At 72.6% G+C, this 112241-nt stretch carries 102 protein-coding genes and 1 riboswitch (1 of these 103 running past the window's edge); of the genes, 54 read left to right on the top strand and 48 right to left on the bottom strand.

Annotated elements, in window-relative coordinates; all coding sequences use genetic code 11:
- Together nagA and SRB5_RS16035 are read right to left on the bottom strand one after the other, a co-directional pair.
- On the bottom strand, window positions 1–1057 hold the 5' portion of the coding sequence (gene nagA / locus SRB5_RS16040) for an N-acetylglucosamine-6-phosphate deacetylase (RefSeq protein WP_153452655.1). It extends 83 nt beyond the left edge of the window; 1057 of the gene's 1140 nt are visible here — the first part of the coding sequence; the start codon lies at window positions 1055–1057; its stop codon lies off the left edge, out of view.
- Window positions 1057–2013 (bottom strand): ROK family protein, encoded by a 957-nt coding sequence (locus SRB5_RS16035; RefSeq protein WP_323377982.1) that lies wholly within the window; start codon window positions 2011–2013, stop codon window positions 1057–1059. The genes nagA and SRB5_RS16035 overlap by 1 nt, the downstream gene beginning before the upstream one ends.
- A 359-nt stretch (window positions 2014–2372) precedes the next feature.
- Between SRB5_RS16035 and SRB5_RS16030 the strand changes: the two genes are divergently transcribed.
- Window positions 2373–3611, top strand: coding sequence for an ABC transporter substrate-binding protein (locus SRB5_RS16030; protein ID WP_153452654.1), 1239 nt, complete (start codon window positions 2373–2375; stop codon window positions 3609–3611).
- Window positions 3612–3660: 49 nt separating this feature from the next.
- Here the strand turns inward: SRB5_RS16030 and SRB5_RS16025 are convergent, their stop codons facing one another.
- Window positions 3661–3912 (bottom strand): DUF3263 domain-containing protein, encoded by a 252-nt coding sequence (locus SRB5_RS16025; protein ID WP_153452653.1) that lies wholly within the window; start codon window positions 3910–3912, stop codon window positions 3661–3663.
- A 46-nt stretch (window positions 3913–3958) separates the two neighbouring features.
- Here SRB5_RS16025 and otsB point away from each other — a divergent pair, with 46 nt between their 5' ends.
- On the top strand, window positions 3959–4840 hold the full coding sequence (gene otsB, locus SRB5_RS16020; RefSeq protein ID WP_153452652.1) for a trehalose-phosphatase: 882 nt from the start codon (window positions 3959–3961) through the stop codon (window positions 4838–4840).
- Here the strand turns inward: otsB and SRB5_RS16015 are convergent.
- Together SRB5_RS16015 and SRB5_RS16010 are read right to left on the bottom strand one after the other, a co-directional pair.
- The gene (locus SRB5_RS16015) at window positions 4837–6321 is read right to left on the bottom strand and encodes an alpha,alpha-trehalose-phosphate synthase (UDP-forming) (RefSeq protein WP_153452651.1); all 1485 of its coding nucleotides are present in this window, start codon (window positions 6319–6321) and stop codon (window positions 4837–4839) included. The two genes, otsB and SRB5_RS16015, sit on opposite strands and share 4 nt — an antisense overlap.
- 36 nt (window positions 6322–6357) lie before the next feature.
- Window positions 6358–7311, bottom strand: coding sequence for a glucosyl-3-phosphoglycerate synthase (locus SRB5_RS16010; protein ID WP_323377981.1), 954 nt, complete (start codon window positions 7309–7311; stop codon window positions 6358–6360).
- A 176-nt stretch (window positions 7312–7487) separates the two neighbouring features.
- Window positions 7488–7624: riboswitch (SAM riboswitch) on the top strand.
- 17 nt (window positions 7625–7641) lie between these two features.
- Here SRB5_RS16010 and thrC point away from each other — a divergent pair.
- From thrC to groL, 4 genes are all read left to right on the top strand, one after another.
- Complete coding sequence (gene thrC, locus SRB5_RS16005; protein WP_228390082.1) at window positions 7642–8919, top strand: threonine synthase; 1278 nt, start codon at window positions 7642–7644, stop codon at window positions 8917–8919.
- A gap of 52 nt (window positions 8920–8971) precedes the next feature.
- Window positions 8972–9250, top strand: a complete 279-nt coding sequence (locus tag SRB5_RS16000; protein ID WP_153452649.1) for a MoaD/ThiS family protein — start codon at window positions 8972–8974, stop codon at window positions 9248–9250.
- 481 nt (window positions 9251–9731) lie between these two features.
- Window positions 9732–9938 (top strand): cold-shock protein, encoded by a 207-nt coding sequence (locus SRB5_RS15995; RefSeq protein WP_030576453.1) that lies wholly within the window; start codon window positions 9732–9734, stop codon window positions 9936–9938.
- A 340-nt stretch (window positions 9939–10278) separates the two neighbouring features.
- Window positions 10279–11901 carry a chaperonin GroEL gene (groL, locus tag SRB5_RS15990; RefSeq protein ID WP_153452648.1) on the top strand — a complete coding sequence of 541 codons (1623 nt, stop codon included), beginning with the start codon at window positions 10279–10281 and terminating at the stop codon, window positions 11899–11901.
- A 131-nt stretch (window positions 11902–12032) separates the two neighbouring features.
- On the opposite strand, the gene murQ is transcribed toward groL, so the two are convergent.
- Together murQ and SRB5_RS15980 are read right to left on the bottom strand one after the other, a co-directional pair.
- Window positions 12033–12971 carry an N-acetylmuramic acid 6-phosphate etherase gene (gene murQ, locus SRB5_RS15985; RefSeq protein WP_153452647.1) on the bottom strand — a complete coding sequence of 313 codons (939 nt, stop codon included), beginning with the start codon at window positions 12969–12971 and terminating at the stop codon, window positions 12033–12035.
- A gap of 139 nt (window positions 12972–13110) precedes the next feature.
- Window positions 13111–14064, bottom strand: coding sequence for a MurR/RpiR family transcriptional regulator (locus tag SRB5_RS15980; protein WP_407703924.1), 954 nt, complete (start codon window positions 14062–14064; stop codon window positions 13111–13113).
- 130 nt (window positions 14065–14194) lie between these two features.
- Here SRB5_RS15980 and SRB5_RS15975 point away from each other — a divergent pair, with 130 nt between their 5' ends.
- Entirely contained in the window at window positions 14195–14605 is a 411-nt protein-coding gene (locus tag SRB5_RS15975; protein ID WP_153452645.1) for a hypothetical protein, read from the top strand.
- Window positions 14602–14862, top strand: coding sequence for a DUF4031 domain-containing protein (locus tag SRB5_RS15970; RefSeq protein WP_153452644.1), 261 nt, complete (start codon window positions 14602–14604; stop codon window positions 14860–14862). The genes SRB5_RS15975 and SRB5_RS15970 overlap by 4 nt, the downstream gene beginning before the upstream one ends.
- A gap of 7 nt (window positions 14863–14869) precedes the next feature.
- Here SRB5_RS15970 and SRB5_RS15965 read toward each other — a convergent pair whose 3' ends face one another.
- Together SRB5_RS15965 and SRB5_RS15960 are read right to left on the bottom strand one after the other, a co-directional pair.
- Window positions 14870–16621 carry a hypothetical protein gene (locus SRB5_RS15965; RefSeq protein WP_153452643.1) on the bottom strand — a complete coding sequence of 584 codons (1752 nt, stop codon included), beginning with the start codon at window positions 16619–16621 and terminating at the stop codon, window positions 14870–14872.
- Window positions 16622–16699: 78 nt separating this feature from the next.
- Window positions 16700–16936, bottom strand: a complete 237-nt coding sequence (locus SRB5_RS15960) for a hypothetical protein (protein WP_153452642.1) — start codon at window positions 16934–16936, stop codon at window positions 16700–16702.
- Between the two features lie 138 nt (window positions 16937–17074).
- Between SRB5_RS15960 and SRB5_RS15955 the strand changes: the two genes are divergently transcribed.
- The 3 genes from SRB5_RS15955 to SRB5_RS15945 are packed head-to-tail and all read left to right on the top strand — an operon-like array spanning window position 17075 to window position 18320.
- Complete coding sequence (locus SRB5_RS15955; protein WP_153452641.1) at window positions 17075–17902, top strand: helix-turn-helix domain-containing protein; 828 nt, start codon at window positions 17075–17077, stop codon at window positions 17900–17902.
- Window positions 17899–18126, top strand: a complete 228-nt coding sequence (locus SRB5_RS15950; protein ID WP_153452640.1) for a DUF397 domain-containing protein — start codon at window positions 17899–17901, stop codon at window positions 18124–18126. Before SRB5_RS15955 ends, SRB5_RS15950 begins: the two co-directional genes overlap by 4 nt.
- A complete protein-coding gene (locus SRB5_RS15945; RefSeq protein ID WP_153452639.1) occupies window positions 18105–18320 on the top strand; it encodes a DUF397 domain-containing protein in 216 nt (71 codons plus the stop codon). The genes SRB5_RS15950 and SRB5_RS15945 overlap by 22 nt, the downstream gene beginning before the upstream one ends.
- Before the next feature lie 38 nt (window positions 18321–18358).
- On the opposite strand, the gene SRB5_RS15940 is transcribed toward SRB5_RS15945, so the two are convergent.
- The 6 genes from SRB5_RS15940 to SRB5_RS15915 all read right to left on the bottom strand — a co-directional run bounded on the left by SRB5_RS15940 (window position 18359) and on the right by SRB5_RS15915 (window position 24348).
- Window positions 18359–18541 carry a hypothetical protein gene (locus tag SRB5_RS15940; protein WP_153452638.1) on the bottom strand — a complete coding sequence of 61 codons (183 nt, stop codon included), beginning with the start codon at window positions 18539–18541 and terminating at the stop codon, window positions 18359–18361.
- A gap of 35 nt (window positions 18542–18576) precedes the next feature.
- The gene (locus SRB5_RS15935; RefSeq protein WP_153452637.1) at window positions 18577–20991 is read right to left on the bottom strand and encodes a helicase-associated domain-containing protein; all 2415 of its coding nucleotides are present in this window, start codon (window positions 20989–20991) and stop codon (window positions 18577–18579) included.
- Window positions 20992–21091: 100 nt separating this feature from the next.
- Entirely contained in the window at window positions 21092–22138 is a 1047-nt protein-coding gene (locus SRB5_RS15930; RefSeq protein ID WP_323377979.1) for a bile acid:sodium symporter family protein, read from the bottom strand.
- Window positions 22119–22424, bottom strand: a complete 306-nt coding sequence (locus SRB5_RS15925; protein WP_153452636.1) for a hypothetical protein — start codon at window positions 22422–22424, stop codon at window positions 22119–22121. The genes SRB5_RS15930 and SRB5_RS15925 overlap by 20 nt, the downstream gene beginning before the upstream one ends.
- A 40-nt stretch (window positions 22425–22464) precedes the next feature.
- Window positions 22465–23331 (bottom strand): isocitrate lyase/PEP mutase family protein, encoded by an 867-nt coding sequence (locus SRB5_RS15920; protein WP_153452635.1) that lies wholly within the window; start codon window positions 23329–23331, stop codon window positions 22465–22467.
- Window positions 23332–23643: 312 nt separating this feature from the next.
- Window positions 23644–24348 (bottom strand): copper homeostasis protein CutC, encoded by a 705-nt coding sequence (locus SRB5_RS15915; RefSeq protein WP_153452634.1) that lies wholly within the window; start codon window positions 24346–24348, stop codon window positions 23644–23646.
- 98 nt (window positions 24349–24446) lie between these two features.
- Here SRB5_RS15915 and SRB5_RS15910 point away from each other — a divergent pair, with 98 nt between their 5' ends.
- Window positions 24447–25124: an HD domain-containing protein gene (locus SRB5_RS15910; protein WP_228390081.1), complete on the top strand. Its 678-nt coding sequence runs from the start codon at window positions 24447–24449 to the stop codon at window positions 25122–25124.
- Here SRB5_RS15910 and SRB5_RS15905 read toward each other — a convergent pair.
- The gene (locus tag SRB5_RS15905) at window positions 25082–26326 is read right to left on the bottom strand and encodes a Cmx/CmrA family chloramphenicol efflux MFS transporter (protein WP_153452633.1); all 1245 of its coding nucleotides are present in this window, start codon (window positions 26324–26326) and stop codon (window positions 25082–25084) included. The genes SRB5_RS15910 and SRB5_RS15905 overlap by 43 nt on opposite strands.
- 97 nt (window positions 26327–26423) lie before the next feature.
- Here SRB5_RS15905 and SRB5_RS37115 point away from each other — a divergent pair, with 97 nt between their 5' ends.
- Window positions 26424–27422: a LuxR C-terminal-related transcriptional regulator gene (locus tag SRB5_RS37115; RefSeq protein ID WP_153452632.1), complete on the top strand. Its 999-nt coding sequence runs from the start codon at window positions 26424–26426 to the stop codon at window positions 27420–27422.
- 9 nt (window positions 27423–27431) lie between these two features.
- Here the strand turns inward: SRB5_RS37115 and SRB5_RS15895 are convergent, their stop codons facing one another.
- Window positions 27432–28997 (bottom strand): class I tRNA ligase family protein, encoded by a 1566-nt coding sequence (locus SRB5_RS15895; RefSeq protein WP_194292941.1) that lies wholly within the window; start codon window positions 28995–28997, stop codon window positions 27432–27434.
- Window positions 28998–29272: 275 nt separating this feature from the next.
- Between SRB5_RS15895 and SRB5_RS15890 the strand changes: the two genes are divergently transcribed.
- Entirely contained in the window at window positions 29273–30919 is a 1647-nt protein-coding gene (locus SRB5_RS15890; RefSeq protein ID WP_323377978.1) for a DNA repair helicase XPB, read from the top strand.
- 7 nt (window positions 30920–30926) lie between these two features.
- Here the strand turns inward: SRB5_RS15890 and SRB5_RS15885 are convergent, their stop codons facing one another.
- Entirely contained in the window at window positions 30927–31118 is a 192-nt protein-coding gene (locus SRB5_RS15885; protein WP_153452630.1) for a hypothetical protein, read from the bottom strand.
- 126 nt (window positions 31119–31244) lie between these two features.
- On the bottom strand, window positions 31245–33290 hold the full coding sequence (locus tag SRB5_RS15880) for a HelD family protein (protein WP_153452629.1): 2046 nt from the start codon (window positions 33288–33290) through the stop codon (window positions 31245–31247).
- Window positions 33291–33593: 303 nt separating this feature from the next.
- Between SRB5_RS15880 and SRB5_RS15875 the strand changes: the two genes are divergently transcribed.
- Window positions 33594–34463 (top strand): aldo/keto reductase, encoded by an 870-nt coding sequence (locus SRB5_RS15875; protein ID WP_153452628.1) that lies wholly within the window; start codon window positions 33594–33596, stop codon window positions 34461–34463.
- Between the two features lie 29 nt (window positions 34464–34492).
- Here the strand turns inward: SRB5_RS15875 and SRB5_RS15870 are convergent, their stop codons facing one another.
- A complete protein-coding gene (locus SRB5_RS15870; protein ID WP_153452627.1) occupies window positions 34493–35287 on the bottom strand; it encodes a DUF3027 domain-containing protein in 795 nt (264 codons plus the stop codon).
- Window positions 35288–35589: 302 nt separating this feature from the next.
- Between SRB5_RS15870 and SRB5_RS15865 the strand changes: the two genes are divergently transcribed.
- Genes SRB5_RS15865 through SRB5_RS15850 form a run of 4 tightly spaced genes read left to right on the top strand, consistent with a single transcriptional unit; the run spans window position 35590 to window position 39040 of the window.
- Window positions 35590–36927: an MFS transporter gene (locus SRB5_RS15865; protein ID WP_153452712.1), complete on the top strand. Its 1338-nt coding sequence runs from the start codon at window positions 35590–35592 to the stop codon at window positions 36925–36927.
- A 26-nt stretch (window positions 36928–36953) separates the two neighbouring features.
- Window positions 36954–37448, top strand: coding sequence for a DUF2771 domain-containing protein (locus SRB5_RS15860; protein WP_153452626.1), 495 nt, complete (start codon window positions 36954–36956; stop codon window positions 37446–37448).
- Between the two features lie 9 nt (window positions 37449–37457).
- Window positions 37458–38192 carry a futalosine hydrolase gene (locus SRB5_RS15855; protein ID WP_323377977.1) on the top strand — a complete coding sequence of 245 codons (735 nt, stop codon included), beginning with the start codon at window positions 37458–37460 and terminating at the stop codon, window positions 38190–38192.
- Window positions 38189–39040: a 1,4-dihydroxy-6-naphthoate synthase gene (locus SRB5_RS15850; protein ID WP_407703923.1), complete on the top strand. Its 852-nt coding sequence runs from the start codon at window positions 38189–38191 to the stop codon at window positions 39038–39040. The genes SRB5_RS15855 and SRB5_RS15850 overlap by 4 nt, the downstream gene beginning before the upstream one ends.
- Before the next feature lie 4 nt (window positions 39041–39044).
- Here SRB5_RS15850 and SRB5_RS37505 read toward each other — a convergent pair whose 3' ends face one another.
- Window positions 39045–39428 (bottom strand): cold-shock protein, encoded by a 384-nt coding sequence (locus SRB5_RS37505; protein WP_153452624.1) that lies wholly within the window; start codon window positions 39426–39428, stop codon window positions 39045–39047.
- Window positions 39429–39569: 141 nt separating this feature from the next.
- Between SRB5_RS37505 and SRB5_RS15840 the strand changes: the two genes are divergently transcribed.
- On the top strand, window positions 39570–39800 hold the full coding sequence (locus SRB5_RS15840; RefSeq protein WP_323377976.1) for a hypothetical protein: 231 nt from the start codon (window positions 39570–39572) through the stop codon (window positions 39798–39800).
- A gap of 1 nt (window position 39801) precedes the next feature.
- Here the strand turns inward: SRB5_RS15840 and SRB5_RS15835 are convergent, their stop codons facing one another.
- Together SRB5_RS15835 and SRB5_RS15830 are read right to left on the bottom strand one after the other, a co-directional pair.
- Window positions 39802–40380 carry an HAD family hydrolase gene (locus tag SRB5_RS15835; protein WP_153452710.1) on the bottom strand — a complete coding sequence of 193 codons (579 nt, stop codon included), beginning with the start codon at window positions 40378–40380 and terminating at the stop codon, window positions 39802–39804.
- 57 nt (window positions 40381–40437) lie between these two features.
- Window positions 40438–41454, bottom strand: a complete 1017-nt coding sequence (locus SRB5_RS15830) for a hypothetical protein (protein WP_323377975.1) — start codon at window positions 41452–41454, stop codon at window positions 40438–40440.
- Window positions 41455–41623: 169 nt separating this feature from the next.
- On the opposite strand from SRB5_RS15830, the gene SRB5_RS15825 reads away from it, so the two are divergent.
- Window positions 41624–44692, top strand: a complete 3069-nt coding sequence (locus SRB5_RS15825; protein WP_228390080.1) for a sacsin N-terminal ATP-binding-like domain-containing protein — start codon at window positions 41624–41626, stop codon at window positions 44690–44692.
- A 140-nt stretch (window positions 44693–44832) separates the two neighbouring features.
- Entirely contained in the window at window positions 44833–45693 is an 861-nt protein-coding gene (locus tag SRB5_RS15820) for a calcium-binding protein (protein WP_153452623.1), read from the top strand.
- 46 nt (window positions 45694–45739) lie between these two features.
- Here the strand turns inward: SRB5_RS15820 and SRB5_RS15815 are convergent, their stop codons facing one another.
- From SRB5_RS15815 to SRB5_RS15805, 3 genes are read right to left on the bottom strand one after another with little or no spacing between them, the layout of a single operon-like run.
- Window positions 45740–46570 carry a GNAT family N-acetyltransferase gene (locus tag SRB5_RS15815; RefSeq protein WP_153452622.1) on the bottom strand — a complete coding sequence of 277 codons (831 nt, stop codon included), beginning with the start codon at window positions 46568–46570 and terminating at the stop codon, window positions 45740–45742.
- 22 nt (window positions 46571–46592) lie between these two features.
- The gene (locus SRB5_RS15810) at window positions 46593–49010 is read right to left on the bottom strand and encodes an HAD-IC family P-type ATPase (protein ID WP_153452621.1); all 2418 of its coding nucleotides are present in this window, start codon (window positions 49008–49010) and stop codon (window positions 46593–46595) included.
- A 57-nt stretch (window positions 49011–49067) separates the two neighbouring features.
- Window positions 49068–49331 (bottom strand): DUF2530 domain-containing protein, encoded by a 264-nt coding sequence (locus SRB5_RS15805; protein ID WP_153452620.1) that lies wholly within the window; start codon window positions 49329–49331, stop codon window positions 49068–49070.
- Between the two features lie 147 nt (window positions 49332–49478).
- Here SRB5_RS15805 and SRB5_RS15800 point away from each other — a divergent pair, with 147 nt between their 5' ends.
- Window positions 49479–50921 carry an NCS2 family permease gene (locus tag SRB5_RS15800; RefSeq protein WP_153452619.1) on the top strand — a complete coding sequence of 481 codons (1443 nt, stop codon included), beginning with the start codon at window positions 49479–49481 and terminating at the stop codon, window positions 50919–50921.
- 77 nt (window positions 50922–50998) lie between these two features.
- On the opposite strand, the gene SRB5_RS15795 is transcribed toward SRB5_RS15800, so the two are convergent.
- The gene (locus tag SRB5_RS15795) at window positions 50999–51181 is read right to left on the bottom strand and encodes a ribbon-helix-helix protein, CopG family (protein ID WP_153452618.1); all 183 of its coding nucleotides are present in this window, start codon (window positions 51179–51181) and stop codon (window positions 50999–51001) included.
- A gap of 157 nt (window positions 51182–51338) precedes the next feature.
- Between SRB5_RS15795 and SRB5_RS15790 the strand changes: the two genes are divergently transcribed.
- From SRB5_RS15790 to thpR, 3 genes are read left to right on the top strand one after another with little or no spacing between them, the layout of a single operon-like run.
- Window positions 51339–51776, top strand: a complete 438-nt coding sequence (locus SRB5_RS15790) for a MarR family winged helix-turn-helix transcriptional regulator (protein WP_153452617.1) — start codon at window positions 51339–51341, stop codon at window positions 51774–51776.
- Window positions 51777–51831: 55 nt separating this feature from the next.
- Entirely contained in the window at window positions 51832–53151 is a 1320-nt protein-coding gene (locus tag SRB5_RS15785; RefSeq protein ID WP_153452616.1) for an MFS transporter, read from the top strand.
- 40 nt (window positions 53152–53191) lie between these two features.
- Window positions 53192–53767, top strand: coding sequence for an RNA 2',3'-cyclic phosphodiesterase (gene thpR / locus SRB5_RS15780; RefSeq protein ID WP_194292940.1), 576 nt, complete (start codon window positions 53192–53194; stop codon window positions 53765–53767).
- 127 nt (window positions 53768–53894) lie between these two features.
- Here the strand turns inward: thpR and SRB5_RS15775 are convergent, their stop codons facing one another.
- Together SRB5_RS15775 and SRB5_RS15770 are read right to left on the bottom strand one after the other, a co-directional pair.
- Window positions 53895–54893, bottom strand: a complete 999-nt coding sequence (locus tag SRB5_RS15775; RefSeq protein ID WP_153452615.1) for an aldo/keto reductase — start codon at window positions 54891–54893, stop codon at window positions 53895–53897.
- 28 nt (window positions 54894–54921) lie between these two features.
- Entirely contained in the window at window positions 54922–55605 is a 684-nt protein-coding gene (locus SRB5_RS15770) for a GDSL-type esterase/lipase family protein (RefSeq protein ID WP_228390079.1), read from the bottom strand.
- Between the two features lie 69 nt (window positions 55606–55674).
- Here SRB5_RS15770 and SRB5_RS15765 point away from each other — a divergent pair, with 69 nt between their 5' ends.
- Window positions 55675–56646, top strand: a complete 972-nt coding sequence (locus SRB5_RS15765; RefSeq protein WP_153452614.1) for a TolB-like translocation protein — start codon at window positions 55675–55677, stop codon at window positions 56644–56646.
- Between the two features lie 62 nt (window positions 56647–56708).
- Entirely contained in the window at window positions 56709–58061 is a 1353-nt protein-coding gene (locus tag SRB5_RS15760) for a ligand-gated ion channel (RefSeq protein ID WP_194292939.1), read from the top strand.
- On the opposite strand, the gene SRB5_RS15755 is transcribed toward SRB5_RS15760, so the two are convergent.
- Together SRB5_RS15755 and serC are read right to left on the bottom strand one after the other, a co-directional pair.
- Window positions 58062–58652, bottom strand: a complete 591-nt coding sequence (locus SRB5_RS15755; protein WP_153452612.1) for a Uma2 family endonuclease — start codon at window positions 58650–58652, stop codon at window positions 58062–58064.
- Between the two features lie 111 nt (window positions 58653–58763).
- The gene (gene serC, locus SRB5_RS15750) at window positions 58764–59882 is read right to left on the bottom strand and encodes a phosphoserine transaminase (RefSeq protein WP_323377974.1); all 1119 of its coding nucleotides are present in this window, start codon (window positions 59880–59882) and stop codon (window positions 58764–58766) included.
- A 386-nt stretch (window positions 59883–60268) separates the two neighbouring features.
- On the opposite strand from serC, the gene SRB5_RS15745 reads away from it, so the two are divergent.
- A complete protein-coding gene (locus tag SRB5_RS15745) occupies window positions 60269–61102 on the top strand; it encodes a hypothetical protein (protein WP_153452611.1) in 834 nt (277 codons plus the stop codon).
- Here the strand turns inward: SRB5_RS15745 and SRB5_RS37730 are convergent.
- On the bottom strand, window positions 61081–61299 hold the full coding sequence (locus SRB5_RS37730; RefSeq protein ID WP_407703926.1) for a DUF6924 domain-containing protein: 219 nt from the start codon (window positions 61297–61299) through the stop codon (window positions 61081–61083). The two genes, SRB5_RS15745 and SRB5_RS37730, sit on opposite strands and share 22 nt — an antisense overlap.
- 306 nt (window positions 61300–61605) lie before the next feature.
- Here SRB5_RS37730 and SRB5_RS15735 point away from each other — a divergent pair, with 306 nt between their 5' ends.
- The 10 genes from SRB5_RS15735 (at window position 61606) to SRB5_RS15690 (ending at window position 74162) form a co-directional block, all read left to right on the top strand.
- Window positions 61606–62748, top strand: coding sequence for a GH12 family glycosyl hydrolase domain-containing protein (locus SRB5_RS15735; RefSeq protein WP_153452609.1), 1143 nt, complete (start codon window positions 61606–61608; stop codon window positions 62746–62748).
- Window positions 62749–62961: 213 nt separating this feature from the next.
- Window positions 62962–63750, top strand: coding sequence for a TIGR03084 family metal-binding protein (locus SRB5_RS15730; RefSeq protein WP_323377973.1), 789 nt, complete (start codon window positions 62962–62964; stop codon window positions 63748–63750).
- A gap of 53 nt (window positions 63751–63803) precedes the next feature.
- Window positions 63804–65405, top strand: coding sequence for an acyclic terpene utilization AtuA family protein (locus tag SRB5_RS15725; protein WP_228390090.1), 1602 nt, complete (start codon window positions 63804–63806; stop codon window positions 65403–65405).
- Window positions 65402–67000, top strand: coding sequence for an acyl-CoA carboxylase subunit beta (locus tag SRB5_RS15720; protein WP_323377971.1), 1599 nt, complete (start codon window positions 65402–65404; stop codon window positions 66998–67000). Before SRB5_RS15725 ends, SRB5_RS15720 begins: the two co-directional genes overlap by 4 nt.
- An 8-nt stretch (window positions 67001–67008) precedes the next feature.
- Window positions 67009–68886: an acetyl/propionyl/methylcrotonyl-CoA carboxylase subunit alpha gene (locus tag SRB5_RS15715; RefSeq protein ID WP_323377999.1), complete on the top strand. Its 1878-nt coding sequence runs from the start codon at window positions 67009–67011 to the stop codon at window positions 68884–68886.
- A gap of 14 nt (window positions 68887–68900) precedes the next feature.
- The gene (locus SRB5_RS15710) at window positions 68901–70067 is read left to right on the top strand and encodes an acyl-CoA dehydrogenase family protein (protein WP_153452608.1); all 1167 of its coding nucleotides are present in this window, start codon (window positions 68901–68903) and stop codon (window positions 70065–70067) included.
- 54 nt (window positions 70068–70121) lie between these two features.
- Window positions 70122–71705: a 4-coumarate--CoA ligase family protein gene (locus tag SRB5_RS15705; protein WP_153452607.1), complete on the top strand. Its 1584-nt coding sequence runs from the start codon at window positions 70122–70124 to the stop codon at window positions 71703–71705.
- Window positions 71702–72493, top strand: coding sequence for an enoyl-CoA hydratase family protein (locus tag SRB5_RS15700; RefSeq protein ID WP_153452606.1), 792 nt, complete (start codon window positions 71702–71704; stop codon window positions 72491–72493). Before SRB5_RS15705 ends, SRB5_RS15700 begins: the two co-directional genes overlap by 4 nt.
- Window positions 72448–73083: a TetR/AcrR family transcriptional regulator gene (locus tag SRB5_RS15695; protein ID WP_153452605.1), complete on the top strand. Its 636-nt coding sequence runs from the start codon at window positions 72448–72450 to the stop codon at window positions 73081–73083. Before SRB5_RS15700 ends, SRB5_RS15695 begins: the two co-directional genes overlap by 46 nt.
- Window positions 73084–73142: 59 nt before the next feature.
- Window positions 73143–74162: a hypothetical protein gene (locus SRB5_RS15690; protein ID WP_153452604.1), complete on the top strand. Its 1020-nt coding sequence runs from the start codon at window positions 73143–73145 to the stop codon at window positions 74160–74162.
- Here the strand turns inward: SRB5_RS15690 and SRB5_RS15685 are convergent.
- Window positions 74159–75061 (bottom strand): alpha/beta fold hydrolase, encoded by a 903-nt coding sequence (locus SRB5_RS15685; RefSeq protein WP_153452603.1) that lies wholly within the window; start codon window positions 75059–75061, stop codon window positions 74159–74161. The genes SRB5_RS15690 and SRB5_RS15685 overlap by 4 nt on opposite strands.
- A 305-nt stretch (window positions 75062–75366) precedes the next feature.
- Window positions 75367–76059 (bottom strand): metal-dependent transcriptional regulator, encoded by a 693-nt coding sequence (locus SRB5_RS15680; protein WP_153452602.1) that lies wholly within the window; start codon window positions 76057–76059, stop codon window positions 75367–75369.
- Between the two features lie 180 nt (window positions 76060–76239).
- Between SRB5_RS15680 and SRB5_RS15675 the strand changes: the two genes are divergently transcribed.
- Window positions 76240–77001 (top strand): SIS domain-containing protein, encoded by a 762-nt coding sequence (locus SRB5_RS15675; protein WP_153452601.1) that lies wholly within the window; start codon window positions 76240–76242, stop codon window positions 76999–77001.
- A 102-nt stretch (window positions 77002–77103) separates the two neighbouring features.
- On the opposite strand, the gene SRB5_RS15670 is transcribed toward SRB5_RS15675, so the two are convergent.
- Both SRB5_RS15670 and pdxH read right to left on the bottom strand, forming a co-directional pair.
- Window positions 77104–78480, bottom strand: coding sequence for a PAS domain-containing protein (locus SRB5_RS15670; RefSeq protein WP_153452600.1), 1377 nt, complete (start codon window positions 78478–78480; stop codon window positions 77104–77106).
- Window positions 78481–78849: 369 nt separating this feature from the next.
- Complete coding sequence (gene pdxH, locus SRB5_RS15665) at window positions 78850–79473, bottom strand: pyridoxamine 5'-phosphate oxidase (RefSeq protein ID WP_153452704.1); 624 nt, start codon at window positions 79471–79473, stop codon at window positions 78850–78852.
- A gap of 417 nt (window positions 79474–79890) precedes the next feature.
- Between pdxH and SRB5_RS15660 the strand changes: the two genes are divergently transcribed.
- Both SRB5_RS15660 and SRB5_RS15655 read left to right on the top strand, forming a co-directional pair.
- Window positions 79891–81000 carry a citrate synthase 2 gene (locus SRB5_RS15660; protein ID WP_153452599.1) on the top strand — a complete coding sequence of 370 codons (1110 nt, stop codon included), beginning with the start codon at window positions 79891–79893 and terminating at the stop codon, window positions 80998–81000.
- Between the two features lie 146 nt (window positions 81001–81146).
- Window positions 81147–81515 carry an SH3 domain-containing protein gene (locus SRB5_RS15655; RefSeq protein WP_323377969.1) on the top strand — a complete coding sequence of 123 codons (369 nt, stop codon included), beginning with the start codon at window positions 81147–81149 and terminating at the stop codon, window positions 81513–81515.
- A gap of 57 nt (window positions 81516–81572) precedes the next feature.
- Here SRB5_RS15655 and SRB5_RS15650 read toward each other — a convergent pair whose 3' ends face one another.
- Genes SRB5_RS15650 through SRB5_RS15640 form a run of 3 tightly spaced genes read right to left on the bottom strand, consistent with a single transcriptional unit; the run spans window position 81573 to window position 84684 of the window.
- Window positions 81573–83177, bottom strand: a complete 1605-nt coding sequence (locus SRB5_RS15650; RefSeq protein ID WP_153452597.1) for a transporter — start codon at window positions 83175–83177, stop codon at window positions 81573–81575.
- Window positions 83174–83950 (bottom strand): ABC transporter ATP-binding protein, encoded by a 777-nt coding sequence (locus SRB5_RS15645; RefSeq protein WP_153452596.1) that lies wholly within the window; start codon window positions 83948–83950, stop codon window positions 83174–83176. The genes SRB5_RS15650 and SRB5_RS15645 overlap by 4 nt, the downstream gene beginning before the upstream one ends.
- A gap of 23 nt (window positions 83951–83973) precedes the next feature.
- On the bottom strand, window positions 83974–84684 hold the full coding sequence (locus SRB5_RS15640; RefSeq protein WP_323377968.1) for a bifunctional DNA primase/polymerase: 711 nt from the start codon (window positions 84682–84684) through the stop codon (window positions 83974–83976).
- Between the two features lie 172 nt (window positions 84685–84856).
- Here SRB5_RS15640 and SRB5_RS15635 point away from each other — a divergent pair, with 172 nt between their 5' ends.
- The 4 genes from SRB5_RS15635 to purU all read left to right on the top strand — a co-directional run bounded on the left by SRB5_RS15635 (window position 84857) and on the right by purU (window position 89009).
- Entirely contained in the window at window positions 84857–86266 is a 1410-nt protein-coding gene (locus SRB5_RS15635; RefSeq protein WP_153452594.1) for a transcriptional regulator, read from the top strand.
- A 147-nt stretch (window positions 86267–86413) separates the two neighbouring features.
- Window positions 86414–87562 carry a hypothetical protein gene (locus SRB5_RS15630; RefSeq protein WP_153452593.1) on the top strand — a complete coding sequence of 383 codons (1149 nt, stop codon included), beginning with the start codon at window positions 86414–86416 and terminating at the stop codon, window positions 87560–87562.
- A 46-nt stretch (window positions 87563–87608) separates the two neighbouring features.
- On the top strand, window positions 87609–88103 hold the full coding sequence (locus tag SRB5_RS15625) for an SCO4402 family protein (RefSeq protein ID WP_153452592.1): 495 nt from the start codon (window positions 87609–87611) through the stop codon (window positions 88101–88103).
- Window positions 88104–88133: 30 nt separating this feature from the next.
- A complete protein-coding gene (gene purU, locus SRB5_RS15620; protein ID WP_153452591.1) occupies window positions 88134–89009 on the top strand; it encodes a formyltetrahydrofolate deformylase in 876 nt (291 codons plus the stop codon).
- Window positions 89010–89012: 3 nt separating this feature from the next.
- Here purU and SRB5_RS15615 read toward each other — a convergent pair whose 3' ends face one another.
- Both SRB5_RS15615 and SRB5_RS15610 read right to left on the bottom strand, forming a co-directional pair.
- Window positions 89013–90185, bottom strand: a complete 1173-nt coding sequence (locus SRB5_RS15615) for an anti-sigma factor family protein (RefSeq protein ID WP_153452590.1) — start codon at window positions 90183–90185, stop codon at window positions 89013–89015.
- Window positions 90182–90757 carry a sigma-70 family RNA polymerase sigma factor gene (locus SRB5_RS15610; RefSeq protein ID WP_153452589.1) on the bottom strand — a complete coding sequence of 192 codons (576 nt, stop codon included), beginning with the start codon at window positions 90755–90757 and terminating at the stop codon, window positions 90182–90184. Before SRB5_RS15610 ends, SRB5_RS15615 begins: the two co-directional genes overlap by 4 nt.
- A gap of 448 nt (window positions 90758–91205) precedes the next feature.
- On the opposite strand from SRB5_RS15610, the gene SRB5_RS15605 reads away from it, so the two are divergent.
- The 3 genes from SRB5_RS15605 to SRB5_RS15595 all read left to right on the top strand — a co-directional run bounded on the left by SRB5_RS15605 (window position 91206) and on the right by SRB5_RS15595 (window position 94368).
- Window positions 91206–91691, top strand: coding sequence for an ATP-binding protein (locus SRB5_RS15605; protein WP_323377967.1), 486 nt, complete (start codon window positions 91206–91208; stop codon window positions 91689–91691).
- Between the two features lie 642 nt (window positions 91692–92333).
- Window positions 92334–92978 (top strand): SnoaL-like polyketide cyclase, encoded by a 645-nt coding sequence (locus tag SRB5_RS15600; RefSeq protein ID WP_153452588.1) that lies wholly within the window; start codon window positions 92334–92336, stop codon window positions 92976–92978.
- A 178-nt stretch (window positions 92979–93156) separates the two neighbouring features.
- On the top strand, window positions 93157–94368 hold the full coding sequence (locus SRB5_RS15595; RefSeq protein ID WP_323377966.1) for an MFS transporter: 1212 nt from the start codon (window positions 93157–93159) through the stop codon (window positions 94366–94368).
- On the opposite strand, the gene SRB5_RS15590 is transcribed toward SRB5_RS15595, so the two are convergent.
- The gene (locus tag SRB5_RS15590; protein ID WP_153452586.1) at window positions 94332–95327 is read right to left on the bottom strand and encodes a GlxA family transcriptional regulator; all 996 of its coding nucleotides are present in this window, start codon (window positions 95325–95327) and stop codon (window positions 94332–94334) included. The genes SRB5_RS15595 and SRB5_RS15590 overlap by 37 nt on opposite strands.
- A gap of 72 nt (window positions 95328–95399) precedes the next feature.
- On the opposite strand from SRB5_RS15590, the gene SRB5_RS15585 reads away from it, so the two are divergent.
- Complete coding sequence (locus SRB5_RS15585) at window positions 95400–96713, top strand: MFS transporter (protein WP_153452585.1); 1314 nt, start codon at window positions 95400–95402, stop codon at window positions 96711–96713.
- Here SRB5_RS15585 and SRB5_RS15580 read toward each other — a convergent pair.
- Both SRB5_RS15580 and SRB5_RS15575 read right to left on the bottom strand, forming a co-directional pair.
- Window positions 96697–97848, bottom strand: a complete 1152-nt coding sequence (locus SRB5_RS15580) for a flavin-containing monooxygenase (RefSeq protein WP_407703922.1) — start codon at window positions 97846–97848, stop codon at window positions 96697–96699. The genes SRB5_RS15585 and SRB5_RS15580 overlap by 17 nt on opposite strands.
- Before the next feature lie 74 nt (window positions 97849–97922).
- A complete protein-coding gene (locus SRB5_RS15575) occupies window positions 97923–98570 on the bottom strand; it encodes a TetR family transcriptional regulator (RefSeq protein WP_153452584.1) in 648 nt (215 codons plus the stop codon).
- A 530-nt stretch (window positions 98571–99100) separates the two neighbouring features.
- Between SRB5_RS15575 and SRB5_RS15570 the strand changes: the two genes are divergently transcribed.
- Window positions 99101–101464, top strand: a complete 2364-nt coding sequence (locus SRB5_RS15570) for a serine/threonine-protein kinase (RefSeq protein WP_323377965.1) — start codon at window positions 99101–99103, stop codon at window positions 101462–101464.
- A 1-nt stretch (window position 101465) separates the two neighbouring features.
- Here the strand turns inward: SRB5_RS15570 and SRB5_RS15565 are convergent, their stop codons facing one another.
- The 4 genes from SRB5_RS15565 to SRB5_RS15550 all read right to left on the bottom strand — a co-directional run bounded on the left by SRB5_RS15565 (window position 101466) and on the right by SRB5_RS15550 (window position 107163).
- The gene (locus SRB5_RS15565) at window positions 101466–102245 is read right to left on the bottom strand and encodes a hypothetical protein (protein ID WP_153452582.1); all 780 of its coding nucleotides are present in this window, start codon (window positions 102243–102245) and stop codon (window positions 101466–101468) included.
- A gap of 173 nt (window positions 102246–102418) precedes the next feature.
- Window positions 102419–102571, bottom strand: a complete 153-nt coding sequence (locus SRB5_RS15560) for a hypothetical protein (protein ID WP_153452581.1) — start codon at window positions 102569–102571, stop codon at window positions 102419–102421.
- 241 nt (window positions 102572–102812) lie between these two features.
- Window positions 102813–105761 (bottom strand): AfsR/SARP family transcriptional regulator, encoded by a 2949-nt coding sequence (locus SRB5_RS15555; protein WP_153452580.1) that lies wholly within the window; start codon window positions 105759–105761, stop codon window positions 102813–102815.
- A gap of 166 nt (window positions 105762–105927) precedes the next feature.
- Window positions 105928–107163: a glycosyltransferase family 4 protein gene (locus SRB5_RS15550; RefSeq protein WP_323377963.1), complete on the bottom strand. Its 1236-nt coding sequence runs from the start codon at window positions 107161–107163 to the stop codon at window positions 105928–105930.
- 300 nt (window positions 107164–107463) lie between these two features.
- Here SRB5_RS15550 and SRB5_RS15545 point away from each other — a divergent pair, with 300 nt between their 5' ends.
- Genes SRB5_RS15545 through SRB5_RS15535 form a run of 3 tightly spaced genes read left to right on the top strand, consistent with a single transcriptional unit; the run spans window position 107464 to window position 112086 of the window.
- The gene (locus tag SRB5_RS15545; RefSeq protein ID WP_153452579.1) at window positions 107464–108321 is read left to right on the top strand and encodes a TIGR03619 family F420-dependent LLM class oxidoreductase; all 858 of its coding nucleotides are present in this window, start codon (window positions 107464–107466) and stop codon (window positions 108319–108321) included.
- Window positions 108318–109466 (top strand): hypothetical protein, encoded by a 1149-nt coding sequence (locus tag SRB5_RS15540; protein WP_153452578.1) that lies wholly within the window; start codon window positions 108318–108320, stop codon window positions 109464–109466. Before SRB5_RS15545 ends, SRB5_RS15540 begins: the two co-directional genes overlap by 4 nt.
- A gap of 46 nt (window positions 109467–109512) precedes the next feature.
- Window positions 109513–112086 carry a bifunctional FO biosynthesis protein CofGH gene (locus SRB5_RS15535; protein ID WP_153452577.1) on the top strand — a complete coding sequence of 858 codons (2574 nt, stop codon included), beginning with the start codon at window positions 109513–109515 and terminating at the stop codon, window positions 112084–112086.
- Window positions 112087–112241 lie beyond the last annotated feature (155 nt).

Here is a 112241-nt window from a genome sequence, read left to right as displayed (position 1 = left end):
TGCCCGGCTCCAGCGAACCGATCCGGTCGTACGCCCCCAGCAGCCGCGCCGGGTTGGCGCACAGCGCCTTCACCGCGTCCTCCACCGCGATCCCGTCGACCGTCACCGCCCGCCGCAGCGCCGTGTCCAGGGTGAGCGTCGAGCCGGCGATGGAGCCGGAGGTGGGGCCGCCGTGGATGCGGGCCACGCCGTCCTTGACCTCGACCTCCATCGGGCCCAGCGGATACATCCCGTCGCCCATCCCGGCCGCGCCCATCGCGTCCGTGATGAACGCGACGCGGTCGGCGCCCGCGGCGCGGAACGCCAGCTCCAGCACCGAGGGGTGCAGATGCGTGCCGTCGTTGATCAGCTCGACGGTGACCCGCTCGTCCTCCAGCAGCGCCGCGATCGGGCCGGGCGCGCGGTGGCCGAGGGCCGGCATCGCGTTGAACAGGTGCGTGGCGACCGTGGCGCCGGCCTCGACGGCCTCGCGGACCGCGTCGTACGTGGAGTCGGTGTGCCCGACGGCGGCGATCACCCCCTGCTCGGCGAGGAGGCGTACGGAGTCCAGCCCGCCGGGGAGCTCGGGCGCCAGGGTCATCATCCGCGCCGTCCCGGCCGCGGCGTCGACGAGCTTGCGCACGTCCGCCGGGTCGGGGTCGCGCAGCAGCCCGGGCTGGTGGGCGCCGCAGCGGTGCGGGGAGATGAAGGGGCCCTCGAAGTGGATGCCGGCCAGCTCGCCCTGCTCCACCAGCTCCGCCAGGGACGCGGCCTGCCGGGCGAGGTCGCCGAGCTCACCGGTGACGGTGGACGCGAGCATGGTCGTGGTGCCGTGCCGGCGGTGGGCGTCGATCACCTTCATCGACTCGGCGCCGTCGCCGGAGGAGAAGGAGGCGCCGCCCCCGCCGTGGACGTGGATGTCGACGAACCCGGGGACGATCCAGTGTCCGGTGAGGTCCAGCCCGGGGCCGCCGGCGGGCTCGGCGATGCGGTGGCCCTCCACCGCGACCGTGCCGTTGTCGACGACTCCCGAGGGCAGCACCACGCGGGCGCCGGTGAGTTCCATGCGGTCCCGCATCAGGCGGTTACCTCCGTTTGGCGAGCGGCCGATTGACGAGCGGCGAGGAGATCCCAGGCGAGCAGCCCGGCGCCGAGACAGCCGGCGGCGTCGCCGAGCTCGGCCGGGATGATCCCGGGATGATTCTGGAAGGTGATACGGGCCTCGACCGCCTCCCGCAGCGGTACGAACAGCGTGTCGCCGGCCTCCGCGAGGCCGCCGCCGACCACGATCGCCGCCGGGTCGAGCAGGGTGATGCCGGTGAGCAGCCCGTCGGCGAGGGTGTCGACCGCGTCCCGCCAGACCGCGGCGGCGCGCTCGTCGCCCGCCTTGACGGCCGCGGCGCAGTCGGCGGCCGTGGCGTCCGGGTCACCCGAGGCGGTGGCCCAGGCGAGGCCGACGGCGGAGGCGGACGCGTACCGCTCGAGGCAGCCGCGCTGGCCGCAGCCGCACTCGATGCCCCCGGGGCGGACGACGATGTGGCCGATCTCCCCGGCCGCCCCGCCGGCGCCGGGCTCGATGCGGCCCTCGATGCCGATGGCGGCGGCGATGCCGGTACCGAGCGCTATGAACAGGAACCGTTCGATGCCGCGGGCGGCGCCGATCCGGCCCTCGGCGAGGCCGCCGGTGCGCAGGTCGTGGCCGATGGCCACGGGGAGGCCGCCGAGGCGGTCGCCGATCAGGGTGCGGAAAGGAACGTTCCGCCAGCCGATGTTGGCGGAGAACACGGCCACGCCGTTCGCCTCGTCCGTGATGCCCGGGACCGCCACGCCGGCCGCCGCCGGGGGTTCGCCGAAGCGGCGCAGGCCCTCGGCCGCGAGCTCCTCGGCGTAGTCCAGCACCGCCGCGACCACCGCGTCCGGTCCGCGGTCGCGGCCGGTGTCGCGGCGGGACTCGTACAGCAGCGCGCCGTCCGCCCCGACGAGGGCGGCCTTCATCCCGGTGCCGCCCACATCGAGGGCGATGACGTGTCTCACGGGGGACAGTGTCGCGTGTGAGACCGGGAGAGGTCTAGTCCAGTCAGGGGATCGGCCGGTAACTCGCGTCACGATCATGACGGAAGTCACACGCGGATCACCCTCCCGGAAAAGTTGCTCTTCGTGTGCGGATGAATCCTGTCGGTGGTACGGCGGGGTCAGAGGGGGTGCTGGGCCAAACGCTGTGCAAAAGCTTTGGGGAGGGCGTTGCGGAAGCGATACGGCCATGGTGTAGACCTGGGCATGGTCGAGTGGGGAAGCTCTGTTCTCACGGTTCTAAACATCCTGTTTTTGAGGTGAGCGGTACGGTGCAACGGCGTCGGTTCTTGAGCGTGGCGGCGGCGGGTGTGGCTTCGGCCATGAGCATGTCGCTCTCCGGATGCGGCATGGCGGGCGGCAGCGACGGCGAGGAGGAAGTCGTCCTCAAGATGATCGCGGCCGACTACGGCAAGCCCGGGACCAAGACCAGTTCCAAGTACTACTGGGACGATCTGGCGGAGGAGTTCGCCAACAACAACCCGGGGCTGAGCGTCGACATCAAGGTGCTCGACTGGAAGGACGTCGACGCCGAGGTCAAGAAGCTGGTCGACGCCGGCACCCCGCCGGACCTGGCGCAGATCGGCGCGTACGCCGACTACGCGGACCAGGGCGAGCTGTACACCCTGGACGAGGTCCTCTCCATCCCGACCCAGTCGAACTTCGTCGCCTCCCTGGCCGAGGCCGGCGAGGTCAAGCGCACCCCGTACGGGCTGCCCTTCGTCTCCAGCTCCCGGCTGCTCTTCTACAACAAGCGGCTGTTCCTCGACGCCGGGCTGAGCGCCGACAAGGGCCCGCAGAGCTGGGAGGACATCGCCCACGACGCCCAGGTGCTGAAGGCCAACGGGGTGAAGACGCCCTTCGGCCTGCCGCTCGGCCCCGAGGAGGCGCAGGGCGAGGCCCTGCTGTGGATGCTCGGCAACGGCGGCGGCTACACCGACGAGGTCGGCGGCTACAACCTGGACTCTCCCGAGAACATCGAGACGTTCAAGTGGATCCAGCAGAACCTCACCGGCCAGGGCCTGTCGACCAAGAACCCGCGGGCCACCAACCGCCAGCAGGTGTTCGACGAGTTCCTCAAGGGTGACGTCGGCATGTTCTTCGGCCACCCGACGCTGATGCGCGACGCCCAGGACCAGGGCATCGACCTCGGCATCGTCTCCGCGCTGCCCGGCAACGGCGGCCCGGCCGCGTCCACGATGGGCGTCGTCGACTGGATGATGGCGTTCAAGAAGAACAACCACCAGAAGGCCATCGGCAAGTTCCTCGACTTCGTCTTCAGCGACGACAAGGTGCTCCAGTTCGCCACCCGCTACGACCTGCTGCCGACCACCGTCAGTGGTGTGAACCGGCTGCGCCGCGAGCGCGAGGACCTGGTGCCCTTCCTCACGCAGCTCGAGTCGGCCGTCTTCTACCCCGCGGAGAAGACGTCCTGGGCGGCGGTCGCGGCGTCGATCAAGGAGAAGATAGGCAAGGCGGCCACCTCCGGCGGCGACCCCGAGGAGATCCTCGGCGATCTGCAGGCCGAGGCGCAGAAGGCGTCGCAGCTCAAGGAGGAGTAGTCCTCCCCGTTCCGCTTACGAAGAGGCCGGCGCCCGACGCGCCGGCCTCTCAGCGTCTGCGGGCCCGGCGGGCCTCGCGTATCCGGCGCAGCCGGTTGACCGTCACCGGATCGGCCGCCAGCGCGCGGGCGTCGTCCAGCAGGGCGTTCAGCTGCTGGTAGTAGCTCGTCGGGGAGATCCCCAGCCGCTCGCGTATCGCCCGCTCCTTGACGCCCGGCCCCGGCCACGAGCGGCGCTCGAAGGCGAGGATGTCCCCCTCGCGGGCGGTCAGCCCGCTCCTCTCCTCGTCTGGTGCCGTCATGCCTTCGACCCTACCGGCGGGCACTGACACGGGTAGGGTCACGGACATGGGCAGTCCCACGCTTCCCCCCGCGGTTCCCCGGCCCGTCACCGCCCACGGGCGGGCAGGGCTCGCGGAGTTGCTCGCCGATCCCCGGCGGGCCCTGGTCGCGCTCGACTTCGACGGCACCCTCGCGCCGATCGTCCCCGACCCGGACCAGGCCCGCGCCCACCCCGCCGCCGTCGCCGCGCTCGGCGCGCTCGGGCCCTCGGTCGGCTCCCTCGCCGTGATCACGGGCAGACCGGCGTCGGTCGCCGTCCGGTACGGAGGCTTCGCGGGGGCGCCCGGCCTGGAGCGGCTGGTCGTCCTCGGGCACTACGGCGCCGAACGCTGGGACGCCGCGACGGGCCTGGTCAGCGCCCCCGAACCGCCGCCGGGGGTGGCCGCCGCGCGGGCGGAGCTGCCGGGGGTGCTGGACCGGGCGGGCGCCTGGCACGGCACGTGGATCGAGGACAAGGGCGGCCGGGCGGTCGCCGTCCACACCCGGCGGGCGACCGATCCGGGGGTGGCCGTGGAGCTGCTGCGCAAGCCGCTGGAGGAGCTGGCGGCGCGGCACGGGCTCGTGGTCGAGCCGGGGCGGTTCGTGCTGGAGCTGCGGGCCGGGGGGATGGACAAGGGCGTGGCGCTGGCGGAGTACGTCCGCGAGTGCGGCGCCCACACGGTGGTGTACGCGGGCGACGACCTCGGCGACCTGGCGGCGTTCGACGCGGTGGACGAGCTGCGGGCGCAGGGGCTGTACGGGCTGCTGGTGTGCAGCGGCAGCGACGAGGTGACGGCGCTGGCGGAGCGGGCGGACGTGGTGGTCGACGGCCCGGAGGGCGTGGTGGGGCTGCTGGGGTCGGTGGCCGGCGCCCTGTCCGACGAGGGCCCCGCTCTACGGGGGCTCTAGTCCCGCAGGGCCTCCAGCTGGGCCAGGAACCAGGACTGCGGGGGGAGGGCGGTCGCGGCGGCGGCGAGGCGTTTGGTGCGTTCGGCGCGCTCCTCCGGCTCCATCGTCAGGGCCTCGTGCAGCGCGGCGGCGGTGGCCTCGATGTCGTACGGGTTGACCGTCAGCGCGCCCTCCGCCAGCTCCTCCGCGGCGCCGGCCTCCCGGGAGAGGACCAGGGCGCAGCCGTCGTCGGACACCACCGGGACCTCCTTGGCGACGAGGTTCATGCCGTCGCGGATCGGGTTGACCAGGGCCACGTCCGCCAGCCGGTACGCGGCCAGGGAGCGGGCGAAGTCGTCCTTGACGTGCAGGATCACCGGGCGCCAGGTCGCGGTGCCGTACGTGTCGTTGATCGTCCCGGCGACCCTCGCGACCTCGGCGGTGTAGTCGCGGTAGACGGCGAGGTCCTGGCGGGAGGGGTAGGCGAACGCCACGTGGACGACGTTTTCGCGCCACTCGGGGTGGGTCTCGAGGAGGCGGGCGTAGGCGTGCAGGCCGCGGACGATGTTCTTCGACAGCTCCGTACGGTCGACGCGGACGATCACCTTGCGGCCGTCGCCGATCTCCTCGCGCAGGGCGGCGAGCCGTTCGCCGACGTCCGGGCGGTGGGCGCGTTCGCGCAGGAACGCGGCGTCGGCGCCGAGGGGGTGGACGTCGACGTCGGTGGTGCGGGTGGGCGGCAGCTGGGTGCGCGTGTGCTCGACGTACCAGCGCTGGGGGGTGACGCCGTGGGTGGTGGTCACCGACATGTGGTCCCAGCGGCCCGCGCACTCCGAGGTGAAGGCGCTCGCCCAGCGCCGGGTGAGGAACCCCAGCCGGTCGGCGCCGAGCATCCCCCAGATGAGCTGGTCGCGGACGTCGTCCGGGAGGATCCGCAGATACTCCGGGGGCGCCCACGGGGTGTGCGAGAAGTGGCTGATCCGTACGTCCGGACGGCGCTCGCGGAGCATTCCCGGGACGAGCGCCAGATGGTAGTCCTGGACGAGCACCGCCGCCCCGTCCGCCGCCTCCTCGGCGAGGGCGTCCGCGAAGGCCGCGTTGTACGTCTCGTACGCCGCCCACTGCTCGCGGAACGCCGCGTCGAAGACCGGCTCCAGCGGGATCTGGTAGAGCATGTGGTGGACGAACCACAGCACCGAGTTGGCGATCCCGTTGTACGCCCCGTCGAACACCCCCGGATCGATGTCGAGCATCCGCACGGCCTGCCCGCCGGTGTCCGCCGGATCGAGCCTCCCGCCCGTCCGCCGCACCGCCTCCCGGTCCGCGTCCGACAGCGCCGCGCACACCCACACCGCCCCGGCGTCCGGCCCGATCGCGCTGAGCCCCGACACCAGCCCGCCGCCGCCGCGCTTCGCGGTCAGCGCCCCGTCGTCGGCGAGCCCGTACGACACGGGACCGCGATTGGACGCGACGAGTACCTCGGCTCCGCGCTCAGCGACCATTCCCCGAGCCTAGCCCCGCGGACCCCGCCGCAAACGTCACGCCGCCCGCCGCCGCACGTACTCCTCGACGAGCCGCATCGGCGGCCGCTCCTCCGTGTCGATCTCGTACGTGTGCGGTACGAAAGCGCCCTCCGGCGAGCGCTCGAACTGCGTCAGCCGGGGGCGTACGAGGTGGCCGCGGGACAGGCGCAGCTGGGCGGTGCGGTAGATGGCCGCCGCCATCCGGCCCAGCGCCCGGCCGTCCTGGTGGCGGTGGCGGCGTACCCCCACGTCGACCTGCGCCATCGCGTCCAGGCCGACGGTGTGCAGCGTGTCGACGAGGAGGGCGAGCTCCACTCCGTAGCCGACGGGGAACGGCAGGCGTTCCAGCAGTGAGCGGCGGGCGGCGTACTCCCCGCCGAGCGGCTGGACGAAACCCGCCAGCTGCGGCCAGTGCAGATTGAGCAGCGGCCGCGCCACCAGCTCCGTCACCCGGCCGCCCTCCCCGGGGCGCCCGTCCAGCGGCCGGTCGTACATGGCCTTCACGAACGACACGTCCGGATCGGTGAGCAGCGGCCCCACGATCCCCGCCACCAGCGCCGGATCGAACTCCCGCAGATCGGCGTCGACGAAGGCGACGATCTCCCCGGAGGTGGCCAGCAGCGACCGCCACAGCACCTCGCCCTTGCCCGGCAGCGCCGGCAGCCGGGGCAGGATCTCGTCCCGGTGCACGACCTTCGCCCCCGCCGCCGCGGCGACCTCGGCGGTCCGGTCGACGGAGCCGGAGTCGACCACGATCAGCTCGTCGACCAGCGGCACCTCCTCTATCAGCGCCCGGCGGATCGCCCCGGCTATCACGCCGACGGTCTCCTCCTCGTCGAGGGCGGGCAGCACCACGCTGACGGTCCCCCGCGGGCCCAGCGCCTGCTTGGCCGCGAGGAGCGCGGGCAGGGGCCGGTCCGCCGCCTGGCCCGACCGGGCGGTCAGCCAGTGCTCCACCTCGTCCAGCACGTGCTACCTCCGGTCTCGGTACGAATGTGACGTGTCTCGCGGTTCGGACGACTATCTCAACAGTCGCTGCTGTCGGTTACAGTCTTGAACAGCGCGTGTGACCACCGCATGTCGGGGTCGATCGAGTCCGTGTCGACGCCCGTTCGAGCGCACTCGTGTGAAAAACAACTGCATACCGCTCATCCAGAGGGGCAGAGGGAACGGCCCGTTGAAGCCCCGGCAACCCTCCGACCGGTCCTTTTTCACGAAGGCCCACGGCGGAGATGGTGCCAATTCCGTCCTGCGGCGAAATACGCCGCGGGGAAGATGAGGAGAGAGGCCTCCGTTTCCATGGCTGTCGACACAGTTGCACCCGCCGCCGTCGATCTCGGTCCCGCCACCGCCCTGTCCTGCCGGGAGTGCGGCCACCGTGTCCCGCTCGGGCCGGTCTTCGCCTGCGAGGAGTGTTTCGGGCCCCTGGAGGTCGCCTACGACCTGCCCGGGGACCCCGCCGCGCTGCGGGCGCGCATCGAGGCCGGTCCGGCGAACATCTGGCGCTACGCCCCGCTGCTGCCCGTCCCGGCGGACGTGGCGGACAAGCCCAACACCAACCCCGGCTTCACCCGGCTGATCCAGGCCGACCACCTCGCCGCCGAGCTCGGCGTCGACGCCGGGAACCTGTACGTGAAGGACGACTCCGGCAACCCGACGCACTCCTTCAAGGACCGCGTCGTGGCCATCGCCGTCGAGGCCGCCCGCGCCTTCGGCTTCACCACGCTGTCCTGCTCCTCCACCGGCAACCTGGCCGGCGCGGTCGGCGCCGCCGCCGCCCGGGCGGGGCTGCGGTCGTGCGTCTTCATCCCGTACGACCTGGAGCAGGGCAAGGTCCTGATGGCCGCGGTGTACGGCGGCGAGGTCGTCGGCATCGAGGGCACGTACGACGACGTGAACCGCTTCTGCTCGGAGCTCATCGGGGATGAGATCGGCGAGGGCTGGGGCTTCACGAACGTCAATCTGCGGCCGTACTACGCGGAGGGGTCCAAGACCCTGGCGTACGAGATCTGCGAGCAGCTCGGCTGGCGGCTGCCGGACAACCTGGTGATCCCCGTCGCCTCCGGCTCACAGCTCACGAAGATCGACAAGGGGCTCAAGGAGCTCATCGCGCTGGGGCTCGTCGAGGACCGGCCGTACAAGATCTTCGGCGCCCAGGCGGAGGGCTGCTCGCCGGTGTCGCGGGCGTACAAGGACGGGCACGACGTGGTCCGCCCGGTGCGGCCGGACACCATCGCCAAGTCCCTCGCCATCGGCAACCCGGCCGACGGCCCGTACGTCCTGGACATCGCCCGGCGCACCGGCGGCGCGGTGGAGGACGTGAACGACGAGCAGGTCGTGGACGCGATCAAGCTGCTCGCCCGGACGGAGGGCGTGTTCGCCGAGACGGCGGGCGGCGTGACGTTCGGCGTGCTGAAGAAGCTCGTCGCGGACGGGCGGATCAGCCCGTCGGAGACCACCGTCGCGCTGAACACCGGCGACGGCCTCAAGACGCTGGACGCGGTCGCCCCGACGACGGGTGTGTCCGCGACCATCAAGCCCAGCCTGGACGCCTTCCGCGCGGCCGGCCTCGCCTGACCATCCCCCTCTCTCCCTCACTCCCCACGACTTCCGACGGAGGCCGAATTCCATGAGCGTGAACGTTCGTATTCCCACCATCCTGCGCACCTACACCGGCGGACAGTCCGAGGTTCCGGCCGAGGGCGGCACGCTGGCCGAGGTGCTCGCCGATCTGGACAAGAACCACACCGGCATCGCCGCCCGGGTGCTGGACGACCAGGGCAAGCTGCGCCGCTTCGTGAACGTGTACGTGAACGACGACGACGTCCGCTTCGCCGACGGCCTCGCGACCGCCACTCCGGACGGCGCGGGCGTGTCGATCATCCCGGCGGTCGCCGGCGGCTGCTGAGCCCGCGTCGGGCTCTGCCCGCCGTACGCGGTTGTGCGCCCCCTTCCGGAGTCCGCTCCGGGAGGGGGCGCTGTGACGTACGGGACAGTCGCCGGGGCCCGGGTCGGCGTCGCGCGCCGGTGGACTAGCGATAGGGTTGGGGCGTTCCCCGGTGGTGTCCTCCGGGTGGTTCATGCCCGACGCATATGAGAACACGACAAGTTATGCACGAAGTCGGTGCGCGAATTGTCGTGTTGGTGGGCTATGCCCGGCCCGATTTGCCCTGAAGATCCGGGATTTCGGCGGATAAATACCGATCGTCTGTGCCCAGAATTCTCGTCCGATTGACCTGTTGCAGACGGCATCGGTGCAGATACATTCAGCCGCGGTCGACGCGTTCCGGCGTACGCCCCCACGGTGTTGGGGGAGGGTCGTGGGTGAGGTCTGACCCGGGTCCGCGGAGTGCGGTCCTGTGTAAGGGCCAGCAATAGGGGAGTTAGGAATGGCTCAGGGCACCGTCAAGTGGTTCAACGCGGAGAAGGGGTACGGCTTCATCGCGGTCGACGGTGGTGCGGATGTTTTCGTCCACTACAGCGCGATCCAGATGGACGGGTACCGCACCCTCGAGGAAGGTCAGCGGGTCGAGTTCGAGATCTCGCAGGGCCAGAAGGGGCCGCAGGCAGACATGGTCCGCGTAGCCGCGGGCTGACTTCGCGCCGCGCTTCGGCCGCAGGAGACTCAGGGGCCAGGGGCCCACACCCGGGGAGGGGTGTGGGCCCCTGGCCGCGTCTGTGCCCGGACGGCGTTCCGGAGCTTCGGAAGAACCCCAGGTCAGAGCAATCCTCGAGGAGAGCCGCTTGCACTCGATGACCCCGAGTGCTAATCATTGGCGTTAGCACTCTCCACGTGAGAGTGACAACAACGTAGGACCGGAGTTCGGTGAGGTCCACGAACGGGCGGGGCAAGGAACCGCCCGCTTTGTGGGCCGTCCGTCGCGGGCGCCAGCGCGGTCCGGAGCAATCCACCCCGTCCTGGGAGGACCACTTCACATGGCCAAGATCATCGCGTTCGACGAGGAGGCACGGCGCGGCCTCGAGCGCGGGATGAACCAGCTCGCGGACGCCGTCCGGGTCACCCTGGGCCCGAAGGGCCGCAACGTCGTTCTGGAGAAGAAGTGGGGCGCCCCCACGATCACCAACGACGGTGTCTCCATCGCCAAGGAGATCGAGCTCGAGGACCCGTACGAGAAGATCGGCGCCGAGCTGGTCAAGGAGGTCGCCAAGAAGACGGACGACGTCGCCGGTGACGGCACGACGACCGCGACCGTCCTGGCCCAGGCGCTGGTCCGCGAGGGCCTGCGCAACGTCGCCGCCGGCGCCAACCCGATGGCCCTGAAGCGCGGTATCGAGAAGGCCACCGAGGCCGTCTCCGCCGCGCTGCTGGAGCAGGCGAAGGACGTGGAGACCAAGGAGCAGATCGCCTCCACCGCCTCCATCTCCGCCGCCGACACCCAGATCGGCGAGCTCATCGCCGAGGCCATGGACAAGGTCGGCAAGGAAGGCGTCATCACCGTCGAGGAGTCCCAGACCTTCGGTCTGGAGCTCGAGCTCACCGAGGGTATGCGCTTCGACAAGGGCTACATCTCCGCGTACTTCGCCACCGACATGGAGCGCATGGAGGCGGAGCTCGAGGACCCGTACATCCTCATCGTCAACTCCAAGATCGGCTCGGTCAAGGACCTGCTGCCGCTGCTGGAGAAGGTCATGCAGTCCGGCAAGCCGCTGCTGATCATCGCCGAGGACGTCGAGGGCGAGGCCCTGTCCACGCTCGTCGTGAACAAGATCCGCGGCACCTTCAAGTCCGTCGCCGTCAAGGCCCCGGGCTTCGGCGACCGTCGCAAGGCCATGCTGAACGACATCGCCATCCTCACCGGCGGTCAGGTCATCTCCGAGGAGGTCGGTCTCAAGCTCGAGAACGCCACCCTCGACCTGCTCGGCCGGGCCCGCAAGGTCCAGATCACCAAGGACGAGACCACGATCGTCGACGGCGCCGGCGAGTCCGACGCGGTCCAGGGCCGGGTCAACCAGATCCGTGCCGAGATCGAGGCCTCCGACTCGGACTACGACCGCGAGAAGCTGCAGGAGCGGCTGGCGAAGCTCGCCGGCGGCGTCGCGGTCATCAAGGCCGGCGCGGCCACCGAGGTGGAGCTCAAGGAGCGCAAGCACCGCATCGAGGACGCCGTGCGCAACGCCAAGGCCGCCGTCGAGGAGGGCATCGTCGCCGGTGGTGGCGTGGCTCTGCTCCAGGCCGGCTCGGTGTTCGAGAAGCTCGAGCTCCAGGGTGACGAGGCCACCGGCGCGTCGATCGTCCAGACGGCGCTCGAGGCTCCGCTGAAGCAGATCGCCGTGAACGCCGGCCTCGAGGGCGGTGTCGTCGTGGAGAAGGTGCGCAACCTGACCCCGGGTCACGGTCTGAACGCCGCGACCGGCGAGTACGTCGACCTGGTCGCCGAGGGCATCATCGACCCGGCGAAGGTCACGCGCTCCGCGCTGCAGAACGCCGCGTCGATCGCCGCGCTGTTCCTCACCACGGAGGCGGTCATCGCCGACAAGCCGGAGAAGGCCGCCGCGCCTGCCGGTGGCGGGATGCCGGGCGGGGACATGGACTTCTGAGCCTCGGCCCAGGGTTCGTCCAGCACTGCTGAAGGGCGGCACCTCTCCTGCGGGAGGGGTGCCGCCCTTCGGCGTTGCCGCGGTCCGGCGGTCCGGCGGTCCGGGTTTCCGGCGGTCCGGCGCTCCGGAGGTTACGAGGCGGAGGCCGCCTGGAGGGCCGCGCGGAGGTGGCCGTTCGACGCTGCGAGGAGGCGGGCGGCGGAGGGGCCGTCGACCTGGCCGAGGATGGTCAGGATCGCGTTCTTGACCTCGCCGTTCGTCGCCGCGAGGGCCTTGACGATCTCGTCGTCCGAGGCGCCCGTGGCCAGGGACACGATGCGGTGCGAGCGGGCGCGCAGCTTCTCGTTCGACGCGCGGACGTCCACCATCAGGTTTCCGTAGGTCTTGCCCAGACGGATCATCGTGATCGTCGAGATCATGTTGAGGACCAGCTTCTGCGCCGTGCCCGCCTTCAGCCGGGTGGAGCCGGCGATCAGCTCCGGGCCCGTGACGACCTCGATGCCGTGCTCCGCCGCCGCGGCCAGCGCCGAGCCCTCGTTGCAGGAGAGGCCGATGGTCAGGGCGCCCAGCGCGCGGGCGTGCTGCACGCCGCCGATGGCGTACGGCGTGCGGCCCGACGCGGAGACGCCGACCACGGTGTCGTCGGGGCCGATCCGGATCGCGTCCAGGTCGGCCGCGGCCAGGGACGCGCTGTCCTCCGCGCCCTCCACCGAGGTGCGGATCGCGCCGTCGCCGCCGGCGATCAGGCCCACCACCTGCGACGGGTCCGTGGCGAACGTCGGCGGGCACTCGCTGGCGTCGATCACGCCGAGCCGGCCGGCCGTGCCGGCGCCGACGTAGATCAGCCGTCCGCCGCGGGCCATTCGCTCGGCCGTGGCGTCGATCGCCGCGGCGATCGCGGGCAGCCGCTTCGCGACGGACGCGGGGACGGTGGCGTCCCCGGCGTTCATGATGCGGGCGATCTCGACCGTGGGCAGACGGTCGATCTCCGACAGCTCCGGGCGGAACGCCTCGGTCGTCATCGTTTCCAGCTGGCGGCGGAGATCCGCCGGATCAGCGGTCGAGGGCATGGGGTGGCGGCTCTTTCGGTGGGGGTGCAGGGGAGCCTGCTGATGGTCGGACGTGGTCACGGGTGGTGCGCTTTCCTGGCGGTGCTGGGGTGACGGTGGGACGGGTGCGGCGGGACCGGGTCCGGGACGGTCCCGCCCGTCAGGCTCTCTGCCGGCCGCCCGGGCTGTGGCGGTGGGCGAGGGCCTCGTACGACGCGGCGAGGGCCGGGGCCGCCCGCTCGTAGCTCCGCTGGGCCACGCCTATGAAGAGGCAGTCGACGACGAGCAGCTGTCCCGTACGGCTCGACATGGCCGCCGGGCGCAGCTCGCTCTCGCGGCCCGTGGACGTCGTGAGGATATGGTCCGCGTACTGCGCGACCGGCCCGTCCGGGCGGCCCGTGATGGCGATCGTCGTCGCCCCGTGGTCGAACGCGACGCGCAGCGGCTCTATCACGTCCGCCGTGCGCCCCGAGTGCGTGATGGCGATGGCGACGTCGCCGGCGCGCAGCTGGACGGCGTTGGTCACGGCCAGATGCGGATCGGCCGGGGCGTGCGCGACGGACCCTATGCGCAGCAGCTTGTGCATCAGGTCCTGGCCGACGAGGTTGGAGTTGCCCACGCCGTAGATGTCGATCCGGCGGGCCGCCGTCATCGCGGCGACGGCCGCCTCCAGCTGGACGGGGTCCAGACCGGCGGCGGTGTCCGCCAGGGCCTGCTGCTCGTCCCGCGCGAGCTTGATGATCACGTCGGACAGCGGGTCGTCCACCGCGATGTCCGCCGTCACGGCGGGCGCGCGCCCGGCCTCCTGCTGGGCCGCCGCGGCGGCGAGCGCGAGGCGCAGATCGCGATAGCCGGGATACCCCAGCAGCCGCGCCGTGCGCACCACCGTCGCCTCCGACGTGCCCGTACGCTCGGCCAGTCCCGTGACCGTGAGCGCGGCGCAGCCCGCCGGGTCGCCGGCGACGGCTTCGGCGACGCGCTGCATCGAGCGCGTCATGGACGGGGCCACCGTCCGCACCTTCGCCGCGAGGGCGGCCGGCGCGGGCGGGGCCGTCTGCGGGGCGGGGGACCCTGATGCCTGCGGGGTGAAAGTTTCCTTCACGCTGTAGCTCACATCATGAAAGGTATTTTCAGACAGCCCGGAACGTCAACCCCCCGTCGAGCGACATACGCCTCATCCCCGCGGGGGACGGGCGTCGTACCGGCCCAGGCGGCACGTCCCCCCGGTGAGGGACAATGGCCCCATGGAGCCCGACAAGCCCGAAGACCCCGCCACCCCCCGGCTGGAACAGGCGCTGCACCTCGCCCGCGCCCTGGTCCTCGCCGACCTCTCCGCGGGCCGGGTGACGGCGCCCGACGTCGTGTCGATGCTCGAGGACTCCGTCACCCACCGCCGCTGGTGGGCGGAGCAGTGGCCGCAGGGCGTCGACTTCGTCACCGGGCTCGTCGCCCAGGACGTCCAGGACGCCCTGCTGGAGGCGTACGGCCGCTGGCCCCTGTGCCCCGTCTGCGCGGACATCGACGCGTCCGGCCCGCACGCCCTCGACGTCGAGCCGGAGCTGGGCGCGGACCCGCACTGGGTGTGCGGCAAGACGGGCACGGCGGTGGCGGCGATCGGCCGGCTCGGCCCCGTCCTGCCGTACTCCGGCGAATGACCGTCCTGATAGACCCCCCGGACTGGCCGGGGCACGGGCGGCTGTGGTCCCACCTGGTCAGCGACACGTCCCTGGCCGAGCTGCACGCCTTCGCCGAACGGCTCGGGGTGCCGCGGCGGGGCTTCGACCGGGACCATTACGACGTGCCTGCCTCGCGGTACGCGGACGCGGTCCGGCTGGGGGCCGAGGAGGTGCGGTCGCGGGAGCTGGTCGCGCGGCTGACGGCGGCGGGGCTGCGGCGGCGCAAGCGGGGGTGAGGCCCGGTCAGCCGGCCGGGACGGTGAGCGGTTCCCGGAAGATCAGGCCGAGGTGTTCGGTCAGGCCGGCGCGCTGTTCGGCCGTGGTGAGGACCAGGTACGTGTCCCCCCACTCCCGCTCCGACCTGAGGTCGATCTCGCTGAACGCCCGTGGGTCGTCTTGGGGGAGGAGTGATTCGACGGCCTCCTGGGCGGCTCCGATGTCGAGGTAGTCGTTCGACTCCTGCATGACGATGAAGGAGAGCGGTTCGCCGTTGCGTACGAAGTGCATCTCCCCTTCGCCGGATTCCTCGTCGTCGGGGTTGTCGCGTACGAAGCGGTAGTCGGTGACGGTCACGGTGCCGCCGGTGGTGGCCGCGGCTTCGTCCAGGAGCCATGCGTAGTGCTCGTCGGCGTAGTCCACGTCGTCGCTGTGGAGGCTGACGGCCACGCCGAACTCCGGGAGGTAGCTCGCTATGTCGCTGAGCCGTTCCAGCGGGTCCCGGGCGTAGCGGCCGCACTCCTCGACGGCCTCCCGGGCCTTGTCGGGCGTGATCATGCCGAGGTCGGCCAGGACCTCGGCCATCCGCTCGAACGTGATCGGTCCGGGGGCGGGGGGGATGTGCTCGTCGAAGGTCACGCCGAGGTGCCGGTGGAGGCCGTCGCGCTGTTCGGGGGTGGCCAGGACGTAGCAGTGGTGGAAGTCGTCGGGGTCCGAGGGGACGACGATGCTGAACGCCCGGGCGTCGGGGATGGCGGGGCTGAGGGAGTCGATGGCATCGATCGCCGTCATCAGGTCGAGGTAGTCGCCCGGCTCCTCCCCGCCGTCTATGGAGACCGGCGTCCCGTTGAGGTCGAAGTGCAGGGTTCCGTAGCCGGACTCCTCGTCGTCCGGATCGTCCCGCTCGAAGCGGTAGCCGGTGACGGTCAGCGCGCCGTCGGTCAGTGCCGCGGCCTCCTGCAGCAGCTCGCCGTAGCTGTCGCCGACGTAATAGACGCTGTCGGTGGGGATGATGACGGCCGCTCCGAACTCCGAGATGACGTGGGCGATGTCGTTCGGCGTCGTCTCCTCGATTTCCGACGTCCACAGTTTGTACTCCGCCAGGTACTGATCCGCCTTCTCGCGCGAGACCATCCCGAGGCCGACGAGCACTTCGGCCACCCGCCCGTACGTCAGCGGCGGCGTCACGGGCGTATCGGCGCCGTCCTCGAAGAGCGCCGGGTCGAAGTCCAGCCCGAGCCGTTCGTGCAGCTCCGCGCGCTGCTCGGGGGTGGCCAGGACCAGATAACTGTCCGCCGTCCCCAGCGCCTTCCCGGTCGCCAGGTGGCGGAACATCCGGGGATCGCCGTCGGCCCCGAGCAGTTCGAGCGCGAGCTCCGCCGACGTGATGTCCATGCGGTCGTACGACGCTTCCTCGACGTCTACGGTGATCGCCTCGCCGTTGCACGTGAAGTGGATGACCCCCGCGCCGGAGTCGGGGCTCAGCTGCTCGAAGCGGTAGCCGTCGACGGTGATCGCGCCGCCGGTGAGCGCGGCGGCGTCGGCCAGCAGCGCCCCGTACCGCTCGTGCGGGTGGTCGACGCGGTCGCAGGGAATGCCGACCGCGACGCCGAACTCCGCCAGTGCCTCCGCGACGCGGAGGGGCTCCGTCAGCTCCTCGTCCGCGCGGGCCCCGGTCACCTCCCGGGCCCTGTCGGGCGTGATCATGCCGAGTTCGGCGAGGACTTCGCCCACCCGGAACTGGGTTACGGTCGTCCACGTGCTGGGGCTGTCGGACATGTGGGGGACTCCTGTCGGTGACCGGCTTCGATTGTTAGCAGCCCCGGACGCGTATCGCGGCTGAACGTTCGATTCCGATCAGAGGCGCTCACCCCGGCTGGTGGCATTGGCCGTCGCCACCCCGGCGTGCAGCCGCTCCACCGGCGTCGTCGGCCGGATCGCCTCCGGCGGACAGTCCCACTCCCGGCCGCCCCCGACGGGGCGCAGCTGCAGCAGGCCGTGGAGGGTGTCGCGGACCTGGCCGACGGTGTCGGTGCGGGTGTCGACGACGTAGGCGCCGACCGGGGGCAGGGTGGCGTCGGGCTGGTCGTTCATGTGCGTGCTCCGTGCGGTGGGGTCCCCCTCGTAGGGGCGGACCGTGACTGTTCGTGTCGTAAGCGTCACGTTCCGGCATTACGCTGCGCCAGGTCCGGTGGACCAACAACCGGCGTTGCGGGAAGGGGCGTTGCGATCATGGCGAATGCCAAGGAACTCGATCCGTCGTCGTCGCCGAAGGCGTTCTTCGGGGCGGAGCTCCGGCGTCTGCGGGAGGCGGCGGGGTTGTCGCAGGAGCGGCTGGGGGAGCTCGTCTTTTGCTCGGGGACGTATATCGGGCAGATCGAGGCGGCTACGCGGAATCCGCAGCTGGACCTGGCGGAGCGGATTGATGCGGTGCTCAATACCGGGGGGTATCTGGCGCGGTTGTGTCCGATGGTCACGCGGTCGCGGCATGCGGATTACTTTGCGGCGGCGGCGGAGTTGGAGCCGATGGCGGTGACGATTTCCGAGTACGCGCCGACGCTGGTGCCTGGTCTGCTCCAGACCGAGGAGTACGCGCGGGCGGTGATCCGGGCCGCGGACCCGCTGGCGCTGCCGGAACAGGTGGCCGAGCGGGTGGCGGCACGTCTGGAACGGGCCAGGGTGTTGGGGGGCCCAACAGGCCCCGAGTTTTGGTGCGTATTTCACGAGGCCGTGCTGCGGCTCCCGGTGGGAGGTGCCCCTGTCATGCGCCAACAGCTGCACAGTGTTGTCGAGTTGGTGAGTTTCGGTCGCATACTGGTGCAGGTACTGCCCTTCACGGCCGGGGCGCACGCGAGCACGGCAGGCATGGCATCGCTGATGACCTTCGTGGACTCCCCACCGGTGGTGTACGTCGAGGGGCAGCACTCGGGACAGCTCCTTGACGATCCGGTGCTGGTCGCCGCGTACCGGCGGTCGCTCGATCTCGTCAGGGCCGTAGCGCTGTCACCGGAGGAGTCCCTGACCCTGATCAAGTCGACTGCGGAGGAGTTTGCGAGATGAGCACCAATCACGATCTGAGCAGAGCCGTGTGGCGTAAGTCGTCGTACAGCAACGGCACCGGCGGTAGCTGCGTTGAGGTCGCGGATGGGTACCCCGGTGTCCTTCCAGTCCGTGACAGCAAGGATCCCGAGGGTCCTGCGCTGGTTTTCCGTGCCGAGGCTTGGACCGCGTTCGTCGCGGACGTCAAGGAGGGCAGGTTCGGATGGGCACCGGGATTGATTTGATTGCCGTGACATGGCGCAAGTCCTCGTACAGCAACGGCAGCGGCGGCGAGTGCGTCGAGGTCTCCGACGGGATCCCCGGTGTCCTCCCCGTACGCGACAGCAAGGACCCCGACGGCCCCGCCCTCCTCTTCGCGCCCGAGGCCTGGGCCTCCTTCGTGCGCGCCGTCAAGGGCGGGGAGTTCAACGGGCGGTGAGATTCACCGAACGAACTGCACGGAGCGAGCGGCGCCCCTCATTCGCCTGGGCCGGCAGCCTCGACGAAGATCCGGCGCGCCGCCTCGTTGCTGATGAGGGCCGGTTGCTCGCCGTTCGCCCGGCGAAGTTCCAGGAGTGCCAGGGCGAGGGAATCCTCCAGGTCCTCCAGGCGGGCCTGAGTTTCGGTTGCCGGGTGCGTTGGTCCGGGTGATGTGGTCATAACCGGACTCTACGATTCGCGCCCGGCCCCGGACGTCAGTCCGCCAGCTCCGCCACCCCCGTGATCCGGTGCAGCGGGTACGTCCTGACCTCGTCCGCCGTGTGGTCGAAGCCCGTGACGAAGCCGCCCTCCACGCGGAGCGGGGCGATCACCCGCTGCGAGGCCGCGCCGTCCGCGTTGACGTAGCCGATCCAGACCGCCGCGCCCGAGAGGGCCGCCGCCTGCATCGTCGCCAGGGTGTCCGCCGCCGAGGTGCGCGGGAGCGTGCCCGTGGGGGTGGCGGGGGCCGCGCCGACCGGGCGGAGGGCCGCCGTGGAGGCGTGGTCGCCGGCGCGGATCGCCCGTACCGCCGCCGCCAGGAGCGTGTCGTCGGGGTGCGGGGGGCCGTCCGGGACCGGGGCCGGCGGGGTGCGGGGCGGGGTGCGGGAGGCGTCGGGGCGGTGGACCAGGACGGCGCCCTCGGCGGATTCCGCGGCGGGGGCGTAGCCCATCTCCCGCAGGCCCGACAGGAGGGTGTCCGGGGGCGCCTGGGACACCAGCACCGACGGGGCGAGGCGGCGCAGGCGGAGGTCCGCCGAGCGGCGGTCGGCGAGGATCTCGCTGAGGGTGGCGTCGTCGTCGCAGCGCAGGTACGCGGACGCGGCGCCGACGCGCAGCCGGCCGTGGCGGCGGGCCACGTCGTCGATCAGATACGTCAGGGGCTGCGGCACCGGCGTACGGGAGTGCGCGGCCAGGAAGTCGTGGAGCTCAGCGGCGGAGCGGCCGGCGTCCAGGGCGCGGCGCACCGACTCCGGCGTGAAGCGGTACACCGTCGCGCCCCCCTTCGACTCGACCTCCGCCAGCACGCCGAGGGTCGCCGCCAGCGGTCGCTCCAGCGGCCCGGGGGCCACCGCCGTCAGGTCGGCCTGGAGCAGCACGTGGTCCAGCGGCTCCGGGAGCAGCGGCGCGAGGATGTGCGCCGCCCGCGTCGCCGCCGCCGCGGCCTCCAGCAGCGAGTGCGACGACCCCAGCAGCGCCCGCCCCTGCGAGGTCAGCGCGCCGCGTCCGGTGACGCCCAGCAGCTCCGCCTCCTCCAGGGCCCAGCGCGCGAGGCGGGCGCGGGATTCGGCGGCGTCCTCGTTGCGTACGGGCCGTTCCCACCGCAGCCGGGCGTGCAGCGCGTCGTGGTGGGCGGCGGCGCCGGCGGGGAGGGCGGCGAGGAGCTCCAGCAGCCGGTGGCGGATGTCGGGGGCGGCGCCGCGGTCGAGGCCGTCGCCGAGGACGGACAGGGTGCGGCCCTTGGCGTCCCGGCCGCCCGCCAGGCCGGGGATGCGGGTGGCCGCGAGCCAGGTGACGGCCAGGCGCGACCAGCGTTCCTCGGCGGGGAGGGTGAGCCAGTCGTCGTACTCGGGCGTGGGCGCGTACCGCTCGTCCGCCGCGCCGTCGGAGGCCAGCAGTCCGGCGCCGTAGGCGAGTTCGGCCCAGAACGCGGTGACGGGCTCCGGGAGGTCGAGGGCGACGGCGGTGCGTTTGAGGTCGCGCACGCTGAGGCCGCCGGCGCGCAGGACGGACGGCGGGGCGAACTCCCAGGACGTGAGGAGGTCTTCGACGGTGTCCAGCGCGAGGAGGGCCTGGGCGGCGCCGGTCGCGTCGACCGTACGGGGCTCGTGTTCGGCGGCGGGCAGCACCGGCGGCGGCTCGGGCTGGGGGTCGGCGTGGACGCGGCCGCCGCGCAGATGGAGCGCGGCCTCGCGGGGGAGGACGACGTGGCCGGGGGCGCTGGGCAGGAGCAGCCCGCGGTCCAGGAGCCAGCGGATGGGCGGGGCGGGGTCGGCGGACACCGTGCCGTGGGGCGGGCCCCAGGTGAGGCGGCCGAGGATGTCACGCGCCTCGCGGGGGGCGTCGTCCAGGAGCGCCGTCATCCGCTCGCGGTCGGAGAAGAGGGCGGCCAGGGACTCGGCGGCGGACACCGGGTCGTGGGTGGCGGGGAGGCCGGCGGCGGTGAGGATCACCTGGACGCGGCCGGGCGACATCCCGGCGACGGCCTCTGTCACCGGCGGGCCGAGGCCGGTGGGGGAGGGGGCGGAGAGCACCTCGCGGGCGGTGCGCACGAGGTGCATGCCCTCGTCCGGGCCCCAGACGATGGCCCGGTCACGCAGCAGGCGGACGGCCTCGGGGAGCGCGGCGTCGATCTCCGGGTCGGGGGTGTCGCCGGTGAGGAGTCCGCGCAGCCGGTCGTACGAGCAGGGGGCGGGGGCGACGGCGAGGGCTTCGGCGGTCTGCAGGGCGAAGCGGTGCAGCCGTTCGAGGGTGCGCAGGACGGAGGCGCGGGTGCCGGCCCGGGTGGCGAGCTGGGTGAGGTCGCCGGGGACGGGGGAGAGGAGGTCGGGGCGGGTACGTAGGAGGTCCGCCAGTGCCTCGTCGGGGCGGGCGCGGAGGTCTTCCGCGAGGGTGCGTGGCGGGGGGCTCATCCGGCCCACGATACGGCGTGGGCCGGGATTTCGCGGTCTGGTGTGCGCCGCGCGGCGGCGGGCGGTCGGTCGGGGGCGGTGGGTGGTCGGGGTTTTGGGCTCAGGCGGTCGGGAACGGCGGTTCTACGGTCGGGCCTCTCACCCCGCGTACCCCGGGGGCGGTGACCGGTGCCGCCCCCGACCAGCGGCCGGCGATGACCGCGCAGACGATCAGCTGCATCTGGTGGAAGAGCATGAGGGGCAGGATCATCGGGCCGGCGCGCGGCCCGAAGAGCACGGCGGCCATCGGCAGCCCGGTGGCCAGGCTCTTCTTCGAGCCGCAGAAGACGATGGCCACCCGCTCCGCCCGGCCGAACCCCAGCCGCCGCCCCGCCGTCGCGGTGGCCCCGAGCGCGACGGCCAGCAGCACCGCCTCCACTCCCAGCAGGGCGAGCAGCCGCACGGGGGTGACCTGGTGCCAGATCCCCTCGGCCATGCCCTTGCTGAACGCCGTGTACACCACCAGCAGGATCGACGACCGGTCCAGCACGCCGAGCACCTTCTTGTGCCGCGCCAGCGCCGGACCGATCCACCGGCGTACGAGCTGTCCCGCCAGGAACGGCGCCAGCAGCCGCGTACAGATGGTCAGCAGCCCCGCCGCGGAGAAGTCGACGGCGGAACCGAGCAGCCACGCGGCCAGCAGCGGGGTGGCAGCCAGGCCGATGAGGCTGGAGTACGTACCGGCGCAGATGGCCGCCGCCACGTCCCCGCGCGCGGCGGAGGTGAAGGCGATCGAGGACTGGATGGTCGAGGGGATCACGCAGAGGAAGAGCAGCCCGGTGTACAGCTGCTCGGTGAGTACGTACGGGACCAGTCCCCGGGCCGCCAGGCCGAGCAGCGGGAAGAGCACGAACGTCCCGGCCACCACCACCAGATGCAGCTTCCACTGGCGCAGCCCGTCGACGGCCTCGCGGGTGGAGAGGCGGGCGCCGTAGAGGAAGAAGAGCAGGACGATGGCGGCGTCCGATGCGTGGGACACCGCCGCGGCGGCGGTGCCCGTGGCGGGGAACAGTCCGGCCAGCGCAACGGTGCAGCACAGGGCCACGATGTACGGGTCGACGGCGGGGCGCCGGCGCGTGGCCGCCGCGCTATTCGACGGGGCGGACACCGGCGGGCCCTCCGGCCGGGACTTCCTCGGGTTCCTCGATGCCGTCGCCGTCGCTGCCTCCCTCGTGGTCGCTGCCCGCGGTGCCGTGGCCGAACAGCATGGCGTTGGCGGTGCGGTCGACCTCCAGCCAGGAGTCGGCGTTGGAGTTGTCGACGGAGAACAGGGTGATGCCGGCGGGGGAGCCCGCCCGGTGCTCGTCGTGGTCGGTGTCGGCGACGGCCTGGGTGAGATTCGTTCCCAGCAGGACGGCGACGGCGACCGCTGTCCCCGTACCGGAGATATTCATGACGGAGTTCGCTCCTTGCTGTTGCCGGGCTCTGCCTGCGTCATCCCACCGGGACGGCCTGCCGGCCGACGTGGTGGCGGCTGATGTTCCGCTCCAGCAGCTCGGTGGAGCCGCGTACCCCGATCACGGGGGTGGCCTGCGGGTCGGGCAGGAGTCCGTCCGCGGTCTTGAGCTCGGCGAGGGCGGAGTCGATCGCGGTGTGCGCGGCGAACAGACACGGGGTGCTGTAGATCGCCACGTCCACCTCGAGGTCGCTGAGTTGGGACAGCGACAGGCGGGGCGACTTGCCGCCGCCGATCTGGTTGAACAGCAGCGGCTTGTCGCCGATCACCTTGCGGATCCGCTTGATCCAGTCCACGCTGCGCACCCCGTCGACCAGCACCACGTCCGCGTCGGTCTCGGCGAGCGCGGCGGCCCGGCGGAGGATGTCCTGCTCGTCGGTGGCGTCGGTACGGGCGACGACCACCAGGTTCTCGCGTGAGCTGAGCACCAGGTCCAGCTTGCCCAGGTACTCCTCCAGCGGCAGCACCTGCTTGCCGTCCGCGTGCCCGCAGCGGCGGGGGCGCTTCTGGTCCTCGAGGATCACCCCGGAGGCGCCGATCCGCTCCAGACGCTGCACCACGTGGCAGGCCACCTCCGGGTCGACGTAGCCGTCGTCGATGTCCACCAGCATGTGGTGGGAGGGGAAGGCGAGGCGCAGGCGCTCCACGAAGCCGACCATGTCCGGCCAGGCGATGAAGCCGATGTCGGGGAGGCCGTAGTACGAGGCGGCGAATCCGAAGCCGGAGACGAAGAAGCCGTTGAAGTGCTGGGCGGCGATGGAGGCCGAGTACATGTCGTAGATGCCGATGAGGGGCGTCGTGCCCGGCTCGTGGACCGCGGTGCGCAGGGCGCTGCCGTATTGCATGTTTCTCTCCTTGGTTCGCGAATCCGTCGGGGCATGGCGGAATTACCGTCCCTGAATTCGGCAAAACAAGCTTTACAGAGCGTCAAGAGATCGCAAAGCAGGCGCACCGTTAATTGAGGTGTCGTGGAGATGAACAAGCAGGTGACCGGGGGGTTGTGTGCCCGGCGCAATAGTGAGAGCAAGTAAAATGATCATGGACTGGTTAATGCTCAACGAAATTCTTCTGGGCGCGCTTCTTGAGCCTGCCCAGTAATGGGAAAACGACTCCTCGCGATACCGCCGTCACCTGAACGAGGTCGGAAACGGCCTGCGTCAGCCGTCCACCAGCGTCCGCCAGGAGCCGACCGCCGCCGCGTCCACGGGGCCCGACCAGCCGTCCGGGCGGGCCGCGCCGCCGATGTGGAAGGCGTCCAGGCCCGCCGCCAGCAGGGTGGGGACGTGGGCGGACTGGAGGCCGCCGCCCACCATGATGCGGGGCTCGTAGCCCTGTTCGCCCGCGGCCGCCCGGGCGGCCTCCGCGCGCAGCACGTCCAGGCCCGTGGCGACGCCGGACGCCGAGCCCGCCGTCAGGTACGTGTCCAGCCCCGGGAAGCCCGTGAGCTGCTTGCGCAGCATGTCCCGGTCCGCCGCGCGGTCCAGCGCCCGGTGGAACGTCCAGCGGCAGCCGTCCAGCACCTCCGTCAGCGCCGACACCCCCGCCAGGTCGGGGCCGCCGTCCGGGGTCAGGAAGCCCAGGACGAACTCCGACGCCCCGGCGGAACGCAGCCGTGAGGCCGTCGCGCACAGGGCGTCGACGGCCTCCGCGTCGCCCGCGGCGAAGCCGTCGCACGCGCGGAGCATGACGCGCAGGTCGAGGTCCACGGCGTCGCGTACCGCGGAGAAGGTCTCGACGGCCGGGGTGAGCCCGTCCGAGGCCATGTCCGCGACCAGTTCCAGACGATCGGCACCGCCGGCCCGGGCGGCGACGGCGTCTGCGGCGTCGAGGGCGATCACCTCGAGGATTACTGGTCTAGACATGTCGCACAGAATGCCACATCAGAGCGGTCCGAGGCTGCACCGGCCCCCGATAACGACGCGTACATGACCGAAAAATGACGTCGGGCACAATGGCGTGCATGGCAGAGGTGACCACGCATCCGGCCCACGACGACCTCCGTACCCGCTGGCTGGCCACCGTCCGGCGGGCGCACGCCGTCGCGGCGGACCCCGGGCCGTACGCCGACGAACTGCTCGAACGCTGGGCCGAGCCCCACCGCCGCTACCACACCACCGCCCATCTGCTCGCGGTCCTCGACCGCATCGACGAGATCGAATCCGCCGCCCCGCACGCCGCCGATCCGCAGGCCGTCCGGCTCGCCGCCTGGTTCCACGACGCCTACTACCGGCCCGACCGCGACACCAACGAGGAACGCAGTGCCCGCCTCGCCGAGATGGCCCTGACCCAGCTGGACCTGCCGGACGGGCTCGTGGCAGAGGTCGCCCGCCTCGTCCGCCTCACTATCACCCACGACCCCGCCGAGGGCGACCGCGACGGCGAGGTGCTGTGCGACGCCGACCTCGCGGTCCTCGCCGGAACCCCCGGGGAGTACGCCGCCTACGCCGCCGCCGTCCGGGAGGAGTACGCCTTCGTCCCCGACGACCTCTTCCGCACCGGCCGCTCCGGCGTCCTGCGCCAGCTACTGGCGCTGCCCCGCCTCTTCCGTACGCCCCACGGCGCCGCCGCCTGGGAGGCGCGCGCCCGGCACAACCTTCAGACGGAGCTGGACCTGCTCGCCTCAGCGACGGACGACTGAGCGACCACCGACCGCGCCACCACCCGCCCCCGCCCGTGCCGCGCCTGCAGCGCCACACCGGCGACGCCCAGCCCCGCCATCGCCGCACCCGTCCACGCCGTCGCCGGATAGCCCAGCCCCGCGCTGATCACGAGCCCGCCGAGCCACGGCCCGACGGTGTTGCCGATGTTGAACGACGAGGTGTTCGTCGCCCCCGCCAGGGTCTGCGCGTCGTGCGCCACGTCGAACATCCGGGCGTTGAGCGCCGGCGCCGACATGAACGCCACCACACCCAGCAGCCCCGTCAGGATCACGACCGCCACCGCGTGCTCGGCGAGCAGCGCGATCAGCACCAGCGTGACCGCGACGGAGGAGAGCCCCACGTACATCGTGGCGAAGATGTTCGCGTCGGCTATCCGTCCCCCGATCACCGTCCCGATGATCGCGCCCACACCGAACAGGCCGAGCACCGTCGGCACCCAGCTCTCGCTCAGCCCGGACACGTCCTGGAGCAGCGGCGAGAGATACGAGAAGAACGAGAACGTCGACCCCGCGAACAGCGCGATGGTCCCCAGCACCAGCCACACCTGCGGGTTCGCGTAGATCCGCAGCTCCTGCCGCAGCCGCGGCGGCTCTTTTGGCACCGGCACCCGCGGCACCAGCGCCAGCACCCCGGCGACCGCGACGGCCGTCATCACCGACACCGCCCAGAACGCCGACCGCCACCCCCACGCCTGCCCCAGCACCGCGCCGCCGGGCACCCCCACGACGTTGGCCACGCTCAGCCCACCGATCATGATCGCCATCGCCTTGGCCCGCGCCCCGGCGGGGACCATGGACACCGCCACGGCCGCACCCACCGCCCAGAACCCGGCGCACGCCAGCGCGCTGACCACGCGGGTGGCAAAGAGCAGCGCGTACGAATCGGCGAGCGCCCCCACCACATGCCCGGCGCCGAACACGATCAGCAGCCCGACGAGCGTCGTCCGGCGCGGCAGCCGCAGCGTGGCCCCGGCCAGCACGGGGGCGCCGACGACCATGCCGATGGCGAACGCGGAGATCAGCAGCCCGGCCCGGGGGATGGAGACGTTCAGGTCGTCGGCGACCTCGGGGAGCAGCCCGGAGAGCATGAACTCGCTCGTCCCGAGGGCGAAGACGCTCAGGCCCAGCACATAGACGGCGAAGGGGACACGGGCCTTGGCGGCCGGGCGGGATGCGGGCATAGCGCCTTCAACCCCGTGGGCCGCGCACGTATTCCCTCGGTGATCGCATTCATACCCCCGGTAGGTACAGTTCGTGGCACGACGGAGGGGGGCCGTGATGACGGACACCGGTGACGTGACGATGGAGCTCTACCGGGAGCTGCGGTTCGGGGAGACCGCGGAGCCGGCGCGGGCGGCGGCGGCCGTCGGGCTGGACGGGGCCGAGGCGGCGGCGCACCGGGCGGAGCTGGTGCGGCTGGGGCTGATCGACGGGGACGGTGCCGTCGTCGGCCCGGAGGTCGCGCTGCGGCGGCTGATCCGGCGGGAGGGCGAGGCCGTACGGGAGCGGGCGCGGGAGTCGGCGCGGGTGCACGCGGCCGTGGAGGCCCTCGCGGAGCGGTATCTGGACAGCAGGGTGACGGCGCCGGCCGAGGAGCGGGTGGCGGTCGAGACGGTGACGGAGCGGAAACGGTTCACCCGGGTGCTGGCGGACCTCAACGCCGGGCTGACCGTATCCGAGGACTCCATGCACCATCTGGAGTTCGGCAGCCCGCTGGACGAGGGGCTGCGGCGCGACGCGGCGGCCGTCGAGCGCGGGGTGCGGGTGCGGTGTCTGTACAGCCGGCGGCTCCTGCGGGTGCCGCACATGGCCGCCCTGTTCGAGCGGCAGACCGAGGTGGGCGTCGAGGTCCGCACCGCGCCGGCCGTACCGATCACGATGATCGTCGTGGACGGGCACACCGCGATGCTGCCGCTCGACCCCGCACGGCCCCGGGACGGCCTGGTCGTCGCCCGCGCGCCCGTGCTGGTGCGGTCGTACGCCGCGCTGTACGAGTACTGCTGGATGACGGCCGCCCCGTACGTCCCCGGCTGCGCCGCGCAGGCCACGGCCCGGCTCACGGAGGAGCACCGCACGGCGCTGCGGATGCTGGCGGGCGGGGCGAAGGACGAGCGGATCGCCCGGGCGCTGGGGGTGTCGCCGCGGACGGTCAGCCGGATCCTGGCGGAGCTGATGCAGGAGCTGGGCGCGTCCAGCCGCTTCGAGGCAGGCGTACGGGCGGCCCGCCTCGGGCTGCTGGACCCCGACCAGGACCTGGACGCGGGGGACGGGGGGTAGCCCCCGCGCTCACAGCCCGAACAGCGGCCCCGCCGGCGCCCGCAGCACCGTCCCCGCCGCCGGCCCCCGCAGCGCCGTCGCCGCGGGCCGCCCCGCCCGTACCCCCAGCGTCGCCGCCAGCCGTCCCGCCCCCTGCGGCAGCAGCGGCCACGCCCAGCAGGCCAGCGCGGACGCCACCGTCAGCTGGGCGGCCGTCGCGGCGGCGCGCCGGCCGGGGTCGGGCTCGGGGGCGTTGACGGCCGCGAACTCCGCCGCCCGCGCCACCACGCCGTCCAGCAGCGCCACCACCCGCCGCGGCGCGAACCCCGCCGGCTCATGCGCCTGCGCCAGCTCCTCCCCCGTCCGCTCCAGCCCCGCCCGCAGCTCCCGCCACCCCGCACCGCCCGGCGCGGCGTCCGGCACCCGGCCGCCGTGCTCGTCCCGTACGACCGCCAGCACCCCCGCCAGCCACCCGTTCCAGCCCTCCGTCAGCCGGCTCCCACTGCCCGCCAGCTCCCGGTCCCGGTGCACGACGGGCCGTCCCACCGGCCGGTACGCGCAGACGTGCCGGCGCAGGGTGTCCGCCCCGACGTCCGCCACCGCGTCGATCGCCCACAGCGGCCGGCCGGCGCCGGTGGTGTACGGCTCGCTGATGTGCAGGTGCCGGGGCAGCGGGAGCCCGGCGACGTCCAGCAGCGCGGGGATCAGCAGCGTGTGCAGGGCGGCGTCACGGCTGCCGAGGAAGTGCACGGCGCGGTACGGGCCGTCCGCGGCGACCGTCTGGGCGGCGACCAGATGGGTGAGCGCCCGCCCGAACGCGGTGGCCAGTCGCGCACCGTCCACCGGCAGCCCGTACTCCCCGGGCCGCGTCGCCGGCACCTCCGCCGGCCACCGGACCAGCGCACCGGCCACCGGCGGCAGCCCCGCCCAGTGCTCCCGCAGCCGCTCCCGGAACCCCTCCAGCGGCAGCACGTACCCGGCCACCGGCCGCACCTCGGGCGTGCCCCCGCACACCGCGCACCGCACGCCCGCCAGCTCCACCGCCTCGTTCGGCCGCAGACACGACGGACACGCCCCGCCGGACGCCGCCGCATCGCACCCCGGACACCGCCCTGCCGCCAGCGCCCCGTCCAGCCAGTGCCCGCACGGGGCGCACCACAGCCACGGCACCGTCCGCCCGACCAGCACCCCCTCGGCGCACAGCCGCCGGAACCACGCCTGCATCCGCCGCCGGTGCCCCGCGTCCCGCGCGGGCCGCGCCACCGCGTCCAGCCGTACGCCCGCGTGCCGCAGATCGGCCGCGATCGCCTCGCCGAACGCCTCCGCGACGTCGTCGGGCCGCCGCCCGGTGCGCAACGCCCGCGCCACGACGTCGGGATGATGGTCGTCGATCCCCGTGGTGAGGACGACCCGGCGCCCCTCGGTGCGCAGCCGCCGGGCGAGGACGTCGGCCGCGACGTACGGCCCGGCGAGCAGCCCGATGTCCAGCTCCCCGGCGGGCACGGCGGACGCGGCGACGATCCAGGTGGCGGCCGGCGCGGGGAGGCGGACGGGACGGCGGACGGGGGCGGCGGGGCGGACGGTGAGGACGGACACGGGGGTACCTCCAGGGCACGGTTCGGTACGTGGACAGCCGCCTCCGTACGGGCCCGCGGAGACGGCGGGAGCGCTCCGCCACGCCCAGCGTCGCAGCCCCCGCACCGCCCCGGCCAGCGTCTTCCCGGGCGTGCTCACGCCATGGCGTAAGCACGCCAGCCCGGGCGGTGACGCGAGCACCCCACCCCGCGCACCCCCCGCCGCGACCCCCCGGTGAAGTAGACTTCCCTGTTTCGCCTCTACGGCGATACGGGGACCGTCTGTCGGAGGTGCGCGTGTCCTGCTTGATCGTCCAGTCGGACAAAACCCTGCTCCTGGAGGTCGACCACGAGCTCGCCGACGCCTGCCGGCGCGCCATCGCGCCCTTCGCCGAGCTCGAGCGGGCGCCGGAGCACATCCACACCTACCGGGTGACCCCCCTCGGGCTGTGGAACGCGCGGGCCGCCGGCCACGACGCGGAGCAGGTCGTGGACGCGCTGGTGAAGTACAGCCGCTATCCCGTCCCGCACGCGCTGCTCGTCGACATCGCCGAGACCATGGCCCGCTACGGCCGCCTCACGCTCTCCAAGCACCCGACCCACGGACTGGTCCTGACCAGCACCGACCGCCCGGTGCTGGAGGAGATCCTGCGCTCCAAGCGGATCCAGCCCCTGGTCGGCGCCCGGATCGACCCCGACACCGTCGCCGTGCACCCCTCCGAGCGCGGCCAGATCAAGCAGACGCTGCTGAAGCTCGGCTGGCCGGCGGAGGACCTCGCGGGCTACGTCGACGGCGAGGCCCACCCCATCGAGCTGGACGAGGACGGCTGGTCGCTGCGCCCGTACCAGAAGCAGGCCGTGGAGGGCTTCTGGCACGGCGGCTCCGGCGTCGTCGTCCTGCCCTGCGGGGCGGGAAAGACCCTGGTCGGCGCGGGCGCGATGGCCGAGGCGAAGGCGACGACGCTGATCCTCGTCACGAACACGGTGTCCGCGCGGCAGTGGAAGAGCGAGCTGATCCGCCGCACCTCGCTCACTGAGCAGGAGATCGGCGAGTACAGCGGGGCGCGCAAGGAGATCCGGCCGGTCACGATCGCCACGTACCAGGTGCTGACGACCAGGCGGAAGGGCGTCTACCCGCATCTGGAGCTGTTCGACTCCCGGGACTGGGGGCTCATCGTCTACGACGAGGTCCACCTGCTGCCGGCGCCCGTCTTCAAGTTCACCGCCGATCTGCAGGCCCGCCGGCGGCTCGGGCTGACGGCCACGCTCGTACGGGAGGACGGGCGGGAGTCCGACGTGTTCTCCCTGATCGGCCCCAAGCGCTTCGACGCGCCGTGGAAGGAGATCGAGGCGCAGGGCTACATCGCGCCCGCGGACTGCGTCGAGGTGCGGGTGAACCTGACGGACAGCGAGCGCCTCGCGTACGCCACGGCGGAGACGGAGGACAAGTACCGCTTCTGCGCCACGACGGCGACGAAGCGGAAGGTCGCCGAGGCGCTGGTGCGCAAGCACGCGGGGCAGCAGACGCTGGTCATCGGCCAGTACATCGACCAGCTCGACGAGCTCGGCGAGCATCTGGGCGCGCCCGTCATCAAGGGCGAGACGTCCAACGTCCAGCGGGAGAAGCTCTTCAACGCCTTCCGCGAGGGCGAGCTCTCCGTCCTGGTCGTCTCGAAGGTCGCCAACTTCTCCATCGACCTCCCCGAGGCCACGGTCGCCATCCAGGTCTCCGGCACCTTCGGCTCCCGCCAGGAGGAGGCCCAGCGCCTCGGCCGCGTCCTGCGCCCGAAGGAGGACGGCCACCAGGCGACGTTCTACTCGGTCGTGGCCCGCGACACCATCGACCAGGACTTCGCGGCCCACCGCCAGCGCTTCCTGGCGGAGCAGGGCTACGCGTACCGCATCGTCGACGCGAACGACGTCCTCGCGGGCGAGGACGCCTGACCCCGGTTCAGTGCGGCTCCTTCGGGGGCGCGCCCTCCGTGTACTCCCCGAGGAGGACCACGCTGAGGGCCGCGCCGCCGAAGGCCTTCACCGCGCGCAGGGCCGAGCCGGCGCGGTGGCGCAGGAGGCGGGCCGCCACCGGGGGGAGGGGCTGGGCGGAGTCGTAGGTGGGGGCGGGGTGGATCGTTGCCGTCGTCATAACCCCAGCGTGCGGCGCCCAGCGGGGGAAAACGTCGGTCCCCCGGGTGATCCGGGGCCGGGTCGGTCTATGACCTAAGGGGTACGACATCCCCTACGGGAGGTATACGGCCGACCCGGAGAAGTGCTACCCCGCCAGGGCCGCCGGCAGCGGCGCCGCGTGCAGCACCGTGAGCCCGGAAACGGCCCGCGTGAGGCAGACGTACAGCCGCCGCAGGCCCGTCCGCTCGTCCGGCTCACCGGCGACGATCGCCGACGGGGAGTCCAGCACCACGTAGTCGTACTCCAGGCCCTTCGCCAGCGACGCCGGCACCAGCGTCAGCCGCGCCTGGGCCGACGTCTCCTCGCCCGGCGTCAGATGCGCCAGCCCCAGCTCGCCCAGCACCCGCGACAGCCGCTCGCACCGGGCGTCGGCGGCGATCAGGCCGATCGACCCCTCGTGCTCCAGTGCCTGCACGCACGCCTCCGCCACCGCCAGGTCCAGCTCCTCCGGGCTCACCGGACGGATCCGCAGATCACCCTCCGACTCCCGGATCGACGTGGCCTCCTTGAGATCCGGCGCGATGGACGGCAGCAGCCGCGACGCGTACGCGATCACCGCCCGCGGCACCCGGAAGCCCAGCGTCAGCTCCTCCACCTGCGCCTCCGGCTTGCCCAGATGCGTCAGGGCCTCCTCCCACGACCCCGTCGCCCACGGCGTCGTCCCCTGCGCGATGTCCCCCAGCACCGTCGCCGACCCGGTCGTGCACCGGCGCCCCACCGCCCGGTACTGCATCGGCGACAGGTCCTGCGCCTCGTCGACCACCACGTGCCCCAGCGAGTGCGTCCGCTCCACCAGATCCCGCGCCTCGTCGACCAGCACCGCGTCGGCCGGCGACCACTTGGCCGTCTTCACCGACCGCGCCGGCTTCGCCCACAGCAGCAGCTTCTGCTCCTCGTCGGTGAGGATCCCCTCCGCGTGCTCGGCGAGGTACTCCCCGTCGGACAGCAGCCGCAGCACCAGCTTCGCCGGATCGACGAGCGGCCAGATCTCCTTCACGGCGGCCTTCACCGCCGCGTTGCGCGCCACCGCGTCCTGCACCCGGTCGTCCGGAGCCTCCCCCGCGCGCTCCATCTGTACGAGCACCGCGTGCGCGATCCGCTGCGGCAGCGCCTCCCGCGCCGCCCCGTACCGGATGTCGCGGTCCAGCAGCTGCCGGACGATCTCCTCCAGCTCGTACGACGCGACCCGCCACCGCCGCGACCCCCGCACGACCACGATGCCCTCCGCCGGCATCGTCACGCCCGCCCGCACCGCCTGCCGCAGCACCCGCGCCATCCGGGCGTCGCCCTTGATCATCGCGGTCGGGGCGGAGTCCGTCCCGCGCACCTCGACGTGGGCGACCAGCGCGTCGACGGTGGCCTGCTTGACCTCCAGCTCGCCCAGCGCCGGGAGCACCTGTTCGATGTAGCGCAGGAAGGAGTCGTTCGGCCCGATGACCAGCGTGCCTGTCCGGGCCAGCCGCTCCCGGTGCGCGTACAGCAGATACGCCACCCGGTGCAGGCCGACGGCGGTCTTCCCGGTGCCGGGGGCGCCCTGGACGCAGACCGTGCCGCCGATGCCGGAGCGGACGATCTCGTCCTGCTCGGGCTGGATCGTCGCGACGATGTCGCGCATCGGGCCGACGCGGGGCTTCTCGATCTCCTGCTGGAGGAGGCGGGAGGACTGCTGCGACTCGTCCGGGTCGGAGAGGTGCTCGTCCTCGTACGCGGTGAGCGCGCCGCCGGTGTAGCCGAAGCGGCGGCGCAGCCGGACGTCCATCGGCTCGTTCTTCGACGCCCGGTAGAAGGGCTGCGAGACGGGGGCGCGCCAGTCGATGACCATCGGGTCGCCGTCGGCGTCGTGGACGTGGCGGCGCCCGATGTAGAACTGCTCGCCCTCGCCCCCCTCCGCCTGATCGGCACCCGGGGCGTGCAGATAGTCGACGCGGCCGAAGAACAGCGGGGTGTCGGCGAGGTCGGCCAGGGCCTTGATCCGGGCGTCGACCTCCCGCTGCAGGACCTCGGCGTTGACCCAGTTGGCGGTGACGTCACGGATGTCGAGCGCTTCGACGTCCGCCCGCATGGCGCGCAGGGCGGCACGGGATTCGGTGAGGTGGGCCTGTTCCCGGCTCAGGGGATCGGCGTTGGACATGGGCGCGGTGCCTCCGGGTACGCAGGGCGAAGCGGCACCGTGCGCCCGGTGGGGCGGCGGCGCTGCGAATGAGCGGCTTGCGATACCCGGCCGGTTTCCGTCCGGCCGGTGGCACTCGGGGCGACGGCCGGCGAGCGCGGGGCAGACGGGGGAGTTTAGATGATGGGGCCCTGGGAACGCGAACGGTTTTTACGGCCGGTCGTGGCGCCCTCCGACACCCTCCACTATGCACGGGCGGCGGCCCGAAATCATCGGGCCCAAGGCTGATCTTCGAACGCCCTCCCGGCTGCCAGACTCCCCGCCATGACCACACCTGCGGCAGCGGCCGGCACCTGGACCCTCGGCGATCTCACCGTCAACCGGATGGGCTTCGGGGCGATGCGCCTCACCCACACGGCGGATGGCACCCCGCTCGACCGGGACCGGGCGATCGGCGTGCTGCGGAAGGCCGTTGAGCTGGGCGTGAACCATGTGGACACCGCCGCCTTCTACTTCTCCGGCCCCCGGTCGGCGAACGAGCTGATCGCGCGGGCGCTGCACCCGTACAAGGACGTCGTCGTCACGACGAAGGTAGGGCCGGGGAAGGACCCGGCGGGGAACTGGCTCGGGATGGCCCGGCCCGATCAGCTGCGGGGGCAGGTCGAGGAGAACCTGCGGCAGTTGGGGCGGGATCACCTCGATGTGGTGAACCTGCGGCTGTACCGGCCGGGGGAGTCCCTGGCCGAGCACTTCGGGGTGCTGGCCGGGCTGCGGACGGCGGGGCTGATCCGGCATCTGGGGATCTCCAACGTCCGCGCGGAGCGGCTGGCGGAGGCGCGGGGGATCGCTCCCGTGGTGTGCGTGCAGAACCGCTACGGGGTGGGGGCGCCGGCCGAGGAGCGGGCGGTGCTCGACCTCTGCGGGCGGCACGGGGTCGCGTTCGTGCCCTTCTTCGCCGTCGCCGGGGAGGGGCGCGAGGGCGGGGTCACGGGCGACGACCACCCGGCGGTACGGGACGTGGCCCGCGCGCGGGGGCTGTCCGAGGCGCAGGTCAGGCTCGCGTGGACGCTCGGCCAGGGGCCGCACGTGCTGGCCATCCCGGGGACGGGGAACCCCGGCCACCTGGCGGAGAACGTCGCGGCGGCGGGGGTGCGGCTGACGGCGGAGGAGACGGCGGCGCTGGACGCCGTGTGATGCCGCTCAGCCCGTACCCGTAAAACCCCCTACAGCGGATCCGCCCCCAGCGAGTCCAGCACCGGCGGCGCCGGCCGCTGGGGCTTGGGCATGACCGCCGCCTCCGAGTGGCCGCCGCAGCCGTAGTCCAGCGCGACGACGCGCCCGTCGGCCGGCGAGAACTCGTTGGCGCAGACCCCGAACGCCTGCCGCAGCGAACCCGCGATCGGCACCAGGAACCCGCAGCTCATGCACGACGCCGGCGCCGCCTGCGCCATCGGGGTCTTGCCCCCGTAGTGCTCCGTCCACCGGTCGGCCGCCGAATGCAGCCCGTACCGCGACAGCACCCGGGGCCGCGCCATCCCGATCTCGTCCGCGACCGCCCCGATCTCCGCCCGCCGGGGCACGGCCTCCGGCTCCGGCTCGGCGATCGCGGGGGCGGCGTTCGGCGGCGGGGCGTCCTCGCCGGAGATCCCCGGCTCCAGCCGCAGGTCCTCGGCCTCCGTCGGCAGCAGATCGCCGGGGCCCAGGTCACCGGGGCGCAGCCGCTCGCTCCACGGCACCCACTCGGGGGCCAGCAGCGCGTCGGTGCCGGGCAGCAGCACCGTCTCGTCGAGGGTGACGACCTTGGCCCGCGAGGCGCGGGCCACCGTCACCGCCCAGCGCCAGCCGCGGTAGCCGGGCAGCGTGCAGGCGAAGAAATGCGTGACGACCCGCTCGCCGTCCGGCTCGGCGACCGCGCCGAGGTGCTCGCCGACCACATCGGGGCCCGCCGTCTCGACGGCCGCGTCCCGCGCCAGATCCACGGCGTCGGCGCAGAGGCGGTCCGGCGTACGGCTTCGCATCGCAGCACTCACAAGAATCGATTCTCTCGGACGTAAAGGGCCGGGCCGTTCGCCGCATCGCCGGGGCCCGGGGCGGAGCGGACCGAGGGGCCGCTACGACGCCACACGCCTGTCGGACGGGCGGACAGCCCTTTCACCCTACCCGCCCGTCAGGGCCCCCGTGTCCTCCGCGGTCCCGTGCAAGGTCACATGTTCGCCCGAAGACGAAGCCTCGATCTTCCGGGTCTCATCCGATATCCCCCGCAGTGCGGCAGTATGGCTGCGTGGTGACGGACAAGACCGGAACGGCCGCCAGTCGCCCCCTGACCCGGATCCGCCAGGCGGGGGAGGCGGTCGGGCATGCCGTGTCGCGTTCCGTGGGCGGCACGGGCCGCCGGATCCGCCGGGCCACGCACGCCCAGGGCGCCGGGGAGTCCGGTCTGGGGCGGCTGATCGAGCTGCACGCGGTGAACGCCGCCGGCGACATGATGATCACCGTCGCGCTGGCGTCCACGGTCTTCTTCTCCGTACCGACGGACGAGGCCCGCGGCCGCGTCGCCCTCTATCTGCTCATCACGATGGCGCCCTTCGCCCTCCTCGCCCCCGTGATCGGCCCGCTGCTGGACCGCGTCCCGCACGGCCGCCGCGCGGCGATCGCGACCACCATGCTGGCCCGCGCCCTGCTCGCCGTGATGATGGCGGGCGCGGTGTCCACGGGGGCGCTGGAGCTGTACCCGGCCGCGCTCGGGGTGCTGGTGTCCTCCAAGGCGTACGGCGTGGTCCGCTCCGCCGTCGTGCCCCGGCTGCTGCCCCGGCGGATCTCCCTGGTCAAGGCGAACTCCCGGGTCACCCTCTCCGGACTGCTGGCCACCGGCGTGGCGGCGCCGGTGGGCGCGATGCTGCACTTCATCGGGCCGGCCTGGCCGCTGTACGGGGCGTTCGTCATCTTCGTCACGGGGATGTTCCTCGCCTTCGCCCTCTCCCACGACGTCGACTCCGCGCGCGGCGAGGGCAAGGCGCAGCTGGCCTCCGGCGGCCGGGGCCCCCTGCACGTACGGCCCAAGCCGGGGCTGCGGACCGTGGGGCCGTCCGTGCTGCACGGGCTGCAGGCCAACGCCACCCTGCGCGCCCTCTCCGGGTTCCTCACCTTCTTCCTCGCCTTCCTGCTGCGCGAGAACCCCCCGGGCGGCCTCACCCCGGAGGTCACGCTGGGCCTCGCGGTCGTCGCGGCGGGCGTGGGCAACGCCATGGGGTCGGTCGTCGGCTCCTGGCTGCGCGCCCGGGGACCGGAGCGGATCATCGCGGTCCTGCTGGGGTTCGCGCTGGCGGCGGCGGTGTGCGCGGCGGTGTTCTTCGGGCTGGTCGCGGTGGTCGCGCTGGCCGCGGTGGCGGGGCTGGCGCAGTCGCTGTGCAAGCTGTCGCTGGACGCGATGATCCAGCGGGACGTGCCGGAGGAGGTGCGGACGTCGGCGTTCGCCCGGTCCGAGACGATCATGCAGCTCGCCTGGTGCGTGGGCGGCGGCATCGGCATCCTGCTGCCGCTGAACGGCACCGTCGGGATGGTCACCGCCGCCTCGCTCGTCGGGCTCGGGGTGCTCGCGACCGTCCGGGGGCTGGTGGTGTCCGCCCGGCGCGGCACGCCGCACCCGCGCGTGGCGTGATCACACCCGGCAGGTAGCCTGCCCCCATGAGCACGTTCACCTCTCGCGGCATGGGCCGCCGCGCCGCCGCCGCCGTCGGTGTCGCCTCTCTCTCCGTGGCCTTCCTCGCCGCCTGCGACAAGCCGACGCCGGTGGCCCAGCTGACGGTCGGCTCCACGACGGTCACGTCCGAGGCGACGTGCTACGAGGACGGGGACACGATTCCGCGGGCCGAGGTCATTCGGTGCCTGTCGGAGAAGAGCGGGAAGTCGATCTCGATGAACGAGCTGGATCAGCTCCGGATCGGGGTTGACTCCGAGGTCGCCGACACCGGGTGGTTCCTGTTCGTCAACGGGCAGCAGCTCTATCCCGAGGCGATCAAGAAGACGTACTTCCAGTGGAAGGGCGAGAACCTGCTGTACGACCAGCAGGCGGGTGGGTTCGCGGACAAGGCCCAGGTGCAGATCGTCCAGGCTGCGCAGGACTCGGAGCAGCTCAAGGACGTCAAGGGGCTGTGGCATTTCACGGTCAAGCGGGACTGACGTCGGGTCGTGACTGCGTCTCGGGTTCTCGTTGTCACTGCGGTGGCTGCTGAGCGGGATGCGGTTGCTGCGCGGTGCGGTTCTTTTGATGTTGTGGCCGTGGGCGTTGGGCCTGCGGCGGCTGCGGCGGGGACGGTCTTGGCGCTCACGGGCGGTGCCGGTTCCGCTGCGGGGGCTGCGCCCCCGGACCCCCTTGTCGGGGCTTCGCCCCTTCCGGCCTCAAACGCCGGCCGGGCTATTGCGGTTCCTTACGATCTCGTGATTTCTGCCGGCATCGGTGGTGGGTTCTCCGGCGTCGTTGACGTCGGAGGGGTCGTCGTTGCTGATGAGATTGTTGCCGCCGACCTCGGGGCCGAGACCGCTGACGGGTTCGCCTCCGTCACCGACCTCGGGTTCGGCACCGTACGGCATCTGCCTCCGCCCGAGCTCGTACGAGCCGTCGCCGATGCCACCGGCGCCGTGCGCGGCAGCGTGCTTACCGTGTCCACCGTCACCGGAAGTGCCGCGCGGGCCTCGGTGTTGCGGAAGGCACACCCCCGGGCCGCCGCCGAGGCCATGGAAGGGTTCGGGGTGGCCGAGGCCGCCGTGCGGCTTGGGGTACCCGTTATTGAGGTGCGGGGCGTGTCCAACCTCGTCGGGCCGCGGGAGCGGGAGACGTGGCGGATCGGGGACGCGCTCGGTGTGCTCGGTGACGCCTTGGGTGCGATGGCACCCGTGATCGACAGATGGAGGGCATCCCTGTGAGCGAGCGGCTCAGCATCGCCTATTCGCCGTGTCCCAACGACACGTTCGTGTTCCACGCCTGGGCCCACGGGCTGGTCCCGGAGGCTCCGGACGTCGACGTGACCTTCGCCGACATCGACATCACCAACGGCATGGCCGAGCGCGGTGAGGGCGACATCCTCAAGGTCTCCTACGCCGTGCTGCCCTACGTCCTCGACGAGTACGCCCTGCTCCCCTGCGGGGGCGCCCTCGGGCGCGGCTGCGGGCCGCTGGTGCTGACGCGCGAGGCGCGTAACCCCGTCGATCTGGCCGGGGCCGTCGTCGCCGTGCCCTCCGAGCGGTCCACCGCCTATCTGCTCTTCCGGCTCTGGGCCGCCGCCGAGGTGCCCGGTGGAGTCGGGGAGATCGTCGTGATGCCGTTCAACGAGATCATGCCCGCCGTCCGGGACGGCAAGGTCGACGCGGGGCTCGTCATCCACGAGGCGCGCTTCACGTACCAGAACTACGGTCTGCACTCCGTCGCCGACATGGGCGAGCACTGGGAGGCCACCACCGGCCTGCCCATCCCCCTCGGCGCCATCATCGCCCGGCGGTCCCTCGGCGAGCCGATGCTGCGCCGGCTGGCGGAGGCGGCGCGGACGTCCGTACGCATGGCCTGGGACGACCCCGAGGCCTCGCACGGGTATGTGATGGAGCACGCCCAGGAGATGGACCGGGCCGTCGCCGACCAGCACATCGGGCTGTACGTCAACGAGTTCACCGCGGACCTCGGCCCCGACGGCTTCGCCGCCGTACGGGGTCTGCTCACGCGAGCGGCGGCGGAGGGCCTTGTCCCGCCGGTGGAGCCCAAGGCCCTCGACCCCGTGTGAGCCGTCAGACGTCCAGCTGGTCCGCGACCGCGCGCAGCATGCCGGCGATCTTCCGGCCGTGCGTCTTCTCGGGATAGCGGCCGCGCTCCAGCTGCTGCGTCACGCTCTCCAGCAGCGTCGTCAGGTCCTGCACGATCGACGCCAGCTCGTCGGGCTTGCGGCGCTGGGCCGCGGCGACCGAGGGGGCGGGCTCCAGCAGGCTGAGGGAGAGGGCCTGGTCCCCGCGCTGGCCGGCGACCACGCCGAACTCGACGCGCTGGCCGGGCTTCAGCGTCTCCACACCGGCGGGGAGCACCGAGGAGTGCACGAAGACGTCGCCGCCGTCGTCGCGGGAGAGGAAGCCGAAGCCCTTCTCGCTGTTGAACCATTTGACCTTGCCAGTCGGCAAAGCACTGTCCCTTCTCGCCCCTGCCCCGCACCCGCGCCGCAGTCTTCCCGGTATCTACCCACTGGCAAGTTATCCCAAAGGCGGGCGGCCGTCACCAGACATCGGAACAGGGGGGTCGTGCCGCTGGCATACCCTGGCAGGGTGAGTACGAAGACCTCTGAAACGAGCGCCGGGGACCGGCTGGTCCGGATCGGCGCGGTCCTCTTCGGCATCGGTGCGATCGGCACACTGGCCACGGTGATACCGCTGTTCACCGGGGCCGATCCGCTGCCGACGGCGGCGTATCTGATCTCCATGCTGATGGGCGTCGGGTTCGCCGTCGCTCTCGTCGGGCTGCTGGCGCAGGCCCGTTCGGCGCGGTCGGCGGAATAGGTCAGCCTCCGGCATATGCCGTGAGCCACCGCGGGAACGCCCGCAGGTCGGGCAGGACGACGTCCGCGCCCTCCGCCCGCAGCTCCGCCTCGTCGCACGGGCCCGTCGGCACGGCCACCGACAGCGCGCCGGCGGCCCGGGCGCCGCGGACGTCGCCGGTGTGGTCGCCGACGTACACCGAGGCGCCCTCCTCGCGCAGCGCCCTGCCCTTGGCCTCCGCCCACAGCCAGCCGATCGTCATGTCGGGCTCGATGCCCAGGTGCGACAGATGGAGGGCGGCGTTCGGCTGGTGCTTCGCCGTGACGACGATCGCCCGGCCCCCGGCGGCCCGTACCGCCTCGACGGCCTCGCGGGCGCCGGGCATGGCCCGCGTCGGCTCGATCGCGTACGTCGGGTAGAGCTCGCGGTAGCGGTCGGCCGTCTCCGGTATCCGCTCCTTCGGGAACCAGTGCGCCAGCTCCTCGTCGAGCGGCGGCCCGAGCCGGGTGACGGCGAGGTCGGCGTCGATGAACACCCCGGTCTCGGCGGCCAGCGCCACATAGGTGGCGTGGATGCCGGGGCGGGAGTCTATGAGCGTCATGTCCAGGTCGAAGCCGACCGTCAGAGGTGTGGTCACCGGGCCATTGTGCCTGGTGGGCTACGACATCCGGCGTCGCGCCCGCCAGAGGAGATACAGCGCGGAAGCTACGGCGGCCACCCGTACCGCCCACGGGAGCGCGTCGCCGACCGCCGTACCGAACGCGTCGTCCTTCAGCGGTTCGCCCCATTTGCCGGCCACCCGGCCGTACAGCCAGACCAGCATCCCCGCGCCGACCGTCGCGGGGAGCCAGAGGGCGACCCACTTGGCCTCGTTGCGCGAGAGGGAGCGGGAGCCGTAGGCGAGCAGCAGGCCGGCGGCCACCGCGAGGGGCTCGCCGAGGATCGCGCCGGCGAGCAGGGCGGCGATCGCCAGGACGGCGAGGGGGCCGGCGGTGCGGAGGAGGGGGAGGAGGGCGGGGGCGCGGGTGGGCTTCTCCGGCTTCTCCTTCTCGTCCTCCGGGGCGGCGGTCTCCGTCTCGGGGGTCGCCGGCCTGTCCTTCTTCTCCGCCTCGTCCGTCCTCGGCTGACGCAGCAGCTCCGGGATCTCGATGCCGCCCGTGAAGCCCGGGACGATGTCGCCCATCGGCCCGCCCGGCGCCGTGAGGCCGCCGCTGCCGAAGGGGCCCGGGTCCACGCGCCACCAGTCGGGGTCCGCCGGGCCCAGCTCGTCCGCGCCCGCCAGATGCGGCGGGGAGGCGCCCGTGGCCGGCGGTGGCGTGGGGACCTCCGCCTCGCGCCGGGGGCGTGGGACCTTGCGTTCGAGGCCCGAACGGGGGCGTGGGAGGCGGGCGGTGAGGCCGGTGGGCTTCGGGGGCTCGGGCGCGACGTCGGGGACGGCGGACGCGGGGTCCTCGACGGCGGCCTCGACGATGTCGCCGGGCGCGCCGAACCGGTCCAGGATGCGGCGGACGGCGGCGGCGGTGGTCGCGCCCTCCTCGGACCGTACCCGGTCGATCCGGGCCCGCAGCTGGGTGACCAGGCGCATCCGGTCTCCGGAGGGCAGCGCGTGCTGCTGGGCGAGGTCGCCGACCTTGCTCAGATAGTCCAGCACCAACTGCTCGGCTTCGATGCCCACGGCGTTCCTACGGGGTCGGATAGTTGGTTCCGTCGTAGGTTATCGCGCGGGGCGGGGGACGATTCGGGGGTTACGGGCCCAGGCCGTCGGGGGCCTGCCCCGCGCGAGGGCTTCGTACCGGGCGGCTAGCCTTCCCTGCGACCGCCCCCACGCGACGCCTGGAGTTCCGATGGCCCTGGACGACCTCTTCCGTACCGGGCGGCTGCGTGCCGCCGCGCTGGACGCCTGGGCCGCTTCCCCCGCGCGGTTCCGGGAGGACGCCAACGCCGAGGAGGACCTGGCGCTCGGCGGCTACCGGGACCGCCTGGTCGTGGAGCTGGCGCAGAACGCCGCCGACGCCGCGGTACGGGCGGGGGCGCCGGGGCGGCTGCGGCTCGTCGTCGACGGCACGCGGCTGATCGCCGCCAACACCGGCGCCCCGCTGGACGAGGCGGGCGTCGAGTCGCTGAGCACCCTGCGCGCGTCGGCCAAGCGGGACGACGAATCGGCGGGCGCCGTGGGCCGGTTCGGCGTCGGGTTCTCCGCCGTGCTGGCGGTGAGCGACGAGCCCTCCGTCGTACGGGCGGACGGCACCGGCGTGCGCTGGTCGCGCACCGAGGCGCGGGCGCTCGTCGACGCCGTACCGGCGCTCGCGCAGGAACTCGCGCGCCGCGCCGGCCACGTCCCCGTCCTCCGCCTCCCCCTCCCCGCGACCGGCGACGTCCCCGACGGCTACGACACCGCCGTGATCCTCCCCTTCCGCGACGCAGACGCCCGCGAGCTGGCGCAGAGGCTCACCGAACGCATCGACGACGCCCTCCTCCTAGCCCTCCCCGGCCTCGCGGAGGTCGTGGTCGAAACCCCCGAAGGCGTGCGCACCCTCACCCGCACGGAGGACGGCGGCTACGTGGTCGTCCACGACGGCGCCGACGCCACCCGCTGGCGCGTCGCCGCCGAGGCCGGCCCGCTGGACGCCGCCCTCCTGCGGGACCGTCCCGTCGAGGAACGCCTGCGCCCCTTCTGGTCGGTGACCTGGGCGGTCCCCGTCGCCCCCGACGGCTCCCCGGCCCGCCCCCGCACCGCCGAGGTGCTGCACGCCCCGACGCCCACCGACGAACCCCTCGGCCTGCCCGCCCTCCTCATCGCCACCCTCCCCCTCGAACCCACCCGCCGCCACGTCGCCCCCGGCCCCCTCACCGACTTCCTGCTGGACCGGGCCGCCGAGACGTACACCGACCTCCTGCGCGACTGGCGCCCCGTCACCACCGGCACCCTCGACCTCGCCCCCGGCCCCCTCGGACGCGGCGAACTCGACGGCGCGCTGCGGGCGCGCATCCTGGAGCGGCTCCCGGAGACCCCGTTCCTGGCGCCCGCCGTGCCCGTCGAGGAGGACGCGTCCGGACTCCGCCCCCGCGACGCCGAACTCGTCGAGGGAGCGGGCGCGCAGACCGTACGCGTCCTCGCCGAGCTCTTCCCCGCCCTCCTTCCCGGCGGCCAGGAACGCCGCCCCGAGCTGCGCACCCTCGGCGTGGCGCGCGTCCCCCTGGGCGAGGCGATCGACCGCCTCGCCGGCGTCGAGCGCGACCCGTCGTGGTGGCGGCGGCTGTACGAGGCGCTGTCCGGCACCGACCCCGACCGCCTCGCCGGCCTCCCCGTCCCCCTCGCCGGGGGCGGGACGGCGATCGGTCCGCGTCAGGTGCTGCTGCCCCAGCCCGGCACGGACGCCGGGCGATTCGCGCGGCTGGGGCTGAAGGTCGCGCATCCCGACGCCGCCCACCCGCTGCTGGAGAAGCTGGGCGCGGCGCCCGCGACCCCGCGCGCCGTGCTGACGACGCCGCAGGTGCGGGCGGCGGTGGCGGCGTCGCTGGACGACGAGGAGTCGTTCTTCGACGACGAGGACACCCCGGGCGCCGAGGAGCTGGCGGAGATCGTCCTGGGCCTCGTCCGCGACGCCGGGCTGGCCCCCGGTGACGAGCCGTGGCTGGCCGCCCTCGCGCTGCCCGACGACGAGGGCGAGCTCGCGCCCGCCGGGGAACTCGTCTTCCCGGGCAGCCCGTTCGAGCAGGTCATCCGCGAGGGCGAACTCGCCGCCTGCGACGCCGAGCTGGCCGACCGCTGGGGTCGGGGCCCGCTGACGGCCGTGGGCGTGCAGGCGGACTTCGCGCTGGTGCGGACGGCCGATGTGGTGCTGGACCCCGACGAGTTCGAGCCGCGCGACTCCGACTACCCCGAGCCCGACGACCCGGGGCTGCTCGACGCCGTGGACGTCTGGTGCGAGGACGTCCTCGACCAGCTCGACGACCCCCCGGTCCCGCCCGTCCTGACGGAGCTCATCGCCGTACGCGACCTCGATCTCGTCGCCGACGACGCCTGGCCGCAGGCCCTCGCCCTGCTCGCCCGCCCGCCCCTGCGCGACGCCCTCACCCAGGTCGCCCGGGTGCTGCTGCCGGACGGGACGACGGCACACGTGCGCCCGTACACCGCGTGGTGGCTGCGCGGGCAGCCGGTGCTCGGCGGGCGGCGCCCGGCGGGGCTGCGGGCGGCAGGCGGGGATCCGCTGCTGGCGGGGCTGTACGAGGCGGCCGACGCGTCCGGCGTGGACGACGAGCAGGTGCTGCGGGCGCTGGGCATCCGGACGTCGACGGCGGCGCTGCTGGAGGAGCCGGGCGGCGCGGCGGAACTGCTGGGCAGGCTGGCGGACCCCGGGCTGGAAGTGGGCGCCGCGCAGCTGCACGGGCTGTACACCCTCCTCGCCGCCCTCGACCCCGAGCAGGTCACGCTCCCCGACGAGCTGCGGGCCGTGGTGGACGGGACGCCGCAGGTGGTGGACGCCGGGGAGGCGCTGGTCGCCGACGCCCCGGACCTGGTGCCGCTGGCCGGGGGCCGCGCGCTGCTGCCGGTACGGCCGGACCGGGCGGGGGAGCTGGCGGAGCTGCTTCAGGTGCGGCGGCTGAGCGAGGCGTACGAGGCGCCGGTGACTTCCGCCGGGGAGGTGCACGAGGTGCCGGAATCGGTACGGATCCTGCTGGGACCGGCGACCCCGGCCACGTACACGGAGCACGACGAGCTGATCGTCGACGGGGTGGAGCTGGACTGGCGCCGGACCCCCGACGGCACGGTGCACGCGGCGACGCTGGAGGGGGTGGCGGCGGCGCTGGCCTGGGCGGCGGGACAGTGGCACCGGCGGTTCGAGACGGCGGCGCTGCTGGAGGACCCGACGCGGACGGCGGAGCTGGAGAGGGCGCGGTGGTTCGACTGAGGGGGTCACTCCGCCAGTAGCGGCATGCCATCGGCCAACTCCCCGCCGTTCACCGGATGTTGGCCGTAAGCGCGTACACAGAGGGCTCACCTGCCCGCCCTTCGTACGCGGGGCGGGTTTCTTCTTCCCTGGGGGGATCCATGCGAAAGACCGCCATCGGCGCTGCCCTGAGCGGCGCCCTGGCACTGAGCGCTCTCGGACTGTCCGCGGCACAGGCGGACACCGGTCCGGAGCGTCACGTGAACACCATGCCGGCGCAGGCCAAGTGGGACGCGGCCGCGCGGAACTCCGTGTCCGCGCTCGCCGCCGACGACACGGTCGTCCAGTCCGTCGTGCTGAACAACGGCAAGGACATCCCGGTGGGGACCACCGGCGTGAAGACGGTGCCGTACACCCTCACCGTCGCGGACGCCGACGGCATCGTCGACGCGCGGGTCAACATCTGGAAGGGCGCTGCCTACGAGGACCCGGACCAGGGGTTCTTCCAGGTCGACGCCGCCAACTGCGTCGCGGTGGACGTCGGCCACTCGAAGTGCACGGGCAGCTTCGACATCCTTACGCAGGACGACCTGTACTACTACCTGTGGAACGGGCTCGCCGGCACCTGGAACGTCGAGGTGGGTGTCCTGGACGGCGCCGGGAACGAGAGCTGGTACGAGAAATTCAGGACCACCAAGGTCCTGCGGACGTCGAAGCTGACGATCGACGCCACGCCGGAGCCGGTCGTCAAGGGACAGACGATCACCCTGGCCGGCACCCTGAGCCGGGCCAGCTGGGACGACTTCAAGTACCACGGTCTGCCGGACCAGTCGGTGCGGGTGGAGACGCGCAAGGCCCCGAGCACCGCGTACACCTCGGTCAAGGGGATCTACTCGAAGACGGCCGGCGCGCTGAGGACCACGGTCACGGCCTCGGTCGACGCGCACTACCGCTTCAACTTCGCGGGCAACCCCACGACGGCGGTGAAGATCACCACCGGTGACTACGTCGGCGTGAAGTAACCGGCACGCGGGGCCGCCGGTGGATCCACCGGCGGCCCCGCTCGGGTCAGTACGCGAAGGTGTACCCGGTGAACTCCGCCAGCGGTACGTAACCCACCCGCCGGTACAGGGCGTTGCTGGTCGGATTCCCGGGATCGGTGTACAGCACGACGTCCGACGCCCCCGCCGCCAGCGCGGCCCCGGTCACGGCGGCCGTCACGGCCCCGGCGTATCCCTGGCCCCGCAGCCCGGCCGGGGTGTACACGGGGTCGACGCGGATCATGCCGCCGACCATCGACGTCGAGCCGGCGAGGGAGACGGGCACCCCGTCCGGGGTCTCCCAGAACGTGAAGTGCTTGTCGGCGAACCGCGACGCCGCCCACGTACCGGCGTTGATCGCCGGCGACTCCCCGACGGCGGTGACGAACGCGTCGCACCACCGCATCAGCTCGCCCCGATCCCGCGCGTCCAGCAGCCGCGCGGCCCCCGCCGGACGCGGCTCCGGCGGGGTGAGCTCCCCGAGCCGGTGCAGCCGTCCGCGCCAGAAACGCTCGTACGACGCACCCGTACGCTCCCGCCAGGCCTCGGAGAAGGCGGAAGCGGTGTCGTGGTCGGCGAGGACGCCGGCCGGCCGGTGACCGAGCCCGTCCAGCCACGCCGCCAGACCGTCCGCCTGCGAGGGCGTCAGGACGCCGAGCGTCAGCCGGTTGTATGTCGGCAGCCAGTAGAAGAACGCCCCGTCCCGCCACCCGAAGCGCGCCGTCGTCCCCTCCGCCCGCAGCTTCTCGAGCGTCGTCAGCTGCGTCGTGTACAGGGCGGGCCGCTCACGCAGCAGCCCTCCCGCGTGAGCGTCGAACTCGGTCAGATCTTCCGTGAGATGCCAGTCATCGGGGCGCATGCCCCCATGATCCCCACCCGGCTCAGTCCGGATACCGCCGGGCCACGACCTTCCACGCGACCTCCAGCAGCACCGCCGCGACCGCCGCGATCGCGGCCGCCGCCCACGGCATGGTCGTACCGACCAGCTGCAGCTCGAAGAAGTGCTGGAGGAACGGCGTGACCAGCACGATCACAAACCCCAGCCCCATCGCCCCGACCAGCAGCACCCGCCACCAGGTGTACGGCCGGGCGATGATCGCCAGCACCCACATGGCGACCAGGAACAGCGTCAGCGTCGCCGCCGACGTCTCCGCGTCCAGCGCGTTCGGCCCCTCGTAATGCACCCGGGCCAGCAGATACGTCGAGAACGTCGCCACCCCGGCGATCAGACCGGCCGGGATCGAGTACTTCATGACCCGCCGGACGAAGTGCGGCTTGGCCCGCTCCCGGTTGGGCGCCAGCGCCAGGAAGAACGCCGGGACGCCGATCGTCAGCGTCGACAGCAGCGTCAGATGCCGCGGCAGGAAGGGGTACGGGACCTGGGTGATCACGACGAGCAGCGCCAGCAGCACCGAGTACACGGTCTTCGTCAGGAACAGCGTCGCGACCCGCTCGATGTTGCCGATGACCCGGCGGCCCTCGGCGACCACCGACGGCAGGGTGGCGAAGCTGTTGTTCAGCAGCACGATCTGCGCCACCGCCCGCGTGGCCTCCGACCCGGAGCCCATGGAGACGCCGATGTCGGCGTCCTTCAGGGCGAGGACGTCGTTGACGCCGTCGCCCGTCATCGCCACGTCGTGGCCGCGGGACTGCAGGGCGGCGACCATGTCGCGCTTCTGCTGCGGGCTGACGCGGCCGAAGACGGTGTTCTCCTCCAGGATCTTCGCCATCTCGTCCCGGTCCGCGGGCAGCGTCCGGGCGTCGACCGTACGGTCCGCGCCCGGCAGCCCGAGCTTGGCGGCGACGGCGCCGACGGACACGGCGTTGTCACCGGAGATGATCTTCGTCTTGACGCGCTCGTCCGCGAAGTACTGCAGCGTGATCGCCGCGTCGGGCCGCAGCCGCTGCTCCAGCACGACCATCGCGGCGGGCTTCAGCCCCTCGCCGACGGCGGGGTCGCTCAGCTCGGTGGCGGCGCGGGCCAGCAGCAGGACGCGCAGGCCCTGGGAGTTGAGGTCGTCGATCAGCGCCAGGTTCGGGTCGCCGTCCGGGAGCAGGACGTCGGGGGCGCCGAGCAGCCAGGCGCTGGACTCGCCGACGGCGTCGTTGAACGCGGCGCCGCTGTACTTGCGGGCGGAGGAGAACGGCAGCGACTCCGTGCAGCGCAGCTGCTCGGTGTCCGGGTACTCGTCGATGATCGCCCGGAGGCTGGCGTTGGGCCGCGGGTCGGACTCGCCGAGTGCCCCCAGCACCCGCTTGACCTCGGCCTCGTCGGCGCCGTCCAGCAGCCTGAGGTCGGTGACGTCCATGCCGCCCTCGGTGAGGGTGCCGGTCTTGTCCAGGCAGACGACGTCGACCCGGGCCAGCCCCTCGATCGCGGGCAGCTCCTGGACGAGGCACTGCTGGCGGCCGAGGCGGATGACGCCGATGGCGAAGGCGACGGAGGTGAGGAGGACCAGGCCCTCGGGGACCATCGGGACGATGCCGGCGACGGTGCGGCGGACGGCCTCGGAGGAGTCCTGGTTGTCGGCCAGCAGCGACGAGAGGATCAGCCCGATCGCGGCGGGGACCATCATGTACGTCACGTACTTGAGGATCTGGCTGATGCCCGTACGCAGCTCGGAGTGCACCAGCGTGAACCGCGACGCCTCCTCCGCCAGCTGCACGGCGTACGCCTCGCGCCCGACCTTCGTCGCGGTGAACGCGCCGCCGCCGGCGACGACGAAGCTGCCGGACAGGATCCGGTCCCCGGGCTTCTTGAGCACCGGGTCGGCCTCGCCCGTGAGCAGTGACTCGTCGACCTCGAAGTTGTCGGCCTCCAGCACCTCGCCGTCCACAACGGCCTTGTCGCCGGGGCCCAGTTCCACCAGGTCGCCCAGGACGATCTCCGAGGCGTGGATCTCCGCCGCGGCCCCGTCGCGGCGGACGGTGGGCTTGACCTCGCCGATCACCGCCAGGCTGTCCAGGGTCTTCTTGGCCCGCAGCTCCTGGAAGATGCCGATCGCCGTGTTGGCGATGATCACGAAGCCGAAGAGGCCGTCCTGGATCGGGCCGACGACCAGGATGACCAGGAAGAGGACGCCGATGATGGCGTTGAAGCGGGTGAAGACGTTGGCGCGGACGATGTCCGCGGTGGAGCGGCTGCTGCGGACGGGGACGTCGTTCACCTCGCCGCGGGCGACACGCTCGGCGACCTGCGCGGTGGTCAGCCCGTCATGGCCGCCGGGCGACGGAGGGGTGCCGCCCGGGGGAGAGGGCTGGTCTCTTTCGTCGACGTCCGTGTCCACCGGCTGCTCCATGAGACAGACCGTACGTGGTCACCGCTGATCGCGCGTGCAAGACCCCCGGGTCCGGGGCTATTCGGCCACCGCGCGGGCGGCCCGGTCGCGGGCGATGGCGGCGTCGCGGCGCTTGACCAGCCAGATGCCGAGGAGGCCGAGGCCGGCGCCCGCCAGACAGGTCCACAGCCACCAGGTGTGCCCGTGGTCGTCGAACCAGCCGTAGAAGGGGAGCTGCACGACGAAGAGGACGGCCCACAGGATCGTGCCGCCCGTGACGACCGCCACAGGGTTGCCCTCGAACGGCTCCGGCGCGGGGTGCTTGGGCGTCCACTTCTGCATGTCATCACTGTACGCGGGGGTCCCGGCGGCCCCTCGGGGGAGCCGTCGGCAGCGAGACGGGTGGTCAGCAGCACGGTCCGGCGTACCGGATACTGGGTTGGTACATAGGTACCAACCTCGCCCCCGCTTTCTCGTAAGGTCCTCCAAATGACGGTCGACGCACCACCCGCCGCACCCCCCGCCAACGGCCTTGATCACTTCTTCAAGATCAGCGAGCGGGGGTCCTCCTTCCCCCGTGAGATCCGCGGCGGTCTGGCCACCTTCTTCGCGATGGCCTACATCCTCGTGCTGAACCCGATCATCCTGGGCGCCGGCACGGACAAGTTCGGTCACCAGCTGGACGGCGGCGAGCTGGTCACCGCGACCGCGCTGGTCGCCGGTCTGACCACGGTCCTGATGGGCGTCATCGGCAACGTCCCGATCGCCATGGCGGCGGGCCTGGGCATCAACGCGGTCGTCTCCCTCCAGCTCGCGCCCCAGATGAGCTGGGCGGACGCGATGGGCATGGTGGTGCTCGCGGGTCTGATCATCATGCTGCTGGTCGCGACCGGTATGCGCGAGCGGGTCATGAACTCCATCCCCGCCGGGCTGCGCAAGGCCATCGCCATCGGCATCGGTCTGTTCATCGCCCTGATCGGCCTGGTCGACGCCGGTTTCGTGACCCGCGTCCCGGACGCCGCGCACACCACTGTCCCGGTGGGCCTGGGCATCGACGGCCGGCTCACCGGCTGGCCGATCCTGATCTTCGTGCTGGGCCTGGCCCTGACCTTCGTGCTGATCGTCCGCAAGGTCAACGGCGCCATCCTGATCAGCATCGTCACCATGACCGTGGTCGCGATCATCATCAACTCGGCCGCCTCGGTCCCCGACGCCTCCTGGGGCCTGACCGTCCCGCAGCTGCCGGACAAGGTCGTCGACTCCCCCGACTTCGGGCTGATCGGCGAGTTCAGCCTCTTCGGCGGCTTCCAGGAGGCCGGCATCCTCACCGGCTGCCTCTTCGTCTTCACCGTGCTGCTCTCCGGCTTCTTCGACGCCATGGGCACGATCCTCGGTGTGACCGACGAGGCCGGGCTGCTGGACGAGCAGGGCAAGCTGTCGAACATGGGCTCGGTGCTGATGGTGGACGGCGCCGCCGTCGCGCTGGGCGGGGCCGGCTCCGCCTCCGCCAACACCGCGTTCGTCGAGTCCGCGGCGGGCGTCGGCGAGGGCGCCCGGACGGGCTTCTCGAACCTGATCGCCGGCGGTCTCTTCCTGCTGGCCCTGGTCTTCACCCCGATCCTGACCATCGTGCCGCTGCAGGCCGCCACCCCGGCGCTGGTCGTCGTCGGCTTCCTGATCATGGCCGCCAACGTCACGACCATCGACTGGTCGGACCTGACGATCTCCGTGCCGGCGTTCCTGACGATGCTGGTGATGCCGTTCACGTACAGCATCACCAACGGCATCGGGATCGGCGTCCTGTCGTACATCCTGCTGAAGGCCGTCACCGGCCGCTCCCGCGAGGTGGCCTGGCCGCTGAACGTGGTGGGCGTGCTGTTCCTCGCGTACTTCCTGCTCGACCCGATCGAGCAGGTGTTCGGCCTCAAGTAGGTCCTGTCCTGTACGCGCCGTGTCCCCCGGGTGTCCCGATCGCCCGGGGGGCACGGCCGTCTTTGTGTACGAGGGTGTCAGGACGCCTCGTACAGCCGTTCCGTGCTCTCGACGGCGGCCTGGAACCGCTGGTCGAAGTCGTCGCGGACCATCGCGTGGACCACGTAGTCCTGGACGCTCATCCCCCGCCGGGCCGCGTGGCTCCGCAGCCGGTCGAGGAGCGCGCCGTCGATTCGCAGGCTGAGCACCTCTGTCCCCATGCCGTCAGGCTGCTGGTTCGTACGTCTGTCTGTGTCCCGATCCTGCGCATCCTCACCCGTTCGAGTGGAGTCCAGGTCGAGGCCGTAACTTCGCGTTCGGTATAAGGGGAGACGTTGCCCGCTTTCCTTAGTCAAGGTAATGAGGTACTCTAACAACATGCCTGAGCTGTCCAGCCCCGAAGACGCGGCGGCGATCAACGCACTGCGGTCCGCCGTGATGCGGCTGTCCCGCCGTATCCGCCACCACCGGGTGGACGAGTCGCTGAGCCCGACGGAGATGTCGGTGCTCGGCACCCTCTTCAGGTGCGGGCCCTGCACGCCCAGCGAGCTGGCCCGCAAGGAGCACGTCCAGCCCCCGTCCATGACGCGGATCGTCGCGCTGCTCGAGTCCAAGGGGCTGGTCACGCTCGACCCGCATCCGGACGACCGGCGGCAGAAGGTGGTGAGCCAGACCGAGCAGGCCCAGGGCCTGCTGGAGGAGGCCCGCGACCGGCGCAACGCCTTCCTGGCGGAGCTGGCCGAAACGCTCGACCCCGGCGAATGGGCGGCGCTGCGCGCCGCCGCACCCGTGCTGGAGAAGCTCGCGCATCTGTAAGACCGACCGGCGGCCGGCACGGCCGCATCCCCGACCCGCCAGGGAGGCGACGTCCTTGAGTACGGGACCCGGAGCAGACTCCGCACCCGCACCTAGCACTCCTACCTCGACCTTCAGCTCTCTACGCGTACGGAACTACCGGCTCTTCGCGACCGGCCAGATCATGTCCAACACGGGCACCTGGATGCAGCGCATCGCCCAGGACTGGCTCGTCCTCAGCCTGACCGGCTCCGCCGCGGCCGTCGGCATCACGGTCGCGATGCAGTTCCTGCCGATGCTGCTCTTCGGCCTGTACGGCGGCGTCATAGCCGACCGCTACCCGAAGCGGCGCATCCTGCTCATCACCCAGACCTTCATGGGCCTCACGGGCCTGGCGCTGGCCGCCCTGACGCTCGGCGGCGTGGTCGAGGTCTGGCATGTGTACGTACTGGCGTTCCTGGCCGGCCTGGCCACCGTCGTCGACAACCCGGCGCGGCAGGTCTTCGTGTCCGAGCTGGTCGGCCCCGACCAGCTGCGCAACGCGGTCAGTCTGAACGCGGCGAACTTCCAGACCGCCCGGCTCGTCGGCCCCGCGGTGGCGGGCATCCTGATCAGCGCGGTGGGCTCCGGGTGGGCCTTCCTGCTGAACGGGCTCTCCTTCATCGCCCCGATCACCGGGCTGCTCATGATGCGGATGTCCGAGCTCTACCCCGTGGAGCGCGCGCCGCGCGGCAAGGGCCAGCTCCGCGAGGGCCTGAAGTACGTCGCCGGCCGGCCCGAGCTGGTGTGGCCGATCGTGCTGGTCTTCTTCATCGGGACCTTCGGCTTCAACTTCCCGATCTGGCTCACCGCCTACGTCGACGACGTCTTCCACGGCGATGCCGGCCTGTACGGCGTGCTGAACTCGCTGCTTGCCGCCGGCTCCCTCGCGGGCGCGCTGTTCGCCGCCAAGCGCGGCGTGAGCCTGCTGCGGGTCACCGTGGGCGCGGCGCTCGCGTTCGGGCTGCTGGAGGTCGTCACGGCCATGGCGCCGACGCTGTGGCTGTTCGCGGTGCTGCTGGTGCCGACGGGCATGTTCGGCCTGCTGTTCAACGTCACCGCCAACTCCAACGTCCAGCTGCGGACGGACGAGGCGATGCGGGGGCGGGTGATGAGCCTGTTCATGATGGTCTTCGTCGGCGGTACGCCGCTGGGCGGACCCGTCGTGGGCTGGGTCACCGACACCTACGGGGCCAGGATCGGCTTCGTCGTCTGCGGCCTGGTCGCCGCCGCCGCCGCGACCGCCGTCGCGCTGGTCCTCGCCCGGTCCGGCGGGGTCCGGATCCGGCTCGACCTGCGGCGCGGGCAGAAGCATGTGCGGCTGGTGCCGCGTGAGGAGTACGCGCCGGCCGTGTGAGCCGTGGCGGGGGAGGCCCTGCGGCGGGCAGACTCGGGGCATGAGGCTGTTCGCCGCCGTGATCCCCCCGCCGGGCGCGCTCGCCGAGCTCGCCGCCGCCGCGTCCCCGCTGCACGCCCTGCCCGGCGCGCGGGAGCTGCGGTGGACGGAGCGGGCGGGGTGGCATCTGACGCTGGCGTTCTACGGGGACGTGCCGGACGACGTCGTACCGGAGCTGTCCGAGCGGCTGGCGCGGGCGGCTGCCCGGCGGAAGCCGCTGGAGCTCCGCCTCGAGAGCGGCGGGCACTTCGGCGACCGGGCGCTGTGGGCCGGTGTGACGGGAGACACCCGTGAGCTGCGTCGCCTCGCCGGGGCGGCCGGTGCGGCGGGGCGCCGGGCCGGGCTGGCGGTGAACGAGGAGCGCTCGTACCACCCCCACCTCACCCTCGCCCGCCAGGGCGGACACGGGTCCGTGCGGCTCGCGGCGCTCGCCTCGGAGCTGCGGGGATTCGCCGGGATCAGCTGGACCGCCGCGCGGCTGGAACTCGTCCGTTCGCATCTGCCGGGGGGCGGGATCCCGGGGCTGCAGCCGCGGTACGAGGTGGTCGGGGGATGGGCGCTGGGCGGGTCCGGTTAGGCTCGTCGGGTGGATGCCAAGACCCGTATGCGTGTCGTGAGCGGTGCGCTCGTGCTGATTTTCGTGATCGTCGCCGTGGCGGCCGCGCTCGGACGCTGATCCTCGCGCGGCCGCATTCGTGTGACGCCTACCAGGCGAACGCCTCCGGCGACTCGCCCGGGCCCGGGAAGATCTCGTCCAGGGCCGTCAGCAGTTCCTCCGACAGCTCCAGCTCGACTGCGCGCAGCGCCGAGTCCAGCTGCTCCTGCGTACGCGGGCCGACGATCGGACCCGTGACGCCGGGCCGCGTCAGCAGCCAGGCCAGAGCCACCTCGCCGGGCGCCAGGGCGTGCTTGTCCAGCAGGTCCTCGTACGCCTGGACCTTCTCGCGGACCGAGGAGTTCGCCAGGGCCTCCGCGCTGCGGCCGTTCGCCGCCCGGCCCGCCTCCCCGCTGTTCGCCCGCTTGATCGCGCCGCCCAGCAGCCCGCCGTGCAGCGGCGACCACGGGATCACCCCGAGGCCGTACGCCTTCGCCGCCGGGATGACCTCCATCTCGGCGCGGCGCTCCGCCAGGTTGTACAGGCACTGCTCGCTGACCAGGCCCAGGCTGCCGCGGCGCGCGGCGGTCTCGTTGGCCCGGGCGATGTGCCAGCCCGCATGGTTCGAGGACCCCGCGTACAGGATCTTGCCCTGCTGGATCAGGACCTCGATCGCCTGCCAGATCTCGTCCCACGGGGTGCGCCGGTCGACGTGGTGGAACTGATAGAGGTCGATGTAGTCCGTCTGCAGCCGCTTGAGCGACGCGTCCACCGCGCGGCGGATGTTCAGCGCGCTCAGCTTGTCGTGGTTGGGCCAGGGCAGTGCGTTGTCCCCGGCCATGTTGCCGTAGACCTTGGTCGCCAGGACGACCTTGTCGCGGTTCGCCGGGTTCTTGGCGAACCAGTTGCCGATGATCGTCTCGGTACGGCCCTTGTTGTCGCCCCAGCCGTAGACGTTGGCGGTGTCGAAGAAGTTCAGACCCGCGTCCAGCGCGGAGTCCATGATGGCGTGGCTGTCCTTCTGGTCGGTGTGCGGACCGAAGTTCATCGTGCCCAGCACCAGCCGGCTGACCTTCAGACCGGTGCGGCCCAGTTGCGTGTACTTCATGGGCCCAGCCAAACGCCTGGAGTGCGCTCTAAGCAAGGGTGTCCGGGCCGTACGGACCGCCGATCTCCCACGCCCGGTGGAGTGTGTCCGCGAACGCGGCCGCCAGCAGGTGCTCGCCGGCGGGGGAGGGGTGGGTGCCGTCGTGGGTGGCGTGGTCGAGGTCCCAGGGCTCGGGGCGGGGTGCCGGGAGGACGGGGGACTCCTCGGTGGAGAGGCCGTCGAGGGCCTTCGCCAGGAGGTCGTTGAAGTGCTCGCACTCCGCGCCGAACTCGGGGCGTTCGACCGCCCGTATGTTCCGCAGTACGGGCATGACGGCCATCCGTATGCCGGGGTTCGCGGCGCGGGCGGCCGCGACGAACGCGTGGACGTTCTCCAGGGTCTGCGGGGCGTTGGTGTAGAAGCCCAGGTCGATCAGGCCGAGGGAGACCAGCAGGGTGTCGGGACGGTGCTCCCGTACCGCCGCCCCGATCAGCGGCGCCATATGGAACCAGCCCTCGCCCCACCCGGCGAGATGCCGGCGCGGGAAGTCCGGGTCCGCGTACGCCTCGGACGTGTCGGTGTCCGTCGCCGGGTCGTGCAGCGCGGTGCGCGGGCCGACGACCGTGACGGGCGCGGGATGCGTACGGGCCAGATGCCGCCACAGCCGCAGGCGCCAGGTGTGCTCGCCGGCCCCGCCGACCGTCATGGAATCACCGACGAACATCAGACGCATCGCCATATCATCGGCCACCGGAACCCGGGGCGGGGCGTGACGTCCGCCACCCCATGGCAGGCTTGGCCCATGCCCAAGGCCCTCGCGGTGCTCGCCGCCGCCCTGCTCCTCGCGCTCGGCGCGAGCGTCCCCGCGGCCGCCGACGACGGCGGGTTCACCATCGACGACCCGCGGATCACCGAATCGTCCGGGCTGGCCGCCAGCCGGCAGCACCCGGGGGTGTACTGGACGCACAACGACAGCGACGACGGGCCGTACCTCTACGCCGTCGACTCCAGGACCGGGAAGACGGTCGCGACGCTCACCCTGAAGGGCATCGGGGAGCCGCGGGACGTCGAGGCGATCTCCGTCGGTCCGGGGAACGAGCTGTGGGTCGGCGACATCGGCGACAACATGAACGGCGCCTGGGACCACGTGTGGATCTACCGGCTGCCCGAGCCGAAGGAGCTGAAGGACGCCACCGTGCGGGCCGTGCAGTACAACGTGCGGTACGCCGACGGGCCGCGGGACGCCGAGTCGATGATGGTGCATCCGAAGACGGGGCGGGTCTACATCGTCAGCAAGGTGGAGGGCGGCGGGGCGCTGTACGAGGGGCCCAAGTCGCTGGCGCCGCAGGGGATGAACGTCTTCCGGAAGGTCGCCCCCATCGACCTGTGGGCGACGGACGGCGCCTTCTCGCCGGACGGGAAGCGGCTCGCGGTGCGCAGCTATCTGGGCGGGCGGAAGTACCGCTGGGAGGACGGGAGGCCGGTCGAGGACGGGACGCTGGCGGTGCCGATCCAGCGGCAGGGGGAGTCGATGACGTACAGCGCGGACGGGCGTGCGCTGCTGTTCGGGACGGAGGGCGGGGGGAGCTCGGTCGAGTCCGTGGAGGTCGCGGGGTCCGGGGACGGGAAGCCCTCGGCGCCGTCGGGGTCGGGCGGGGGCGCGTCGGATGCCGCGGGGGGCTCGAGGGACCGGAAGCTGTATCTGGGGGTGCTGGTGGGGGCCGGGGTGATCGCGGTGGTGTCGCTGGGGCGGCGGGCTTCGCGGCGGCGGTGAGGGTTTGGTCCATCCGGCGGTAAGCGGTTGCGTGGCGCTGACCTCCCGGTTTGATGGGGAGGGTGGACAGGAATACGGCGACGAAGCAGCCTTTGCCCAGCTGGACGCGCACGGCCCGGATCGTGGAGTGGGTCATACTGGCGGTCGCGGTCGCCGCGTTCGTCGTGGCACTGGTGGTGTACTTCCGGCACAACGAGGGCGAGGGCCCGCTGCAGGGCTGGGCGTGGGTCGCCGCGACCGGCGCGCTGGCGCTGCTCGCGCTGATCCTGGTGACCGTCCGGCCGCTGTCGCTGGTGCGGTGGCGGATGGTGCTGTCGTCCGTGCTGGCCTCGCTGGTGCTGGCCGGAGGGACGGTCTTCACCTGGACGCTGATCAGCAAGAACGACGCGGAGGTGCTGTCCGCCGGCACGCTGGTGAACTCCCCGCGGGAGGCCGCGGAGTTCCTGCGGCACGAGGACGGTGACAACGGCCGGCAGCAGATCCCCGTCGGGGTGTTCGTCCAGCAGCTGTCCTTCGACGGGCCGAGCGCGGTCAAGGTCAGCGGCTATGTGTGGCAGCGGCTGCCGAAGGGCTTCCCGGAGTCCATGCAGGGTGTCGTGCTGCCGGACGCGGAGGACTCGTACGCCTCGAAGGAGGTCTACCGCGACGTCCACCGCGACGGCACCACCACCGTCGGCTGGTACTTCAACGCGCGGCTCGCGCAGGGCTTCGACTACGAGCGCTATCCGTTCGACCGGCAGAGCGTCCAGCTCCGGCTGTGGAGCTCGGACCGGGCGGACGACTCGATGACGCTGGTCCCCGACTTCCGCTCGTACCCGCCGTGGGACGTGCAGAAGGTCTACGGCGTCGATCCCGGCGTGGTGTTCCCCGGCTGGCAGCCGACGTTCACGAGCTGGAGCTACCAGCACGTCGACTACCACACCACCCTGGGCGGCAACACCCGCCCCTACGCCCACTCCCCTCCCGTCCCACCGGACCTGTACTTCAACCTGGGCGTGGCCCGCGAGTGGCAGGCCCCGCTGCTGAGCAGCCTGACGCGTTGGCTGATCGTCGCGTTCATCATCTTCCTGGCGCTGTTCGTCTACTCGAAGGACAAGGGCGAACTCCGCCCGAACCTGGGCTTCTCCACCTGGGCGGTGATCACGTTCAGCGTGTCGATGCTGCTGGTGATCGTCGTCGACCAGACCTCGGTCCGCCAGTACACGGGCACGGCGATGGCGTACGTCGAATGGTTCGCGCTGGCGTTGTATGTGGTGATCATGATGGTGGCCCTGAACGCGGTCCTCCTGACCAGCCGGGTCAAGGCCCCGGGCCTGGAGTGGCAGGACAACCGGATCGCGAAGCTGGCGTACTGGCCGCTGTTGTTCGCGATGGTGTTCGCGGCGACGTTGTATGTGTTCAGTCCGCGGTGGTGATCAGTCGTGGGGGAAGGCGTCCGTGGCGATCTTGAGGCCCACGGGGGTGTCCGTCAGGTCGATCTCGACGCCGAAGGCCAGGGTGAGTTCTGAGACGAACTCTCCGTCCTTGGGCTGGGTGTAGACGTGGCACTTGCGCTGATAGGGATCGACGACGAGATAGACCGGGACCTCGGCGGTGGCATACGCGGCCTTCTTGGGACCGTAGTCGTTCGTGGCTGTGTCACGGGAGATCACCTCGACGATGAACTCCACGTCCTGATACAGCCACCGTCCCTTGTCGTTCCGTACCGCCCCTTCCCGGAACTTCGCCAGATCGGGGCAGAAGCCATTCCGGTCACCCGGGAAGTCGATGCGAACATCGGAGAACAGCTTGGCGCTCCGGCCGAAGTGGCTCCGCAGCATGAAAGCGAGCTCCAGGATGATTTCCCAGTGTGTGTCCCGCTGCGGCGACATGTGGATGGCCCCCTCGACGATGTCCACCTTGTATCCCTCGGGGACGGGCATGCGCTCGAGCAACTGGAAGATCTCGTCCAGGGTCTGCTCGTCGTCAACGGCTGCTTCGATCCTGTCGTCGGTCACGACGGTCATTGTGCCGCTCCTCCCCGGCGCCGGGTGCGTTCCGACAGCCGCAAACAAAAACGATACGCACCGTGAATGGTCACGGTGCGTATCGAGGGATGATCGGAGAAGCCGGAAGGGTCAGAGCTTCCCGACGACGTAGTCGACGCACGCCGTCAGCGCCTCGACGTCCGCCGGGTCCACCGCCGGGAACATCGCGACGCGCAGCTGGTTGCGGCCCAGCTTGCGGTACGGCTCCGTGTCGACGATGCCGTTCGCCCGCAGCGCCTTGGCGATCGCCGCCGCGTCCACGCCGTCCGCGAAGTCGATCGTGCCGACGACCTGCGAACGCTGCGCCGGGTCGGTGACGAACGGGGTCGCGTACTCGGAGCGGTCCGCCCAGCCGTACAGCCGCGAGGAGGAGTCCGCCGTGCGCTCCACGGCCCACTTCAGGCCGCCCTGGCCGTTGATCCAGTCCAGCTGCTCGGCGAGCAGGAAGAGGGTGGCGAGGGCGGGGGTGTTGTACGTCTGGTTCTTGCGGGAGTTGTCGATCGCCGTCGGCAGCGAGAAGAACTCAGGGATGTGCCGGCCGGAGGCGTGGATCGCCTCCGCGCGGGCCAGCGCGGCGGGGGAGAACACGCCGAGCCACAGGCCGCCGTCCGCGGCGAAGGACTTCTGCGGGGCGAAGTAGTAGACGTCCGTCTGCGCGATGTCCACCGGCAGACCGCCGGCGCCGGACGTCGCGTCGACCAGGACGAGGGAGCCCTCGTCCGCCCCGGCCACCCGCCGCACGGGCAGGGCGACACCGGTGGAGGTCTCGTTGTGGGTGAGGGCGTACACGTCGACGCCCGCCTCGGCGACCGGCACCGGGTGCGTACCCGGGTCGGAGGAGACCACCGACGGCTCGTCGAGCCACGGCGCGAGCTTGGACGCCTTCGCGAACTTCGAGGAGAACTCGCCGAACGTCAGATGCTGCGACTTGCGCTCGATCAGACCGTGCGTGGCGATGTCCCAGAACGCGGTGGAGCCGCCGTTCCCGAGGATCACCTCGTAGCCCTCGGGCAGCGAGAACAGCTCGGAGATCCCGTCACGCACCCGGCCCACGAGGTTCTTCACGGGGGCCTGGCGATGGGACGTGCCGAGGAGAGAGGTACCGGTGGCGGCCAGGGCCTGAACGGCCTCAGTACGCACCTTGGAGGGGCCCGAGCCGAACCGGCCGTCGGCGGGCTTGATGTCAGCGGGAATCTGGATCTCAGCCACGCCCGAAGCCTAGCCCCCCGGGGGGCCCGCACCATGCCACGTCCAGGGGGTGAGACGGTTTGTCCGTTCCTCTGCTTTTCGGAAACCGTTCGACGGGGCGGGACGTCTTTACGGGCAGGGGGACGGCCTCCCGCCCGGGCCCCGGCTCCTCACCGCCGGCGCCACGGGATTCCCGCCGCCGACATCCCCCGCACGTCGCGGCCCGGACTGCAGCCGGGCTGGGGCGAATGGGAGTTCGCCCCAGCCGCGGTCAGGAGACCTGGTGCCTCGGGCACCGGCATGGTGGCCGTGTCGAGGAGAGCTCCGTCGGGCTCCACGTTCAGAAATCGCATATTTGTGCCGGTTTTCGTCTGTTCTATGACCCAGATCTTCGTGATGCTGGATGAATGCGAAAACGGAAAGTCAAACGATCACCGGAGTTACCCCGGCCCAGTACATCGGCAGAAGAGGCGGGCCCCTCCGCCCACCCGGTCGGCGGAAGGATCTGTGCGGTACGCCGCGGGCTCCACGATGTCTGGTTCGTTTCGACGCCGATCGTCTTCGATTTCTGTACTCCGGAGCCCGGATCGGCGGCTCTCACCGTCCCCTGCAGTACGGACACCTTGCGGCAGTGGTGGGACGCGGGCAGGGAGTACCAGCAGGCCCTCTCCCGGGTCGCGGACGAGTTCCGGGTCGTCCACGAGAAGGTGGCGCGGACCCCGGTGCTTGACCGGAGTCGGCGCGTCATGCGTCGTCTGGAAGATGCCCGGGATCGTCGTGCGGAGGAATCCCGTCGGGCGGACGCGGCCTACACCCCTGTACGCGAGACGATTTCCGGCCTGCTGTTCGAGGAGCGTCGGAAACGGCAGCGGAAAGTGGTTCGTGAGGAGAACTGGGGTTGGGCGGAAGGTGAGGACGGGACCGTTCTCGTTTTCCGCCACGATGTCCCGTCCCCGGATTTCCCCGAAGCGATCACGGCGGGCCGGCCGCGCATGACCCTTTGGGAGCTGCGAGAGGTCATGGTCGAGTCGGGTGTTCTCAGGGTCGCCCGTTGGGACGAGGCTGCGGTCGCCGCCACGGACCGGGAGCTGTGCGACATCAGCCTCGCCTCCTTGTGGCGCCACCATTTCCAGGAGGACTTCTACGCCCGCCACGTGACCCGCCCCTCCGACGACAAGGGCTACCCCTCCGGCGGCAGCGGCATCCTCGGAACGGGCGGTTACATCGGAAGCAGCTTCTGACCGGGGACCGGTGTCCAGCGCGGCCGGAGGACGCCGTCCGGGGTGCGGGCCGCCTGGTGGGCGAACTTCCTGAAGTCCACGTTGCCTACGGACAGGTTCGCGTGGACGTCGTGGGCCGCCGCCGGGGTGGTGCGGAACTCGCGGGGTGCCGGGTTATCGCGGCGGGATTGTGGACGTAGGGCTCGAACTCCCCGGATTCGCCTCCGGGGCGGGTGCGTTCGGTCAGGGCCGTCTCCGTCCGCACGGCCAGCAGGTCGTATTCGCCGCGTCCTGTGATCTCCGGGAAATCGGTCATGTCGCGCTCCTCCCGTTCTGCCTCGACTCTGGCACAGGGGTCTGACAACGGACCGTGGCCTCGGGTCTCTCGCATCGTCTTGTCAGGGGCATGGGTTGCTTCTAAGGTTCTGGGGACACAACGAGTGGGAGCGCTCCCACGCGTCATCTCACGAAGGCGCGTCCCTCACTGATCCGAATCCCCACAACCTCGGAGAAGGTCGCTCACCATGAGACTCTCAACGCCCCGTGACAGGGCGTACCGTCCGCTGACGGCGCTGCTGACCGCGCTCGCCGCCATCCTGGGCATCCTCGCCGCGCTGCTCGCGACGACCGGCACGGCGCAGGCGGACACCCTGATCTGCGAGCAGTTCGGCTCGACGACGATCCAGGGCAAGTACGTCGTGCAGAACAACCGCTGGGGCACCAGCGAGCAGCAGTGCGTCAACGCCACCAACAGCGGCTTCCAGCTGACCACCGCGAACGGCTCGGTGCCCACCAACGGCGCCCCGAAGTCGTACCCGTCGGTTTTCAACGGCTGTCACTACACCAACTGCTCACCGGGCACCAACCTCCCGGCGCAGATCAGCAAGATCTCCAGCGCGCCCACCAGCATTTCGTACGGCTTTGTCAGCAACGCCGTCTACAACGCGTCGTTCGACATCTGGGTGGACCCGACGCCCAAGAAGGACGGTGTCAACGCGACCGAGATCATGATCTGGCTCAACCGTGTCGGCTCGATCCAGCCTATCGGCTCGCCGGTGGGCAACGTCTCCGTCGGCGGCCGGACCTGGGAGCTGTGGTCGGGCAACAACGGCGGCAACGAAGTGCTCTCCTTCGTCGCCCCGTCCGCCGTCAGCAGCTACAGCTTCGACGTGATGGACTTCGTTCGCCAGACCATATCCCGCGGCAAGGCGCAGAACAGCTGGTACCTCACCAGCATCCAGGCGGGCTTCGAGCCGTGGCAGAACGGCGCCGGTCTCGCGGTGAACAACTTCTCGTCCGCCGTGAACCTCGGTGGCGGCGACGACGGCGGCACCACGCCTCCGCCGCCCGGTGGCTGCGACGTGACGTACGCGACCCAGAACTGGACCGACGGCTTCACCGCCAACGTCACGGTGAAGAACGGCGGCGGCAGCGCGATCAACAACTGGCAGCTCGCCTTCACCCTGCCGTCCGGCCAGCGGATCACCAACGTCTGGAACGGTACGGTCTCGCCGTCCTCCGGTGCGGTCACGGCGCGCGGCCAGAGCTACAACGCGAACCTGGCGGCCGGCGCCTCGACGAGCTTCGGCTTCCAGGGCACGTACAGCGGCGGCTTCAGCAAGCCGTCGTCGTTCTCGCTGAACGGCACGGCGTGCCGGGTGCTGTGATCCACGCGTTCCGCTGAACCATCCCCCGGGTGCGGACCCGGGTGCCCCGACCGGGCGCCCGGGTCCGCTTCGGTTTCCCGGGGCCCGAGCGTCCGCCTCGCCGCCCCAGGAGCTCACCCCCACAGACAATCCGCCTCGGAAAACCATGCAAGCGTGCTTGATTGTTTCTTGAACCACTGGCACTCTCGGGTCAGCCGACCAGGGGAGCCCGACGTGGCCGAACCGAACGCACTGCTCGACGACCTCCGCGCCGAAGGGGCGGAGCTGGAGACGCTCGTACGGCCGCTCACCGCGGCGCAGTGGGCGACGCCCACGCCCGCCGCCGGATGGACCGTCGCGCACCAGATCGCCCACCTCGCCTGGACGGACGCCCAGTCGCTGCTCGCCGCCACCGACCCCGAGGGCTTCGCGAAGGTCGTCGAGGAGGCCGTCACCCGGTTCGACACCTTCGTCGACGAGGGCGCGGAGGCCGGCGCCCAGGACGACCCGGCCATCCTCCTCGACCGCTGGGCCAAGGGCCGCGTCGCCCTCGCCGACGCCCTCGCCGCCAAGCCGAAGGGGGAGCGCATCCCCTGGTTCGGCCCGCCGATGAGCGCCGCCTCCATGGCCACCGCCCGGCTGATGGAGACCTGGGCGCACGCCCTCGACGTCGCGGACGCGCTCGGTGTACGGCGGGAGCCGACCGCACGGCTGCGGCACGTCGCCTGGATCGGCGTACGGGCCCGCGACAACGCGTACGCCACCCACGGGCTGACGCCCCCCGCCGAGCAGTTCCGCGTGGAGCTCACCGCGCCGGACGGCGACGAGGTCTGGGCGTACGGGCCGGAGGGCGCCCCGCAGCGGGTCACGGGGAGCGCGCTGGACTTCTGTCTGCTCGCCGTCCGGCGGGTGCACCGGGACGACACCGGCCTGACGGCCGAGGGGGCGGACGCCGACCGGTGGCTGGACATCGTGCAGGCCTTCGTCGGCCCGCCCGGCGCCGGACGGGAGTCCGCCCGGTGAGGATCGGCAACGCCTCCGGCTTCTACGGCGACCGCTTCGACGCCGTGCGCGAGATGCTCACCGGCGGGGAGCTCGACGTCCTCACCGGGGACTATCTCGCCGAGCTGACGATGCTCATCCTCGGCCGGGACCGCCTGAAGGACCCCGCCCTCGGCTACGCCAAGACCTACCTCCGCCAGCTCGAGGACGGCCTCGGCCTCGCCCACGAGCGCGGCGTCAAGCTCGTCGCCAACGCCGGCGGCCTCAACCCCGCCGGCCTCGCGCGGCGCATCGGGGAGCTGGCGGAACGCGTCGGGGTGCCGATGCGGGTGGCGTACGTCGAGGGCGACGATCTCACCGCGCGCTACCCCGGCGCCCTCGCCGCAAACGCCTATCTGGGCGGCTGGGGGATCACCGCTTGCCTGCGGGCGGGCGCCGACGTGGTCGTCACGGGGCGCGTGGCGGACGCCGCTTTGGTGAGCGGTGCCGCCGCCGCGCACTTCGGCTGGGCGGAGGATGATTTCGACGCCCTCGCGGGGGCGGTCGTCGCGGGGCACGTGCTGGAGTGCGGGACGCAGGCGACGGGGGGCAACTACTCGTTCTTCACCGAGCACGACGTCCGCCGCCCCGGTTTCCCCCTCGCGGAGATCGATGCGGACGGCAGCAGCGTCATCACCAAGCACCCCGGTACGGGCGGCGCGGTGACGGTCGAGACGGTCACCGCCCAGCTGCTGTACGAGACGGGCCCCGTCCGCTACCCCGGCCCCGATGTGACCGCCCGCCTCGACACCGTCCGGCTGACCGCCGACGGCGTGGACCGGGTGCGTATCGACGGTGTACGGGGCGAGGCCCCGCCGCCCGACCTCAAGGTGGGCCTCAGCCGGCTCGGCGGATGGCGCAACGAGACGGTCTTCGTGCTCACGGGGCTGGACGTGGACGCCAAGGCCGCCCTGGTCAAGGAGCAGCTGGCCCCCGTGCTCGCCGGCGTGAAGGACGTCCGCTGGACGCTCGCCCGCACCGACAGGGCGGACGCCCCGTCGGAGGAGGAGGCCAGCGCCCTGTTGCGGCTCGTCGTACGGGACCAGGACGCCGACGCCGTCGGGCGGGCGTTCTCCGGCGCCGGGATCGAGCTGGCGCTGGCGAGCTACCCCGGGTTCCACGTCACCGCCCCGCCGGGGAAGGCGAGCCCGTACGGGGTCTTCGAGGCGGCGTACGTACCGCAGGGCGACGTACCGCACACGGCGGTGCTGCCGGACGGGACGCGGACGGACGTATCGAAACCGCCGGCCCACAAAGCACTCGAACCGGTCCCGGAGCCGGACCTGCCACCACGCCGAGAAGGACCCACCCGACGAGCCCCCCTCGGCACCCTCGCCGGCGCCCGCAGCGGCGACAAGGGCGGCGACGCCAACCTCGGCGTCTGGGCCCGTACGGACGCCGCCTGGCACTGGCTCGCGAACGAGCTGACCGTCGACCGGCTGCGCGAACTCCTCCCGGAGACCGCCCCCCTCGACGTCGAACGGCACACCCTGCCGAACCTGCGCGCGGTGAACTTCGTCGTCCGGGGACTCCTCGGCGAAGGCGTCGCCTCCCAGGCCCGCTTCGACCCGCAGGCGAAGGCGCTGGGGGAGTGGCTGCGGTCCCGGCTCGTCGACATCCCGGAGGAAATCCTGTGACCGTCCTGCCCACCGCGCTCGACACGGCGTCGGCGGACTACACCGCCAACCGCGACGCCATGCTGGCCAAACTTGACGAGCTGGAGGGGGAGCACGCCAAGGCCCTCGCGGGCGGCGGCGAGAAGTACGTCGCCCGCCACCGCAAGCGCGGCAAGCTGCTCGCCCGCGAACGCATCGAGCTACTGCTCGACCCGGACACCCCGTTCCTCGAACTGTCGCCTCTCGCCGCCTGGGGCAGCGAGTACCCCGTCGGCGCCTCGATGGTCACCGGCATCGGCACCGTCGAGGGCGTCGAGTGCCTCATCACCGCCAACGACCCCACCGTCCGCGGCGGCGCGTCCAACCCGTGGACCCTGAAGAAGGCCTTCCGCGCGCACGAGATCGGCTACGCCAACCGCCTCCCCTCCATCCACCTCGTGGAGTCGGGCGGCGCCGATCTGCCCAGCCAGAAGGAGATCTTCATCCCGGGCGGCGCCCTCTTCAAACACCTCACCCAGTCGAGCGCCGCCGGGATCCCCAACCTCGCCGTCGTCTTCGGCAACTCCACCGCCGGCGGCGCGTACGTGCCCGGCATGTGCGACCACGTGATCATGGTCAAGGAGCGGGCGAAGGTGTTCCTCGGCGGCCCGCCGCTGGTGAAGATGGCCACCGGCGAGGAGTCCGACGACGAGTCGCTGGGCGGCGCGGAGATGCACGCCCGCACGTCCGGCCTCGCGGACTACTTCGCCGTCGACGAGGAGGACGCGATCCGCCGGGCCCGGCTGGTCGTCAAGCGCCTCAACTGGCGCAAGGCGTACCCCGACCCGGGCCCCGCCGAGCCGCCGAAGTACGACGAGGAGGAGCTCCTCGGCATCGTCTCCGGCGATCTGAAGGTCCCCTTCGATCCGCGCGAGGTCATCGCCCGGCTGGTCGACGGCTCGGACTTCGACGAGTTCAAGCCGCTGTACGGCACCAGCCTCGTCACCGGCTGGGCGGCGCTGCACGGCTACCCCGTCGGCATCCTGGCGAACGCGCAGGGCGTGCTGTTCAGCGCGGAGTCGCAGAAGGCCGCCCAGTTCATCCAGCTCGCCAACCAGCGCGACATCCCCCTGCTCTTCCTGCACAACACCACCGGCTACATGGTCGGCAAGGAGTACGAGCAGGGCGGCATCATCAAGCACGGCGCCCAGATGATCAACGCGGTGTCCAACTCCAGGGTCCCGCATCTGTCGGTGCTGATGGGCGCCTCGTACGGGGCCGGGCACTACGGCATGTGCGGCCGCGCGTACGACCCGCGCTTCCTCTTCGCCTGGCCCAGCGCCAAGTCCGCCGTGATGGGGCCGCAGCAGCTGGCGGGGGTGCTGTCGATCGTGGCGCGCGCGTCCGCGCTGGCGAAGGGGCAGCCGTACGACGACGAGGGGGACGCCGCTCTGCGGGCGATGGTGGAGCAGCAGATCGAATCCGAATCGCTGCCCGTCTTCCTCTCCGGGCGGCTGTACGACGACGGCGTCATCGACCCCCGCGACACGCGCACCGTTCTCGGCCTGTGCCTGTCGGCCGTGCACAACGCGCCCTTCGAGGGCGTACGTGACGGCTACGGCATCTTCCGGATGTGAGGCTCGAAGTGATCACCACCCTCCTGGTCGCGAACCGCGGCGAGATCGCCTGCCGTGTCTTCCGCACCTGCCGCGACCTCGGCATCGCGACGGTCGCCGTGCACTCCGACGCCGACGCCGGCGCGCTGCACGTCCGCGAGGCGGACGCGGCCGTACGGCTTCCCGGCGACGCCCCCGCCGACACCTATCTGCGGGGTGATCTGATCATCGAGGCCGCCCTCGCCGCCGGCGCGGACGCGATCCACCCCGGATACGGGTTCCTCGCGGAGAACGCCGACTTCGCCCGGCAGGTCACCGAAGCGGGGCTCACCTGGATCGGCCCGCCGCCCGCCGCGATCGAGGCGATGGCGTCGAAGACCCGCGCCAAGGAACTCCTGGGCATCGCCCCCCTCGACCCCACCGCCGTCACGGAGACAGACCTCCCGGTCATCGTCAAAGCAGCCGCGGGCGGCGGCGGACGCGGCATGCGCGTCGTACGCGAACTCGCGGACCTCCCCGCCGAACTGACCGCCGCCTCGGCGGAGGCCGCCTCCGCGTTCGGCGACGGGGAGGTGTTCGTCGAGCCGTACATCGAGGCCGGACGGCACGTCGAGGTGCAGATCCTCGCCGACACCCACGGCACCGTCTGGACGCTCGGCACCCGCGACTGCTCCCTCCAGCGCCGCCACCAGAAGGTCATCGAGGAGGCCCCGGCGCCCGGCGGACCGTGGGACGAGCTGTACGAGCAGGCCGCCGCCATCGCCAAGACCATCGGCTACACCGGCGCCGGCACCGTCGAGTTCCTGGTCCCGCCCACCGGCCGCGCCCAGTTCCTCGAGGTCAACACCCGCCTCCAGGTCGAGCACCCGGTCACCGAGCTCGTGTACGGCGTCGACCTCGTCGCCCTCCAGCTGTCCGTCGCCGAGGGCACCCCCCTCCCCGCCGAGCCCCCGGAGCCCCAGGGGCACGCCGTGGAGGCCCGGCTGTACGCGGAGGACCCGGCGAGTGCCTTCGCCCCGCAGACGGGCGTCCTGCACCGTCTGGCGGTCCCCACAGGCGTACGCCTGGACACCGGGTACGCGGACGGGGACGCGGTCACCCCGTACTACGACGCCATGCTCGCCAAGGTCATCGTCCACGCCCCCACCCGGGCCGAGGCGGTACGCCGCCTGACGCACGCCCTGCGGCGTACGAAGGCCCACGGCCCGGCGACCAACCGCGACCTCCTCGTCCGCTCCCTGACCCACCCGGAGTTCACGGACGGCCGCACCGACACCGGCTTCTACGACCGCCACCTCACCGGCCTGACCACCCCCGCCGACGGCACGGACCTCGCCGCCCTTGCCGCCGCCCTGGCCGACGCCGCCGGACGCGCGACCGCCGCGAAGCTGACCGCCCGCATCGGCGGCTGGCGCAACGTACCCTCCCAGGCCCAGACCAAGACGTACTCGGGAATCACCGTCCGCTACCGCCTCACCCGCGACGGACAGCTCCACGGCCACCCCGGCGTCCGCCTGCTCTCCGCCGCCCCCCACCGCGTCGTGCTGGAGGTGAACGGCGTCTCCCGCGCGTACGACGTCGCCGCCTACCCCGACGGCACCGTCCACGTCGACACGCCGCAGACCTCCGTCACCCTCCGCGCGGAGCCCCGCTTCACCGACCCCTCGACGCAGACGGCGCCCGGTTCGCTGCTCGCCCCCATGCCGGGGACCGTCGTACGGATCGCCGACGGCGTCGCACCGGGGGCGGCGGTCGTTGCCGGACAGCCGCTGCTGTGGCTGGAGGCGATGAAGATGGAGCACCGCGTGACCGCTCCCGCCGCCGGGACACTGACCGCCCTGCACGCCGAACCCGGGCGGCAGGTGCAACCCGGGGCACTGCTCGCCGTAATCGAAGAAACGAACTGACAGGGAGCCCGTTCATGACCACCGCAGTCCTCGAGTCCGACGAACACAAGGCCCTGCGCGCCGCCGTCGCCGCCCTCGGCAACCGCTACGGCCGCGAGTACTTCACCCGCGTCACCGCCGCCGGCGAGCACACCGACGAGCTCTGGGCGGAGGCCGCCAAGCTCGGCTACCTCGGCGTCAACCTCCCCGAGGAGTACGGCGGCGGAGGCAGCGGCATCGCGGAGCTGTCCATCGTCCTGGAGGAGCTCGGCGCCGCCGGCTGCCCCCTCCTCATGCTGATCGTCTCCCCCGCCATCTGCGGCACCGTCATCGCCCGCTTCGGCACCGAGGCCCAGAAGCGCCAGTGGCTGCCCGGGCTGGCGGACGGCAGCGTCAAGATGGCCTTCGGCATCACCGAGCCCGACGCCGGCTCCAACTCCCACCGCATCACCACCACCGCCCGCCGCGACGGCGACGACTGGCTGCTCACCGGCCGCAAGGTGTTCGTCTCCGGCGTCGACATAGCGGCCGCCACCCTCATCGTCGGCCGCACCGAGGACGCCCGTACGGGCAAGCTCAAGCCCTGCCTGTTCATCGTCCCCCGCGACGCCGAGGGCTTCGAACGCCGGCACATCCCGATGGAGCTGCACGCCCCGGAGAAGCAGTTCGAGCTCACCCTCGACGACGTCCGCCTGCCCGCCGACGCCCTGGTCGGCGACGAGGACGCGGGCCTCCTCCAGCTGTTCGCCGGACTGAACCCCGAGCGCATCATGACCGCCGCCTTCGCCCTGGGCCTCGGCCGCAACGCCCTCGGCAAGGCCGTGGAGTACGCCCGTACCCGCCAGGTGTGGAAGGGCGGCCCCATCGGCGTCCACCAGGCCATCGCGCACCCCCTCGCGCAGGCGCACATCGAGCTGGAGCTGGCGCGGCTGATGATGCAGAAGGCCGCCGCCTTCTACGACGCGGGCGACGACTTCGCCGCCGGCGAGGCCGCGAACATGGCGAAGTACGCCGCCGCCGAGGCCGCGGGGAAGGCCGTCGACCAGGCCGTGCACACCCTCGGCGGCAACGGGCTGACGACCGAGTTCGGCCTCGCCCAGATGCTCACCGCCTCCCGCGTGGCCCGGATCGCCCCCGTCTCCCGGGAAATGATCCTGAATTACGTGTCCCATCAGACCCTGGGGCTGCCCAAGTCGTACTGACCCGCGCCATGATGCGGCACACATCAGGCGCGCGCCCCGGAAGGAAGAACGACGATGATCTTCCAGAGTGAATTCGACCCCGTCACCCCCGTCGACCTGCCCATCCACGACGCCGTCCTCGGCAACGCCGCCGAGTTCGGCGACATCCCCGCGCTGATCGACGGCGTCGAGGGCACGACGGTCACGTACAGCCAGCTCGACCTGTTCACCCGGCGGATCGCCGCCGCCCTCGCCGAGTCGGGCGTCCGCAAGGGCGACGTGCTGGCGCTGCACAGCCCCAACACGATCGCCTACCCGGCCGTGTTCTACGGCGCCACCCGCGCGGGGGCGTCGGTGACGACCGTGCATCCGCTGTCCACCCCGGCGGAGTTCGCCAAGCAGCTGCGGGACTCGGGCGCGCGGTGGATCGTCACCGTGTCGCCGCTGCTGGACACCGCGCGGGCCGCCGCCGAGCAGGCCGGGGGGATCGCGGAGATCTTCGTGTGCGACCAGGCGCCGGGTCACCGTTCGGTGCTGGAGATGCTGGGGTCGACGGCGCCCGAACCGGACGTCGACATCGACCCCGCCGAGGACATCGCCGTCCTGCCGTACTCCTCCGGCACGACGGGCGTCCCCAAGGGCGTGATGCTCACCCACCGCTCCATCGCCACGAACCTCGTGCAGCTCGACCCGACGATGCCGTCCGTCCCCGGCGACCGGATCCTCGCGGTGCTGCCGTTCTTCCACATCTACGGGCTGACCGCCCTGATGAACGGCCCCCTGCGGCGCGGCGTCACCGTCGTCGTGCTGCCGCGCTTCGATCTGGAGCAGTTCCTGTCGGCGATCGAGAAGCACCGCATCCAGGGGCTGTACGTGGCTCCGCCGATCGTGCTCGCCCTCGCGAAGCATCCGGCGGTCGACGGTTACGACCTCAGCTCGCTGGAGTACATCCTCTCCGCCGCCGCCCCGCTGGACGCCGAACTCGCGCGCGCCTGCTCGACGCGACTCGGCATTCCGCCCGTCCTCCAGGCGTACGGGATGACCGAGCTTTCACCGGGTACGCACAGCGTGCCGCGCGACAGCGAGGACTTCCCCGCGGGCGCGGTCGGCAAACTGCTGCCGTCCACCGAGATGCGGATCGTCGGTCTCGACGACCCGGACACCGATCTGGGGGTCGGCGAATCGGGGGAGATCTGGATCCGCGGGCCGCAGGTGATGAAGGGCTACTTCGGCCGCCCCGAGGACACCGACGCCATGATCGACAAGGACGGCTGGCTGCACACCGGGGACATCGGGCGGGTCGACGACAACGGCTGGCTGTTCGTCGTCGACCGGGTGAAGGAGCTCATCAAGTACAAGGGCTACCAGGTCGCCCCCGCCGAGCTGGAGGCCCTGCTGCTCACCGACCCGCGGATCGCCGACGCGGCGGTCATCGGGGTGTCGGACGAGGACGGCCAGGAGATCCCCAAGGCCTTCGTCGTACGGCAGCCCGGGCAGACGCTCACCGCCGACGATGTGGTGCAATTCGTGGCCGGGCAGGTGGCCCCGTACAAGAAGGTCCGCCGGGTGGAGTTCGTGGACGCGGTGCCACGGGCCATCAGCGGCAAGATCCTGCGGCGTGAGCTGCGGGCCCGGGAGAGGAGCGGCAGCGCGTCATGACGGACGAACCCCTGGTGCGGGTGGCGGACGACCGCGGTGTCGCGGTCGTCACGCTGGACTCGCCGCACAATCGCAACGCCCTGTCGACGCGGCTGGTGACCGGGCTGTACGAGGCGTTCGCGGACGCGGCGGCCGATCCTGCGGTACGGGCGGTGCTGCTCACCCACACCGGGGGGACGTTCTGCGCGGGCGCCGATCTGTCGGAGGCCGTCTCCGGCGATCCGACGGACGGTCCGCTGGGGCTGGCGAAGCTGCTGCGGACGATCGTCGAGCTGCCGAAGCCGGTGCTGGCCGCCGTCACGGGGCACGTGCGGGCCGGCGGGCTCGGGCTGCTGGCGGCGTGCGACATCTCGGCGGCGGGGCCCGGGTCGTCGTTCGCGTTCACCGAGTCGCGGCTGGGGCTGGCCCCGGCGGTGATCTCCATGCCGGTGCTGCCGCGGGTCGACCCCCGGGCGGCGGCGCGCTACTACCTGACGGGGGAGCGCTTCGACGCGGCGGAGGCGGCGCGGATCGGCCTCGTCACGCTGGCGGGGGAGCCCTCGTCGGAGCTCGCGCCCGTGCTCGACGGCATCCGGCGGGCGTCGCCGCAGGGGCTGGCGGAGTCGAAGCGGCTGACGACGGCGGACGTCCTGCGGGCGTTCGACCGGGACACCCGGCCGCTGGCCGACCTGTCGGCGCGGCTGTTCGGGTCGGATGAGGCGCGCGAGGGCATGACGGCGTTCCTGGAGCGGCGGAGCCCCGTATGGGCGCCGGACGACGCCCCGTCATCGCGAGGGCATTCGCTGTGACGCGCACCGCCCCCCGCGCGGCGACCGCCCCCAAGCAGGACCGCAGCCGGGTCACCCGGCAGCGGCTGCTGGAGGCGGCCGTGGCGTGCCTCGCGGAGTACGGGTGGTCGGGGTCCACGGTCACCGTCGTCGCCGAGCACGCGGGCGTCTCGCGGGGGGCGGCGCAGCATCACTTCCCCACCCGGGAGGACCTGTTCACGGCGGCCGTCCAGCATGTCGCCGTCGAACGTTCCGAGGCGCTGCGGGGGCTGGGCCCCGGCTCCACCCGCGAGACGCTCACGGCGATCGTCGGGCTCTACACCGGACCCCTGTTCCGCGCGGCCCTGCAGCTGTGGGTGGCGGCGGCGCACGAGGAGCAGCTGCGGCCCCGGGTCGCGGCCCTGGAGTCCCGCTTCGGACGGGAGGCGCACCGGATCACGGTGGAGCTGCTGGGCGCCGACGAGTCCCGGCCGGGGGTGCGGGAGAGCATCCAGGGGTTCCTGGACATGGCGCGCGGGCTGGGGCTGGCGACCCTGCTGACGGACGACACGGCGCGGCGGGAGCGGGTCGTCGCGCAGTGGGCGGCGCTGCTGGAGACGGCGCTGGCGTAACGCCGGCGGGCTGAACAGGGCCGTTGTACACCGTCCAAGTCCCCTCGTACGCTGCCCCGATGATCGTTCCTACGCCCCTCGGGGCCGCCATCGACGCATTCGAAGCCGCCGTCCGGGAGCGCTCGCAGAGCGCGGAGGAGGCCTTCCGGCGGGTGGGCGAGGCCCTGTCCGGCGCGGGCGCGGAGGAGAGCGCGGCGGCGGGGCCCCGGCTCGCGGCGCTGATACCCGACGTGCCGCCGGGGCCGGTGGCCCACCTCGCGGTGTTCGTCGGGGCCTGCGTGGAGCGCGGCGCCGACCCCGTCGCGTGCGCGGGACCCGTGATGGAAGGGCTGCGGCAGACGCTGCGCGGGGCGGTGGACTTCGCCGGGCGGTGGGGCGACGACCTGCCCGACCCGCAGAGCGTGGACCTCGACGACGCCGTCGTCGAACGGCTCGGCGGCGGGGAGGCGATCGGGGCCGCCCTGGCCTGGTGGACGCTGGAGCCCTGGGAGATGGCCGCCGTCGCCATGCTCAGCCACGGCTCCGTCCGCCGCACGCTGACCGGCCGGGACGAACTCGTCGCCCTCGCCAACCGGATCGCGGAGGCCACCGACGGCGAGCTGAAGTGCCTGCGGTACTCCCTCCTCGTACTGGACGACGAGCCCCTCGTCGTACTCCACCGGCCGAGCGGCACCGGCTACCGGCTGCGGATGAGCGGCATCGGCGACAACTTCCAGCTGCACACACTCCTCGCCCACGCCCTCATCGGCCCCGGCCGGCTGGCGGGGGAGCCGCCGTCGCCGCAGGCGGTCGCCGCCTGTCTGACGGGCGACATGTCCGAGGACGAACGGGTGAACACCGTCGGCGCCTTCAACCTCGTCTCCCCCGACGGCGAGTGGATCTGGAACGAGGGCACGCCCAGCGACATCCCCCTCGTGGACGGCGTCCGGCTGCTCGTCCTCGACCCGCCGCCGTACCAGCGGGGCTGGCCGGCGGGCCGGTTCTTCCCGAACATGGCCGCCGAACTGACCCTGGAGGGCGCGCTGAGCGCGGAGGAGAGCCGGACGCTGCTGGCGGGCGTGTCGGCGCCCTCGCGCTAGGCCACCAGCACCTCCGACAGGAACGGCTCCACGGCCGCGCGCCAGCCGTCCGGGGAGTCGTAGTGCACGAGATGGCCCGCGTCCGGGATCTCCGCGTACCGGCCGTACGGGAGGACGCGGACCATCTCCATCGCCTCCGCGCGGCCCAGCTCGCCGTCGATGCCGCGGACGACCAGCGTGGGGCACCGGACCTGGGCCAGCTCCTCCCAGTGCGCGTCGTGCACCCACGTCTCGCGGGCCGTCAGCATCTGGCGGCGGGAGAACAGCGGGCGCCAGCCGTCGGCGCGTTCCGTCATCGTCTCCGCGTAGAACGCGCCGCGGGAGGGAAGCGGGCGCTCCAGGACCGGGTCGCCCTCGCCGAACCAGGCGCGGACGTCGGCGAGGGTGGCGAACGGCAGCGGCCAGGTGTCGAACCAGGCCTCCCACTCGCGCTGCGAACGGGCGCCCAGGGCGGAGGCCCGCATGTCGCAGATGACGAGGGCCCGCACGAGGTCGGGGCGGCGGGCGGCGAGCTGCCAGGCCGTGAGGGCGCCCATGGAGTGGCCGATCAGGGCGACGGGGGCCAGGCCCAGCCGCTCGACGACGGCCTCGGCGTCGGCGACGAACGCGTCCCGGTCGTACGGGCCGCCCGGCGGCTTCTCGCTGTGGCCGTGACCGCGCTGGTCCACGGCGACGGCCCGGAAGCGCTCGGAGAGCCAGCGGGCGGTGGGCGCCCAGTGCGAGGCGCGGCCCATCAGGCCGTGGAGCAGCAGGACCCCGGGGCGGTCGGAGAGCGGGGCCGCACGGGACTGTCCGGGCTCCGCGCGGCGTGGCTCCGGCAGCGTCCTGGGCGGATCGGCGTACTCCCAGGCCGCGAGGCGGACTCCGCCGGCGCCTGTGACATCGATGCGGCGCGTCATTCGATCCGGCACCCCCAATCTCCTCGTCCCCGTGGGCCGGGCCGTCTGGTCCGGACAGAGCTCAGGCTATCGAACCTTTATTCGAACAAAGGGCTCTGGCAGCCATAACCCCACTTTCGAGTGACCTGGTCCCAGGGTTCACGGGGTCTCTCGCGGGGAGTGATGAAACCGGGAGGCGGACGAGGGGAGACCGCCGCGGGGGACGACCCTGGGAGCTCGGGGCTCCGGGTCGGTGTGAAGGGGAGGCGGGACCCCGGCGACGCCAGGCGCCGGGGTCCTTGTCATTCAGGACGCCCCGCACATCTCTACCTCTTCGCGACGAACACGTGCGACGCGATGTCCGCGTCGAGCTCGGCCGCCTCCCCGCCGCTGCCCACCAGCACCCCGCCCGCCGACGCGGTCACGCTGACCACCGAGCCCGGGCGGATGCCGGCCCGCCGCAGTGTGTACATCACCGTGGGGTCCGTCTGGATCGGCTCGCCGATCCGGCGGACGATCACGTTCTTCCCGTCGGCGCCGGGCTCGAGCTCGGTCAGGCTGACCATCCCGTCGTCCAGGAACGGGTCCGCGCTCTCCGCCTCGCCCAGCTCCTCCAGCCCCGGGATGGGATTGCCGTACGGCGACTCCGTCGGATGCCGCAGCAGCTCCAGCACCCGGCGCTCGACCGCCTCGCTCATCACGTGCTCCCAGCGGCAGGCCTCCGCGTGCACCTGCTCCCACTCCAGGCCGATCACGTCGACCAGCAGACACTCCGCCAGCCGGTGCTTGCGCATCACCCGGGTGGCGAGCCTGCGGCCCTCGACGGTCAGCTCCAGATGACGGTCCCCGGCCACCAGGACCAGTCCGTCCCGCTCCATCCGCGCGACGGTCTGGCTCACGGTCGGACCGCTCTGGTCGAGCCGCTCCGCGATCCTCGCGCGCATGGGGACCACGCCCTCCTCCTCGAGCTCGAGGATGGTGCGGAGATACATCTCCGTGGTGTCGATCAGTCCGGACATGCGTGCCCCTCGAGTGTGTCGTGCGGTGGCCCTGCCCACCAATTCTTGCGCATCCTGCTGACAACCGGGCCGGGCGTGCGTGACCGCGCCCGCGCCGATGTTCTCCCCGAGTCTGCTGACCGCTGCTTTCGTAGGAATATCGCGGGCCGTGACCGGGGCCGATGGTGTTGACTGCGGCCCATGACTTCGACTGGCGGCGATCTTTCCGGACGGTTCCTCGACGCCGCGATGGCGCGGCTGCGCCAGGTGCGCGACGAGGAGGCGGAGTCGATCGCGGCCGCCGGGACGCTGCTCGCCGACGCCGTGGCGGGCGGCGGCCGGCTGTGGGCGTACGGGGCGGGGCACTCCGGGCTGCCGGCGCAGGACCTCGTCTACCGGGCCGGCGGGCTGGCGCTGGTGAACCTCCTCGCCGTCCCCGGCGCCACCGCCGACGTCGTACCGGCGACGCTGGGCAGCGCGCTGGAGCGGGTCGAGGGGCTGGCGGGGACGGTGCTGCGGGCCAACGGCGTCCGGGAGGGCGACGCGGTGATCGTCATCTCCCTCTCCGGGCGGCAGACGCTCCCGGTGGAGATGGCGCTGGGGGCGCGCGAGCGGGGCGCGCGGGTCATCGGGGTCACGTCCGTGCGGTACGCCGAGCACACCACGTCCGCGCACGCGAGCGGGACGTTCCTGAAGGACAACTGCGACGTGGTGATCGACAACAAGATCCCGGTGGGCGACGCGGAACTCACCGTCCCCGAGGTCGCCCCCGCCCCCTTCGCGCCGGCGTCCACGGTCGTGATCAGCGCGATCCTCCAGTCCGTGACCGCCGAGGCGGCCGGCGCGCTCGCGGCCCGCGGCATCCGCCCGCCGGTGCTGCGCAGCGGCAACGTCGACGGCGGACTGGAGTGGAACGACGCGGTGTTCGCGGAGTACGGGGACCGGATCTTCTACGTCAGATGACCCCGGACGCAGCCCGCCCTCCCGGGGGACCAGCCCCATCCAGGCTACCGAGCCCCACCGACAAAGCCCCCTGACCAGGCAGTACGCGAAGCCACGCGCCCCTCACCCCAGCAACTCCGCCAGATCCAGCGCCGAAGCCACCCGCACCGCCACATCCTCCGCGTACATCGCGTCCCCCCGGCTGAACGCCCGCCGTGCCCCGCCGCGCAAGAACGTCAGCACCCCCAGCGTGCGCCCCCGGCTGCGCAGCACCGCGCACAGGGCGTGCTGGGCGCCCTGCGGCCACTTGCGCGCCACCGCCCAGCCCTCGGTCACGGCCGGGTCCGCGCCCGAGCAGCTGGCCCGTACCGACGACCCCCGGTCCACCGCCTGCAGCGCCGGGTGGCCGGCCGGATAGCGCAGCGGCACCCCGTGCGGGCCGGTCGGCAGACAGGGGCCGGGACCCTCCGCCGGCGTGGCGGCGGCCCGGATCAGCCGGCGCGGCGGCAGCTCGGCGGTCCCCGGCGGCAGCAGGTCGACCATCCCGTGGTCCGCGAACCCGGCGAGGGCGAAGTCCAGATAGACCGTCGCCGCCTCCATCGGATCCGCGCACTCGGCGGCGGCCCGCGCCGCCCGGTGCAGCTGATGGTCGCGGAACCGGGCCACCGCGGCCTCCTGCTCGGCCACCTTCGCCTCGGTGATGTCGTGGAACATCCACCCCACCCCCAGCGGCACCGCCTGCTCCGCCAGCGGCGACGCCAGCCGGACGAACGCACTGCGCCAGCACCGCCGCCGGGACTCCGCACCGGACGGATCGCCCTCCCCCCGCACCACCACCCAGATGTCCGCCTGAGCGGGCGGCGCCCCCTGCGCCAGCACATGCTGCAGCGCGGACTCCAGCTCCTCCGTCCCCTGCTCCAGCAGCTCGCCGAACGGCCGCCCGAGCAGCGCGGAGCGCCCCATGCGCAGCGCCCGCGCCGCCTGACCGTTCGCCGTGGCGGGCCGCAGATCGACGTCGACGAGGACCACACCCCAGGCGGCGTCCTCGAACAGGGCCTCGCTGAGGGCGATCGACCGCTCCAGGTCTATCTGCGCGTGCACCTCGCTGAACGCGCAGTACACCCCCGCCGGCTGCCCGGAAGCCGTCGTGACGGCGGCCGCCTGCACCCGTACGAGCAGCCGCCGGCCGTCCTTGGTGAGCAGCGCGAACTCGTGCACCTGCCGCCCCGTCGCCCCCGTCACGCCGAGCAGCCGGGCGTGGATCTCCTCGGCGTCCCCCGGCAGCGCGAGCCAGCCGGCGAGCCCCGGCCGGCCCACGGCCTCGGCGGCGCTCCAGCCGAGCAGATGCTCCGCCTCGCGGTTCCAGTGGGTGATCGCCCCGTCGGCGTCGAAGGCGCACAGGGCGGCGTCCATCCCGTCCAGCAGGGCGGACAGGAGCGCGGGTCCCGGTGCGGCGGGGGGCGTCTCACCCGTGCGGTTCGTATGGCGGGTCGCACTCATCCGTCACCCCCGGGTAGGCCGTCGCTGCCTTCGATCATTCAACTGGATGGTGACGTGGGACACACCCTGTTCGCGGAAAAGTTAATGGGTTGAGAGTGCCCGGACCGGTGCCTACTCTGTGGGGCACACGAGAAGGGAGGTGGTTCGGCGAATGTCTGAATACCGGACGCGTGAGGTGGCTGCGGGCGAGCGTCCGCCGTCGCGCAACGTTTACGCGTAACGCCGGACAAGGACGCGAGTGGTGCGTCCGGCCGGCCCAATCCCAAGCAGCACACCGGCCCGCGGCCCCAGCTGATACGTCCGATCAGCGCCCCCGCTCGTTTACGACGGGGAAGGGACCGCGGGCTTCTGCGTGATTACGGGCCATGATCACGGGCAGAGCCGCTCCACCGTCCACCCGCCCCCGCCGCGGACGTACCGCAGCCGGTCGTGCAGCCGGTTCTCCCGCCCCTGCCAGAACTCCACGGTCTGCGGTACGACCCGGAAGCCGCCCCACTCCGGCGGCGCCGGCACCTGCTCGCCCTCCGGATAGCGGTCCGCCAACTCGGCGTACGACCGGTCCAGTTCCGCCCGCGACGCGATGGGCGCCGACTGCCTGCTGGCCCACGCCCCGAGCTGCGAGCCGTGCGGCCGGACGCGGAAGTACGCGACCGACTCGTGCCGCGGGACGCGCTCGGCGGTGCCGCAGACGATGACCTGGCGCGCGAGGGGGTACCACGGGAAGAGCAGCGAGATGTTCGGGTTCTCGGCCAGCTCGCGGCCCTTGCGGGAGCCGTAGTTGGTGAAGAACGTGAACCCGCGGTGGTCGTACTGCTTCAGCAGCACCGTCCGCGAGCTGGGGCGGCCCTCGGCGTCGGCCGTGGAGACGACCATGGCGTTGGGTTCGTAGATCCCGCCGTACGCCGCCTCCTTGAACCACCGGTCGAACTGTTCGAGGGGATCGGCCGTGAGTTCCGCCTCCAGCAGCCCCTCGGAGCGGTACTGCTCGCGCATGCCGGCGGGGTCGAGGGAACGCTCGGCGCCGGCGGGCTCCCGGTCCGGCTCGGGGTCAACGTGTCGCACGCCGCATATCTTGCCGTACGAACGCCAGTGCCCGTACGGGTTGATGGCTGAGTTTGCCCGCCCGGAGGGTCCGGTAATCCCCGGATGACAAAGGCGGACAGTGTGCCTCATGTCACGGCCGCGCGCATGTGTGCAACTCACCAAAATCCGACCGCGTGACTCTGTGAACTCCGGACAGGTCCGGGATATCGTTGCGGGGCCTGCGGTCGGGTGATACCCGCCCGCGCGGGGAACGACCCAGTTGTACGGCGGACGCGAACGCGAGCTGACGATGCCGCGGACCGTGAGTCCGCCGCTCGAGCAGATCCGACCTTCATAGGTCCGACCTTCACAAAGGGGAGCCGCCTGATGTCCGACTTCGTACCCGGACTCGAGGGAGTCGTCGCGTTCGAGACGGAGATCGCCGAACCCGACAAGGAGGGCGGCGCGCTCCGCTACCGCGGCGTCGACATCGAGGACCTCGTCGGCCATGTGTCCTTCGGGAACGTCTGGGGCCTGCTGGTCGACGGCGCGTTCAACCCCGGGCTGCCGCCCGCCGAGCCGTTCCCGATCCCGGTCCACTCCGGGGACATCCGGGTGGACGTGCAGTCGGCGCTGGCGATGCTGGCGCCCGTCTGGGGCCTCAAGCCGCTGCTGGACATCGACGAGGCCCAGGCCCGCGACGATCTGGCGCGCGCGGCCGTGATGGCCCTGTCGTACGTGGCGCAGTCGGCCCGCGGCCAGGGGCTCGCGATGGTGCCGCAGCGGGAGATCGACAAGGCGCGCACCGTCGTCGAGCGGTTCATGATCCGCTGGCGGGGCGAGCCCGACCCGAAGCACGTGGCGGCGGTCGACGCGTACTGGACGTCCGCGGCCGAGCACGGCATGAACGCCTCCACGTTCACCGCCCGCGTCATCGCCTCCACCGGCGCCGACGTCGCCGCCTCGCTGTCCGGCGCGGTGGGCGCCATGTCGGGGCCGCTGCACGGCGGGGCGCCGTCCCGGGTGCTCGGGATGATCGAGGAGATCGAGCGCACCGGGGACGCCGACGCGTACGTCCGGGGCGCGCTGGACCGAGGCGAGCGGCTGATGGGCTTCGGCCACCGGGTGTACCGGGCGGAGGACCCGCGCGCCCGCGTGCTGCGGCGCACGGCCCGCGACCTCGGGGCGCCGCGGTTCGAGGTGGCGGAGGCGCTGGAGAAGGCGGCGCTGGCGGAGCTGCACGCGCGGCGCCCGGACCGGGTGCTGGCGACGAACGTGGAGTTCTGGGCGGCGATCGTGCTGGACTTCGCGGAGGTCCCGGCGCACATGTTCACGTCCATGTTCACCTGCGCCCGGACGGCCGGCTGGTCGGCGCACATCCTGGAGCAGAAGCGCACGGGCCGCCTCGTCCGCCCCTCCGCCCGCTACATCGGCCCGGGGACGCGGTCGCCGCAGACCATCGACGGTTACGAGGACGTGGTGGCCCCGGTCGGCTGAGCCGCGTCCGCCGCCGTCCGTGTGATCGGCGTCTGCCGAACGCGTGAAAAACACGGCCGGCGGCGAAGTCTTCGGTGCGATTGGTCAGATAGTCATACAAAACGGCGGAGTACGGATCCCGTCGAATGGACTGTCAAGGGGCAACTGTGCTGAAGAGTAGGAAAGTACTGGTCGCGGCTTCCGCGGGGGCCATGGTTCTCGGCGCCCTCGCCGCCGCGCCGACGGCCGCCGCGTCGCAGCCGGGATCGATGAAGACCTGGTGGGACGACAGCGCGGCGCAGGGCGTGGTGATCGCGAGGGGCGGGGTCAACATCCGCTCGGCGCCGACCACGAACGCGGGTTGGCGCGGGATCATCGGCAGGGGCGTCGTCGTCGACATCGAGTGCAAGACCTGGGGTCCGTTCGTCCTGGGCAACGACGTCTGGTTCAAGCTGTCCGGTGTCGAGGACGGCTGGGTGAGCGCCCGCTGGGTCAAGAACGTCGACTTCGTGCCGTCGTGCGACCACGACTGGTGACCTGACCCCGCACGCACCAAGTGAAGCCGCACCCCTCCAGGTGCGGCTTCACGCGCGTCACCCCCGGCTCACCGCCACCAGCACCTCCGGCAGCCTCCGCACCAGCCGCGGCGCCGCCACCCGCAGCCCGCCCTCCGCCAGCCCCCACGCGTACAGCACCCCCACCGGCAGCGTCAGCCACAGCCACCCGTGCAGATCGGCCACATGCAGCCAGATCACCGCCACCAGCACCGGCGCGCACAGCACGGCACCCACGACCATCCCGCCCATGATGCTGACGCTCGCGATCACCCCCTGACCGGGCGCGACGTTCTTGTAACCGTTGTCCGCCGGAATGGAGTACGGCACCACCACCGACGCCAGGGCCCCCGTCCCCACCAGCGCCCCGAGCAGCGCGAACGCGATGCCGAGCGCCTCCGCGAGCCGCCCCCACTCCCCGAAGAGCGCCGCCGCGCCGACGACCACGGCGGTCACGTACGGCACCGCGACCAGCAGCAGCGCCGAGGCCCGCCCCCGCAGCTCCTGATACGCGTCGTCCCGCCCGCCGATCGTCGCGGCGACCATCCAGAACGCCGAGTAATCCTGCCCGAACTGGTTGTACGCCTGCAGCCCCAGCAGCCCCGAGGCCCAGCAGGCCGTGTACACGCTGCCCCCGCCCTGCACCCCCGACACCACGGGGACCAGCAGCCCCACCCCGATCGCCGTCACCCACGCCGTGCGGGTCTTCGGATCACGCCACGCGTACAGCAGCGTCCGCCGCGCCACGGTCCCCGCCCGCCCGGCGGGCAGGAACCGGCCCCCGAGCCCGCCCCGAGCCCCCCGCACGGCCGCCGGAGAAGCGGCCTCCGGCGTCGACGCGTCCGGCGCCGTCATCAGCCGCGTGAGCACCCGCGCCCACCACCACAGCAACGCCCCCAGCGCCCCGGCGGCCAGCGCCAGCCCCACGGCCGCGCGCCCCCACTCACCGGCGCCGGCGGCCCGTACCGCGTCCACCGCCGACGCGGGCGGCACCCACCGCAGCACCCGGGCCACCGGCTCCAGCTCACCGAGCCCGGTCAGCTTCGTGGCCGCGAGGTTGACCCCCTGGATCCCGACGGCGACCACCAGCCCGCTCAGCAGCGCCAGGTCCCGCCCCCGCCGGCTGGTCAGCAGCCGCACGTTGGCCGCCGCCACCGCCCGCGCCAGCGCCAGACACACCAGCACCGTCAGCACCCCGGCCACCACAGCGACCACGGCCGCCGCCGCGCCCTCACCGGCGGCGATCACCGCACCGGCCACCAGGGTCACCGTGAACAGCGGGCCGATGCCGATCACCGAGGTCAGCAGCAGCGCGACGATCAGTGGCCGGGGCCGCAGCGGCAGCATCACCAGCCGGGTCGGGTCCAGCGTCTCGTCGCCGCCGGGGAAGAACAGCGGCAGGAACGCCCACGCCAGCGCGAGCAGCGCGGCCAGACAGACGGACAGCGCCCCGGCGTGGGCGTGCCCCCGCAGCAGGACCAGCCCCACGAGCTGCCCGGCCGCGAACAGCGCCACCAGCACGGCACCGAGGACGAACAGCGCCCGCCGCCCGGTGGACTGCCGCAGTCCGTTGCGCAGCAGCGTCAGCTTGAGCCGGGCGAACACCCCGGTCAGCGCGGCCGTCCGCAGCCCGCCGTCCGTCATCGGGGCGCCCCGCCCAGCCAGTCCAGGCTCTGCCCCGCGTCCCGCCCCTGCGCGCCCACCAGTTCGAGGAACGCCGCCTGCAGCGACGGAGCCTCGCCCCGTACCTCCTCGAGGGGCCCCTGGGCCCGGATCCGGCCGGCGCTCATCACGGCCACCCAGTCGCAGAGCGACTCCACCAGCTCCATCACATGGCTGGAGAACACGACCGTCGCCCCGGACCCCGTATAGCGCTCCAGCACGCCCCGGATGATCTGCGCCGAGACCGGATCGACGCCCTCGAAGGGCTCGTCCAGGAACAGGACCGACGGATTGTGCAGCAGGGCGGCCGCCAGCCCGATCTTCTTCCGCATACCGGTCGAGTAGTCGACGACCAGCTTGTGCTGCGCCGCCGACAGATCCAGTACGTCGAGCAGTTGCCCCGCCCGCTTGTCGACCTCGTCGCCCGGCAGCCCGCGCAGCCGCCCCAGATAGCCGAGCAGCTCCCGCCCGGAGAGCCGCTCGAACAGCCGCAGCCCCTCCGGCAGCACCCCGATCCGCGGCTTCACGGCGGCCGGGTCGGCCCAGACGTCCACGCCGCCGATCAGCACCCGCCCGGCGTCGGGCCGCAGCAGCCCCGTGACCATGGACAGCGTGGTGGTCTTGCCGGCGCCGTTCGGCCCGACGAGCCCGATGAAGCGGCCCGCGGGCAGGTCGAGGTCGATCCCGCCGACCGCGACCTGCTCACCGAACCGCTTCCACAGGCCTTCGACCCGCACGGCGGGGAGTTCAGTCATGCGGCCACGATAGGTGGCCCCGCTTACCCCCCGATCGCCCGGTCGCGCCCGCACGCGTACGCGAGGGGGCTGATCAGATCGTCCAGATCCGGGAACCAGGCGTTGGCCACCGTGGGTTTACGCACCCACTGCACGCACCCCCGGGTCCCCAGCCGGGTCGGCGGGGCCGCGATCCAGGTGCCCTCCCCGTGCACCCGCAGATCGACGGACTCCGGCGGATAGCCCTGCTTGCGCACCAGCCCCGCCGCCTTGACCGCGGCGCCGGGCAGGACGAAGAACAGCATCCGGCGGTCCGGCGACGCGGCGATCGGCCCCAGCGCCGTGCCCGTGCGCTCCAGCCGGGCCAGCGCCAGACAGCCCGCCGTCTCCGGCACGTCGACCACGTCGAACGTACGCCCGGTCGGCAGCAGGATCGACGCCCGCGGGGACTTCCCCCACAGCCGGGTCACCGTCGTCGGGCTGGCCGTCGCGGCGGCCCGCCAGTCCCGGCGCGCGGGGTGCGCGCCGGGCGCCTCGCAGTCGAGTGCGCCGCACGAGCACCGCTGCACTCCGCCCCGGCGTTCGTCGTCCGAGCGCTCGAGCCAGGTCCCCGGGATCACGTCCCAGTGCCGTTCCTCGACATAGCGCAGCGCGGTATCCAGCAGCTCACCGCTGGCCAAACGGCTCGAGGCGCGCTTCTGGGTGGGTAGTTGAACGGCGGTCGCTACTCCGATTGTGTCATTCACGCTCATCACAACTTCGGCCGTGAGCTGGGGTTACGGGCGGGGTTACGGGCTGGTGCGACAGTCCGGGGCGCATAGGCGCAGAGAGGGGGGCACGCGTTTCCGCGCCGTCTCCCCGGCAATGATCACCATGAGTGGCGATTCGCCGCTTTTCCGTGACTCTCCGTCCCTCAGGGGGTCGTGCATGGCCGCGAGGCCGATCATCACGCGCCAGCCGAACGAACGACTGCAGCACATGATTCAGGAGGCGGCCTGCTCGAACGCGGGACTGGCCCGGCGGGTGAACATAGTGGGCGCGGAGCACGGCGTGGACCTGCGGTACGACAAGACCTCCGTGGCCCGCTGGCTGCGCGGACAGCAGCCGCGCGGCCGGGCGCCCGCGATGATCGCGGAGGCGCTGGGCCGCAAGCTGGGCCGGGCCGTCAGCCTGGACGAGATCGGCATGTCCGACGGCCGCCGGGCCGGCGGAGCGGTGGGCCTGGCGTACGCGTCGGGGCTGGCGGAGGCGCTGGAGCAGGTGCGGGAGCTGTGGCGCAGCGACGTGTCGCGGCGGGCGTTCCTCGTCGAGTCGCCGCCGGTGGCCGCCGCGCTGGTGGAGCCGAGCCGGGACTGGCTGATCGGCGCCGGGGCGGAGCCCGTACGGCTGCGCGCGGCCGGACCGCGCCTGGGCCGGGGCGACGTCGCCGGGGTGCGCACGGCCACCGAGGGGTTCGTACGGCTGGACCAGCGGCACGGCGGGATGCCGATCCGCCCGGTGGTCGTGCACTACCTCAACACCGTGGTCGCCGGGCTGCTCGGCGGGCCCGGGCCGGAGCCGGCCGTACGGGAGCTGTACGTGTGCGCGGCGCGGCTCACCGAGCTGGCGGGCTGTATGGCGGTGGACTCGGGGCATCCGGGGCTGGCGCTGCGGTACCACATCCAGGCGCTGCGGCTGGCGGACGCGGGCGGCGACCGGGGGCTGGGCGGGTTCGTGCTGTGCGCCGGGATGAGCCGGCTCGCCGCCGGGATCGGCAGCCCCCGGGAGGCCCGCCAGCTGGCCCGTACGGCCATCGAGGGCACCCGGGAGCGGGCGGTGCCCCGCGCGCTGGCCCTCTTCCACGCGGCGGAGGCGCGCGCCGCGGCGGCCGACGGCGACGCCCACGGCTGCCAGGACGCCGCCCGGCGGGCGCTGAAGGCGATGGAGCGGGCGGAGGACGGCAAGGGGCCGGAGCCGCCGTGGATCACGCACTTCGACCGGGCGTACCTCGCGGACGAACTGGCCCACTGCCACCGCGATCTGGGCCAGCCCGCGGCCGCCGCCCGGCGCGCGCGGGAGGCCCTGGCCGGGCATCCGCCGGGGCGGGTGCGGCGCCGGGTGAGCGCGCTGGCGCTGCTGGCGGCGGCGCAGGCGGAGCAGCGCGAGATCGAGCAGGCGTGCGGTACCGGGATGAAGGCGGTGGAACTGCTCAAGGGCATCGGCTCGGCGCGCGCCACGGCGGATGTGACGCAACTCGCACGGCTGCTGCAGCCGTACAGCCAGGAGGCACCGGTGCGGGAGTTCCAGCAGCACTTCGCTGAGCTGGCTACGTCGCCCGAGGGCGCGGGGAGCAGGTAGCGTAACCGGACTGCCGCATTACCCCGGGGGGCGACCCCCGGGCCCCCAGCCGGACGAGGGCAGGTCAGCCGGGGTGCTCCGCCGCGGGGCGGACCCCGGGTCCGGGTGGTGTCCGGACGTAGAAGTGTGCGTTACGAGGAGAGCCGGGTGTCCCACAGCGGAGCCAGCGGTGAGCCGCAGGCACAGGAGCACGGGGGCGTACAGCCCGTCGGCGGCGAGCCCTGGGGCTCGACACCGGCACCGTACGCCCAGGCCCCGGGCCAGGACCCGGAGGCCACGCAGTACATACCACCGGTCGGCGACGCCTGGCCGGCCCAGGCCCCCCAGCCGCAGCAGCCCCCGCACCAGCCCCCCGGCGGCGACGCGGAGGCGACCCAGTACCTGCCGCCCGTCCCCGGCCAGGGCTTCCCCGGCGTCCCCCCGCAGCCGGCGCCGGACGAGCAGTACCGCATGCAGTCGCACGAGGCGTACGAGGAGTCCCCGCGCGCCCGCCACGCGGCGAACGACTTCGACGCCCTCTACCGCGACGCCCCGGCCGGCCCGGCCGAGACGCAGCCGATCCCCCGCTTCCAGCCGCAGCACCAGGGCGGCGGCTACGACCCGGCGCCGCCCCACGGCGGGGGCTACGACGACGGCTACTACGACGACGACGTCCGCCCCGGGATCCCCCGCTGGGCCCTGGTCGCCCTCGGCACCGCCGCGTGCGTCGTGATCGGCCTCACCGCCGGCTGGCTGATGGGCGGCAGCGACGGCGGCAAGGACGAGCCGACGGGAGGCGGCACCGCCTCGACGAGCGCCGAGCCGTCGCAGGAGGAGTTGCAGCCGGCCGCCGACCCGGCGAAGGCCCAGGCCGGCGAGCTCAGCAAGCTGCTGGAGACCAGCAACGACAGCCGGACGTCGGTGATCAGCGCGGTCGACAACATCAAGAAGTGCGACAACCTGGCCGGTGCCGCCCGCGATCTGCGCGCCGCCGCCCGGCAGCGCAACAATCTGGTCACACAGCTCCAGCAGCTGACGATCGACAAGGTGCCGGACAGCGGCGAGCTCTCGCAGGCCCTGACCAACGCCTGGAAGGCCTCCGCCAGCGCCGACGCGCACTACGCGAACTGGGCGGACCAGATGGCCCGCAGCAAGCGCGGCTGCGCGGGCGGGCACGGCGTCCGGGGCACGTCCGAGAGCCGCGCCGGCGACCGGCAGAGCGGGACCGCCTCGCAGGCCAAGCAGAACGCCGCCAAGCTGTGGAATCCGACCGCCCAGAAGTACGGTCTGCCGACCCGGCAGTCCTCCGATCTGTGACCCGGCTCGCACGGCGTGTCTGATTGACGCGCATACGATCGACCCCATGCAAGGTTCCGAAAGGTCTTCCCGAGGCGGGCGCCGCTCCAGCAGGATGGGCGGCATGCCCATTCAAGACGTGCCCTGGTGGCGCTGGCGCGCGAATGTGCGCTCCGCGCTGCACATGCTCTCCGACCCCGTCTTCCAGCAGGAGTACTGGGCGGCGGGGGTGCCCGGCTACGGGGATGTGACCGACGCGGTCTACCGGCTGGTGGAGGACACCTGGCTGGACAACTGGTCGGCCGAGAAATACGTCGGGACGATCTTCCGGGACTCGCAGGAGTCCGCGCTGGTCGACGTCGCCGTACTGCGGGTGCTGCGGATCATGCACCAGGTCGGCGCGGACGCCCCCGACTCGGCGTACCTCGCGCACCACGGCTGGCCGGAGGCGCTGCGCGCCACCCGCGAGGCCCATGTGCGGCTCGCCCAGAACGACGGCGAGGACCCGGACACCCCGCCGAAGTCCCTGGAAGTCCTCGCGATCGTCACCGGCGCGGCGTGAGCCGTACCCCACCTGTGGAAGGCTAGGGCCATGAGCGCCGAGCAGCCCGCCGAGCAGTCGGTCGAATACGTTCTGACCCTGTCGTGTCCGGACAAGAAGGGCATCGTGCACGCGGTGTCCAGCTATCTGTTCATGACGGACTGCAACATCGTGGACAGCCAGCAGTACGGCGACCCGGACACGGGCCTGTTCTTCATGCGGGTGCACTTCGCCGCCGGCACCCAGGTCACGCTGGACCGGCTGCGCGCCTCCTTCGAGGCCGTCGCCGACTCCTGGTCGATGGACTGGGCGATCAACCGGGCGGGCGAGCGGATGCGGGTCCTGCTCATGGTCAGCAAGTTCGGCCACTGTCTGAACGACCTGCTGTTCCGCGCCCGGATCGGGGCGCTGCCGGTGGACATCGCCGCGGTGGTGTCCAACCACACGGACTTCGAGGAGCTCGTCGGCTCGTACGGGGTCCCCTTCCACCACATCCCGGTCACGGCGGAGACCAAGGCGTCGGCGGAGGCGCGGACGCTGGAGCTGGTCCGGGAGCACGACGTCGAGCTGGTGGTGCTCGCCCGCTACATGCAGGTGCTGGGCGACGACATGTGCAAGCAGCTGTCGGGCCGCATCATCAACATCCACCACTCCTTCCTGCCGTCCTTCAAGGGCGCCAAGCCCTACCACCAGGCGCACGCCCGCGGCGTGAAGCTGATCGGCGCGACCGCCCACTACGTGACGGCGGACCTCGACGAGGGCCCGATCATCGAGCAGGAGGTCGAGCGCGTCGGCCACGAGGTCACCCCGGAGCAGCTGGTGGCGATCGGCCGCGACGTCGAATGCCAGGCGCTGGCCCGCGCGGTGAAGTGGCACAGCGAACACCGCGTGCTGCTGAACGGGACGCGGACGGTCGTCTTCGCGTAAGCCCTACAGCCGGCTGAGCGACGCCGCCGCGTACAGCACCTCGCGTACCGCGCGTCTGTCGCCGTCGCTGCCCGCCGCGGCCTCCTCGGGGGCGCGGTGGCCGGCGGCTATGCGGCAGAACTCCGCCGCCTCCAGGGCAACGTGGGCGACCTCGCCCTTGCGGGAGGCCGCGGCGGCGGGGGAGTCCAGCGGGATGAACCAGTCGCCGCCGCCCTCACCCTCGATCTCCAGATGGAGGCTGCGGCCCTCCTCGCCGGCCGGGAGCAGCTCCGCGGGCGGGTCGGCGCGGCCCGCGCGGCGGCGGTCCGCCAGAGCGCCGGGCAGCAGGCGTACGGCCAGGTCGATCAGGCGGTGGAGGTGGCGGGGCTCGGGGTCGTCGTAGGGGTACGCGACGGCGTCGGCGATGTCCGAGGCGTGCACCCACGTCTCGAACGCCCGGTCCGCGTACGCGTCGCGCATCGGCAGCGCGAGCCCCGGCCCGTACGGCACATTGAGGTCCGCCACGGTGGCCGCGCCGTACGACGCGCGGCGGATCAGCTGGTAGTTCTGGTCCCGCCACACCCCCCGGACGGTCCCCGCGTGCCGGCGGCGCATCTCGGGCGTCAGGGCCTGCTGCACCCGGTGCTCGGAGCCCGCCTGCTTCCAGATCGCCTCCGTCCGCTCCACCGGCGACGTCAGCGGGGCACCGGGCGGGCCGCCGCCCAGGCGCAGCGGGTCGGGCAGGCCCAGGGCGAGCGCCGGGAGTCCGTCGACGGCGACCAGATGGCCGATGACCCCGGCCACCGACGTCTCCCGGGTGGCCGTGGCGTCACCGTCGTACCAGGTCAGCGTGACGGGGGCGGCCCACTCCGACTCGCCCATGTCCTCCAGCAGCGCGTCCAGCCGCGCCGTCTCCGCGTCGTACGCGGCGGCCCAGCCCGGCACCGGCACCTGGGGCCGGCGCCGCAGCCGAGCGAAGTCCAGCACCCGGGCGCGCAGCGTCGGCGCCAGGTCCAGGCCCTCCTGCGGATGCAGCATCGTCACGGCGTCCCGCAGCCGCAGCGCCTCCTCGGCACACGTGCCGCAGTCCGTCAGATGAGCCTCCACGGCGGCCGTCTCCTCCGGCGAGCAGGCGGCCAGGGCCCAGGCGCCGAGGAGGGACTGGAGCAGCGCGTGGTCGTACGGGCCCATGCTCATGCCGGCCGCCCGTCGGGCATCCGCCCGGCCGTCGACAGCAGCTGCAGGCCCAGGCGCAGCCGGCGCCGCGCCTCGGCCTCCGTGATGCCCAGCTCGACGGCGGTCTGCCGGTAGTCGCGGCGGCGGAAGTACGCGAGCTCCAGCGCGGCGCGCAGGGGGGCCGGCATGGACTGCACGATGTAGTCGGCGCGGGCGTCGGCCGCCAGCGCCTGGATGCGCTCCTCGGACGCCGCCTCCTGCTGCGGGGTGGGCGTGACGCCGCGCTCCTTCTGGTCGTTGATCTCGTCCCAGCGCAGCCGCCGCACGGCGCGCTTGTGGGCTATCCGCGCCAGCCAGGCGCGCAGCGGCTCGGTGCGCGGGTCGTACGCGTCGGGGTGCTGCCACAGATACGCGAAGACGTCGGCCGTGATCTGGTCGGCGGCCTCCTCGTCGCCGAGGACGCGGTGGGCGAGGCCGTACACGAGGGACGCGTGGCGGTCGTACAACTCGCCGAGCGCGGCGGCCTCCCCCCGGGCGAGCCGCTGCTGCATCTTCCGGTCCCAGCGCTGCGGCACGTCCTGCGGGTGCGTCATCGGTCGGTCCCCCCTTGCGTACGCGTCCCCCCGTGCGTCCCTTCGAATGTAGTGCAGCGCGGGGGCCGTGTGCTGGAACAGTGAGGCAGGGGCGGGGAATCGGCAACGGATGTGCGGGGCGGGGCTCGTCACCCACCGTGGTCGTTCAAACGTGCCGTCCCGTCGCGGCCGGGAGCCGGCCGCAGCCTCCGGTACGCTCCGTAAGGTGCGAGTCGTCCACAGGCGTCACGACGCCGTGGGGGCCGATCGGGTCTCTGCGGCGGCCGCGGTGCGCCGGGGCGTTGCCGTTACGGGGTGTTCGGCGGCGGGGCAGATGTGTCGCACAGTATGCCGCAGGGGTACTCCTTCGCGCTGGAATATGCCCGAAGCGCTTGTAGGTGTGACGCTACGTCAATCATGCTGTACAGCAATGAGGTCACGCAGTGTGACGATCCGGGTGGTGTGAGCGGTGCAGCAGCTCCAGGTTCAGCTCGTGGTCCGGCCCGACCCCGTGGAGGTGGGCAGAGCGAGGAGGTGGGCGCGTGCGCGTCTGGCATGGGTGGGGGTGACGGCGGACGATCCGAGTGCGGAAACGCTTATTCTCATCATCTCCGAGCTGGTGACGAACGCCGTCGTGCACACCGGCCGCCCCGCCGAGCTGATGCTGCGGCTGCCGCGACCGGTCGGTGCGGCCGGGACCCTGCGCGTCGAGGTGGTGGACGGCAGCGCCCGCGCCCCGCGGCCGCGGCAGGCCGCCGCCGAGGAGACGCACGGGCGGGGGCTGGAGCTCGTCGAGGTGCTCGCCGACCGCTGGGGGTGGCAGGTGGAGAGCTCGGGCAAGCGCATCTGGTGCGAGGTGGACCGCCTTTCGCCGGCCGCCGCCGCGCCGGTGCCGGTCGCCGCCGCGGCGGGAGGCGCGTGCGAGCACGCGCGCGCCGCCGTGCAGAACGGTTGATCCTGCCCGGCTGTTGACGCGCCGTTTTCCGGTGAACACCCTGGGATGCGGCGATTCGTCTGCGAGGGGACGCCGAGGACCGTACCGCCGGCGGGCGGACGTACCTCGGCGACACGGGTCGTACGGCCGGCAGTCCCGCGCCGACGGAGGCTGCCGGACGTCGGGTGGCGGTTCGCGGGCGGCACGCTCGGGGTGTGCGCCGGCGCACCGCCACCTCGCCGGGCCTCTCCCCAACAGCTCTGTCCCCGAACCCTGTTCGGCCGCGCCGGCCCGGGTGCGAATCCAGCCAAAGAACGGCTCGCCCTTCTGGCCCGTTCGTCCCCGATGCACCCGAACCGGCCAGTGGGCCCGTCCGGACGCGGAGTTCGGCGATTTCGCCGAAGTGGCCGAAAGGGGACGGGACGCCCGCGCGGTTCTCAGCTGCTGAGACCTGGGGCCGGGATCGTCCGCCGTTGATACGGGTGTTACTGGAGTTTCTAAAGTGAAGTACGCGCTTTCTCAGGAATTTGAACAAGTCTGAAAATTAGTGGCGCAGTTGAGACTGAATGCTGCCTACTCGGCGTTCACTTGTGGCCGGAGCATTGCGTACGTAACGATCGCCCTCCACCCCATCCCCAGAACATCCGTGGAAGGTGTTGTCCCATGCAGGAAACCCCGCTCTGGCTGCAGGGCCGAGCCGCCGTCGTCGCCGCAGCCGCGCCCGACGCCTGGCGCGACAAGGCCCCCGGCTACGACAAGTCCGTGGAGTACATGGACCAGGAGCGGACGACCAAGTTCGACGAGGGCTCGCTCGAGGCGATAGTCGAGAGCATCGTCCAGGTCTTCGAGATGGAGGTCTCGCACAAGAAGGACCCCGCGACCTGGGTCTCGATGGTCACCGAGCACTTCCGCACCAACGCCAACGGCGGCCCCTGGGCGTCCGCCCAGGACATCGCCGAGCGCGGCAGCTACAACGTGCTCATCGGCGACAGCCCCTTCTACCGCCAGGACGAGAGCTTCGAGTCCTCGCACAAGGTGTTCCACAAGGCCATGCCCCGGGGCTTCTTCTGGGAGGTCCTGGAGGTGCTGTCCCCGCCGCCCGTCGTCACCTTCAAGTGGCGGCACTGGGGCGCCTTCGAGGGCGAGTACAACGGCTTCCAGCCGACCGGCGAGACGGTCGAGATGTTCGGCGTGAGCGTCGCCAAGGTCACCGACGACCTGCGGCTGCTCGAGGTCGAGCACTACTACGACAACAACGCCTTCCTGGCCACGTTCACCGGCGGCTGCCCGGTGGCGCACGACAAGTGACCCGCTGACGCGGCACGGATGAGGCGGTCCGGGACACCGGGCCGGCGGGGGACGGCAGACGGCGGCCCGCGCTCCCGGACACGCTCCGGGGACGCGGGCCGCCGACGTGTGTCCGGCATATTCGCCCAGGCCGAAAAGCGCTGGCGCCCCCGCCGGGGCGATGGTCTACGGTCCCCGGGTGTCGTACCGCGAACTCGCCACCCGCCCCGTCCTGATCTGGTCCCTGGTGACCGTCGCCGCCCGGCTGCCGGTGGCGATGACGCCCCTTGCCGTGGTGTTCCTGGTCCGCGAGCGGCCCGGCGGCTACGGGCTCGGCGCGGTGCTCGCCGCGCTGTACGTCTTCGGCGAGGTGGCCGGCGCCGCCCTCCTCGGGCCGCGCGTCCGACCCGGGCGGGCCCGGCGGCAGCTCGCCCTCGGGCTGGCGACGGGCGCCGCCTCGTACGCCGGGCTGGGGCTGCTGCCCGGGGCGCATCCCGTGGTGCTCGGGGTGTTCGCCGTGCTGGCCGGGCTGCTGCCCGCCGCCGCCTCCGGCTGTCTGCGGATGCTGCTGCAGACGCAGCTCGACGAGCGGCAGATGGCGCCCGCCCTCTCGTACGAGACCATGCTCAACTCCGGCGTCTGGGCGCTCGCCCCGGCGGTCACCGCCGCGCTCGCGCTGCAGGTCGCCCCGCAGGCGCCGCAACTGCTGTCCGCCCTGCTGATGTTCGCCGCCGCCGCGGGCCTGTGGGCGCTGCCCGCCGGGTGGCACGCCGACGACGCCGACCGCGCGGGCGCCTCCGTCGGCCGGCTGCTCGCGCGGGCCTGGCCGGTGTTCGTCACCGGCTGCGCGGCGATGACGCTGCTGGCGCTGGCCGAGCTGGTGCTGCCCGCGCTGCTGGAGCAGCGGGGGGTCGCGGTGGGCTGGAGCGGTCCGCTGCTCGCGTCGTTCGCGCTGGCGTCGGCGGTCGGGGCGTTCGGCTACGGGGTGCGGGTCTGGCCGGGGCGGCCCCGGACGCAGGGGCTGGTCCTGCTGCTCGGGGTGATCGGCTGCGTGGCGGCGATGGCGCTGGTGCCGGGGGCGGTGGGCATCGGGATCGCCCTGACCGTCGCCGGGGGGCTGCAGTCGGGGGTGCTGATCACGCGGAACCTGCGGCTGCGGGAGCGGGTGCCCGTATCGGCGCACGGGGCCGGGTACTCGGTGATGTACGCGGCGTCCGGGGCCGGTTACGGCGCCAGCGCGGTGCTCTCCGGCGTGCTGCTGACGGTCGCCAGCCCCTCCGTCACCGTGCTGGTCGGCGTAGGGCTGACGCTGGCGTTCACCGCGGTCGCCGAGTGGGGCGAGCGCCGGCCCGTGGAGCCGGCGCCCGCGGCGCGTCAGGCCGCCTCGCCCGTACGGAAGGTGCGGCGGTAGGCGCTCGGGGACACCCCCAGCGCCGTCTGGAGGTGCTGGCGCAGGGACACCGCCGTACCGAAGCCGGCGTCCTCCGCGACCTGGTCCACCGAGCGGTCGGTGCCCTCCAGCAACTCCCGCGCCAGCTCCACCCGCTGCCGGATCAGCCACTGCCCCGGGCTCATCCCCACCTCGTCGCGGAACCGGCGGGTGAACGTCCGTACCGACATCGACTCCCGCTGCGCCAGATCCCGCAGCGACAGCGGCTCGTGCAGCCGGTCCAGCGCCCAGGCGCGGGCCTTGGCGGTCGCCGCGACCTGCGGCTCCGGCAGCGGACGCCGGATGTACTGCGCCTGCCCGCCGTCACGGTGCGGCGGCACGACCGTGCGCCGCGCCACGTCGTTGGCCACCGCCGTGCCGTGGTCCAGGCGGACCATGTGCAGGCACAGGTCGATGCCGGAGGCCACGCCGGCGGAGGTGAGGATGCGGCCCTCGTCGATGTACAGGACGTCCGGGTCGACGGTGACCTTCGGGAAGAGGCGGGCGAACGAGTCGCAGTACATCCAGTGCGTCGTCGCCCGCAGCCCGTCCAGCATCCCTGCCGCGGCCAGCACGAACGCCCCCGTGCAGATCGACGCGATCCGGGCGCCGGGCCGGATGTGCGCCAGCACCTCGGCGGTGCGGGCGCTGAGGATGCCGCGCGACTCCAACTGGTGCTGGTCGTGCGACGCGGGGACGATCACCGTGTCAGCCTCCGCCAGGGCTTCGGGGCCGTGGTCGACGTTGATGGTGAAGTCGGCGTCCGTACGGACGTGGCCGGCTTCGTACGAGCAGGTCACGACCTCGTAGAGGGGCTCGCGGGCGGCGTCGCGGGCCATGCCGAAGACCCGGTGGACGATGCCCAGCTCGATGGGCAGCAGCCCGTCGCGGACGAGGACGGCGACGCGGTGGCGCTCGGGGTGGGAGAAGACTGGGGCCATGGCCCGATTCTTTCACATCGTGTCCGTCGGGCCACTCGTCGTTCTCGAGGCCCGTGGGCGAAGCTCATGTCCATGTCGCAGACCGCAGTCCAGCAGCAGTCGCCGCCCGGCCGGCCCCGGCCGGGCCGCCCGAGGATCCACCGGGCCTGGTTCGTCGCCGCCGTCTCCTTCGTCACGCTCCTCGCGGCAGCGGGCTTCAACTCCCTGCCGGGGCTCCTCATCGACCCGCTGCACCGGGAGTTCGACTGGTCGCGCGGCACCATCGGCCTGGCGGTCGGGCTGACCGTGGCGCTGTCCGGGCTGGCCGGTCCGTTCGCCGCCGCGCTGCACGACCGGTTCGGCATCCGGCGGGTGTGCGTGGCGGCGCTGACGGTCATCTCCACCGGGTCGCTGCTCAGCGTGTGGATGAGCGCCGCCTGGCAGCTGATCCTCTACTGGGGCGTGCTGGTCGGTCTCGGTACGGGGTCGATGGCGCTGGCCTTCGCGGCGACGATCACCAACCGGTGGTTCGTCGAGCGGCGCGGGCTGGTGACCGGGCTGCTCACGGCGGCCGGGGCGTCCGGGCAGCTGGTGTTCCTGCCACTGTGCGCGTGGATCGTCGAGGAGCACGGCTGGCGGCCGGCGGTGGTGACGGTCGCGCTGACCGCCGCGATCGCGGTGCCGTTCGTCTGGCTGCTGCTGCGCGACCATCCGGCGGACGTGGGGCTGGCCCCGTACGGCTCGGACGTCTTCGTCGAGAAGCCCGCGCCGCAGTCCGGTGCCGCGCTGCGCACGCTGCGGGTGCTGCGGGACGCGGCGAAGACGGGGCCGTTCTGGCTGCTGGCCGGGACGTTCGCGATCTGCGGGGCATCGACGAACGGCCTCATCCGCACCCACTTCGTCCCCTCCGCCCACGACCACGGCATGCCCGTGACGGCGGCGGCGTCACTGCTCGCGGTGATCGGGATCTTCGACATCGCCGGCACGATCGCCTCGGGCTGGCTCACGGACCGCTTCGACTCCCGCCGCCTCCTCGCCGTGTACTACGGCCTGCGCGGGCTGTCGCTGATGTTCCTGCCGATGCTGCTCGCGGACTCGGTGCATCCGCCGATGCTGTTCTTCATCGTGTTCTACGGCCTGGACTGGGTGGCCACGGTCCCGCCCACGGTCGCCCTGTGCCGGGAGCACTATGGGTCGGACAGCGCGATCGTGTTCGGCTGGGTGCTGGCGTCGCACCAGGTCGGTGCGGCGATCGTTTCCTGGCTGGGCGGTCTCGTACGGGATGTGACGGGGTCGTACGACACGGTGTGGCTGACGTCCGGCGGGCTGTGTGCGCTGGCGGCGATGATGGCGCTGGTGATCCGCCGGGGGAGCAGGGAGGGGCAGCTGGTCAGCGCTGCCGGCTGACCGTGCGGGCTATCTTGCGGGCGTCCAGGGCGATTTCGCGGAGCATGCCGCTGATCGGGTTCGTGTAGCCGGTGAAGTGCAGGCCGGGGGCGTCCGGGTGGGTGCGGGGGCCGTGGACGCGGGGGGTGCCGCGGTCGTCGAGGACGCCGAGGTGGCCGACCAGGGGCTCGAGGCCGCGGCGGTAGCCCGTGGCGGCTATCACGGCGTCGGGGGTGATCTCCGTACCGTCGTTGAGCAGCACCCGGTCCTTGACGAACGAGTGCACCGACGCCACCGGGATCACCTTCCGCGCCCGTACCGCCGCCACGAAGCCCACGTCCTGCACCGGGATCGCCCCCTCCCGCACCCGCGTGTACAGCCCGCTTGCCGGCCGCGGCAGCCCGTACTCGCCGAGGTCCGGCGTGCCGACCCGGTCCAGCCGCGCCGCGACCCGGTCGACCAGCCGCACCGGTAGCCGCCGGCACAGGATCCCGTTGCGCTGCGCCGGCCAGCCCAGCGTCGTACGCGGCACGATGTGCGGCAGCGTGCGCACGGAGATCCGCACCCGTGACGCCCCGCCCTCGGCGAGGTCCACGGAGATCTCCGTGCCCGTGTTGCCCGTACCGACGACGAGGACGTCGCGCCCGGCGTAGGGCCCGGCGTCGCGGTAGCGCGAGGCGTGCAGGACCTCGCCGGGGAAGGTGTCCAGGCCCGGCCAGTCGGGGACGTACGGCGTGTGGTTGTGCCCCGTGGCGACCACCACCGTCGGCGAGGCGAGGACCCGCCCGCCGGTGCCGTGCAGCAGCCAGCCGCGGTCGGCGTCCCGCTCGATCCGGGTGACCTCGACGCCCGCGACGATCTCCAGCTCGTGGTGCTCGGCGTACTCCCGCAGATAGCGCACCACGTCGTCCCGGCGCACCCACCGCCCGTACGACCGCGGAATCGGCATCCCCGGCAGCCCGGACAGCGCCCGCGTGGTGTGCAGCCGCAGCCGGTCGTAGTGCCCGAGCCACGAGGTCCCGGCCCCGGCGCCCTTCTCCAGCACGACGGCCCGCACCCCCCGGGCGCGCAGCGCCGCGGCGGTGGCGAGGCCGGCGGGGCCGCCGCCGATGACGTAGACGGGCGTGACGTGGGTGAGGTCACCGGGCATGGACATGCGCCGAGAGTAGAACACCCGTCAACGCGATCGGACGGCGCTTGCGCCGATGCCCGACCAGCCCCCAGACTTACTTACTTGGGCGGTTTACGACCCGTCATGCCGAGATGCACCAGCAGCGCAAGATTCGGCTTCAGCTCCGCCTGCCTGACGCCCCAGGTCTGGAAGCCCTTCTGGTGCGCCGCCACCGCGGCCAGCATCGCGACCAGCGAGGCAGCCACCGCCGGCGGGGAGACCGAGGCGTCGACCTTCCCCTTGGCCTGCAGGTCCTTGATCGAGTCCGCCAGCGAGCCCGACACGGCGCTGATGATCCGCAGCCGGATCCGGGTGAACCGCTTGTCACCCTCCGCCGCGCCCAGGTCCACGACCCGCAGGATCGCCTCGTTGCGCCGCCAGAACGACAGGAAGCCCTCGACCAGCTCCTCCGCCGTCCGCGCCCCCGACTTGCCGACCCAGGAGCGGCCGGCCACCAGGTCCGTCAGGCCCGCGCCCTCGCGTGCCATCGCCTCGGCGAGCTCCAGGACGGCGCCCTCGACGTCCGGGAAGTACTGGTAGAACGTCGCCGGTGAGGTGCCCGCCCGGCGGGCCACGTCGATCACCGTGACGTCGCGGTAGGGCGAGGAGTCCAGCATCTCGCCCAGGCATTCGAGCAGCTTCGTACGCGTGGCCTGGCCGCGACGTCCCGCGACGCGGCCGTCGACCGTGCGGACTTGACCTGTCATGACGTCAGCTTACCGACGCCTGACCAGCGCGCATCCGGCGGCGGGCAAACGAGGGGCGGCCCCGGTACGGCCGCGTGGATGACCAAAAACTCGAACACTATTGACCGTATGTTCGAGTCGTTTCGGGAGCGTAGTCCGTGATCACCCGATACGTTGAGTGGGTTTTCCGAAGACCCCGAGGCGGCGACCACGGCCCCCGCCGCCGATCGAGGGGCGCACCGGCCGGGCCCCGGGCGGCGGGGCCCGGCCGGGCGTGACCCCGCCCCTGCCCCGCTCCCGTTCGGCGGCGTGAGGAAACTGTGACCGCCCGCCGCCGGTTCGATCCGGGGAAGTTCGCGTGCGGGCCCCGCGGCGGGGGAGAATCGGGACCGGCGCGGAGGGAACCAGCGGTCCGGGCCCGGGTGGCCCCAGGTGGGAAAGAACACGCGGACGCCCCCGGGACTGACGGCTGCGCGCCCACAATGAGAGGCTGCACGGGGGTTGTCCGTATCGGATCGGGTACGAAGCCCCGACGGGGAGGTGGCAGGGAAGTGGTCGAGCAGCTGACGCAGCACGATCCGAGACGGATCGGCCCGTTCGAAGTGCTCGCCCGGCTCGGTGCCGGCGGCATGGGCCTGGTCTATCTCGCGCGTTCGGCGTCCGGCCGCCGGGTGGCGATCAAGACGGTGCGCACGGAGCTGGCGGAGGACCAGCTGTTCCGGGTGCGCTTCACGCGCGAGGTGGAGGCGGCCCGCTCGGTGAGCGGGTTCTACACCGCGGCCGTGGTGGACGCCGACCCGCGCGCCGCCGTGCCGTGGCTCGCCACCGCGTACGTCCCCGCGCCCTCCCTGGAGGAGATCGTGGGCGAGTGCGGGCCGATGCCGCCGCAGGCCGTGCGCTGGCTGGCCGCGGGCATGGCGGAGGCGCTGCAGTCGATCCACGGGGCGGGGCTGGTGCACCGCGATCTCAAGCCGTCGAACGTGCTCGTCGTCGACGACGGCCCGCGCGTGATCGACTTCGGCATCGCCTCGGGGGTGTCCAACACCCGGCTCACGATGACCAACGTGGCCGTCGGCACCCCCGCGTACATGTCCCCGGAGCAGGCGCGCGACTCGCGCAGTGTCACCGGCGCGAGCGACGTGTTCTCGCTCGGGTCCACGCTCGTGTACGCCGGTACGGGCCACGCCCCCTTCCACGGCGCGAACCCCGTCGAGACGGTGTTCATGCTGCTGCGCGAGGGCCCCGACCTCGAGGGCCTGCCGGACGAGCTGCGTCCCCTCATCGAGGCGTGCATGGAGATGTCGCCCGAGCACCGGCCGAGCCCCGCGGAGCTGCAGTCGCAGCTGGCGCCGCACCTCTTCAGCTCCGGGCAGGACGACGACACCGGCACGGCGTCCGCGTGGCTGCCGCTGCCCGCCGTCGAGCTCATAGAGAAGCGCCGGGGCGGCGGCCGGACCATGGGCGGCCCGCACCTTCAGCCCAACGGCGTCCACCCCCACCAGCCGCCCGTCCAGCCCCCGCCCATGCCCGGCCACCCCCCGGCCTCCGCCGTCCAGGTGCAGCAGCCCCCGGCGCCCGTCGCCGTGGAGGAGCCCGGCGGCGTGGTGCGCCTCGCGGGCGCCGCGGTCCCCATCGGCCCCGGCCCCCGGGTGAAGGACGCGACGGCGGCACGGCTGCGGATGACTCCCGACGCGCATCCCGTCGCCGGCTGGGTCCGCCCGCCGGGCGGCGGCGTCCAGACGTCGCTCCCGCAGGCCCGCCCGGAGCCGGACGAGACCAAGCCCCGGGGCGGCTGGCGGCCCTGGCGGTTCCGGATGTCCAACGATGTATGGGGCACCCCGGCGGTCGTCCGGGACCTGCTGTACGTGACGTCGTTCGAGGTGCACGCGCTGGATGTGGCCAGCGGGCGGCGGCAGTTCAAGACCCGTGAGGTCGCGTGGTCGATGGCCGTGGCGGACGGCAGGATCCACGCCTCCGACGGCCCCAGCCTCTACGCCCTGGACGCCACCGACGGCGTCGAACGCTGGCGGCGGGCCACGGACGGCTGGGTGTACGCGCTGAAGGTCGACGGCGGCGTCGTCGTCACCGGGACCCGCGGCGGCGGCGTGCAGGCGCGCGACGCGCTGACCGGGGAGTCGCTGTGGGAGATCGGCGGGGCGCAGTCGGACTTCGAGACGCAGGAGGCCGGGCCGGTCGTGCACGGCGGCTCGGTGTACGTGTGCGGGGAGGGCCGGCTGCGGGCGCTGGACGCGCGCACGGGCGCCGAGCGGTGGTCGTACCCGGTGGGTGACGCGGCGGCGTGCGGCGGTGTGCCGGTGCGGCTGTTGCCGACGGCGGACGGGGCGGTGTATGTGGCGGCCGGGAAGCGGCTGTTCGCGCTGGACGCGGCGTACGGGATGCTGCGGTGGTCGTTCGAGGCGCCGGCCGTGATGCTGTGTCCGCCGGCGTTCGCGCCGGGGGCGGCGGTGGGCGGGGGCGGGGTGTATCTCGCGGACTACCTCGGCACGGTGTACGCGCTGGACGCCGCCGACGGGCGCGAGCGGTGGCGGATCGCCACGGAGGCGCGTAACTCCATCGAGCCTGTGCTGGTCACGGGCGGCGCGGTGCACGTCGGCTCGGGGTCGGCGCTGTACACGCTGGACGCGGTGGCCGGGACGCCCAAGTGGCGCTTCGCCACCCGCGGTGAGCTGATCGGTGCCCCCGTCGCGGCGGACGGACGGGTGCACTTCGGCTCGGCCGACCACTGGCTGTACGCGGTGGACGCGGTGGGCGGTCAGCTGCGGTGGAAGCTGGAGACCGGTGGCGAGATCACGGGGTCGCCGGTGGTGGACCGGGGGGTCGTGTACGCCTGCAGCAAGGACCGCTGCGTGTACGCGCTGGACGCCGCCGAGGGGACGGGGCGCTCGGGCAGCTGACCTACGCGGCGTCCCGGCGGTCGGTCTCCGGGGCGCCGCCGTCGGCGGTCTGCCGCCAGTCCGGCTCGCCCTCGCGCCTGGTGTCCACGCGGCGGATGCCGTCGGGGAGGCGGACCACGTTGTCCGGCACGGGCTCGTGCTCCGGCTCGCGGACGGGGGCGACGCCGATGAGGCGGGTGTCGGAGGGCTGCGGGGTCTGCGTCTGCGGGGCGTGCGTCTGCGCGGTCGGTGCCATCGGACGGGGCCCGGTGCTCTCCACCGGTTCGTCCGCCCACTCGTCCGTACGTCGGCCCACGGGCGCCTCGTACGTGGTGTCCCCGCGCCGGTGCCTGCCGACGGCGACGGCCTTCTCCTTGCGGCCCATGACCGCGGCGCCGAGCAGCAACAGCGCCGCACCGGCGAAGGCGTTGGCGACGCCGATGCCCAGGCTCTCGCCGCTGGCACCGACCACCAGCCCGTCGGAGACCTGACTCTGCCGGATCATCCACAGCACGGCGGTGCCCAGCACGATGAGCCCGGCGAGGAGGATCGCGAGCCGCGATCTGAGCACGATGCCGACGAGGGCGACGACGGCGGCGGCGAGCATCAGCAGGAAGACCGACGCCATCAGGGAGGAATGCACGCCGGTGATGCCGTCGAAGATGTCGTCGACACCGTATTGCCGCCCGAGGCGGCCGTCGTACCACGGACGGAAGGGGCTGTAGACGGCGGCCGCCGCTCCTAGGAGGGCCAGGGCCGACCCGATGACGTAGCGCATCGTGGATGCCGCGTTGTCCGACATGGTCCCGCTCGCCTCCGGATAGCTCGGTCGGGGCCCTGTAGGCCCACTCCAGTTCCGACGCTACGCCCGGTTTGTTACGTATGCACCCTGGGGCCATGGCACGCGAAAAAGGGCCGGCCGCGGCGACCCCCCTCTGGTCGCCGCGGCCGGCCCGTCCCCCGGGTGTTACGTGCTCAGGGAATGTAGTGATCGAGGGGCTTGATGTCCCCGTCGTCGTCCGGCTTCACGGTCGGCGCGATCGATTCCTTCGTCGGCTCTTCCTCCGCGGGAGGCGCCGGAATGTAGTGGTCGTCCGTCCCGTACACCGGTTCCTTCTCATCGGCCATAGCCGTACTCCTCATAAGCGGTGTGTCGAACAAGTCGGGCGCCCGCCCAGCAACTCCCCCGCGGGTTGCCGGACGGGCATTCGGCGGTCGCTCACCTCGACGGTGTCCCCCTGCGACCTGCAGCAGCTTCGCCCTACCCCCCGGCGTGACGGGCTGCTGGATATGAGCATGACGCATCACGATAAACGACTGATGAACGCCTTCGTCCACTCCCGGCGCCGGAGGCCCGAGCACCCCGGAATCAGCCCGTCGCCAGCGGCGTGAGCAGCCCCTTCACCTCCACGGCCTCCGCTGCGCCGATCCGCTCGTAGATGGTCAGCGACTCGGTCCAGCAGGCCCGGGCCCGGCCCGGCTGGCCGACCTGCTCCAGCGCCCGGCCGAGGACGACCAGGATCTGTGCCCGGTGCCAGTCGCCGCCGATGCCCTGGAGCCGGGCGAGGGCCTGGTCGGCGCCGGCCGCCGCGTCCGCGGGCCGACCCGTCCGGAGGTGGGCCTCGGCCATCCGCAGGAGTGTCATCCCGTGCCACAGGTGCATCCGGTTGGCCCGGAAGACCTGCAGCGCCTCCTCCAGCCGGACGAGCGCCTCGTCCGCGCGTCCGGCGCCCGTCAGAGCGATGCCGAGTGCGTACATGCCGTTGGCCATCCGCAGCGACGACCCCAGCTGCCGGTGGATCTCAGCCGACTGTTCGGCGAGACGGATTGCCTCGTCCATCCGGCCGGTGTGGACGTACACCCGGGAGAGGTTGCTGAGCGCGCTTGCCTCGCCGGGGACGTTGCCGTCCTCGCGGAATGCCTCCAGCGCGGTTTGCAGATACTCGCCGGCCTCCTCGCGCCGACCGAGCACGAAGCAGGCGATCCCGCGGTTGTTGGCCGCGACGCCGCAGACGTAGATGTCGTCGCAGGCGCGGCCGAGCAGCATCGCCCGCTGGGCGTGGGCGTCAGCCTGTTCGAAGCGTCCGGAGAAGCTGTGGGCGAGGAGTAGTTCCGTGTGTGCGCGGCCCTCAGTGCGGGCGTCGCCCGTGTGCTGAGCGGTCTCCAGCGCGAGTGTGGTCACCTGGAAGAACTGGTCGGAATACGTGCCGGACTCGGCGAGGTCGTTGGTCGCCAGCAGCAGGTTCACTGCCCGCCCCAGCGCACCGTCCCGGGTGTGCTGCCGGGCGGCGGCCAGCAGGCAGTCTGCCTCCGTGAACAGCCAGTTCTGCCCCGCCGTGCTGTCTGCGAACGTGAGCCCCGGCCGCCCGAACGGCCCCACGTGGTGGGGCAGCCGGTCACCGGGTCGGCTGAGCGCGTACGCGCCCGCGGCGGTAGCCAGATAAAAGTCCAGCAACCGCGACAACGCCTCCGCGCACTCCGTCGGCGGCTGCTCGTCACGCTCCGCGCAGCCGCGGGCGTACAACCGGACCAGGTCGTGGTAGCGGTAACGGCCGGGAGCCGCGGACTCGATGAGCGAGGTGTCGACCAGCGTCTCGAGTAGATCCTCCGCCGCCTCCGGATCGAGGTCCAGCACGGCCGCCGCCGCGTGCACCGAGATGTCCGGCCCGTCCGCGAGGCTCAGCAGCCGGAACGCCCGCGCCTGCTCCGGCAGGAGCTGCCCGTAGCCCAGCTCGAACGTCGCCTTCACCGCCAGATCACCGACCTGCAGCTCGTCCAGCCGCCGGTGCTCGTCGTCCAGCTTGCGCGCCAGGGTCGACACCGTCCAGGTGGGGCGCGACGCGAGGCGGGAGGCGGCGATCCGGATCGCGAGCGGGAGGTAGCCGCAGCGGCCGACGACGTCCATCGCCGCGTCCCTCTCGGGGGCGACGCGGTCCTCGCCGACGATGCGGATGAAGAGGTCCAGCGCCTCCGTCGGGTTCATCACGTCCAGGTCGACGTGGTGCGCCCCGACCAGGTCCATCATCTTGCCCCGGCTGGTGACCAGCGCCGCGCTGCCCTCCGTGCCCGGCAGCAGCGGGCGGACCTGGGCGGCGTCGCGGGCGTTGTCCAGCAGGGTGAGGACGCGCCGTCCCGCGAGGGTGGAGCGGAAGAGGGCGGAGCGTTCGGCGACGCCCTCGGGGATCGCGGAGGCCTGCGTGCCCAGCGCGCGCAGGAACGCGGCCAGTACCGCGCCGGGTTCGGCCGGGGAGCCCGAGCCCTGCAGGTCCACGTACAGCTGGCCGTCCGGGAAGTGGTCCCGGGCGGCGTGGGCGACGTGGACGGCGAGGGTGGTCTTCCCGACCCCGCCTATGCCGGAGACGGACGAGACGGCCATCACGGAGCCCTCGGCGGTGGCGAGTTCCTTCGACAGCTGCTCCACGTACTCCTGCCGGCCCGTGAAGTCCGCGACGGTCGCGGGCAGCTGGGCCGGGGTCAGGATGCGGGGCGCCGCGACGTCCGCCTCCGCCGGGGCGGCGAGGGATTCGTCGGCCTGGAGGATCCGCCGCTGCAGCTCGGTGAGTTCGGGCCGCGGGTCGACGCCCAGCTCGCCCGCGAGGTGGCGGCGGGTGTCTGCGTACACGGCCAGGGCCTCGCTCTGCCGCCCGCTGCGGTACAGCGCGAGCATCAACAGCTCCCGCAGCCGCTCCCGCAGCGGATGGGTGGCCGTCAGCGCGGTGAGCTCCGCGACGACGTCCGCGTGCCCACCGGCCTTCAGGTCCAGCTGCACCCGGTGTTCGAGCAGCGTCAGCCGCAGCTCCGCCAGCCGCACCCGCTGCGTCTCCGCGTACGGGCCGGGGATGCCGGCCAGCGGCTCGCCGTCCCAGTGCGCCAGCGCCTTCGCGTACAGCGCGCGCCCGCGGGCGATGTCGCCCTCGGCGGCGGCGCGTTCCGCTTGTGTGGCCAGTGCATCGACCCGCTCGGTGTCCAGGCTCCCGGCAGCGCGCGGGACGGAGTACCCCCCGGCCTCCGACCGCAGCGCGTCCGTGCCCAGCGCCTTGCGCATCCGGAAGGCGTACGTACGGATCGTCGCCGTCGCCTTCTCCGGCGGCTCCTCGCCCCACAGGGCGTCGATCAACTCCTGTGCCGTGGCCGTACGTCCACTGCGCAGCAGCAGTGCGGCGAGCATGGCGCGCTGCTGCGGCGATCCGGCGGCGAGCTGCTCCCCGCCACGCTCCGCCCGTACCGGGCCGAGGACGGAGAAGGTCAGCTCACCGTCGTGCGTCGCAGCCTCGCCCCGGTGGCCTTCGCCGTTCGTACCACCTCTGTGCCCGGTCATGGCCGTCCCCCTCCCCGAGGCATTCCGCATCGGATCAGTCTGCCCTGCCGGGAGCGGTTTCGTCAGCACGCCTTCCGGACGGTTGCCGTCCCGATACGTACGTATTGCTGTGCCAGTCGGCGGATTCACGACGTGATCATGTGTTGTTTCCCACCTGGGCACCCCGTTACGAGGGCCGCACCCGCGTGGCCGCCGCCCGGACGAACCGCGGTGCCGCCTTGCGCAGATACGCCGTCCGCCCGGGCGGTCTGCGGCGGCCCCGGCGGCGGGCGGCGAGGTCGGTGAACAGGTCCGAGTAGCGGGCGGCGATCGGGGCGGGTTCGTAGCGGCGGGCGCTGTCCAGGGCCGCCGCGCCCATCGCGCGCCGGGCCGGCTCGTCCTCGATGAGCTGCGACAGCGCGGCGGCCAGCGCCTCCGCGTCCCCGACGGGGACCAGCCGCCCGTCGTGCCCGTCGCGGATGATCTCGCCGGGACCCAGCGGGCAGTCGGTGCTCACCACCGGCACGCCCACCCCCATCGCCTCCACGATCGTCATCCCGAACGGCTCCACATCGGACGTCACGGTGACCAGCGACGCCTCCGCGAACGCCGGCTCGATGGGGCTCAGCACGCCGGGCAGCCGCACCCGCCCCGTCAGGTCCAGCTCGGTCACCAGCGCCTCCAGCCGCCCCCGTTCGGCGCCCTCGCCGTAGATCCGCAGCTCCCAGTCGGGGTGCCGGCGGGCCACCCGGGCGAAGGCGTGCAGCAGCAGATCGTGGCGTTTGTCCGGGATGAACCGCCCGGCCGCGGCGATGACCTTGGCCGATCCGCGCGACGGTGTGGTGGAGGGGGCGGGGACGATGTTCGGTACGGAGGTCACATGCGCGCCGGCCAGCGGCATCCCGACACGGTACGCGGCGGCGTCGGCCTCGGTGGTGGTGACGACGGCGTCCAGGGCCGCGTAGCTGCGGGCCATCCGGGACCACAGGCGGTAGCCGTAGCCGTCGTGGTGGAGGTGCTCCTGGCCGATGAGGACGGCGTCGGCGGGGCCGTACTGGGCAAGGTGGATGTTGATCCCGGCGCGGGTGCCCAGCACCACGTCGGCGCCGCAGTCCGTCAGGTATGCCGCCGCCCGCGCGTCGTGCAGCGCGGTGTACTGGCGGCAGGTGCGGTCGGCCTCCGTGAAGCGGCGGGAGGGGGAGGCGTACAGCGGGTCGGCGCGGTCGTCGCTGCCCTTGCGGTCGTCGACGAGGGGGTGCAGCTTGACGCGTGGGTCGAGGGCGAAGGTCGTCTTGGCGCGGTGGCGGCGGAGGGAGGCGATCTCGACGTCGTGGTCGTCGGACAGGGCGGTGGCCAGGTGGAAGACGGCCTTGACGGTGCCACCCAGGGCGTAGGCGTTGTTGAGCAGAAAGACGATCTTCACCTGGGTACTCCCGTCCGGGGGAGCCCCCGTGGTTCCCCTCCTGTGGTTGGTGAGACCGCCGGAGTACGGACGGGGTTGCCCCGGCGGTCCCGCCGGATACCACTGTGACCCCCGCGGCGCCCCTGCTACGGGAGGCGCCGTGTCTCGAACACCTGGTCAGCGTACGCGAGCCGCCGATCATGCCGGATCCGTCGCCCCCGCACCGCTGGGGGACACCACCCGCGGGCCATTGGAAATCTGCGCCCCGGCCGTGCAGAGTGGGCGGCCCGACGCGACGGCGCGACCTGTGGAGGCCCTGCAATGCGGATCGGCGTGACCATCTTCCTCACCGACGAGACCGTCCGCCCGGTGCCGTTGGCGCGCGAGCTGGAGCAGCGGGGCTACGACGCGCTGTACCTCCCCGAGCACACCCACATCCCCGTCAGCCGCGACACCCCCGCCCCGATGGGCGAGCCGCTGCCGCGCGAGTACGGACGCACGCTCGACGCCTTCACCGCCCTCGCCCAGGCGGCGGCCGTCACCGAACGCCTGCGCCTCGGTACGGGCATCACGCTGATCGCCCAGCACGACCCGGTGGTCCTGGCCAAGCAGGTCGCCACGCTCGACCACCTCTCCGGCGGCCGCTTCACGTTCGGCGTCGGCTTCGGCTGGAACGTCGAGGAGGCCGCCGACCACGGCGTCGACTGGCGCACCCGGCGCCGGCTCGGCCGCGACCGCCTGGCGCTGATGCGCGCGCTGTGGGCGCCGGAGCCCACGGCGTACGACGGCCCGTTCGGCGCCGTCCGCGCCAGCGAGGCCCACCCCAAGCCGGTGCAGGCCCCGCGTGAGACTCCCGCCGGTCCGCTGTACGGGCCGCGCACGCTGCTCGGCGGGGCTGCGGGGCCGCGGCTGTTCGCGCACATCGCGGAGCACGCGGACGGCTGGCTGCCGATCGGCGGGGGCGGGCTGACGGAGTCCCTGCCGCTGCTGCGTACGGCATGGGAGGAGGCGGGGCGGGACGCGAAGGACCTCACGGTCGTCCCGTACGCCGTGCGCCCCTCGGCGGGCAAGCTGGCGCACTTCGCGGACCTGGGGGTCGGGGAGGTGATCGTCCAGCTCCCGGCGGCGGGGCCGGACGAGGTGCTGCGGGCGCTGGACTCGTACGCGGAGTTCCTGTGATACGCCGCCGGTCGCTGCTGGCGGCGGTGCCCGCCGTCCTGCTGGCGGCGTGCGATTCGGCGGAGCCGCCCGTACGCAAAGAGAAGAAGGCGCCCCCGCCCTCCGCCTGGCGGCTGGACTACACCGGCGAGTCCCGCTCGGCCGGCATCCAGCACGTCGTGCCCGTGTCCGCCGACGAGGCCTGGGCGCTGGAGATGGAGCACACCGGCGCGTACACGCTGCTCCACCGCGACGCGGACGGCTGGCGCCCGGAGCAGTTGCCCCCGGCGATGACGGCCGCCCGGGGCGAGAACGCCCTGTCGCTGGGGGCGTCGGCACCCGACGACGTATGGCTGTTCGCGCTGACCGGGGCGGGCGGCGCCCACTGGGACGGCGCCCGCTGGCGGACCGTCGACCTACCGCCCGGCCTTCTCTTCCGGACCGCCGTCGGCCCCACCGACGTCTGGGCGATGAGTAACCAACGGCGGAGCGTGTGGCGGTACGACGGGGCGCGCTGGACCGAACACAAGCTCCCCATCTGGGTGGACGCGGTCGCGGGCAGCGCCCCCGACGACGTCTGGGCCGTCGGCACGGAGGCGGTGACGGAGGGGACGCCGCAGGCCGCCGCGATGCACTGGGACGGCCGCACCTGGGAGCTGACGAAGACGCCGTCGTTCACGTACCCGGAGCCCGCCCCGCCGGAGGAGGCCACCGGACTGCGGACGGTCGCCGCCGTGGGCCCCCGCGAGGCGCTGGCGATGGGCCTGCACTCGTACAACCACGGCGAGGACCCCGACATCGTGGAACCGCCCGAAGAGACCCTCCTGCTGCGCTGGGACGGCGTCCGCTGGACGCAACTGCCCGGCATACCCCGGCAGACGTCGTTCAACGACAGCGTCACCTCCGACGGCGCCGGCGGAGCGGTCGCCCTCGGCTGGTGGCACTGGCCGGCGGGCGCGGGGAAGCCGTCGAAAATCGGCAGACCGCCCCTGGTCCTCGGCCACTACCCCACCCTCTCGAAGGGCGACCGCACCCAGCGCGTGTACCCCTCGCAGCTCGCGCACGTCCCCGGCACCCGCCACGTCCTGGCCGCCGCGAGCATCGGCCGTACGGGCAGGAAGGGCTTCACCCGCCCGGCCGTCCTCCGTTACGACGCGGGCGGCTGACGGCCCGCCCCCGGGAGGCTCGAGGACGCCGCCGTATCCTCGGACGATGACCTCCACACCGCCCACCGCCAACGCCATGCGCCGCGCGCTGCGGCGCGCCCGTGACGGGGTGGCCCTGGACACCGCCGAGGCCGCCGTGCTGCTGCGGGCGCGCGGCGACGATCTCACCGACCTGTGCGCGTCCGCGGCGAGAGTGCGGGACGCGGGACTCGAGGCGGCGGGGCGGCCGGGCGTCATCACGTACTCGAAGAGCGTGTTCATCCCGCTGACCCGGCTGTGCCGCGACACGTGCCACTACTGCACGTTCGTCACCGTCCCCGGCAAGCTGCGGCGGGACGGGCACGGGATGTTCATGTCGCCGGACGAGGTGCTGGACATCGCCCGCAAGGGCGCCGCGCTCGGCTGCAAGGAAGCGCTGATCACCCTCGGCGACAAACCGGAGGACCGCTGGCCGGAGGCCGGGGAGTGGCTGGAGGCGCACGGCTACGACGACACCCTGGCGTACGTCCGCGCGATCTCGATCCGCATCCTGGAGGAGACGGGCCTCCTCCCGCACCTCAACCCGGGCGTCCTGTCCTGGCAGGACTTCCAGCGGCTGAAGCCGGTCGCCCCGTCGATGGGCATGATGCTGGAGACGACGGCGACCCGGCTGTGGAGCGAGAAGGGCGGCCCGCACTACGGCTCCCCGGACAAGGAACCGGCCGTCCGCCTGCGCGTCCTGGAGGACGCGGGCCGCTCGTCCGTCCCGTTCACGAGCGGGCTGCTGATCGGCATCGGCGAGACGTACGAGGAGCGCGCGGACTCGCTCTTCGCGCTGCGCCGGGTGTCCCGCGCGTACCACGGCGTCCAGGAGCTGATCATCCAGAACTTCCGCGCCAAGCCGGACACCGCGATGCGCGGCATGCCGGACGCGGAGCTGGACGACCTGGTGGCGACGATCGCGGTGGCCCGTCACATCATGGGACCGTCGGCCTGTATCCAGGCTCCGCCGAACCTCGTGGACGCGGAGTACGGCCGGCTGATCGGGGCGGGGATCGACGACTGGGGCGGGGTGTCTCCCCTGACGATCGACCACGTAAACCCCGAACGCCCGTGGCCGCGTATCGAGGAACTGTCGGCGCGCTCGGCGGACGCCGGTTTCTCGCTGCGTGAACGGCTGTGCGTGTACCCGGAGTTCGTCCGGCGGGGCGAGCCCTGGCTGGACCCGCGCCTGCTGCCGCACGTGACGGCGCTGGCGGACCCTCTGACGGGACTCGCTCTGTCCGACGCCCCGGTGCAGGGCCTCCCGTGGCAGGAGCCGGACGGCGGCTTCGAGGCGTCGGGCCGTACGGACCTGCACCGGACGATCGACACGGAGGGCCGTACGGCGGACCGCCGGGAGGACTTCGACTCGGTGTACGGCGACTGGTCGGCCCTCCGTGAGGCGGCGGCGCCCGGGATGGTGCCGTCGCGGCTGGACGCGGACATGCGCTCGGCGCTGTCGCAGGCGGCGGACGACCCGGAGCGGCTGTCGGACGCGCAGGCGCTGACGCTGCTGCACGCGGACGGTGCGGCGCTGGACTCGCTGTGCGGGATCGCGGACACCCTGCGCCGGGATGTGGTCGGTGACGACGTGACGTACATCGTCACGCGGAACATCAACTTCACGAACGTCTGCTACACGGGCTGCCGCTTCTGCGCCTTCGCCCAGCGCCGCACGGATGCCGACGCGTACACGCTGTCCCTGTCGCAGGTCGCGGACCGCGCGGAGCAGGCGTGGGACGTGGGCGCGGTGGAGGTGTGCATGCAGGGGGGTATCCATCCGGACCTCCCCGGGACGGCGTACTTCGACATCGCGCGGGCGGTGAAGGACCGGGTGCCGGGGATGCACGTCCACGCCTTCTCGCCGATGGAGGTGGTGAACGGGGCGTCGCGGACGGGGATGTCGATCCGGGAGTGGCTTTCGGCCGCCAAGGAGGCGGGGCTCGACTCGATCCCCGGAACGGCGGCGGAGATCCTGGACGACGAGGTCCGCTGGATCCTGACGAAGGGGAAGCTGCCGACGTCGACGTGGGTGGAGGTGGTGACGACGGCGCACTCGCTGGGCCTGCGCTCCTCCTCGACGATGATGTACGGCCACGTGGACCAGCCCCGACACTGGCTGGGCCACCTCCGGCTGCTGGCCTCTTTGCAGCAGGAGACGGGGGGCTTCACGGAGTTCGTCACGCTGCCGTTCATCCACACGAACGCTCCCGTGTACCTCGCGGGGATCGCCCGCCCCGGCCCCACGCACCGGGACAACCTGGCGGTGACGGCGATGGCCCGCCTGCTCCTGCACCCCCACATCCCGAACATCCAGACGAGCTGGGTGAAGCTGGGCCCCTCCGGGGCGGCGTCGATGCTGCGGGCGGGGGCGAACGACCTGGGGGGCACGCTGATGGAGGAGACGATCTCGCGCATGGCGGGCTCGGCGTACGGCTCCCACCGGACGATCGCGGACCTCGAGGCGATCGCGGCGTCGGCGGGTCGGCCTGCGCGTCCGCGCACGACGCTGTACGGGGCGGTCCCTCCGGCCCGCACGGAGGTGGCCTTGGCGCATGACGGTCGCCTTCCGGCGTTGCTGCCTTTGGCGGAGGGGTGACGCGGCCCCCTGCCGGGGGGCGGTTCGCCTCCGGCGGGGGTGGTGGTTCGCTTCCGGCGGGGGTGGGGTTTTGTTTCGGGGTGTCCCGGGGTCCGTCGGCCTGCCGCGCCTTCGGCGCGGGGGATGCCCACCCACACGCCGCCCGTTGCCGTTGG

It is taken from the genome of Streptomyces smaragdinus (assembly GCF_009604385.1).
GTDB lineage: Bacteria > Actinomycetota > Actinomycetes > Streptomycetales > Streptomycetaceae > Streptomyces > Streptomyces smaragdinus.
The sequence above is the reverse complement of the archived record's forward strand: the minus strand, read 5'-3'. Positions and strand labels throughout refer to the sequence as shown.

Bases quoted from the DNA above. Each gene is read 5' to 3' on its own strand.
- otsB (WP_153452652.1), top strand. From the start codon at position 3,959: ATGGGCAGTCCCACGCTTCCCCCCGCGGTTCCCCGGCCCGTCACCGCC.
- SRB5_RS16030 (WP_153452654.1), top strand. From the start codon at position 2,373: ATGAGCATGTCGCTCTCCGGATGCGGCATGGCGGGCGGCAGCGACGGC.
- SRB5_RS15645 (WP_153452596.1), bottom strand. From the start codon at position 83,950: ATGACTGAACTCCCCGCCGTGCGGGTCGAAGGCCTGTGGAAGCGGTTC.
- SRB5_RS15635 (WP_153452594.1), top strand. From the start codon at position 84,857: ATGGCCGCGAGGCCGATCATCACGCGCCAGCCGAACGAACGACTGCAG.
- SRB5_RS15565 (WP_153452582.1), bottom strand. From the start codon at position 102,245: ATGTCGGACAACGCGGCATCCACGATGCGCTACGTCATCGGGTCGGCC.
- SRB5_RS15700 (WP_153452606.1), top strand. From the start codon at position 71,702: ATGACGGACGAACCCCTGGTGCGGGTGGCGGACGACCGCGGTGTCGCG.
- SRB5_RS15555 (WP_153452580.1), bottom strand. From the start codon at position 105,761: ATGACCGGGCACAGAGGTGGTACGAACGGCGAAGGCCACCGGGGCGAG.
- SRB5_RS15945 (WP_153452639.1), top strand. From the start codon at position 18,105: ATGGGCACCGGGATTGATTTGATTGCCGTGACATGGCGCAAGTCCTCG.
- SRB5_RS15745 (WP_153452611.1), top strand. From the start codon at position 60,269: ATGCGAAAACGGAAAGTCAAACGATCACCGGAGTTACCCCGGCCCAGT.
- SRB5_RS15585 (WP_153452585.1), top strand. From the start codon at position 95,400: ATGTCGCAGACCGCAGTCCAGCAGCAGTCGCCGCCCGGCCGGCCCCGG.
- SRB5_RS15825 (WP_228390080.1), top strand. From the start codon at position 41,624: ATGGCCCTGGACGACCTCTTCCGTACCGGGCGGCTGCGTGCCGCCGCG.
- SRB5_RS15545 (WP_153452579.1), top strand. From the start codon at position 107,464: ATGCGGATCGGCGTGACCATCTTCCTCACCGACGAGACCGTCCGCCCG.
- SRB5_RS15735 (WP_153452609.1), top strand. From the start codon at position 61,606: ATGAGACTCTCAACGCCCCGTGACAGGGCGTACCGTCCGCTGACGGCG.
- SRB5_RS15950 (WP_153452640.1), top strand. From the start codon at position 17,899: ATGAGCACCAATCACGATCTGAGCAGAGCCGTGTGGCGTAAGTCGTCG.
- SRB5_RS15775 (WP_153452615.1), bottom strand. From the start codon at position 54,893: ATGAAGTACACGCAACTGGGCCGCACCGGTCTGAAGGTCAGCCGGCTG.
- SRB5_RS16000 (WP_153452649.1), top strand. From the start codon at position 8,972: ATGAGCGTGAACGTTCGTATTCCCACCATCCTGCGCACCTACACCGGC.
- SRB5_RS15815 (WP_153452622.1), bottom strand. From the start codon at position 46,570: ATGCGCCCCGATGACTGGCATCTCACGGAAGATCTGACCGAGTTCGAC.
- SRB5_RS15935 (WP_153452637.1), bottom strand. From the start codon at position 20,991: ATGAGCCCCCCGCCACGCACCCTCGCGGAAGACCTCCGCGCCCGCCCC.
- SRB5_RS15955 (WP_153452641.1), top strand. From the start codon at position 17,075: ATGGCGAATGCCAAGGAACTCGATCCGTCGTCGTCGCCGAAGGCGTTC.
- SRB5_RS15965 (WP_153452643.1), bottom strand. From the start codon at position 16,621: ATGTCCGACAGCCCCAGCACGTGGACGACCGTAACCCAGTTCCGGGTG.
- SRB5_RS15925 (WP_153452636.1), bottom strand. From the start codon at position 22,424: ATGAATATCTCCGGTACGGGGACAGCGGTCGCCGTCGCCGTCCTGCTG.
- SRB5_RS15560 (WP_153452581.1), bottom strand. From the start codon at position 102,571: ATGGCCGATGAGAAGGAACCGGTGTACGGGACGGACGACCACTACATT.
- purU (WP_153452591.1), top strand. From the start codon at position 88,134: ATGAGCGCCGAGCAGCCCGCCGAGCAGTCGGTCGAATACGTTCTGACC.
- SRB5_RS15795 (WP_153452618.1), bottom strand. From the start codon at position 51,181: ATGGGGACAGAGGTGCTCAGCCTGCGAATCGACGGCGCGCTCCTCGAC.
- SRB5_RS15790 (WP_153452617.1), top strand. From the start codon at position 51,339: ATGCCTGAGCTGTCCAGCCCCGAAGACGCGGCGGCGATCAACGCACTG.
- SRB5_RS15835 (WP_153452710.1), bottom strand. From the start codon at position 40,380: ATGACGCTCATAGACTCCCGCCCCGGCATCCACGCCACCTATGTGGCG.
- SRB5_RS15960 (WP_153452642.1), bottom strand. From the start codon at position 16,936: ATGAACGACCAGCCCGACGCCACCCTGCCCCCGGTCGGCGCCTACGTC.
- SRB5_RS15910 (WP_228390081.1), top strand. From the start codon at position 24,447: ATGGCAGAGGTGACCACGCATCCGGCCCACGACGACCTCCGTACCCGC.
- SRB5_RS15535 (WP_153452577.1), top strand. From the start codon at position 109,513: ATGACCTCCACACCGCCCACCGCCAACGCCATGCGCCGCGCGCTGCGG.
- SRB5_RS15625 (WP_153452592.1), top strand. From the start codon at position 87,609: ATGCAAGGTTCCGAAAGGTCTTCCCGAGGCGGGCGCCGCTCCAGCAGG.
- SRB5_RS15885 (WP_153452630.1), bottom strand. From the start codon at position 31,118: ATGACGACGGCAACGATCCACCCCGCCCCCACCTACGACTCCGCCCAG.
- SRB5_RS15680 (WP_153452602.1), bottom strand. From the start codon at position 76,059: ATGTCCGGACTGATCGACACCACGGAGATGTATCTCCGCACCATCCTC.
- thrC (WP_228390082.1), top strand. From the start codon at position 7,642: ATGGCTGTCGACACAGTTGCACCCGCCGCCGTCGATCTCGGTCCCGCC.
- thpR (WP_194292940.1), top strand. From the start codon at position 53,192: ATGAGGCTGTTCGCCGCCGTGATCCCCCCGCCGGGCGCGCTCGCCGAG.
- SRB5_RS15975 (WP_153452645.1), top strand. From the start codon at position 14,195: ATGGAGCCCGACAAGCCCGAAGACCCCGCCACCCCCCGGCTGGAACAG.
- SRB5_RS15940 (WP_153452638.1), bottom strand. From the start codon at position 18,541: ATGACCACATCACCCGGACCAACGCACCCGGCAACCGAAACTCAGGCC.
- SRB5_RS15705 (WP_153452607.1), top strand. From the start codon at position 70,122: ATGATCTTCCAGAGTGAATTCGACCCCGTCACCCCCGTCGACCTGCCC.
- SRB5_RS15920 (WP_153452635.1), bottom strand. From the start codon at position 23,331: ATGCAATACGGCAGCGCCCTGCGCACCGCGGTCCACGAGCCGGGCACG.
- SRB5_RS15690 (WP_153452604.1), top strand. From the start codon at position 73,143: ATGATCGTTCCTACGCCCCTCGGGGCCGCCATCGACGCATTCGAAGCC.
- SRB5_RS37115 (WP_153452632.1), top strand. From the start codon at position 26,424: ATGACGGACACCGGTGACGTGACGATGGAGCTCTACCGGGAGCTGCGG.
- SRB5_RS15670 (WP_153452600.1), bottom strand. From the start codon at position 78,480: ATGAGTGCGACCCGCCATACGAACCGCACGGGTGAGACGCCCCCCGCC.
- SRB5_RS15695 (WP_153452605.1), top strand. From the start codon at position 72,448: ATGGGCGCCGGACGACGCCCCGTCATCGCGAGGGCATTCGCTGTGACG.
- SRB5_RS15755 (WP_153452612.1), bottom strand. From the start codon at position 58,652: ATGACCGTCGTGACCGACGACAGGATCGAAGCAGCCGTTGACGACGAG.
- SRB5_RS15805 (WP_153452620.1), bottom strand. From the start codon at position 49,331: ATGCAGAAGTGGACGCCCAAGCACCCCGCGCCGGAGCCGTTCGAGGGC.
- SRB5_RS15660 (WP_153452599.1), top strand. From the start codon at position 79,891: ATGTCCGACTTCGTACCCGGACTCGAGGGAGTCGTCGCGTTCGAGACG.
- SRB5_RS15710 (WP_153452608.1), top strand. From the start codon at position 68,901: ATGACCACCGCAGTCCTCGAGTCCGACGAACACAAGGCCCTGCGCGCC.
- pdxH (WP_153452704.1), bottom strand. From the start codon at position 79,473: ATGCGCGAGCAGTACCGCTCCGAGGGGCTGCTGGAGGCGGAACTCACG.
- SRB5_RS15575 (WP_153452584.1), bottom strand. From the start codon at position 98,570: ATGACAGGTCAAGTCCGCACGGTCGACGGCCGCGTCGCGGGACGTCGC.
- SRB5_RS15915 (WP_153452634.1), bottom strand. From the start codon at position 24,348: ATGTCTAGACCAGTAATCCTCGAGGTGATCGCCCTCGACGCCGCAGAC.
- SRB5_RS15610 (WP_153452589.1), bottom strand. From the start codon at position 90,757: ATGACGCACCCGCAGGACGTGCCGCAGCGCTGGGACCGGAAGATGCAG.
- SRB5_RS15995 (WP_030576453.1), top strand. From the start codon at position 9,732: ATGGCTCAGGGCACCGTCAAGTGGTTCAACGCGGAGAAGGGGTACGGC.
- SRB5_RS15810 (WP_153452621.1), bottom strand. From the start codon at position 49,010: ATGGAGCAGCCGGTGGACACGGACGTCGACGAAAGAGACCAGCCCTCT.
- SRB5_RS15725 (WP_228390090.1), top strand. From the start codon at position 63,804: ATGCTCACCGGCGGGGAGCTCGACGTCCTCACCGGGGACTATCTCGCC.
- SRB5_RS15875 (WP_153452628.1), top strand. From the start codon at position 33,594: ATGACCACACCTGCGGCAGCGGCCGGCACCTGGACCCTCGGCGATCTC.
- SRB5_RS15800 (WP_153452619.1), top strand. From the start codon at position 49,479: ATGACGGTCGACGCACCACCCGCCGCACCCCCCGCCAACGGCCTTGAT.
- SRB5_RS15615 (WP_153452590.1), bottom strand. From the start codon at position 90,185: ATGAGCATGGGCCCGTACGACCACGCGCTGCTCCAGTCCCTCCTCGGC.
- SRB5_RS15650 (WP_153452597.1), bottom strand. From the start codon at position 83,177: ATGACGGACGGCGGGCTGCGGACGGCCGCGCTGACCGGGGTGTTCGCC.
- SRB5_RS15765 (WP_153452614.1), top strand. From the start codon at position 55,675: ATGCCCAAGGCCCTCGCGGTGCTCGCCGCCGCCCTGCTCCTCGCGCTC.
- SRB5_RS15600 (WP_153452588.1), top strand. From the start codon at position 92,334: ATGCAGGAAACCCCGCTCTGGCTGCAGGGCCGAGCCGCCGTCGTCGCC.
- SRB5_RS15580 (WP_407703922.1), bottom strand. From the start codon at position 97,848: ATGTCCATGCCCGGTGACCTCACCCACGTCACGCCCGTCTACGTCATC.
- groL (WP_153452648.1), top strand. From the start codon at position 10,279: ATGGCCAAGATCATCGCGTTCGACGAGGAGGCACGGCGCGGCCTCGAG.
- murQ (WP_153452647.1), bottom strand. From the start codon at position 12,971: ATGCCCTCGACCGCTGATCCGGCGGATCTCCGCCGCCAGCTGGAAACG.
- SRB5_RS15770 (WP_228390079.1), bottom strand. From the start codon at position 55,605: ATGCGTCTGATGTTCGTCGGTGATTCCATGACGGTCGGCGGGGCCGGC.
- SRB5_RS15970 (WP_153452644.1), top strand. From the start codon at position 14,602: ATGACCGTCCTGATAGACCCCCCGGACTGGCCGGGGCACGGGCGGCTG.
- SRB5_RS15860 (WP_153452626.1), top strand. From the start codon at position 36,954: ATGAGCACGTTCACCTCTCGCGGCATGGGCCGCCGCGCCGCCGCCGCC.
- SRB5_RS15880 (WP_153452629.1), bottom strand. From the start codon at position 33,290: ATGTCCAACGCCGATCCCCTGAGCCGGGAACAGGCCCACCTCACCGAA.
- SRB5_RS15870 (WP_153452627.1), bottom strand. From the start codon at position 35,287: ATGCGAAGCCGTACGCCGGACCGCCTCTGCGCCGACGCCGTGGATCTG.
- SRB5_RS15905 (WP_153452633.1), bottom strand. From the start codon at position 26,326: ATGCCCGCATCCCGCCCGGCCGCCAAGGCCCGTGTCCCCTTCGCCGTC.
- SRB5_RS15675 (WP_153452601.1), top strand. From the start codon at position 76,240: ATGACTTCGACTGGCGGCGATCTTTCCGGACGGTTCCTCGACGCCGCG.
- SRB5_RS15820 (WP_153452623.1), top strand. From the start codon at position 44,833: ATGCGAAAGACCGCCATCGGCGCTGCCCTGAGCGGCGCCCTGGCACTG.
- SRB5_RS15685 (WP_153452603.1), bottom strand. From the start codon at position 75,061: ATGACGCGCCGCATCGATGTCACAGGCGCCGGCGGAGTCCGCCTCGCG.
- SRB5_RS16025 (WP_153452653.1), bottom strand. From the start codon at position 3,912: ATGACGGCACCAGACGAGGAGAGGAGCGGGCTGACCGCCCGCGAGGGG.
- SRB5_RS15590 (WP_153452586.1), bottom strand. From the start codon at position 95,327: ATGGCCCCAGTCTTCTCCCACCCCGAGCGCCACCGCGTCGCCGTCCTC.
- SRB5_RS16015 (WP_153452651.1), bottom strand. From the start codon at position 6,321: ATGGTCGCTGAGCGCGGAGCCGAGGTACTCGTCGCGTCCAATCGCGGT.